The 103671-nt window shown below is 71.5% G+C and carries 106 protein-coding genes and 2 pseudogenes; 51 read left to right on the forward strand and 57 right to left on the reverse strand.

The genetic code is table 11. From position 1 onward, the window contains the following. Positions 1–148: 148 nt before the first annotated feature. The gene (locus tag ACFV9M_RS28645) at positions 149–703 is read left to right on the forward strand and encodes a GNAT family N-acetyltransferase (RefSeq protein WP_385077437.1); all 555 of its coding nucleotides are present in this window, start codon (positions 149–151) and stop codon (positions 701–703) included. Between the two features lie 18 nt (positions 704–721). Here ACFV9M_RS28645 and ACFV9M_RS28650 read toward each other — a convergent pair whose 3' ends face one another. The 7 genes from ACFV9M_RS28650 to ACFV9M_RS28680 form a co-directional block, all read right to left on the reverse strand. Next, positions 722–2230 (reverse strand): type IV secretory system conjugative DNA transfer family protein, encoded by a 1509-nt coding sequence (locus ACFV9M_RS28650; protein ID WP_385077440.1) that lies wholly within the window; start codon positions 2228–2230, stop codon positions 722–724. A gap of 18 nt (positions 2231–2248) precedes the next feature. Next, positions 2249–3673, reverse strand: coding sequence for an ATP-binding protein (locus ACFV9M_RS28655; RefSeq protein WP_385077442.1), 1425 nt, complete (start codon positions 3671–3673; stop codon positions 2249–2251). A 9-nt stretch (positions 3674–3682) separates the two neighbouring features. Continuing rightward, positions 3683–5224 (reverse strand): SCO6880 family protein, encoded by a 1542-nt coding sequence (locus ACFV9M_RS28660; protein WP_385077493.1) that lies wholly within the window; start codon positions 5222–5224, stop codon positions 3683–3685. Positions 5225–5247: 23 nt separating this feature from the next. Further along, positions 5248–6603, reverse strand: a complete 1356-nt coding sequence (locus ACFV9M_RS28665) for a hypothetical protein (protein ID WP_385077445.1) — start codon at positions 6601–6603, stop codon at positions 5248–5250. Continuing rightward, on the reverse strand, positions 6593–7411 hold the full coding sequence (locus ACFV9M_RS28670; protein WP_385077448.1) for a hypothetical protein: 819 nt from the start codon (positions 7409–7411) through the stop codon (positions 6593–6595). Before ACFV9M_RS28670 ends, ACFV9M_RS28665 begins: the two co-directional genes overlap by 11 nt. A gap of 189 nt (positions 7412–7600) precedes the next feature. After that, entirely contained in the window at positions 7601–7909 is a 309-nt protein-coding gene (locus ACFV9M_RS28675) for a hypothetical protein (RefSeq protein WP_003991275.1), read from the reverse strand. A gap of 305 nt (positions 7910–8214) precedes the next feature. Further along, the gene (locus ACFV9M_RS28680; protein ID WP_385077451.1) at positions 8215–8460 is read right to left on the reverse strand and encodes a DUF397 domain-containing protein; all 246 of its coding nucleotides are present in this window, start codon (positions 8458–8460) and stop codon (positions 8215–8217) included. A gap of 174 nt (positions 8461–8634) precedes the next feature. Between ACFV9M_RS28680 and ACFV9M_RS28685 the strand changes: the two genes are divergently transcribed. From ACFV9M_RS28685 to ACFV9M_RS28695, 3 genes are all read left to right on the forward strand, one after another. Continuing rightward, positions 8635–10389, forward strand: coding sequence for a serine/threonine-protein kinase (locus ACFV9M_RS28685; protein ID WP_385077454.1), 1755 nt, complete (start codon positions 8635–8637; stop codon positions 10387–10389). A 37-nt stretch (positions 10390–10426) separates the two neighbouring features. Beyond that, positions 10427–11434, forward strand: coding sequence for an NlpC/P60 family protein (locus tag ACFV9M_RS28690; RefSeq protein WP_385077457.1), 1008 nt, complete (start codon positions 10427–10429; stop codon positions 11432–11434). Positions 11435–11672: 238 nt separating this feature from the next. Next, positions 11673–12386, forward strand: a complete 714-nt coding sequence (locus ACFV9M_RS28695) for a phosphatase PAP2 family protein (protein ID WP_385077459.1) — start codon at positions 11673–11675, stop codon at positions 12384–12386. A gap of 29 nt (positions 12387–12415) precedes the next feature. Here ACFV9M_RS28695 and ACFV9M_RS28700 read toward each other — a convergent pair whose 3' ends face one another. Together ACFV9M_RS28700 and ACFV9M_RS28705 are read right to left on the reverse strand one after the other, a co-directional pair. Then, positions 12416–13972 carry an FAD-binding oxidoreductase gene (locus ACFV9M_RS28700; RefSeq protein ID WP_385077462.1) on the reverse strand — a complete coding sequence of 519 codons (1557 nt, stop codon included), beginning with the start codon at positions 13970–13972 and terminating at the stop codon, positions 12416–12418. A gap of 174 nt (positions 13973–14146) precedes the next feature. After that, complete coding sequence (locus tag ACFV9M_RS28705; protein ID WP_385077464.1) at positions 14147–14320, reverse strand: hypothetical protein; 174 nt, start codon at positions 14318–14320, stop codon at positions 14147–14149. Between the two features lie 142 nt (positions 14321–14462). Between ACFV9M_RS28705 and ACFV9M_RS28710 the strand changes: the two genes are divergently transcribed. Together ACFV9M_RS28710 and ACFV9M_RS28715 are read left to right on the forward strand one after the other, a co-directional pair. Next, the gene (locus ACFV9M_RS28710) at positions 14463–15302 is read left to right on the forward strand and encodes a hypothetical protein (RefSeq protein WP_385077495.1); all 840 of its coding nucleotides are present in this window, start codon (positions 14463–14465) and stop codon (positions 15300–15302) included. 131 nt (positions 15303–15433) lie between these two features. Next, complete coding sequence (locus ACFV9M_RS28715; RefSeq protein WP_385077467.1) at positions 15434–15613, forward strand: hypothetical protein; 180 nt, start codon at positions 15434–15436, stop codon at positions 15611–15613. A 105-nt stretch (positions 15614–15718) separates the two neighbouring features. Here ACFV9M_RS28715 and ACFV9M_RS28720 read toward each other — a convergent pair whose 3' ends face one another. Next, positions 15719–16060, reverse strand: coding sequence for a metal-sensitive transcriptional regulator (locus ACFV9M_RS28720; protein ID WP_385077470.1), 342 nt, complete (start codon positions 16058–16060; stop codon positions 15719–15721). Positions 16061–16294: 234 nt separating this feature from the next. Between ACFV9M_RS28720 and ACFV9M_RS28725 the strand changes: the two genes are divergently transcribed. Together ACFV9M_RS28725 and ACFV9M_RS28730 are read left to right on the forward strand one after the other, a co-directional pair. Next, positions 16295–16915: a DUF47 domain-containing protein gene (locus ACFV9M_RS28725; RefSeq protein ID WP_187748798.1), complete on the forward strand. Its 621-nt coding sequence runs from the start codon at positions 16295–16297 to the stop codon at positions 16913–16915. 7 nt (positions 16916–16922) lie between these two features. Further along, positions 16923–17921, forward strand: coding sequence for an anion permease (locus tag ACFV9M_RS28730; RefSeq protein WP_385077474.1), 999 nt, complete (start codon positions 16923–16925; stop codon positions 17919–17921). Between the two features lie 449 nt (positions 17922–18370). On the opposite strand, the gene pstB is transcribed toward ACFV9M_RS28730, so the two are convergent. The 11 genes and pseudogenes from pstB to ACFV9M_RS28785 form a co-directional block, all read right to left on the reverse strand. Beyond that, a complete protein-coding gene (gene pstB, locus ACFV9M_RS28735; RefSeq protein WP_385077477.1) occupies positions 18371–19147 on the reverse strand; it encodes a phosphate ABC transporter ATP-binding protein PstB in 777 nt (258 codons plus the stop codon). Between the two features lie 64 nt (positions 19148–19211). Next, positions 19212–20273, reverse strand: coding sequence for a phosphate ABC transporter permease PstA (pstA, locus tag ACFV9M_RS28740; RefSeq protein WP_385077480.1), 1062 nt, complete (start codon positions 20271–20273; stop codon positions 19212–19214). Beyond that, a complete protein-coding gene (gene pstC / locus ACFV9M_RS28745; RefSeq protein ID WP_385077483.1) occupies positions 20270–21283 on the reverse strand; it encodes a phosphate ABC transporter permease subunit PstC in 1014 nt (337 codons plus the stop codon). The genes pstA and pstC overlap by 4 nt, the downstream gene beginning before the upstream one ends. Before the next feature lie 136 nt (positions 21284–21419). Then, positions 21420–22550: a phosphate ABC transporter substrate-binding protein PstS gene (gene pstS / locus ACFV9M_RS28750; protein ID WP_385077485.1), complete on the reverse strand. Its 1131-nt coding sequence runs from the start codon at positions 22548–22550 to the stop codon at positions 21420–21422. Positions 22551–22793: 243 nt separating this feature from the next. Further along, on the reverse strand, positions 22794–23216 hold the full coding sequence (locus ACFV9M_RS28755) for an NUDIX hydrolase (RefSeq protein ID WP_385077488.1): 423 nt from the start codon (positions 23214–23216) through the stop codon (positions 22794–22796). Positions 23217–23399: 183 nt separating this feature from the next. Continuing rightward, entirely contained in the window at positions 23400–24632 is a 1233-nt protein-coding gene (locus ACFV9M_RS28760; RefSeq protein ID WP_385102560.1) for a CHAD domain-containing protein, read from the reverse strand. Continuing rightward, positions 24613–26841: an RNA degradosome polyphosphate kinase gene (locus ACFV9M_RS28765; protein ID WP_385070363.1), complete on the reverse strand. Its 2229-nt coding sequence runs from the start codon at positions 26839–26841 to the stop codon at positions 24613–24615. Before ACFV9M_RS28765 ends, ACFV9M_RS28760 begins: the two co-directional genes overlap by 20 nt. A 531-nt stretch (positions 26842–27372) precedes the next feature. After that, complete coding sequence (locus tag ACFV9M_RS28770) at positions 27373–28401, reverse strand: hypothetical protein (protein WP_385070360.1); 1029 nt, start codon at positions 28399–28401, stop codon at positions 27373–27375. Then, complete coding sequence (locus ACFV9M_RS28775) at positions 28398–29492, reverse strand: ABC transporter permease (RefSeq protein ID WP_385070358.1); 1095 nt, start codon at positions 29490–29492, stop codon at positions 28398–28400. Before ACFV9M_RS28775 ends, ACFV9M_RS28770 begins: the two co-directional genes overlap by 4 nt. Continuing rightward, positions 29489–30403 carry an ABC transporter ATP-binding protein gene (locus ACFV9M_RS28780; protein ID WP_385070357.1) on the reverse strand — a complete coding sequence of 305 codons (915 nt, stop codon included), beginning with the start codon at positions 30401–30403 and terminating at the stop codon, positions 29489–29491. Before ACFV9M_RS28780 ends, ACFV9M_RS28775 begins: the two co-directional genes overlap by 4 nt. Positions 30404–30645: 242 nt before the next feature. After that, positions 30646–31020 (reverse strand): annotated as a pseudogene (locus tag ACFV9M_RS28785) (GntR family transcriptional regulator); the annotation flags it as partial. A gap of 230 nt (positions 31021–31250) precedes the next feature. On the opposite strand from ACFV9M_RS28785, the gene ACFV9M_RS28790 reads away from it, so the two are divergent. From ACFV9M_RS28790 to ACFV9M_RS28810, 5 genes are all read left to right on the forward strand, one after another. Then, on the forward strand, positions 31251–31802 hold the full coding sequence (locus ACFV9M_RS28790; RefSeq protein WP_385070354.1) for an RNA polymerase sigma factor: 552 nt from the start codon (positions 31251–31253) through the stop codon (positions 31800–31802). Then, on the forward strand, positions 31799–32647 hold the full coding sequence (locus ACFV9M_RS28795) for a zf-HC2 domain-containing protein (protein WP_385070351.1): 849 nt from the start codon (positions 31799–31801) through the stop codon (positions 32645–32647). Before ACFV9M_RS28790 ends, ACFV9M_RS28795 begins: the two co-directional genes overlap by 4 nt. Positions 32648–32792: 145 nt before the next feature. Beyond that, a complete protein-coding gene (locus ACFV9M_RS28800; RefSeq protein WP_385070349.1) occupies positions 32793–33662 on the forward strand; it encodes an ABC transporter ATP-binding protein in 870 nt (289 codons plus the stop codon). Then, positions 33659–35206: an ABC transporter permease gene (locus tag ACFV9M_RS28805; protein WP_385070346.1), complete on the forward strand. Its 1548-nt coding sequence runs from the start codon at positions 33659–33661 to the stop codon at positions 35204–35206. The genes ACFV9M_RS28800 and ACFV9M_RS28805 overlap by 4 nt, the downstream gene beginning before the upstream one ends. Before the next feature lie 8 nt (positions 35207–35214). After that, on the forward strand, positions 35215–35886 hold the full coding sequence (locus tag ACFV9M_RS28810) for an ABC transporter (RefSeq protein ID WP_385070344.1): 672 nt from the start codon (positions 35215–35217) through the stop codon (positions 35884–35886). Positions 35887–36101: 215 nt separating this feature from the next. On the opposite strand, the gene mshD is transcribed toward ACFV9M_RS28810, so the two are convergent. Further along, positions 36102–37028, reverse strand: coding sequence for a mycothiol synthase (gene mshD / locus ACFV9M_RS28815; RefSeq protein ID WP_385070341.1), 927 nt, complete (start codon positions 37026–37028; stop codon positions 36102–36104). A gap of 247 nt (positions 37029–37275) precedes the next feature. On the opposite strand from mshD, the gene ACFV9M_RS28820 reads away from it, so the two are divergent. From ACFV9M_RS28820 to ACFV9M_RS28835, 4 genes are all read left to right on the forward strand, one after another. After that, complete coding sequence (locus tag ACFV9M_RS28820; protein ID WP_385070338.1) at positions 37276–39078, forward strand: bifunctional metallophosphatase/5'-nucleotidase; 1803 nt, start codon at positions 37276–37278, stop codon at positions 39076–39078. A 246-nt stretch (positions 39079–39324) separates the two neighbouring features. Beyond that, positions 39325–39453 carry a hypothetical protein gene (locus ACFV9M_RS28825; RefSeq protein ID WP_385070336.1) on the forward strand — a complete coding sequence of 43 codons (129 nt, stop codon included), beginning with the start codon at positions 39325–39327 and terminating at the stop codon, positions 39451–39453. Positions 39454–39538: 85 nt separating this feature from the next. Beyond that, positions 39539–39667, forward strand: coding sequence for a hypothetical protein (locus ACFV9M_RS28830; protein WP_385070333.1), 129 nt, complete (start codon positions 39539–39541; stop codon positions 39665–39667). A gap of 399 nt (positions 39668–40066) precedes the next feature. Further along, complete coding sequence (locus ACFV9M_RS28835; protein ID WP_385070330.1) at positions 40067–41851, forward strand: ABC transporter ATP-binding protein; 1785 nt, start codon at positions 40067–40069, stop codon at positions 41849–41851. A 125-nt stretch (positions 41852–41976) separates the two neighbouring features. Here the strand turns inward: ACFV9M_RS28835 and ACFV9M_RS28840 are convergent. From ACFV9M_RS28840 to ACFV9M_RS28870, 7 genes and pseudogenes are all read right to left on the reverse strand, one after another. Continuing rightward, a pseudogene (locus ACFV9M_RS28840) lies at positions 41977–42975 on the reverse strand (pectinesterase family protein); the annotation flags it as partial. Between the two features lie 368 nt (positions 42976–43343). Then, a complete protein-coding gene (locus ACFV9M_RS28845) occupies positions 43344–44801 on the reverse strand; it encodes a sensor histidine kinase (protein ID WP_385070328.1) in 1458 nt (485 codons plus the stop codon). Next, positions 44798–45532 (reverse strand): response regulator transcription factor, encoded by a 735-nt coding sequence (locus tag ACFV9M_RS28850; protein WP_385070325.1) that lies wholly within the window; start codon positions 45530–45532, stop codon positions 44798–44800. Before ACFV9M_RS28850 ends, ACFV9M_RS28845 begins: the two co-directional genes overlap by 4 nt. Positions 45533–45596: 64 nt before the next feature. Next, positions 45597–45788 (reverse strand): hypothetical protein, encoded by a 192-nt coding sequence (locus ACFV9M_RS28855; RefSeq protein WP_385070322.1) that lies wholly within the window; start codon positions 45786–45788, stop codon positions 45597–45599. A gap of 30 nt (positions 45789–45818) precedes the next feature. Continuing rightward, on the reverse strand, positions 45819–46931 hold the full coding sequence (locus ACFV9M_RS28860) for a S1C family serine protease (protein WP_385070320.1): 1113 nt from the start codon (positions 46929–46931) through the stop codon (positions 45819–45821). Positions 46932–47202: 271 nt separating this feature from the next. Then, positions 47203–48225 carry a LacI family DNA-binding transcriptional regulator gene (locus tag ACFV9M_RS28865; RefSeq protein ID WP_385070318.1) on the reverse strand — a complete coding sequence of 341 codons (1023 nt, stop codon included), beginning with the start codon at positions 48223–48225 and terminating at the stop codon, positions 47203–47205. A gap of 105 nt (positions 48226–48330) precedes the next feature. Continuing rightward, the gene (locus ACFV9M_RS28870; RefSeq protein ID WP_385070316.1) at positions 48331–49110 is read right to left on the reverse strand and encodes a winged-helix domain-containing protein; all 780 of its coding nucleotides are present in this window, start codon (positions 49108–49110) and stop codon (positions 48331–48333) included. A gap of 170 nt (positions 49111–49280) precedes the next feature. Between ACFV9M_RS28870 and ACFV9M_RS28875 the strand changes: the two genes are divergently transcribed. The 8 genes from ACFV9M_RS28875 to ACFV9M_RS28910 all read left to right on the forward strand — a co-directional run bounded on the left by ACFV9M_RS28875 (position 49281) and on the right by ACFV9M_RS28910 (position 54993). After that, positions 49281–50120: an alpha/beta hydrolase gene (locus ACFV9M_RS28875; RefSeq protein ID WP_385070314.1), complete on the forward strand. Its 840-nt coding sequence runs from the start codon at positions 49281–49283 to the stop codon at positions 50118–50120. A 41-nt stretch (positions 50121–50161) separates the two neighbouring features. Then, positions 50162–50416 carry a MoaD/ThiS family protein gene (locus ACFV9M_RS28880; protein ID WP_385070311.1) on the forward strand — a complete coding sequence of 85 codons (255 nt, stop codon included), beginning with the start codon at positions 50162–50164 and terminating at the stop codon, positions 50414–50416. A gap of 290 nt (positions 50417–50706) precedes the next feature. Further along, positions 50707–52098 carry a hypothetical protein gene (locus ACFV9M_RS28885; protein WP_385070379.1) on the forward strand — a complete coding sequence of 464 codons (1392 nt, stop codon included), beginning with the start codon at positions 50707–50709 and terminating at the stop codon, positions 52096–52098. A gap of 193 nt (positions 52099–52291) precedes the next feature. Next, positions 52292–53020, forward strand: coding sequence for a DUF2993 domain-containing protein (locus tag ACFV9M_RS28890; protein WP_385070308.1), 729 nt, complete (start codon positions 52292–52294; stop codon positions 53018–53020). 211 nt (positions 53021–53231) lie between these two features. Next, positions 53232–53315 carry an Ms5788A family Cys-rich leader peptide gene (locus ACFV9M_RS28895; RefSeq protein ID WP_385102562.1) on the forward strand — a complete coding sequence of 28 codons (84 nt, stop codon included), beginning with the start codon at positions 53232–53234 and terminating at the stop codon, positions 53313–53315. A 136-nt stretch (positions 53316–53451) separates the two neighbouring features. Continuing rightward, on the forward strand, positions 53452–54297 hold the full coding sequence (locus ACFV9M_RS28900) for a sulfurtransferase (RefSeq protein WP_385070305.1): 846 nt from the start codon (positions 53452–53454) through the stop codon (positions 54295–54297). Between the two features lie 45 nt (positions 54298–54342). Further along, positions 54343–54630 (forward strand): DUF1416 domain-containing protein, encoded by a 288-nt coding sequence (locus tag ACFV9M_RS28905; RefSeq protein WP_009189358.1) that lies wholly within the window; start codon positions 54343–54345, stop codon positions 54628–54630. 102 nt (positions 54631–54732) lie between these two features. Then, complete coding sequence (locus tag ACFV9M_RS28910) at positions 54733–54993, forward strand: DUF3099 domain-containing protein (RefSeq protein WP_385070303.1); 261 nt, start codon at positions 54733–54735, stop codon at positions 54991–54993. Here ACFV9M_RS28910 and ACFV9M_RS28915 read toward each other — a convergent pair. After that, complete coding sequence (locus ACFV9M_RS28915) at positions 54987–55349, reverse strand: DsrE family protein (protein WP_385070300.1); 363 nt, start codon at positions 55347–55349, stop codon at positions 54987–54989. The two genes, ACFV9M_RS28910 and ACFV9M_RS28915, sit on opposite strands and share 7 nt — an antisense overlap. 101 nt (positions 55350–55450) lie before the next feature. Between ACFV9M_RS28915 and ACFV9M_RS28920 the strand changes: the two genes are divergently transcribed. From ACFV9M_RS28920 to ACFV9M_RS28945, 6 genes are all read left to right on the forward strand, one after another. Continuing rightward, positions 55451–56275, forward strand: coding sequence for a hypothetical protein (locus ACFV9M_RS28920; RefSeq protein ID WP_385070297.1), 825 nt, complete (start codon positions 55451–55453; stop codon positions 56273–56275). After that, a complete protein-coding gene (locus ACFV9M_RS28925; protein WP_385070295.1) occupies positions 56272–57339 on the forward strand; it encodes a hypothetical protein in 1068 nt (355 codons plus the stop codon). Before ACFV9M_RS28920 ends, ACFV9M_RS28925 begins: the two co-directional genes overlap by 4 nt. Further along, positions 57336–58388 carry a hypothetical protein gene (locus ACFV9M_RS28930; RefSeq protein ID WP_385070293.1) on the forward strand — a complete coding sequence of 351 codons (1053 nt, stop codon included), beginning with the start codon at positions 57336–57338 and terminating at the stop codon, positions 58386–58388. The genes ACFV9M_RS28925 and ACFV9M_RS28930 overlap by 4 nt, the downstream gene beginning before the upstream one ends. 231 nt (positions 58389–58619) lie before the next feature. Beyond that, positions 58620–59195, forward strand: a complete 576-nt coding sequence (locus ACFV9M_RS28935; protein WP_385070291.1) for an FABP family protein — start codon at positions 58620–58622, stop codon at positions 59193–59195. Between the two features lie 35 nt (positions 59196–59230). Next, positions 59231–59692: a Fur family transcriptional regulator gene (locus ACFV9M_RS28940; protein WP_385070289.1), complete on the forward strand. Its 462-nt coding sequence runs from the start codon at positions 59231–59233 to the stop codon at positions 59690–59692. 10 nt (positions 59693–59702) lie between these two features. Further along, a complete protein-coding gene (locus tag ACFV9M_RS28945; protein ID WP_385070286.1) occupies positions 59703–60704 on the forward strand; it encodes a YgfZ/GcvT domain-containing protein in 1002 nt (333 codons plus the stop codon). A 64-nt stretch (positions 60705–60768) separates the two neighbouring features. On the opposite strand, the gene ACFV9M_RS28950 is transcribed toward ACFV9M_RS28945, so the two are convergent. Both ACFV9M_RS28950 and dtd read right to left on the reverse strand, forming a co-directional pair. Next, positions 60769–61014, reverse strand: a complete 246-nt coding sequence (locus ACFV9M_RS28950) for a hypothetical protein (protein WP_385070283.1) — start codon at positions 61012–61014, stop codon at positions 60769–60771. A gap of 544 nt (positions 61015–61558) precedes the next feature. Further along, a complete protein-coding gene (gene dtd, locus ACFV9M_RS28955; protein WP_385070280.1) occupies positions 61559–61984 on the reverse strand; it encodes a D-aminoacyl-tRNA deacylase in 426 nt (141 codons plus the stop codon). A 158-nt stretch (positions 61985–62142) separates the two neighbouring features. Here dtd and ACFV9M_RS28960 point away from each other — a divergent pair, with 158 nt between their 5' ends. From ACFV9M_RS28960 to ACFV9M_RS28990, 7 genes are all read left to right on the forward strand, one after another. Continuing rightward, the gene (locus tag ACFV9M_RS28960) at positions 62143–62736 is read left to right on the forward strand and encodes an aerial mycelium formation protein (RefSeq protein WP_385070278.1); all 594 of its coding nucleotides are present in this window, start codon (positions 62143–62145) and stop codon (positions 62734–62736) included. A 237-nt stretch (positions 62737–62973) separates the two neighbouring features. Beyond that, a complete protein-coding gene (locus ACFV9M_RS28965) occupies positions 62974–64230 on the forward strand; it encodes a GNAT family N-acetyltransferase (RefSeq protein WP_385070275.1) in 1257 nt (418 codons plus the stop codon). Between the two features lie 329 nt (positions 64231–64559). Beyond that, positions 64560–65474 (forward strand): winged helix-turn-helix domain-containing protein, encoded by a 915-nt coding sequence (locus ACFV9M_RS28970; RefSeq protein WP_385070273.1) that lies wholly within the window; start codon positions 64560–64562, stop codon positions 65472–65474. 19 nt (positions 65475–65493) lie between these two features. Further along, on the forward strand, positions 65494–66375 hold the full coding sequence (locus tag ACFV9M_RS28975) for a GntR family transcriptional regulator (RefSeq protein ID WP_385070270.1): 882 nt from the start codon (positions 65494–65496) through the stop codon (positions 66373–66375). Next, on the forward strand, positions 66321–67100 hold the full coding sequence (locus tag ACFV9M_RS28980; RefSeq protein WP_385070267.1) for an HAD family hydrolase: 780 nt from the start codon (positions 66321–66323) through the stop codon (positions 67098–67100). Before ACFV9M_RS28975 ends, ACFV9M_RS28980 begins: the two co-directional genes overlap by 55 nt. Before the next feature lie 97 nt (positions 67101–67197). Continuing rightward, entirely contained in the window at positions 67198–67833 is a 636-nt protein-coding gene (locus ACFV9M_RS28985; RefSeq protein ID WP_385070264.1) for a TetR family transcriptional regulator, read from the forward strand. Between the two features lie 147 nt (positions 67834–67980). Next, entirely contained in the window at positions 67981–70158 is a 2178-nt protein-coding gene (locus ACFV9M_RS28990; protein WP_385070262.1) for a HelD family protein, read from the forward strand. Between the two features lie 40 nt (positions 70159–70198). Here ACFV9M_RS28990 and ACFV9M_RS28995 read toward each other — a convergent pair whose 3' ends face one another. The 3 genes from ACFV9M_RS28995 to ACFV9M_RS29005 are packed head-to-tail and all read right to left on the reverse strand — an operon-like array spanning position 70199 to position 72626. Beyond that, entirely contained in the window at positions 70199–70990 is a 792-nt protein-coding gene (locus ACFV9M_RS28995) for an ABC transporter permease (protein WP_385070260.1), read from the reverse strand. Then, entirely contained in the window at positions 70987–71943 is a 957-nt protein-coding gene (locus ACFV9M_RS29000) for an ATP-binding cassette domain-containing protein (RefSeq protein WP_385070257.1), read from the reverse strand. The genes ACFV9M_RS28995 and ACFV9M_RS29000 overlap by 4 nt, the downstream gene beginning before the upstream one ends. Positions 71944–71957: 14 nt before the next feature. Further along, the gene (locus tag ACFV9M_RS29005; RefSeq protein ID WP_385070255.1) at positions 71958–72626 is read right to left on the reverse strand and encodes a DUF4097 family beta strand repeat-containing protein; all 669 of its coding nucleotides are present in this window, start codon (positions 72624–72626) and stop codon (positions 71958–71960) included. Positions 72627–72848: 222 nt separating this feature from the next. Between ACFV9M_RS29005 and ACFV9M_RS29010 the strand changes: the two genes are divergently transcribed. Continuing rightward, positions 72849–73604, forward strand: coding sequence for a helix-turn-helix domain-containing protein (locus ACFV9M_RS29010; RefSeq protein WP_385070252.1), 756 nt, complete (start codon positions 72849–72851; stop codon positions 73602–73604). 225 nt (positions 73605–73829) lie between these two features. Then, entirely contained in the window at positions 73830–74663 is an 834-nt protein-coding gene (locus ACFV9M_RS29015; RefSeq protein ID WP_385070374.1) for an SDR family oxidoreductase, read from the forward strand. 23 nt (positions 74664–74686) lie between these two features. Here the strand turns inward: ACFV9M_RS29015 and ACFV9M_RS29020 are convergent, their stop codons facing one another. From ACFV9M_RS29020 to ACFV9M_RS29035, 4 genes are read right to left on the reverse strand one after another with little or no spacing between them, the layout of a single operon-like run. Then, positions 74687–75574 carry a hypothetical protein gene (locus tag ACFV9M_RS29020; RefSeq protein WP_385070251.1) on the reverse strand — a complete coding sequence of 296 codons (888 nt, stop codon included), beginning with the start codon at positions 75572–75574 and terminating at the stop codon, positions 74687–74689. Then, complete coding sequence (locus tag ACFV9M_RS29025; RefSeq protein ID WP_385070248.1) at positions 75571–76617, reverse strand: TniB family NTP-binding protein; 1047 nt, start codon at positions 76615–76617, stop codon at positions 75571–75573. Before ACFV9M_RS29025 ends, ACFV9M_RS29020 begins: the two co-directional genes overlap by 4 nt. Beyond that, positions 76608–78695, reverse strand: a complete 2088-nt coding sequence (locus ACFV9M_RS29030; protein WP_385070247.1) for a Mu transposase C-terminal domain-containing protein — start codon at positions 78693–78695, stop codon at positions 76608–76610. Before ACFV9M_RS29030 ends, ACFV9M_RS29025 begins: the two co-directional genes overlap by 10 nt. Beyond that, positions 78661–79464 (reverse strand): TnsA-like heteromeric transposase endonuclease subunit, encoded by an 804-nt coding sequence (locus ACFV9M_RS29035; RefSeq protein ID WP_385070244.1) that lies wholly within the window; start codon positions 79462–79464, stop codon positions 78661–78663. The genes ACFV9M_RS29030 and ACFV9M_RS29035 overlap by 35 nt, the downstream gene beginning before the upstream one ends. 237 nt (positions 79465–79701) lie before the next feature. Here ACFV9M_RS29035 and ACFV9M_RS29040 point away from each other — a divergent pair, with 237 nt between their 5' ends. The 3 genes from ACFV9M_RS29040 (at position 79702) to ACFV9M_RS29050 (ending at position 81503) form a co-directional block, all read left to right on the forward strand. Further along, positions 79702–80247: a helix-turn-helix domain-containing protein gene (locus ACFV9M_RS29040; protein WP_385070242.1), complete on the forward strand. Its 546-nt coding sequence runs from the start codon at positions 79702–79704 to the stop codon at positions 80245–80247. Between the two features lie 98 nt (positions 80248–80345). Then, positions 80346–81005, forward strand: coding sequence for a hypothetical protein (locus ACFV9M_RS29045; protein WP_385070371.1), 660 nt, complete (start codon positions 80346–80348; stop codon positions 81003–81005). 162 nt (positions 81006–81167) lie between these two features. Then, entirely contained in the window at positions 81168–81503 is a 336-nt protein-coding gene (locus ACFV9M_RS29050) for a DUF2516 family protein (RefSeq protein WP_385070369.1), read from the forward strand. A gap of 178 nt (positions 81504–81681) precedes the next feature. On the opposite strand, the gene ACFV9M_RS29055 is transcribed toward ACFV9M_RS29050, so the two are convergent. The 3 genes from ACFV9M_RS29055 to ACFV9M_RS29065 all read right to left on the reverse strand — a co-directional run bounded on the left by ACFV9M_RS29055 (position 81682) and on the right by ACFV9M_RS29065 (position 85441). Next, positions 81682–83064: a PP2C family protein-serine/threonine phosphatase gene (locus ACFV9M_RS29055; RefSeq protein WP_385070240.1), complete on the reverse strand. Its 1383-nt coding sequence runs from the start codon at positions 83062–83064 to the stop codon at positions 81682–81684. A gap of 281 nt (positions 83065–83345) precedes the next feature. Continuing rightward, a complete protein-coding gene (locus tag ACFV9M_RS29060) occupies positions 83346–84431 on the reverse strand; it encodes an NlpC/P60 family protein (protein ID WP_385070238.1) in 1086 nt (361 codons plus the stop codon). Between the two features lie 164 nt (positions 84432–84595). Continuing rightward, entirely contained in the window at positions 84596–85441 is an 846-nt protein-coding gene (locus tag ACFV9M_RS29065; RefSeq protein WP_385070236.1) for a class I SAM-dependent methyltransferase, read from the reverse strand. 226 nt (positions 85442–85667) lie between these two features. Here ACFV9M_RS29065 and mshA point away from each other — a divergent pair, with 226 nt between their 5' ends. The 3 genes from mshA (at position 85668) to ACFV9M_RS29080 (ending at position 88394) form a co-directional block, all read left to right on the forward strand. Continuing rightward, positions 85668–87005 (forward strand): D-inositol-3-phosphate glycosyltransferase, encoded by a 1338-nt coding sequence (gene mshA / locus ACFV9M_RS29070; RefSeq protein ID WP_385070233.1) that lies wholly within the window; start codon positions 85668–85670, stop codon positions 87003–87005. 5 nt (positions 87006–87010) lie between these two features. Next, the gene (locus ACFV9M_RS29075; RefSeq protein ID WP_385070232.1) at positions 87011–87529 is read left to right on the forward strand and encodes a YbjN domain-containing protein; all 519 of its coding nucleotides are present in this window, start codon (positions 87011–87013) and stop codon (positions 87527–87529) included. A gap of 61 nt (positions 87530–87590) precedes the next feature. Next, complete coding sequence (locus tag ACFV9M_RS29080) at positions 87591–88394, forward strand: hypothetical protein (RefSeq protein ID WP_385070229.1); 804 nt, start codon at positions 87591–87593, stop codon at positions 88392–88394. A gap of 199 nt (positions 88395–88593) precedes the next feature. On the opposite strand, the gene ACFV9M_RS29085 is transcribed toward ACFV9M_RS29080, so the two are convergent. Further along, complete coding sequence (locus ACFV9M_RS29085) at positions 88594–89427, reverse strand: AraC family transcriptional regulator (RefSeq protein WP_385070227.1); 834 nt, start codon at positions 89425–89427, stop codon at positions 88594–88596. 49 nt (positions 89428–89476) lie between these two features. Here ACFV9M_RS29085 and ACFV9M_RS29090 point away from each other — a divergent pair, with 49 nt between their 5' ends. Then, complete coding sequence (locus ACFV9M_RS29090; protein WP_385070224.1) at positions 89477–89920, forward strand: DUF2000 family protein; 444 nt, start codon at positions 89477–89479, stop codon at positions 89918–89920. Positions 89921–89992: 72 nt separating this feature from the next. Here ACFV9M_RS29090 and ACFV9M_RS29095 read toward each other — a convergent pair whose 3' ends face one another. Continuing rightward, positions 89993–91255, reverse strand: coding sequence for an MDR family MFS transporter (locus tag ACFV9M_RS29095; protein WP_385070222.1), 1263 nt, complete (start codon positions 91253–91255; stop codon positions 89993–89995). Between the two features lie 206 nt (positions 91256–91461). Here ACFV9M_RS29095 and ACFV9M_RS29100 point away from each other — a divergent pair, with 206 nt between their 5' ends. Beyond that, the gene (locus tag ACFV9M_RS29100; protein ID WP_385070219.1) at positions 91462–92223 is read left to right on the forward strand and encodes a phosphoglyceromutase; all 762 of its coding nucleotides are present in this window, start codon (positions 91462–91464) and stop codon (positions 92221–92223) included. Between the two features lie 97 nt (positions 92224–92320). On the opposite strand, the gene ACFV9M_RS29105 is transcribed toward ACFV9M_RS29100, so the two are convergent. From ACFV9M_RS29105 to ACFV9M_RS29160, 12 genes are all read right to left on the reverse strand, one after another. Further along, complete coding sequence (locus tag ACFV9M_RS29105) at positions 92321–92500, reverse strand: hypothetical protein (RefSeq protein WP_385070216.1); 180 nt, start codon at positions 92498–92500, stop codon at positions 92321–92323. Positions 92501–93006: 506 nt separating this feature from the next. After that, positions 93007–94245 (reverse strand): tyrosine-type recombinase/integrase, encoded by a 1239-nt coding sequence (locus ACFV9M_RS29110; RefSeq protein WP_385070214.1) that lies wholly within the window; start codon positions 94243–94245, stop codon positions 93007–93009. Continuing rightward, positions 94245–94484, reverse strand: a complete 240-nt coding sequence (locus ACFV9M_RS29115; RefSeq protein ID WP_385070212.1) for a helix-turn-helix transcriptional regulator — start codon at positions 94482–94484, stop codon at positions 94245–94247. The genes ACFV9M_RS29110 and ACFV9M_RS29115 overlap by 1 nt, the downstream gene beginning before the upstream one ends. After that, positions 94477–95898, reverse strand: coding sequence for a replication initiator (locus ACFV9M_RS29120; RefSeq protein ID WP_385070209.1), 1422 nt, complete (start codon positions 95896–95898; stop codon positions 94477–94479). Before ACFV9M_RS29120 ends, ACFV9M_RS29115 begins: the two co-directional genes overlap by 8 nt. A gap of 25 nt (positions 95899–95923) precedes the next feature. Then, a complete protein-coding gene (locus tag ACFV9M_RS29125; protein WP_385070206.1) occupies positions 95924–96172 on the reverse strand; it encodes a SpdD protein in 249 nt (82 codons plus the stop codon). Positions 96173–96196: 24 nt separating this feature from the next. Then, positions 96197–96391 carry a hypothetical protein gene (locus ACFV9M_RS29130; protein ID WP_385070203.1) on the reverse strand — a complete coding sequence of 65 codons (195 nt, stop codon included), beginning with the start codon at positions 96389–96391 and terminating at the stop codon, positions 96197–96199. A 16-nt stretch (positions 96392–96407) separates the two neighbouring features. Next, entirely contained in the window at positions 96408–96599 is a 192-nt protein-coding gene (locus ACFV9M_RS29135) for a mobile element transfer protein (RefSeq protein WP_381814682.1), read from the reverse strand. A gap of 1 nt (position 96600) precedes the next feature. Further along, positions 96601–96786 carry a hypothetical protein gene (locus tag ACFV9M_RS29140; RefSeq protein WP_385070201.1) on the reverse strand — a complete coding sequence of 62 codons (186 nt, stop codon included), beginning with the start codon at positions 96784–96786 and terminating at the stop codon, positions 96601–96603. 3 nt (positions 96787–96789) lie between these two features. Further along, positions 96790–97431: a DUF2637 domain-containing protein gene (locus ACFV9M_RS29145; protein ID WP_385070198.1), complete on the reverse strand. Its 642-nt coding sequence runs from the start codon at positions 97429–97431 to the stop codon at positions 96790–96792. 84 nt (positions 97432–97515) lie between these two features. Next, a complete protein-coding gene (locus tag ACFV9M_RS29150; protein ID WP_385070195.1) occupies positions 97516–98892 on the reverse strand; it encodes an FtsK/SpoIIIE domain-containing protein in 1377 nt (458 codons plus the stop codon). Beyond that, on the reverse strand, positions 98892–99248 hold the full coding sequence (locus ACFV9M_RS29155; protein WP_055635081.1) for a hypothetical protein: 357 nt from the start codon (positions 99246–99248) through the stop codon (positions 98892–98894). The genes ACFV9M_RS29150 and ACFV9M_RS29155 overlap by 1 nt, the downstream gene beginning before the upstream one ends. A 171-nt stretch (positions 99249–99419) precedes the next feature. Then, entirely contained in the window at positions 99420–100211 is a 792-nt protein-coding gene (locus tag ACFV9M_RS29160) for a GntR family transcriptional regulator (protein ID WP_385070192.1), read from the reverse strand. Positions 100212–100320: 109 nt separating this feature from the next. Between ACFV9M_RS29160 and ACFV9M_RS29165 the strand changes: the two genes are divergently transcribed. The 3 genes from ACFV9M_RS29165 to ACFV9M_RS29175 all read left to right on the forward strand — a co-directional run bounded on the left by ACFV9M_RS29165 (position 100321) and on the right by ACFV9M_RS29175 (position 102112). Then, the gene (locus ACFV9M_RS29165; RefSeq protein ID WP_359270679.1) at positions 100321–100728 is read left to right on the forward strand and encodes an NUDIX hydrolase; all 408 of its coding nucleotides are present in this window, start codon (positions 100321–100323) and stop codon (positions 100726–100728) included. A 46-nt stretch (positions 100729–100774) separates the two neighbouring features. Beyond that, positions 100775–101203 (forward strand): ATP-binding protein, encoded by a 429-nt coding sequence (locus tag ACFV9M_RS29170; protein WP_385070189.1) that lies wholly within the window; start codon positions 100775–100777, stop codon positions 101201–101203. Between the two features lie 450 nt (positions 101204–101653). Further along, complete coding sequence (locus ACFV9M_RS29175) at positions 101654–102112, forward strand: hypothetical protein (protein ID WP_385070187.1); 459 nt, start codon at positions 101654–101656, stop codon at positions 102110–102112. A gap of 358 nt (positions 102113–102470) precedes the next feature. On the opposite strand, the gene ACFV9M_RS29180 is transcribed toward ACFV9M_RS29175, so the two are convergent. Further along, on the reverse strand, positions 102471–103235 hold the full coding sequence (locus ACFV9M_RS29180) for a hypothetical protein (RefSeq protein ID WP_385070184.1): 765 nt from the start codon (positions 103233–103235) through the stop codon (positions 102471–102473). Positions 103236–103671 lie beyond the last annotated feature (436 nt).

Raw genomic sequence — 103671 nt, forward strand, 5'->3', positions numbered from 1 at the left:
TGGTACTGCAGGGGGGACCCTGTGGGAGAGTAGGACGCCGCCGAACAATTTTTGAGAAATCCCCCGTGCCGGACGGCACGGGGGATTTCTGCGTTCCGGGGTCTTTATTCGGGTGAGGGCACCGGGCGCGGGTACTACGGTGACCTGCATGAGCTACGTCATTCGGTCCGTGCGCGCCGACGAGTGGGCCGCGGCGAGGCAGTTGCGGCTGCTGGCGCTGCGGGACCCGGTCGCACACCTGGCATTCCTGGAGACGTACGAGGAGGCCTTGGCGCAACCGGAGTCGTTCTGGCGGGAACGGACGGCCCGCGCCGCCGAGAAGGCCGAGCAGGCACAGCAGATCATCGCCGAGGGCCCGGACGGGGAATGGGTCGGGACCGTGACCGTGCTGGTCGAGGAGGCCGGCACACAGGACTGGGCGGGCTTCCCGGTCGAACTGCGGCAGGGGCACATCGTCGGCGTGTTCGTACAGCCCGAGTACCGCGGGATCGGGCTGACCGAGGTGCTGTTCGACGCCGCCCTGGAGTGGGCCTGGGACCGCGGCGTCGAACGGGTACGGCTCATCGTCCACGAGGACAACGGGCGGGCGCGCGCCTTCTACCGCCGGACGGGATTCGAGCCGAGCGGCGTCGTCGTGCCGCTGACGGCCGATCCGGACAGCCGGGAGCTGGAGTTCGTACTCGAACGGCCCGCTACGGCCTAGCCGGCCGCCGTACCGCGGTCAGACCGGCAGTTCCGTGTGGGGCCAGCGGGTGCGGGCCTGTTCGCGGGAACGCAGGAGGGCGAGGGTGGGGAGGCCGCGTTCCGCGCCGGTGGACAGGAGGTCCGGGAGCTGGGGGAGCGGGGCCACGGCGGCGACGTCGTCCAGGACCAGGGCCAGTGGTGGGTCGAGGCGACCGGAGGATGACCGTTCGGCCACGCGCCGGCCGCGCTCGACCACGCTGGAGACGAGGGCCGTGAGGAAGGGCATCGCGCCGGGGCTGGTCCTCGGGTCCTCGATGGATTCACCGACCACGTACAGCGTTCCCCCTTCGTTCACGAAGGAATCCAAGGCGAGCGCATCCGTTCGGTTGGGAGTGCAGGCCTCGCGGATGTTCACCGTGGAGAGCGCGGACAGGGCACGGGCCGTCAGCTCCTGGGCGATGTCACGGCGTTCGGGATGGGAGATGAGAGCCCCCTCCAGCTCGCCGGCCGCGCCGGGGGCCGCCTTCGGATGGGTACGGAGGGTGCGCACCGCGTCCTGGACGCCGGTGCCCTGGGCCCAGCGGTGCACATGGCGGATGGTGCGGCCGTCGACGGCCGCGGCGTGCAGATAGCAGCGCAGCAGCGTCTCCGCGGTGTCGGTGACGGCCTGGTCCAGACGGGCCGTGGGACGCACGGGGGTCAGGAGGGCGGTCGCCCTCGCCGCGGCGGTCGACCGGTCCTCGCAGCCCGCGGTGGGGGACCAGTGGAGGCGGGCCGGCGTGTCGCACCGGTGCGCGGGGTCGTAGAGGAGGACCGGGCCCAGCTTGGACCGGGCGTCCTTGGTGGTGTGCCAGAGAGCGGGGGCCGAGGTGACGACCAGGGCGGGGCCCTCCGCGTCGCGCACGGCCTGGGCGGCGGTCGTCTGCCGGCTCTCCGGCGAGGCGAAGAGCACGCCCGTCTCGGGACGGGGGTTCTCCCATGCGGCGGGCCGCTCCGCCGTGGATGCCGTGGACGCTGTGGACGCCGTGGACAGGGAGGTGAGCGGGGTCCGTGCCGGTTCCGGGATCGGGTTCGGGTTGGGGCTCGGGGGTGGTGCCGGTTCCGTGCGCGGGGTCGGGACCTCGTGGTGGACCGGCGGGGCCGGCGTCTCACGCGGTACCGGGGGCACCGCCTCCTCCGCCCGCCTCCTCGCCCGTACCGCCCGCCAGCGCGTCACCGTGCCGATCGCGAAGACCGTGAGGACGAACAGCAGCATGAGCTCGCCGATGAACAGGCCCCAGAACAGCCCGTAGCCGGAGAGGCCGGCGGGGTCCGCGTCCGGCCAGGCGCCCGCGATGTCGTGGGGGCGGGCGACGAGGTGGCGCATCGCCAGGGGCGTGCGGGTGAAGGTGACGCCGGAGGGCCAGGAGCCGTGCGAGAGGACGGCCGCCAGACCCGTGGCCGTCCACACCAGCAGGGTCATGCCGAGCAGGAACGCGAGTATGCCGACCAGGAGGCCGTCGGGGATGCCGCCCTGGCCGTCACGGCGCTCGTCACCGGCTCTCATGGCAGCGCACCCCCTGCTTCACGCCACCGTGGACTCGGACGAGCCGTCCAAGTCGGCCAGGTGCTGTTCCATGAAGGCCGCCGCCCGCTGCTCCTGTTCGAGCTCGGCGGCGCGCAGTGCGTCGTCGTCGGCCAGATCGGCGGACGACTCGGTCATCGCGCGGTCGGTGAAGACCAGGGGGCGTTCACTCTCGGTGATCAGGTGTTTGACGACCTGGACGTTGCCGTTGACGTCCCAGACGGCGATGCCCGGGGTGAGCGTCGGGATGATCTCCACCGCCCAGCGCGGCAGGCCGAGCACACGGCCCGTCGCCCTCGCCTCGTCCGCCTTCTGGGCGTAGATCGTCCGCGTGGAGGCCATCTTCAGGATCGCGGCCGCTTCCTTGGCCGCCGCTCCGTCGACGACGTCCGACAGGTGGTGCACGACGGCCACGAAGGACAGACCCAGGCGGCGGCCGAACTTCAGCAGCCGCTGGAAGAGCTGCGCCACGAACGGGCTGTTGATGATGTGCCAGGCCTCCTCGACGAGGAAGATGCGCTTCTTCCGGTCGGGGCGGATCCAGGTGTGCTCCAGCCACACGCCGACGATCGCCATCAGGATCGGCATGGCGATGGAGTTGCGGTCGATGTGGGACAGGTCGAAGACGATCAGCGGGGCGTCCAGGTCGATGCCGACCGTCGTCGGGCCGTCGAACATGCCCCGCAGGTCACCGTCGACCAGACGGTCCAGGACCAGCGCCACGTCCAGGCCCCAGGCCCGTACGTCGTCTATGGCGACGTTCATCGCCTCCGCCGACTCCGGTTCGGGGTGGCGCAGCTGCTCGACGATGTCGGTGAGGACCGGCTGGCGTTCGACGATCGTCTCGTTGACGTAGGCGTGGGCGACCTTCAGGGCGAAGCCCGAGCGTTCGTCGAGGCCGTGGCCCATCGCGACCTCGATGATGGTGCGCAGGAGCGCCAGCTGGCCCGTCGTGGTGATCGACGGGTCCAGCGGGTTCAGGCGGATGCCGTGGTCCAGGGCGGCCATCGGGTCCAGTCGGATGGGGGTTATCCCCAGCGCCTGCGCGATGAGGTTCCACTCGCCGACGCCGTCCTCGCCCTGGGCGTCCAGGACGACGACCTGGCGGTCGCGGAAGCGGAGCTGGCGCAGGACGTACGTCTTCTCCAGCGCCGACTTGCCGTTGCCGGACTCGCCGAGGACCAGCCAGTGCGGGGCCGGGAGCTGCTGGCCGTACAGCTGGAAGGGGTCGTAGATGTAGCCCTTGCCGGAGTAGACCTCGCGGCCGATGATCACGCCCGAGTCGCCGAGGCCGGGGGCGGCGGTCGGGAGGTAGACCGCCTGGGCCTGGCCGGTCGAGGTGCGGACCGGCAGGCGCGTCGTCTCGACCTTGCCGAACAGGAAGGACGTGAAGGCGTCGGTGAGGACGGACATCGGGTCCCGCATGGAAAGCCCCTACCTTCGGATGCCGGTGGCGAACGGGAGTGTGTTCACGAAGGCGCGGTGGTGCTCGCGGTCGCACCACTCCAGCTTGAGGTACGACTTGCCGGCCGACGCCCTTATCGTCCGCTTGTCGCGGGCGAGGGCCTCGGGGGTGCGGGAGGAGACGGTGATGTAGCCGACCAGGTTGACGCCCGCCGCGCCGCTGGCCAGGTCCTCGCCGCGCTGGTCGAGGCGGGAGTGGGCGGCGACGTCGCGGGGGTCGACGGTGCGGTTCATCTTGGCGGCGCGGCTGGCCTCCGCCTCGTCGTTGGTCTTCTCGGTCAGCATGCGTTCGATGGCGACCTCGGTGGGTTCGAGGTCCATCGTCACGGCGACCGTCCGGATGACGTCGGGGGTGTGGACGAGGAGCGGGGCGAGGAAGTTCACGCCGACCGGGGTCATCGGCCACTCCTTGACCCAGGCGGTGGCGTGGCACCAGGGGGCGCGGGTCGACGACTCCCGGGTCTTGGCCTGGAGGAAGGTGGGCTCCATCGCGTCCAGTTCGGCCGGCCAGGCGTTGCGCCGGGTCATGGCCTGGATGTGGTCGATGGGGTGGTCCGGGTCGTACATGGAGTGGACGAGGGAGGCGAGGCGGCTCTGGCCCAGCGGCTGGCGGACGCGGATGTCCGCCTCCTGGAGGCGGGAGCAGATGTCGGTCAGCTCGCGGGCCATGACGACGGCGAGGCCGGCGTCCCGGTCCAGCTTGCGGCCGTTCTGCGGGCGGGCCGCGCGGGCCATGGCGTGGGCCTCGGCGGCGAGCTCGCGGGTGTAGTGCATACAGGCGACGAGGTAGGCGCGGTGCTGCTCGCTGCTGGTGGACACCATCGACTGGAGCTGGTCGTACGACTGCTGGAGCCAGCCGGGCGCCTTGTCGTCGCCGCGCTGGGTGACGTCCTTGGCGTGGGCGTCGGGGTCGGCGGGCAGGGTGCGGGCGAGCATCTGCAGACGGGTGACGAAGCCGTCGCCGTTGGCCACGTGCTTGAGCAGGGTGCCGAAGCGGTCGACGAGGGCCTCCTGGTCCTCGCTGTCGCGCAGGCCGACGCCCGGGCCCTCGATCTCGATCGCGGCCGTGACCGTGCGGCGGTCGGCGTGCAGGAGCACGGCGATCTCGTCGGGGCCGAAGGGGGCGGCCAGCCAGGCGATGCGGCCGATGCCGGGCGGCGGGCCGACCTCGATCTCCTGCCCGTCGATCCGGGTGCCCGCCTCCATGGCGCCGGAGCGGTACGTGGTGCCCTGGCGCAGGGTGCGCTTGTAGCTGCGGTTGATCTCGAACCACTTGTAGAACGTGCGGTGCTTGTACGGCACGTAGACCAGGGCCAGCGCGAGCATGGGGAAGCCGGCCAGGAGCACGATGCGCAGGGCGAGGAGGGGGACGAGGAGCCCGCACATCATGCCGAGGAACGCGCCGATGACGATGAGCGCGATCTCGCCGGTCTCGCGGTTGCGGCCGACGATCGCGTTCGGCCGGGCGCGGCCGATCAGATATGTACGGCGGGGCGTGACCGCGTGGGACACATGGGCCACGTGGGAATCAGTCGTCAACGCCCTTCACCTCCCGTGCGGTTGTTGCTGCTGTTGCGGGTGTTGCTGGCGTGGGGCGTGTTGACCGGGCTGCCGGTGCGGGGCGGGGGCGCGGCGGAGGGGACGGAGCCGCCACCCCCGTTCGGGGTGCGCGAGCTGTGCGCGGCGACACCGCCGGCGGTCTGGTGGGCCGGGCGGGGGCCGCCGGAGGACGCACCGCCGCCGCCGTTGCTGTCGGCGCGGGTGCTGTGCGTCTTGATGCCCTGGGCGACGAGGGTCGCCGGGGAGCTGATGACGGCGGCGGCCTTGCCTTCGGCGCCCCGCATGATGCGGTTGTTGCGCGAGCCGGCGAGCTCGTCGCCGAAGCCGGGGACGAAGCGGTAGATCATCGCGCTGGCGAAGATGGCGAGCAGGATGATGGCGAGGCCGGAGACGACGGCGGAGAAGGCGTCCGGGCCGTCGTCGGCGGAGAGCGCGCCGGCGAGGCCGAGGACGATCACGATGACCGGTTTGACCAGGATGACCGCGATCATGATGCCGGCCCAGCGGCGGACGTGGCTCCACAGGTTCTTGTCGACCAGGCCGGCGTAGACGACCGTGCCGAGCAGGGCGCCGACGTAGAGGAGGGCGGCCCGGATGACCAGCTCCAGCCAGAGCACGCCGGCGGCGAGGATGGAGACCAGGGAGACCACGATCAGCATGATCGGGCCGCCGCCGATGTCCTCGCCCTTCTCCAGGGCGGCGGAGAAGGTGCCGAAGAAGGTGTCGGTCTGGTCGCCGGTGGTCTTCGCCAGGACGTCCGTGATGCCGTCGGTGGCCGACACGACCGTGTAGAGGATCAGCGGGGTGAAGGCGGAGGCGAGCACCGTGAGCCACAGGAAGCCGACGGCTTCGCCGATGGCGGTGGTCACGGGGACGCCGCGGACCGCCCGCTTGGCCACGGCCAGCAGCCAGAGGAGGAGGGTCAGGACCGTCGACGCGGCGAAGACGACCGCGTACTGCTGGAGGAACTTGGGGTTGGTGAAGTCGACGTTCGCGGTGTCCTTGACCGCCTCGCTGAGCTTGTCGACGGTCCAGGCGGCGGCTTCGGCGCAGCCCTTGGCGAGGGAGGAGAGGGGGTCGGTGGTGTCGGTGAGGGGGGTGGTGGTGCCGTCGGAGGTGCCGTTGCCGCGCTCGCAGTACTCCTTGGCCTCGCCGGTGATGAGGCTGCAGTCCAGGCTGCTCGACGGGGACGGCGAGGGCGAGGCCGACGGGCTGGGTGACGGGTCGGGCGTCGGCGCGGCGACGGCGCGGGTGGCCAGCAGTACGGCCGCCGTCTGGACGGCGGCGACGACTCCGGCGAGCCGGAGCACGCGGTGCGGGTTACCGGGCATACGTGAACCCTCCGTACTGCTCGATGGCCTTGCTGATGTCGTCGGAGGACGCGGCCACGTCGTCGCCGGGGACCGGCGCGGGGCCGTCCTGCTGCTCGTCGCTGACGATCTTCCAGTCGCCGCCGGTCCACGCCAGGTCGAAGGTCCAGGTCTTCCAGGACGAGGTGACGGGGTCGGTCGAGGTCTCGCCGGACATGCCGATCAGGCCCAGGTACCAGACGGCGACCCGGGCGGTGGTGTCGGCGTACGCCTGGACGGTGGTGCCCACGGGGACGACGCGGGAGACGAACGTGTCGCCCTCGGGCGGGTTGCCGTCGGCGTCGAGGCCCATCGTGGCGAGGAAGTCCGCCGAGTAGGCCTGGTCCATGGGCCCCTGGAGGTCGGCCGCGGCGCCGGCGGTGTAGACGGTGGCGACGAGGGTGTGCCGGGTGTCCGTCCGGAACATGCCGGTCGAGCCGAGGGCCACGGCGTAGTTGGCGGCCGCCGACTGGGCGCCCTGCCGGCTGTGGGCGAAGCCCGAGGGGACGTCGCCGGTCTTGGTCTCGACCGGCTTCGTCCCGCTCGCCGCCGTGGTCGACGTCTTCGGCTGGTCGCCCTTGCTCGTTGCGGAGGACGATGAGGAATCGTCTCCTCCGCGGTTGGCGATGGCGATCGCGGCAATGAGGAGCACGACGACGCCGACGACCGTCACCAGGCCGCGCGAGGAGGAACGGCCCGGACGGCGGGCGCCGCCGTAGAGGTCGGCGTCGGGCAGGCGGACGCGGGTGCCCGCGGGTTCGCCGTAGTCGTGGTCGTCGCCGGGACTCATGCCGCGTACGCCCCCTCGCTGCCGTACCGGAACGCGTAGTAGTACGACGGTAGCCGTGCTGGTTCCCGCGCGGGCGCGGTGTGGTGACTCGACATCAGGGAGACGCAACCTCAGCCGGTGGGCACGACGGATGGGTGGGGTGGAGAGGGCCGGGCGTGCCCGGACGGGACTGGGGGAGGACGGGGACGGCTAGACGGCCATGCCGTACACGATCGTGAACAGCGTGCCGAGTGAGCCGATGATGAAGACGCCCGTCAGGCCCGCGATGATGAGGCCCTTGCCCTGTTCGGCGCTGAAGGTGTCCCGCAGGGCGGTGGCACCGATGCGCTGCTTGGCCGCGCCCCAGATGGCGATGCCGAGGCAGAGCAGGATGGCGACCGCCATCACGACCTCGATCATCACCTTGGCCTCGTTGCCCAGGCTGCCGAAGGGCCCCCAGTCCGGAGCGATCCCGCCGATGATGGTGTTGATGTCTCCCTTGTCGGCCGCAAAGAGCATGTAAGTCACCGCCCCTGGTGGGTAGTTCCGCAGTCGGTCCCCTGCGGTGTGCAGAGGTCAGCCTCATTGTCGCCGACAAAGCCGCCGTCGTATGTCGACTTGGCGTCATTGATGGGCGGGATTCGTACGAATAGCTCGTACGGTTACTCTGTGTATCACGGCAGGTCACGCCGGGCAATGAGGTCGGTGCGGAACCTGTTGTGTGGTTCCGTCGTTGTCCCACTTCACAGCCCTGTCCCGGTTCTGACGGCCGGTCGGGTGAGAGACCCGTCACGATGGTCTCATGCCGCCCCGTGACGGGCGCGTCAGTACTCCGTCTCGACGCCCTCTACGAAGTGGTCGAACTCGCCGGCCTGCACTCCCAGGACGAACGCGTCCCACTTGCGGCGGTTCGTCGTGACGACGTTCTCCGGGTCGCTGGTCTCGCGGAGGTAGACGGGGGCCTCGCCGTCGTCGCCTTCGCCGAAGGCGATCTCGATCCAGGGGCCGGGGCCGGTCGCCTCCGGCGGGGCGGCGCGGATCCAGGTGAGGTCGGACGGGATGTCAGACATGGGGGGTGTCCTTCCTGGGGGTGGTGAGGAGGGTGTGGAGGCTTCCACGCCCCACCGTAGACCCGCCCCGCGTACCACCGTGAGCGGTTAGGCGCCGCCGGACCGGGCGCGGGGATCCGTTGTGGGCCGAGTGCCGGGGGTCCGTTGAACTGACCCGTGTGGCATGGTCGTTCGGTGGACGTACTGAGGGCTCACGATCCGGCAAGGATAGGCGCGTACACCCTGCTCGCCCGGCTCGGCGCGGGCGGCATGGGGCAGGTCTACCTCGGCCGCTCACCCGGCGGACGGCTCGTCGCCATCAAGGTCATCCGGGAGGAGATCACCGACCATCCGGAGGCGCTGGCGCGGTTCCGGCGGGAGGTGGAGACGGTCCGGGCGGTGCGGAGCGCGTACACGGCGAATCTCATCGACGCCTCGCTCGACTCGGCGCCCTACTGGCTGGCGACCGAGTACGTGTCAGGCCCCACGCTGGGCGAGGCGGTGGGACAGCGGGGGCCGTTCCCGGCGGACAGCGCGCTGCGGTTGGCCGCGGCGCTGGCCGAGGCCCTGGCGAGCGTCCACGGGTACGGCGTCACGCACCGGGACCTCAAGCCGCAGAACGTGATCCTGGCGCCGCAGGGGCCGCTGCTCATCGACTTCGGCATCGCTCGCGGGGCTGCGGACACGGCCCTGACCCAGACGGGGCTGACCCCGGGCACCCCTGGGTACACCGCGCCGGAGGTGATGATCAGCAATCACGTCAGCCCGGCCGCGGACGTGTTCGCGCTGGGTGCGACGCTCGCCCACGCCCTGACGGGCCGCCCGCCGTTCGGCTCCGGGCCCACGCACGCGGTGTCGTACCGGGTGGTCCACGAGGAGATCGACGTGAAAGGCGTCGACCCCCAACTCGCCGCCCTCGTCCACGCGTGCGTGGCCAAGGAGCCTGAGCGGCGGCCCGGGCTGGACACCGTCATCGCGCGCTGCGCGATCGCCTCCGCGCTCGCCGAGGATCCCTTCTACCGTCGGCTCACCGGTGACACCGAGGCGGCGCCGCAGGACCTCCGGGCGGCCGTGGCGGCCGGGCTGGTGCCCCCGGGGCACGGTGCGCCCGCTCCGCCGGTGTACCCGCCGACCGCCGGGCCCGGCTATGTGCCGACGGCGTCCCCGGGGTACGTGCCGACGCTCGCGCCGTCGCCGCCCTCGGCGACGGCCGTGCCGCGGCGGCGCCCGTCGCGCCGTACACCGTGGCTGGTGGCCCTGGCCGTGGCGGTGGTCGTGGGAACGGCGTCCGCCGTGGTGCTCAGGACGCTGGAGGACGGTGACGGGTCCCGGGCGCGGAACGGGAGCTCGTCGTCCGCGTCCCCGTCCGCGAGCGCGGTCTCGCAGAAGGTGCCCGACCACATCCTGAACGACCGGATCTCCAGGGACTACTGGACTCTCTCGACCGATCCCGCCGATGCCGCGCACGGCATCGGGCAGTGCCGGCAGATCGGTGCCGTCAGCCCGCAGGAGGAACTCCAGTACGGCGTGGACGACGCCGACGATCCCGACTCCCCCACCGTCTCGGAACGGGCGAGGATCACCTTCCGGTTCAAGTACGCGGAGCTCAAGACCCAGGCACCCGAGCCGTACTACGTCTCGGTGGGCGTGAAGCCACCGCACGACATCGACGCGGAGACGGGCAGACCGTACGAGGTGATGACGGAGAACAAGACCGTCGGCTACACCAGCAAGCCCGTGGACATCTACCAGAACTGGAAGGACGGAGGGTACGTCGAACTGACCTACCCAGACGACTTCGAGAGCCACTACGCGGAGGGCGACACCGACCCGGCGATCCCCGTGGCGAACGACCCGGGTGACTGGACCGCCGTCATCTATCACGTCAAGAGCGGTCCCAGCGACTACGAGAGCATCGGTTGTACCGGCTTCCGGGTGGGCAGCTCGTAAACTGACGCGGGCAGACTCCCCTTCTGGCGATGGGCGGTTGACGGTGCGTAAGGCGTGGGTCGTGGCGGGGGCCGTCGGTGCGGCGGGACTCAGCTTCGTGATGCTGCTCGTCGTGGGCGTGTACCTCGTCGCCGGAAATCTCGCCAACGGTGTCGGCGGCAAGACCGTCACCCTGGCCAAGGGCGCGGTGCCGGCCGCGTACCAGGCGCTCGTGCAGAAGTGGGGCAACCTCTGCTCCGCGATCAACCCCGCGCTGCTCGCCGCCCAGCTGTACCAGGAGAGCGGGTTCAACCCCAACGCCAAGAGCCCGGCGAAGGCGGAGGGGATAGCACAGTTCATCCCGGGCACCTGGGCCACGCACGGGATCGACGGGGACGGCGACGGGGACCGCGACGTCTGGGACCCGAATGACGCGATTCCGTCGGCCGCGTCGTACGACTGCGAGCTCGCGTCGTACGTGAAGGACGTCCCCGGCGACGCCACGCACAACATGCTCGCGTCCTACAACGCGGGGGCGTACGCGGTCATCAAGTACGGGGGCGTGCCGCCGTACCAGGAGACCCAGAACTACGTGAAGACGATCACGACGCTCGCGGAGTCCTTCGCCGCCCCCGTCACCCGAGTGGACCCCTCCGAGCAGGCTGCCGGGGCCATCTACTTCGCGCAGAAGAAGCTCGGGACGCCGTATCTGTGGGGTGGGAACGGTACGGCTGAGCAGGGTGGACGGTTCGACTGTTCGGGGTTGACCAAGGCGGCGTACGAGAGTGTGGGGATCACTCTGCCGCGGGTGGCGAACGACCAGTACAACGCGGGGCCGCACCCGGCGCGGGACGAGCTGCTGCCGGGGGACCTGGTGTTCTTCTCGACCGATCCGAACAACTCGCGGGCCATCGACCACGTGGGGATCTACGTCGGGGGCGGGTACATGATCGACGCTCCGTACACGGGGGCCGTCATCCGGTTCGACCCGATCGACACCCGCAAGTACTTCGGGGCCACCCGGGTGACCGAAGATGGCGCGAAAGCGCTCCCCACGACGGTCTGAACCGACCGGTAACGCCCCTTCTGAGCTGCGAAGACGTATCTCTCTTCGATAACGTCTGCGTGATCATTCGGTGGAGAGTGGAACGTATCAAGGGGGACCGTGCGTTCCTGTTGACGTAGCCGAGCCCTGCCCGAGACTGAAACACACCGGCGGTAGCGGATCTACACACCACGGGGGTGGGTACGAGCGGCGCGCGTGAGGCGCGCCGGGCACGACACGACGAAGGGGCCGCAGCACCATGGCTGGACTCGCCGCATCCGGGTCGAACCCCGACGTCGACCTGCTCTACGACATCAACGGCCTCGCCAAGGAGGCCCCGCACTGGCTGGACCGGGTCGTCGAGTTCGTCGGCGAGTACGGACTCCTGCTGACCATGGTCCTGCTGGTGCTGTGGTGCTGGTGGACGGTGCGCAGACGGCCCGGCTCCGCCGAGGAGGCCGCCGCGTCCGTGGCCGCGCTGGTGTGGGTGCCGCTGGCCGCGGGGGTCGCGGTGCTGGTGAACGTGCCGATACGCGGCTTCGTGGAGCGGCCCCGGCCGTTCCTCGACCATCAGGGGCTGGAGGTGCTGATCTCCGGCAAGACCGACTACTCCTTCGTCAGCGACCACGCCACGATCACCATGGCGATGGGCGTCGCGCTGTTCGTCGCCAACCGGAAGTTCGGGCTGGTGGGCATAGCCATCGGCCTGCTGGAGGGGTTCTGCCGGGTCTACATGGGCGTGCACTACCCGACCGACGTGGTCGGCGGCTTCGCGCTCGGTACGGCCGTGGCACTGCTGCTGTCCCCGGTGGCCTCGATGCTGCTGACGCCCGTGCTGCGGGCGGTGGAGCGGTCGCCCCGGGTGGGATGGGTGGTCCGCAGCCGCTCCGCGCGCGAGGCGGGCGGCGGTGCGCCGGTGTCGGGGGCCCGGGTGGAGGAGACGGCGAGCGAGGAGCGGGATCTCGCCGCGTGAGGCCGGCGGCGACACCGGCGGCATGACGGTCACAGGCCTTGCGGGTAGGTGAAGAAGCCCTCCGGGTCGTACTGCCGCTTCAGTTGGGTGAGACGCGGGAGCGCGTCACCGTAGTAGGCCTTCTTCCAGTCCGTCAGGGTGGGGTCCGCGTAGTTCTGGTAGGCGGCGCCCGAGGCGTACAGCTTCATGGCCCCGTGGGCCGAGGCCAGCCAGGACCGGGCCGCCGTGCCGGACGTGCCGGAGCGCCAGGAGGCGAGGTACTGGGCCAGCATGCGGGAGCGGCGGTGGACGAAGGCCGTCGCCGTGGGGGAGACGCGGTTCACCGCGCCGCCCAGAGCCGTGAGCGCGATGCTGCCCGCGCCGCCGCGGACGGTGCTCACCCGGTCCAGCAGCGTGCGGACGCCGGCCGCCGGCAGGGAGCGGTCGAAGAAGTCGGAGCCGGCCGCGTACGTCTCCCGGGCCAGCTCGCCCTGCGGGGTGCGGCCGGGGGTCGAGCCCGGCAGGTGGCACTGGGCGTCGGCGGAGAAGGACGAGCAGCCGGCGTACACCTCCATGGCCTCCTCGTACGTACGGCGGCGCAGTGAGACGCCGCTGGCCGGGGCGCCGACCCGGTCCGCCAGGCGGTCGACCGCGTTCTGGAGTTCGCCGTACGTGCCGAGGGAGAACGCGGCGACGGAGATCCGGGGCGTGCCGCCGGGGGTGTTGGACAGGTGGAGGGAGGACCAGATCTCGTCGGGCTGGTCCGGGCCCCACTCCTGCCAGGCCCCGACCACCGCGGCCGCCCTCGACCAGGGCCAGGTGAGGTAGCCGGTCACGGCCTGCGGGGCCGGGTGGGTGGTGAAGTGCAGTTCCGTCACGACGCCGAAGGTGGCGTTGCCGGCGCCGCGCAGCGCCCAGAACAGGTCCTTGTTCGTCGACGCGTCGGCGGTGAGCTGCCGGCCGTCGGCGGTGACCAGCGTCGCCCGGGTGAGGCTGTCGCAGGTCAGGCCGTACGCGCGGGAGACCACGCCGTGGCCGCCGCCGAGGACCAGGCCGGAGACGCCGACCGTCGGGCAGGAGCCCGCCGGGACGGTCACTCCCTTCGCGGCCAGCGCGCGGTAGACGTCGATCAGCTTGGCGCCGGCGCCGACCACGGCCGTGCCGCCGCTCGCCCGGACCCGGCTCAGCCGGGAGACGTCGAGGATCAGCCGCCCGTCGCCGGAGGACCAGCCGCCGTAGGAGTGACCGCCGTTGCGGATGGCGACCCGGGTGCCGTGGGCGCGGGCGTACGCCAGGAGCGTGCGGACGTCGTCGGTGTGGGCGGCGTAGGCGACCGCGGCCGGCTCGAGCGTGTCGAAGCGCGTGTTGTACAGCTGCCGGGCCGTGGCCCAGGAGGCGTCGCCGGGGCGGACCAGGGTGCCGTCCAGGTCGCGGGCGAGGGCCGCCCAGTCGGGGGCGGCCGCGGCGCCGGTGGACGTGTGCGCGGTACCGGTGGCGCCGGTGGCTGGGGTGGGGGTGCCGCCGCCGTGGGCCGACGCTCTGCACGCGGCCGTCGTGAACGCCGTGACCGCGGCCGTGCCGCCTGCGATGAACGTACGCCGTTCCATATCCAGTGTCCCGTGCCTTCCGTCGGCCGGCTTCATGGAGCGAGACGGCGGCCGGGGGGACGGGGTTCCCCGGCCGGGAGGAAGAGATGGTGAGGGTGCGTCAGGTGCGTCAGGTGCGTCAGGTGCGCCCGTGGCCGAGGGCGCGGGGTGCGGGGGTGCGGGGGTGAGGGTGCCTCAGCCGCGGGTGTGGCCTTCGGCATCCGTTCTGGCCAGGCTTCTCGCCCTGCGCGCGGGGCCGCGCCAGCCGCAGGAGCAGTGGGCGAGGCAGAAGGGGCCACGTTCGACGGTCGTGGTGCGGTGGAGTTCCTCGCCGGCGGAGGAGGGGGCCTCGCTGTCCTGCTGGGTCACATGAGAACGCTACCCAGCAACGGCGGGGCCCCTGCATGGAGGTGGCGGGCAATCCGGTCAGCGTGACGGGGTCCGCCCGAGCGTCGTTAACCGCAACAACACGGAGCCCGTGACGGACGTACCGGCTGGGGGTAGGCAGGCGATGGCGGAGCGGCAGCAGCGGCGGTGGGGAACGGCGGTCGTCGCGGGGCTCGTCGCCGGGGTCTGCGCCGTCGGCGCCGCCGGATGTTCCGGCAGCGGGGCCGCCGCCGAGGACGCCCACCCGGCCGATCCGGTCGAGACACTGCGCCGGGCCGCCGACGCCCTGGTGGAGGCGGGCAGTTCGAAGGCCCGGACGTCGATGGAGATGGCCACCGGCGGCACCCGCGTGACCATCCGGGGCGAGGGGCTGTACGACTACCGCAAGCGGCTCGGCGCGCTGGAGGTGGTGCTGCCGCAGGATCCGGCCGGGACCAGTGAGCACCGCCCCATCACCGAACTCCTCGCCCCCGGCGCCCTCTACATGAAGAACCGGGGTGCGGGGGTGCCCGCCGACAAGTGGGTGCGGGTGGAGACGGCGACGCTGTCCGACGGCAATCTGGTCACCGGCGGAGCCACCGACCCGTACGCCGCCGCCGAGGTGCTGCGCGGCACGCGCACGGCGGCCTACGTCGGGACGACCCGGCTGGCCGGGATCGAGGTGCGGCACTACCGCGGGACGGCCGACCTGGCCGCGGCCGCCGCGCACTCCTCCGAGGGCGGCCGGGGATCGCTGGGCGCGGCGGCGAAAGGGTTCGCCACGGCCGAGGTGCCCTTCGACGTCTACCTCGACGAGCAGGGCCGCATCCGCAAGGTCCGGCACCGCTTCAGCTTCGTCAACGGCGGCCGGAAGGAGGCCGTCGCGGTCGCCTCGACGACGCTGCTGTACGACTTCGGCACCCCCGTCGACGTACGGCTGCCGGTGGGCCGGGACATCTACGCGGGGCGGATCGCCGAGGAGTGAGCGTGGTTTCGGCCGCCCGCGGAAGAGCGGATCCGGTCAGGGGACGGGCGCGAGGACTAGCCCGTCCGTGCCATGCGCGGTATGCGGGCCGCTCCCTACTCTAGGAAGCCGGTGACGGCAGGGACGAGGTGATGCGCGTGGCTCCGGTCGGCGGTACGGCGGTACAGGACCACGAGGCCCTCGCCGAGATAGAGCTGTGCGGAGAACTCATCATCGCGGCCTCGGCGGCCGAGGAGCGGCTCAGCCTGGAGAGCATCGACGCGGTCCTGAGGGTGAGGGAGGAACGGGACGCGGCCGGGCGGCAGGAGTGAGGGGCCTGGGGTGACGGCGGGCTTCCGTTCCTCACGTGACGGGCGCCTCCTCACGTGACGGGCGCCGGGTGACAGGTGTCATTTACGTCACGTTTACAAAGTGACTCATGTGCGCAGGAGGCGGCCGATCGCCTTCGTCGCCTCCTCCACCTTCGCGTCGATCTCGTCGCCGCCCCTGAGGGCCGCGTCGGCGACGCAGTGGCGCAGGTGCTCCTCCAGCAACTGCAGCGCGAAGGACTGAAGGGCCTTGGTGGAGGCGGACACCTGGGTGAGTATGTCGATGCAGTAGGTGTCCTCGTCGACCATGCGCTGCAGGCCCCGGATCTGGCCCTCGATGCGGCGCAGGCGCTTGAGGTGCTCGTTCTTCTGTTTGTGGTAGCCGTGCACACCGTGGTCGTGGTCGGTCACGACCTCTTCGGTGGCCGCCCCGGCCTCGGTGGTCGTCATCGCGTCCTCCAGACACTCCACATATACCCCTACTGGGTATATCGTACCGAACTTCGCCGGGTAGGGGACCTGTGGTCGCTCCCCCTGTGGACGGCTTGTGGACTGGACCACCCGGCGGCCCCGCTGCCGTTCGTCCCGTTTCATGGGTGACACTGGTGGACGGCCCATTAGCCGTGGCCGGATGATGCGCCTAGCATCAGCCTGACCGAAACCGATGCATCCCGAGGACCCCACGTGCGCTTTCGTCTGACCCCCAGGGAGACGAGCTTCTACGACATGTTCGCCGCATCCGCGGACAACATCGTCACGGGCTCGAAACTCCTCATGGAACTGCTCGGGGCGGACACCGCCGGCCGGGCCGAGATCGCAGAGCGGATGCGGGCCGCGGAGCACGCCGGTGACGACGCCACACACGCGATCTTCCACCAGCTGAACTCCTCGTTCATCACGCCGTTCGACCGGGAGGACATCTACTCCCTCGCGTCGTCCCTCGACGACATCATGGACTTCATGGAGGAGGCCGTCGACCTCGTCGTCCTCTACAACGTCGAGGAACTGCCCAAGGGCGTCGAGCAGCAGATCGAGGTGCTGGCGCGGGCGGCGGAGCTGACCGCCGAGGCCATGCCGAACCTGCGGACCATGGAGAACCTCACCGAGTACTGGATCGAGGTCAACCGGCTCGAGAACCAGGCCGACCAGATCCACCGCAAGCTGCTCGCCCACCTCTTCAACGGCAAGTACGACGCGATCGAGGTGCTGAAGCTCAAGCAGATCGTGGACGTGCTCGAGGAGGCGGCGGACGCGTTCGAGCACGTCGCGAACACGGTGGAGACCATCGCGGTCAAGGAGTCCTGACCCCTTCATGGACACCTTGGCTCTGGTCGTGACCATCCTGGTCGCGCTCTTCTTCACGTACACGAACGGTTTCCACGACTCCGCCAACGCCATCGCCACGTCCGTGTCGACGCGGGCGCTGACGCCGCGGGCGGCACTGGCCATGGCGGCGGTGATGAACCTCGCCGGCGCGTTCCTGGGGTCCGGCGTCGCCAAGACCGTCAGCGAGGGGCTGATCGAGACGCCCGAGGGCTCGAAGGGGATGGGCATCCTCTTCGCGGCGCTGGTCGGCGCGATCGCCTGGAACCTGGTCACCTGGTACTTCGGGCTGCCCTCCTCCTCGTCGCACGCGCTGTTCGGCGGCATGGTGGGGGCGGCGCTGGCGGGCGGGACGACGGTCTACTGGCACGGGGTGCTGGAGAAGGTCGTCATCCCGATGTTCGTGTCGCCGGTGGTCGGCCTGTTGATCGGCTACCTGGTCATGACCGCCATCCTGTGGCTGTTCCGGCGGGCCAACCCGCACAAGGCCAAGCGCGGCTTCCGGATCGCGCAGACGGTGTCGGCGGCCGGCATGGCCCTCGGCCACGGTCTGCAGGACGCGCAGAAGACGATGGGCATCGTGGTGATGGCGCTGGTCATCGCCGACGTCGAGGACTACGGGGATCCCATCCCGGTCTGGGTGAAGATCGTGTGCGCCGTGATGCTGTCGCTGGGCACGTACGCGGGCGGGTGGCGCATCATGCGGACGCTCGGGCGGAAGATCATCGAGCTGGACCCGCCGCAGGGGTTCGCGGCGGAGACCACCGGGGCGTCGATCATGTTCACCACGGCGTTCCTCTTCAAGGCGCCGATCTCGACGACCCATGTGATCACCTCGGCGATCATGGGTGTCGGGGCGACCAAGCGGATCAACGCCGTGCGGTGGGGGGTCGCCAAGAACATCGTCCTCGGCTGGTTCATCACGATGCCGGCGGCGGCGATCGTCGCGGCGTGCGCGTTCTGGATCGTCAACCTGGCGGTGCTGTAGGGGCGGGCCTTGGCCCGCGTCTTCCTTGGGGAGCGGTGGCCTGCGGCGCCCCGGGCGTGGGCTGCGGTCGGCGCCCAGTGGCCTGCGGTCCGTGGCCTGTGCCCGGTGGGCGGCCGGCGGGTTCGTTGTGGCTGGTCGCGCAGTTCCCCGCGCCCCTTGGGGGGTGGGCGGGCCGTTTCCTCCATGGAGCCGCTTGCTCAATGGAGCCGCTTCCCGAGAAGGTCGCTTCCTTGCGAAGGTTGCTTGCTTTTGAAGGTCGCTTGCTCGTGAAGGTCGCTTGCTCGTGAAGGTCGCTTGGTCGAAGGTCGCTTGCTCTCGAAGGGTGCTTGTTCGATGGGCAGTGATGTCATGGCGTGGGCCCGCCCCCCGGATTCGGGGGGCGGGCCCTTTGTTGCCTCGCGGTGGCACCGCCATGCAGCACCGCGAGGGGTCGGGACGGGGGGCTCGGGTCAGCCGAAGCGGCCCGAGATGTAGTCCTCCGTGGCCTGGACGGACGGGTTGGAGAAGATCCGCTCCGTCTCGTCGATCTCGATCAGCTTGCCGGGCTGGCCGACCGCCGCGAGGTTGAAGAAGGCGGTGCGGTCGGAGACGCGGGCCGCCTGCTGCATGTTGTGGGTGACGATGACGATCGTGAAGCGTTCCTTCAGCTCGCCGATCAGGTCCTCGATGGCGAGGGTCGAGATGGGGTCCAGGGCGGAGCAGGGCTCGTCCATGAGGAGGACCTTGGGCTCGACGGCGATCGCGCGCGCGATGCACAGGCGCTGCTGCTGGCCGCCGGACAGGCCCGAGCCGGGCTTGTTGAGGCGGTCCTTCACCTCGTTCCAGAGGTTCGCGCCCTTGAGGGACTTCTCGACGACGTCGGACAGTTCCGACTTCTTGTAGTTGCCGTTCAGGCGCAGGCCCGCCGCCACGTTGTCGAAGATCGACATCGTGGGGAACGGGTTCGGGCGCTGGAAGACCATGCCGACCTCGCGGCGGACCGACACCGGGTCGATGCCGTGGCCGTACAGGTCCTCGTCGTCCAGGAGCACCTTGCCCTCGACGCGTCCCCCGGGGGTCACCTCGTGCATCCGGTTCAGCGTGCGCAGGAACGTCGACTTGCCGCAGCCGGACGGGCCGATGAACGCCGTCACCGAGCGCGGCTCGACGGTCATGGAGATGTCGTCGATCGCCTTGTGGGAGCCGTAGTACGCCGTCAGTCCGCTGACATCGATTCGCTTGGCCATGTCTCTACTTCACTTCCAGTCAGTCGCTGAGGGGCCCCGCCCGGCGGAGCCGGAAATCGTCGCCTTAGCGACCGGTCTTCGGGGCCTTCCAGCGGGCGATGCCGCGGGCGACCAGGTTGAGGATCATCACGAAGGCGATCAGCGTGAGCGACGCCGCCCAGGCGCGGTCGTAGGCCGCCTCCGAGCCCGCGCTCTGCGAGTACTGCTGGTAGATGTACAGCGGCAGCGACGCCTGCGCGCCCTCGAAGGGGTTCGCGTTGATGAACGGGTTGCCGAAGACGAGGAGCAGGACGGGTGCCGTCTCACCGGCGATACGGGCCACCGAGAGCATGACGCCCGTGATGATGCCGCCGATGGAGGTCGGGACGACCACCTTCAGGATCGTGCGCCACTTCGGGATGCCGAGCGCCAAGGACGCCTCGCGCAGCTCGTTCGGGACGAGCTTGAGCATCTCCTCCGTCGAGCGGACGATGACCGGCATCATCAGGATCGCCAGCGCCAGCGAGCCGGCGAAGCCGAAGGGCTGCATGTCGAACATCAGCATGAGGCTGAGGATGAACAGGCCGGCCACGATGGACGGGATGCCCGTCATGACGTCGACGAAGAAGGTGACCGCCTTGGCGAGGCCGCCGCGGCCGTACTCCACCAGGTAGATCGCGGTGAGGATGCCGATCGGGGCGCCGATCAGGGTGGCGAGGCCGACCTGCTCCAGGCTGCCGAGGATGGCGTGGTAGATGCCGCCGCCCGGCTCGGAGTCGGCGACGACGCCCATGGAGTGGGTGAGGAAGTAGCCGTCCAGGACCTTCACGCCGCGCTCGATCGTCGCCCAGAGCAGGGACGCCAGCGGGACCACGGCGAGGAGGAAGGCGACCCAGACGAGGGCGGTGGCGATGCGGTCCTTGGCCTGGCGGCGGCCCTCGACGCGGGCGGCGATGCCGTAGGTGGCCAGGAGGAAGAGGAGGCCGGCGATCAGGCCCCACTGGACGCGGCTGTCGAGGCCCGCGACCAGGCCGATGGCGACGGCCGCGGCGAGGGAACCGGCCGCGGTGGCCCAGGGGGTCCACGTGGGCAGGCTGGCACCGCGCAGGGTACTGGCGGGCTTGTCGGTGACGACGGCGTGGCTCATGCGTTGGCCCCCGAGTACTCCTTGCGGCGGGCGATGATCGCGCGGGCCGCGCCGTTGACCAGCAGGGTGATGACGAACAGGACGAGACCGGAGGCGATGAGCGCGTCGCGGCCGAACTCCGTCGCCTCGTTGAACTTGCTGGCGATGTTCTGGGCGAAGGTGCCGCCGCCCGCGTTGAGCAGGCTGGCGTGGATGTCGAAGTCGGGGGAGAGCACCGTGGCCACCGCCATGGTCTCGCCCAGGGCCCGGCCGAGGCCGAGCATCGACGCCGAGATCACACCGGAGCGGCCGAAGGGCAGGACCGCCATGCGGACCACTTCCCAGCGGGTGGCGCCCAGCGCCAGCGCCGCTTCCTCGTGCATCTGCGGGACCTGCCGGAACACCTCGCGGCTGACGTTGGTGATGATCGGCAGGATCATGATGGCGAGCAGGATGCCGACCGTGAGCATCGAGCGCGGGGGGCCGTCGTCCCAGGCGAAGATCCCGGTCCAGCCGAGGTATGCGTCCAGCCAGCCGAACAGGCCGTTGAGCTGGGGGACGAGTATCAGGGCGCCCCAGAGGCCGTACACGATGGACGGGACGGCGGCGAGCAGGTCGATCACGTACGCGATGGGGCCGCTGAGGCGGCGCGGGGCGTAGTGGGTGAGGAACAGGGCGATGGCGACCGCGACCGGGACCGCGATGACCATCGCGATGACCGAGGAGACCACCGTGCCGAAGGCCAGCACCGCGATGCCGAAGTCCGGCGGGACGAGGTTGGTGTTCCACTCGAAGGTGGTGAGGAAGTTGCTGTCGTCCTTGCTGATGGCGAGGGACGCCCGGTAGGCCAGGAAGACGGCGATCGCGGCCATGATCACCAGCAGCAGGACGCCCGATCCGCGGGAGAGACCGAGGAAGATCCGGTCACCGGGGCGGGTGGCGCCGCGGGCGGCGCGCTTCTGCTCGGCGGGGCTCGGCGGAGCCGCGGGTGGAGGGACGGCGTCTGCGGGATTCTGCGTCGAAATGTCCATGGGGTTCTCCGGTCTGCGGAGCCGCCGGGTGGGTGGCTCCGTCGGGGCCGGGTCTGCGGACGGCCCCTGGCGGCGGTGCACCGGACGGCGCGGTCCGGAACCGGGTTCACCCGGCGCCGGACCGCACCACTTCAGATCAGCTCAGGCCCTCGATGGTGGAGCGGACCTTGGTGATGATGGCGTCGGGGATCGGCGCGTAGTCGATCCCGGAGAGGATGGCCTGGCCCTCCTCGCTGGCGATGTAGCGCAGGAACGCCTTGGTGGCGGGCAGGGTGTCGGACTTGTTGCCCTTGTCGCAGACGATCTCGTACGTGACCAGGGTGATCGGGTAGGCGCCCTCGGCCTTGGTGGCGTAGTTGATCTCCAGCGCCAGGTCGCTGCCGGTGCCGACGACCTTGGCGTCGGCGATGGCCTTGGTGGCGCCGTCGGAGGAGGCCTTGACCGGGGACGCGGCGCCGGTGTCGATGGAGACCGTGCCCAGGCCGTCCTTGGCGTACGACAGCTCCATGTAGCCGATGGCGCCGTTGGTCTGCTTCACGCCCTGGGCGACACCGGAGGAGCCGGCGGCGGACTGGCCGCCCTTGGCCTGCCAGGCCTTGCCGCCCTCGTAGGGCCAGTCGCTCTTGGCGGTGGCGATCAGGTACTTGGTGAAGTTGTCCGTGGTGCCGGACTCGTCCGAGCGGTGGTACGGCTGGATCTTGAGGTCGGGCAGCTCGGCGTCGGGGTTGAGCTTCTTGATCGCGGCGTCGTTCCAGTTGGTGATCTTGCCGTTGAAGATCTTGGCGATCGTCGAGGCGTCCAGGGTGAGGTCGTCCACGCCCGAGACGTTGAAGGCGACGGCGATGGGGCCGCCGACCATCGGCAGGTCGATGCCCTGGCCGCTGGAGCAGACCTTCGCGGAGGCCTCGATCTCATCGGACTTCAGCGCGGAGTCGGAACCGGCGAACGCGACCTGGCCCTGGGTGAACGCGGTGACGCCGGCGCCGGAGCCGGAGCCCTTGTAGTTGACCTGGACACCGTTGCAGGCCTGGGTGAAGTTCTTGACCCAGGCGTCGATCGCGTTCTTCTGCGCGGAGGAGCCGTCGGCGAGGAGCTGGCCCTTGGCGTCGTCGCACTTGATGGAACCGGCCGAGGTGGCCGCGGAGGACGTGCCGCCGCTGCTGCCGGACCCGGTGTCGTCGGAGCCGCACGCCGTGAGGGCCAGGGCGCCGGAGACGGCGAGAGCACCGAGGGTGAGGGCCCGCCGGTTCATGCGCTGAAGCTTCACTTGAGGGAGATCCTTCCAGGAGCCGCCTGATTTCCGGCGGCGTGCGCGAAGTCTGGGTGGCGCGGACGCGTCCAAGAGGGCGCGTTGCGTACCGCGTAAGGCCGAAATTAGGCAGATCAGGTGAAGCCGCCTACGGGCACACATGAACGCGAGGTGAACCCCTGTGGACGGTGCGGTTAGGTCACGGAACGCTCACGTCGAGGACACGGTGTGGTGCATGGGGTTGCCATGAGCGGGCTGTGTCTAGATCAGGTGCAGGGTGGTGAGCAGGGCAGGCACGAGGGTGCGGTCCCTCGGTTGGGTGAGGCGGCTTCCGGCCGCCGTCGGGGGGAGCCACAGCACGCGGTCGACCTCGTCGTTCGGGGTGAACGTGCCGGAGACCGCTTCGGCGGCCCAGTAGTGGACCTCCTTGGGGCGGCCCTGCGCGAGGTAGCGCAGGGTGGGCAGCCGGGCGCCCAGCCGGGCGGTGCAGCCCGTCTCCTCGGCGACCTCGCGTACCGCGGCGGCCGCCGCTTCCTCGCCACGTTTCAGCTTGCCCTTGGGGTGCGACCAGTCGTCGTACTTCGGCCGGTGGACCAGGCATATCTCCAGCCCGCCGCCGACCGGGGAACGGCGCCACAGGACGCAGCCGGCCGCCTGGACCGGGGTGTCGTCGGGAAAGCTCACCGGATCACCGCCTCCGGGTCGATCGGGTCTGTCGGGGTCGATCGGGTCGATCGGGTCGATCGGGTCGATCGGGTCGGTCGGGGTCGGTCGGGTCGATCGGGTCGATCGGGTCGGTCGGGGTCGGTCGGGTCTGTCGGGGTCTGTCGGGTCGGTCAGGTGGATCGGGTCGGTCGGGTCGGTCGGTTACGGCGTGCTCGTGCCGATGGCCTGCTTCTGCCACGAGCGTTGGAAGGCGTACCGCGCCGCCTCCACCTCGTGCCGTTGGTCGGCGTGGAGCACGCCGAGCGCGTACGCCGTCGCCGGGGCGATGCGCGGGGTGCGTGCCGCCTGGGCCGCCGCGGCGGCCGCCTCCGAGGCGTCGCGGTGCCGGTCCAGGGACTGGCCGGCCGAGAGCAGCCGCACGTCGGGCGGGAGGTCGCCGTGCAGGACCTCCAGGGCGTAGCGGTGCAGGCGCAGCAGGAGGCGGACCTGGTGCCAGGGCGCGTCCTGCGGGTGCGGGGCGGGGTCCGGGGACAGGCCGTGGACCAGGGCCTCCGCGTTGTACGGGTGGCCCGCGGTGAGGAGGGGCAGCGCGGCGGCCGCGTCCGTGAGGCGCTCCTCCGCCGCCGCGGCGAGGGTGCGCAGATCGGTGCTCGCGGCGGCGGGCGTGAGGGGGACGTCGCTGGCCAGGACGGCGACCTTGTCCGCCACGGCGTGGAAGCGGCTCGAGCCCAGCGCCTGGAGGGCGGTGGAGTGGGCCCGGGTGCGGGCCAGGGTGAGCTGGCGGTCCAGGAGCGCGCCCGCCTTGGCGGCGCCCACGGTGAGGTTGCCGCGGTCCGGGGCGGCCGGGCGCGCGGGGTGCCCGGCGTTGCCGGCGGGCGGCTTCTGCGCGGCGGCGGCAGGGCCGGCGGCGGCAGCGCCGGTGGCGGCAGGGTCGGTGGCGCGGCGGCCCGCGCCGGCGGAGACGAGGGAGACCGGTGCGGGCGCGCCGCCGCCGGCCGACGTCTCCGCTGCCGGCGGGCGCGCGGGGTTCCCCGCGCCCGCCGTCTGCGTCGGGACCGCCGTCGCGCCCGACAGCCGGTGCAGGGCCAGCAGCAGGCGCTCCAGACGGGCCTCGCAGGCGTGTTCGAGGGCGAGGGTGCCGGAGAGCCACGCCAGTTCGGGGCGGATCTCCTCGGACCAGCCGGGGTCCAGGAGGGGCCGGAACGTGTGCAGGCTGGCGCTGATGCGGCGGGCCGAGCGGCGCAGCGCGGCGGTCGCGTCGGCGGAGCCCGTGACACCGGGCGTGCCGTTCGCCGCGCCGCCGCCGGCCTCCCGGTGCAGGCGCAGGGCGCGGAGGAACTCCGTGGCCTGCGCCCGGAGGTAGGCCGCCAGGGCGTCCCCCGTCGTCACGGACCCGGCCGTGGGGCCCGTAAGGTCATGGTGTCGCTGTGCCACGCCGGCGCCTCCGGGCGTCTATGAGCATCTCCTGGACGTTGCGCAGGGGGTGGCCGTCCGCGTCGGTGGCGTGCCGGATCCACTCGCCGTCCGGGCCGAGGTGCCAGGAGGCGGTGGTGTCCGACATGCCGGTCTCCAGCAGCCGGTTCAGGGCCGCGCGGTGGGCCGGGTCGGTGACCCTGACCAGGGCCTCGATACGGCGGTCGAGGTTGCGGTGCATCATGTCCGCGCTGCCGAACCACACCTCGGGCTCGCCGCCGTTGCCGAAGGCGAACACACGCGAGTGCTCGAGGAAGCGGCCGAGGATCGAGCGGACGCGGATGTTCTCCGACAGGCCGGGCACGCCCGGGCGCACCGCGCAGATGCCGCGCACCCAGACGTCGACGGGGACCCCGGCCCGGGACGCCGCGTAGAGGGCGTCGACGATGGCCTCGTCCACCATCGAGTTGGCCTTGATGCGGACGTAGGCGGGACGTCCGGCGCGGTGGTGCTGGATCTCCTTGTTGACGCGTGAGATCAGGCCGTCGCGCAGGGACTTGGGGGCGACCAGCAGCCGGCGGTAGGTCTCGCGGCGGGAGTAGCCGGAGAGCCGGTTGAAGAGGTCGGAGAGGTCCGCGCCGACCTGCGGGTCGGCGGTGAGCAGGCCGAGGTCCTCGTACAGCCGGGCCGTCTTCGGGTGGTAGTTGCCGGTGCCGACGTGGCTGTACCGCCGGAGCGTCTCGCCCTCCTGGCGGACCACCAGGGACAGCTTGCAGTGGGTCTTCAGGCCGACGAGGCCGTAGACCACGTGGCAGCCCGCCTCCTCCAGCTTGCGGGCCCACTTGATGTTGGCGTGCTCGTCGAAACGGGCCTTGATCTCGACCAGGACGAGGACCTGCTTGCCGGACTCGGCGGCGTCGATGAGCGCGTCGACGATCGGCGAGTCGCCGGAGGTCCGGTACAGGGTCTGCTTGATCGCGAGGACGTCCGGGTCGGCGGCCGCCTGCTCCAGGAAGGCCTGGACGGAGGTGGAGAAGCTGTCGTACGGGTGGTGCAGGAGCACGTCCCGGTTGCGCAGGGCGCCGAAGATGTCCGGCGGGGAGGCGGACTCGACCTCGGCGAGGTCGCGGTGGGTGCCGGCGATGAACTTGCGGTACTTCAGCTCGGGCCGGTCGAGGCCGTGGATGCGGAAGAGGCCGGTGAGGTCCAGGGGACCGGGCAGCGGGTAGACCTCCGCCTCGGTGATCTTCAGCTCCCGCACGAGCAGGTCGAGGACCTCGCGGTCGATCGACTCCTCGACCTCCAGGCGCACCGGCGGTCCGAAGCGGCGCCGCATGAGCTCCTTCTCCAGCGCCTGGAGCAGGTTCTCCGCGTCGTCCTCCTCGACCTCCAGGTCCTCGTTGCGGGTGAGCCGGAAGGCGTGGTGCTCCAGGACCTCCATGCCCGGGAACAGCTCCTCCAGGTGGGCGGCGATGACGTCCTCCAGGGGGACGTACCGGCCGGGGGAGCTCTCCAGGAAGCGGGACAGCAGCGGCGGCACCTTGACGCGCGCGAAGTGCTTGTGGCCGCTCACGGGGTTGCGGACGACGACGGCGAGGTTGAGGGAAAGGCCCGAGATGTACGGGAAGGGGTGCGCCGGGTCGACCGCCAGCGGGGTCAGCACCGGGAAGATCTGGTGCCGGAACAGGGTGAAGAGGCGGGCCTGCTCCTTCTCCGTCAGCTCGCTCCAGCGGACCAGGTGGATGCCCTCCTCCGCGAGCGCGGGGGCGACGTCCTCGTGGTAGCAGGCGGCGTGCCGGGCCATCAGCTCGCGGGAGCGGGCCCAGATCATCTCCAGCACCTCGCGGGGCTGGAGGCCGGAGGCGGAGCGGGTGGCGACGCCGGTGGCGATACGGCGCTTCAGGCCGGCCACCCGGACCATGAAGAACTCGTCGAGGTTGCTCGCGAAGATGGCGAGGAAGTTCGCCCGCTCCAGCAGGGGCGTGTTCGGGTCCTCGGCGAGCTCCAGGACGCGCTCGTTGAACGCGAGCCAACTGCGTTCCCGGTCGAGGAAACGACCCTGCGGCAGCTCCGCCCCGTCCTCCCGGGACTCCTCGTACGCGTCGAGATCGGCGTCGATGTCGGGTTCGAGGTCGGAGACCACGGCGGCCACGGTGTGCGAGCGGTGCGCGGCTATGGAGCCCACGGAGGGCTGCGCGTGCTGGACGTCTGCCTGGGTGTGCTGGCTCATGGACCCATTCTTCCGCGCCAGGGCCGGCACAGGCGCGTCGGAACGTGCGGGCGGGAGCGCGGCGGCCTTCCCGTCGGGGCGGTTCCCCTCGGGGGGTGGCGAAGCCTCGGGCACGGCGGGGTTCATTCACCGAGCGTCGCAAGGTCGTCTGAACCAATGGTTACGGAGACATGGCGTGTGGGATATCGGGGGGCGGCCCGCGGGGGCGCGGGTGGGGGTGGGGGTGCGCCCCCGGGGCGCCGCCCCCCGTCCCGGGGGACGGGTCCCTTGAGGGCCTTTTCGGGCCGTGGGGTGTCTGGGCGGGCGGGGCCCGGGTCGGGCCGTGGGGTGTCTGGGCGGGCGGGGCCCGGGTCGGGCCGGGGGGTGTCTGGGCGGGCGGGGCCCGGGTCGGGCCGTGGGGTGTCTGGGCGGGCGGGGCCCGGGTCGGGCCGTGGGGTGTCTGGGCGGGCGGGGCCCGGGTCGGGCCGTGGGGTGTCTGGGCGGGCGGGACCCGGGTCGGGCCGTGGGGTGTCTGGGCGGGCGGGACCCGGGTCAGGCCGTGCGGTGCCTGAGCAGGCGGAACGCCGCCGTGGTCGCGAGGGCGGCGACGGCGAGGACGACCGCCGTCTCCACGAGCTGGAGGGGCCACACATGGGAGGTGGGGTGGTAGGTGGCATAGAAGCCGGTCACGCCCAGGTCGTCCAGGCAGCGGCGGCGGACCTCGGCGGCGCTCTCGCACCGCCAGAACTGGACGTCCGGCACGCGGCGGCCGTGGACCAGGGCGCCGGTCTCCAGCGCCCACGCGGAGTCGGGCGCCTCGACCGGCCGGGTCGCCGAGTACCGGGACGCCGCGGGCCACAGGGACGCCCGGTGCGCCGCCAGGAAGAGGCCGAGCAGCCATGTCACGGCGACGGACACGCCGAGCGCGGGCAGCGCGCGGCGCAGCAGGAGCGCCGTGAGGGTACCCAGGGCCAGGGCGCAGAGGGCGTACGCGACCGTGACCGGGCCACCGGCCACGAACATGTGGTCCGCCGTCCACCCGGTACTCACCAGCAGGTCCTCGTCGGCGGCCCGGACCCAGCGGAACACCAGGACCAGGGTGGTCGTGCCGAGGGCCACGAAGAACGCGGCGACGGCGAGCTTGGCGCCGAGCCAGCGGGCGGGGGAGACGCCCTGGGTCCAGGCGAGGTGCGCGGTGCGGTTCTCCAGCTCGCGGCCGACCAGCGCCCCGCCCGCGAACGCCGCGACGGCGAGGAAGGCGTGGGCGGTCAGCAGAGCGGCCACGTCGAGGGAGGCGCCGAAGCCGTAGCCGGTGCCGAACGTCGGGTCGCACCAGCCCGGGCCTGTGTCGTCGCACGCCGCCTGCCGCGCCCGTGCCTCGTCCGCCGTGACCTCGGTGAGCCACACCAGCCATCCGGTCAGCCCCAGCACGGCCAGGCCCCAGACGGCGAGGGCGATGCGGTGCACCCGCAGCACGGTCCGGGCGGTGCCCCAGCGGGGCGCCGGGTCCGTGGCGTCCAGGCGGGGTGCCGATCCCGTGGTGCCGCCGGCGGAGGCGTCGGCTGCGGCCACGGCGGTCATACGTCGGTCCCCTCACGGGTGGCACGGGTGGCACGGGTGACGCGGGCTGCGCCGGTGGCGCCGGTGGTGCGGGTGGCGCCGACGGCGTGGGAGGTGGCCGTCGACCGCTTGAGCAGCACGAACGCGGCCACGGTGAGGGCGGCGGCCACGGCCAAGAGGAGGGCCGCGGTGGTGAACTGGAGGGGCCAGTGGTGGGACTCGGGGTGGTAGCTGGTGTAGAAGCCGGTGACGTCGAGCCGGTCGTACAGCGTGGCGCAGTCTTCGTCGAACGCCGGTCCGCAGCCGGGGTCGGCGATGTGCGCGCCGGAGGAGGTGACCAGGCCCGCGTCGGCCTCCAGGCCGTCGTACACGTAGCCGGTGTTGCGGCTCGTGACGCGGGTGACGGCCGGCCACAGGTGCGGCATGGCCAGGTCGGCCAGGAGGCGCAGGCCCGTGGTGACGACCAGGCCGGTCAGCAGCGCGGGCAGGGTACGGCGCAGCAGCAGGCCGGCGAGGGCGCCGGCGGCGAGGCCGGCCAGGGCCAGGGCGACCGTGGTGGGGCCGTTGGCGTAGAGGGTCGGACCGTCGTACCACAGGTCGGCGGTGTCGATGCGGCCCCGGCCCGCCGTCCAGGCGAGGCGGTGCAGCAGCACCAGCAGGCTGGTGCCGGCGGTGATCAGGACGGCCGGGACGGCGAGTTTGAGGGTCAGCCAGCGGAGCGGGGACAGGCCCTGGGTCCAGGCGAGGTGCGCGGTGCCGTGCTCCAGTTCGCGGCCGACGAGGGCGGCGCCCGACCAGGCGGCGACGAGGAAGGGCAGGGCGTTCAGGGCGACGGTCGTGTAGGCGTACACGTCCTTGTAGCGCAGGATCGGCTCTTGGTAGTAGGCGCAGGTGTCGTAGTCGACGCAGGCGTTGTACTGCCGCCAGCTTTCGGCGGCGGCTTCGGTGAGCGGCCCCCACAGCCACAGCAGCGCCAGCGCGAGGAGGGCGACGAGAGCCGTCCACACGTACAGGCCGGGGAGGTGGAGACGCAGGAGCCAGCGCAGGTGCCGCCGGGCGGGGCCGGGGTGTCCGGCGGTGCTGGGGGCGGTGGCCGGGGCGAGGGTCGTCATGCGGCGTCCTCCCCGCTCTTCTCGTTCTCCGCGGATGGCGCGGGGACCAGTGACTCCGCCCGGGGGTTGCGGAGGTAGGCGAGGACGAGCTCCTCCAGGGACGGGGAAGTGGGGTGCCAGGCCTCGGGGAGGGAGCCCGCCGGGCGCAGCAGAGCGGTGAGCTGGCGCCCGGTGACGCGGGACTCGACGACCGTGTGCCGGCTCAGGTCCGCGGAGTCCGAGGGCCCGCTCACGCGCGCGTGGGCGGCGAGCAGGTCGTCGATCTCGCCGGCCAGGCGGATCCGTCCGCCGCCCACCAGGAGGAGGTGGTCGCAGGAGTCCTCCAGTTCCGCGACGACGTGCGAGGACATCACGATCGTCGTGCCGTGCTGCGCGGCCTGCGCCATCAGGGTGCCCATCAGCTCGTGCCGGGCGAGCGGGTCGAGGTCGGCCATCGGCTCGTCCAGGAGCAGCAGTTCGGGCCGCTTGCCGAGGGCCAGGGCGAGGGCGACGCGGGTGCGCTGGCCGCCGGAGAGGGCGCGGATCCGCGCCTTGGGGTCGAGATCGCCTGCGGAAACGATCCGCTCGGCGGTTTCGGCGTCCCAGCGGCCCGGGTTGAGATCGGCGCCCACGAGCAGCGTCTCGGCGACCGTGAGCTGCGGGTACAGCGGCTTGTCCTGGGCCACGTAGCCGACACGCGCGCGTGCCGACGCCGGGTCCGTGCCGAGAACGGTGACCGCGCCCTCGGTGGGGGCCAGCAGTCCGGCGGCGAGGGCGAGAAGCGTGGACTTGCCCGCTCCGTTGGGCCCGACGACGGCGCACACGCGTCCGGCCGGCAGCCGGAACGCGCAGTCGCGCAGCGCCCAGCCCCGGCGGCGGCCGAGGCCGAAGCGTTTGCCGAGCGCGGTCGCGGCCATGGCGGTGTCGGTCATGAAGCGTCCCCCTGGGAGTGCTGGTCGTGGGCGGGCTGACGGTCGTCGGGCTTGGTGTTGTTGCTGTTGCTGTTGCTGTTGCTGTTGCTGTTGCTGTTGCTGCTGGTGCTGGTGCTGGTGCTGGTGCTGGTGCTGGTGCTGGTGCTGGTGCTGCTGCTGGTGCTGGTGCTGGTGCTGGTGCCGGTGCCGGTGTTGCTGTGGTTGTGGGTGCGGTCGCGGTCGGGCTCGTGACCGGTGGGGTGTCCGGCGAAATGCCTGTCGAGTACGGCGGTGAAGAGCGCGGCCACGTCGTCGCGGTCCAGGCCGGCCTCGCGGGCCCGGTCCGCCCACGCGTCCAGCTCCGTGCGCAGGGGCGAGTCGGCCGGAGCGGTGCTCAGCCCGCGCCGTACGAAGGTGCCCAGGCCGCGGCGGGCCTCGACGAGTCCGTCGCGCTCGAGTTCGCGGTAGGCCTTGAGCACGGTGTTCGGGTTGATGGCGGTCGCCTCGACGACCTCGCGGGCCGTGGGCAGCTTGTCGCCGGGGCGCAGCAGGCCGAGGCGGAGGGCCTGCTTCGTCTGCTGGACGATCTGGACGTAGGTGGCCACGCCGCTGTGCCGGTCGATGCGGTATTCGACCACTTCGACAACCACCCTTTCACTAATTGAGTAGTGAAAGGGTGGTGCAAGGGGGGTGGGTGCGTCAAGCGATGCCTTGAGAGTGAGAGTGAGAGGGAGGGGTGGGGGGTGGGTGGGTCTTGGCCGGCAGGAGTGGCCGTGCCTCGAGCGGACGAGACGGGCCTGGACACGGAGGCCCGAAAATCGCGTGGCGAACCGTGAACCGATCGGCGGGGCTCGTCCGATGAGGGGGTGTGAGCGAAACGCGAAGTGACGCGGAGCTGCTGCGGGCCATCGCGGCAGACCGGGACCGTCACGCCTTCGAGGAGCTGTACCGGCGATACGCGCCGTGGCTGACCGCGCGCATGCGCAGCCGCTGCGCCGACGCCGGGATAGTCGACGACGTCGTCCAGGAGACGTTCCTCGCGGTCTGGCGGGGCAGCGCGCGCTACCGGCAGGAGGGCGCCTCCGAGGACGCCGCCGGCTGGCTGTGGCGCATCGGCGCCCGCCGGCTGGTCGACGCCCTGCGGGGCGACGGCGCGCGCGGCCGTCTGCGCCAGGCACTCGCCCGGCTGCGTCACCGCGACGAGGTGTCGGCGGAGGACCGCGTGCTCTCGGGGGTGGAGCACGGGGACCTCGCCGGGGCCCTCACCCGTCTCTCGCCGGAGCTGCGGGCGGTCCTGCAGGCCACCGTCATCGACGGACTCACCACCCGGGAGGCTGCCGTCCTGCTCGGCATCCCCGCGGGCACGGTCAAGACGCGGGCGCTGCGGGCCCGCAAGCAACTGCGGGAGGCGCTGGCATGACGTGGCACGTGGCAGAAGAGGACCTGCGCGCGTACGCGCGGGGCGAGCTGGCACCGCCCCTGCTGTGGTCCGCCGACACGCATCTCACAGGGTGCGCGCGGTGCCGGGACCGGCTCGCGGGCGCCGTCGACCCGGTCGCGCTGGACATCGGCTGGGAGCGGCTGGACGCCGAGCTGGACGCGCCGCGGCCGGCCCTGTGCGAGCGGCTGCTGGTGCGGCTCGGCATGGCCGACCACACCGCGCGGCTGCTGACGGCGACCCCGGTGCTGCGCCGCTCCTGGCTGCTGGCGGTGATGTCGCTGCTGGTCATGACCGTCCTCGCGGTCCACCTGGTGGACCGGCCCGCGCTGTTCCTCGCCCTCGCCCCGCTCCTCCCGCTCGCCGGGGTCGCCCTCTCCTACGGCCCGGCGCTCGACCCGACGCACGAGATGGCGCTCGTCGCCCCGATGCACGGCTTCCGGCTGCTGATGATCCGTACGGTCGCCGTGCTCGCCGCGGGCCTGGTGTTCAACGGCCTGGCGACGCTCGCCCTGCCGGGGTACGGGCTGCTGGCCCTGGCCTGGCTGCTGCCCGCGCTCGCCCTCACCGCGACGGGACTGGCACTCACGCCCCGGTTGGGCCCGGCCCTCGCGCCCGGCCTGGTCGGCGCCGTCTGGCTGACGCTGCTGGTGGTGGCCCAGGCCCAGGCGCAGGCCCACGGTGACGGCACGCTCGCCCCGTTCACGGCGGCCGGACAGTCCGCCGCGGCGGCGGTCGCGGTGCTCGCCGCCGTGCTGCTCCACCGGACCCGTGACCGCTTCGACGTCCGTCCCGTCGGCGGTTTCCCGGACGGGAGCACCCCATGACCCAGCGCCCGCCCCTGTCTCCGCCCCTGTCCCTGTCTCCGCCCCTGTCCCTGCCTCTGCCCCTGTCTCCGCCCCAGTCCCCGCCCCTGTTCCTGTCCCCGCCCCTGCCCCTCCCGCCGACCGACCGGACCATCAGGAGCACCCCATGACCACCGCGCCCACCACCGTCACGGCCTCCGGCCTGTCCCTGCGCCACGGCGGCACCGACGCCCTCGACGGCGTGTCGTTGCGGCTGCCCCGGGGCGTCACCGGCCTGCTCGGCCCCAACGGCGCCGGGAAGACCACCCTGTTGCGGGTGCTGGCCACGGCCGTGCCGCCCGACCGGGGCGAGTTCACCGTCCTGGGCCACGACCCGGCGACGGCGACCGGCCGCCTCGCCCTGCGCCGCACCCTCGGCTACCTGCCCCAGACCCCCGGCTTCCACCCGGACTTCACGGCCTTCGAGTTCGTCGACTACGTGGCCATCCTGAAGGAGATCACCGACCGCGGCGCACGGCACCGCGAGGTGCGGCGCGTGCTGGAGGCGGTCGATCTGTCGGCCGTGCGCGGCAAGCGCATCAAGCGGCTGTCCGGCGGTATGCGGCAGCGCGTCGCCCTGGCCGCCGCGCTCGTCGGGAACCCCGGCTTCCTCGTCCTGGACGAGCCGACCGTCGGACTCGACCCCGAACAGCGCATGCGCTTCAGAGAGCTGGTCGCCGAGGCCGGCGAGGGCCGCACGGTCCTGCTGTCCACCCATCAGACGGAGGACGTGGCGATGCTCTGCCACCGCGTCGTGGTCCTCGCCCGCGGCCGGGTCCGCTTCGAGGGCACCCCCGCCGAGCTGACCGCCCGCGCGGACGGCCGGGTCTGGAGCAGCACCGAACGCGACCCGAAGGCCCTGGCCGGCTGGCGCACCGGAACCGGCGCCTTCCGCAACATCGGCGACCCACCGGAGGGCGCCGACCTCCTCGAACCCACCCTGGAGGACGGCTACCTGCTCGCCCTCGACGGCGAGAGCAGGACGGTGACCGCATGAGCGCCACCATCACCCCCGTCGACGGATCCGCCGCCGTGCTCCCCGACGCTCCCCGGCCTGCCCGCCGCACCGGCGCGGTCCTCGCCCTGGCCCGCTTCGAGGCCCGCGAGCTCTTCCTCCAGATCCCGGTGCTGTGCTTCTCCGTCCTCTACATCGGCCTCATCGCCCTGCGCATGACGCGCCAGGAGGGCATGGACGACTACCCCGTCCTCCACGTGGTGGACCGCAGCACCCAGACACCGCCGCTGCTGCTCGCCATCGCGCTGCTCGTCTGCACCAACGCGGCCGCCCTGCGCTCTCGCAGACACGGCACGGTCCAGCAGTTCGACGTCCTGGCCATGGAGCCCTGGCGGCGCACGCTCGCCCACCTGCTCTCCGCGCTCCCGTGCGCGGTGATCACGGCGATCGTCGTCGGCACCGAGTTCACCCGGGAGGCGCTGAAGCCCGGCGCGATCGGCCACGGCTCTGTCGGTGAACTGGCCGCGGGCCCGCTGACCGTCCTGCTGGCCGGTGTCACGGGCGTGCTGCTGGCGAGACTGCTGCCCTCCCCCTTCGTGCCCATGCTGTTCGTGGTGGCGGTGTACGTGGGCGGTGTCATGGCCTCGGCGGCCGGGGTGGACGACACATGGGCCGTGTGGCTCTCCCCGATCGTCGTCTCCGACATCGCCGGCGGCGATCCGGTCCCCTCCGACCTGCTCGGCCGCCCGGCCGCCTGGCACGCGCTCTACCTGGCCGGACTGTGCGCCCTGCTGGTGTGCGCGGCACTCCTGCTCTCCGGCGGACGCACCCGTGCCGTCAGGACGGCCACCGCCCTGGCCCTCGCCGCCACCGCGGCCGGCGTGGCAGGCCAGCTCCCGCGCGACACGGCGGCCCTCGAGGCGGCGCGGACGACGGCGTCCACGACGCCTCTGAAGGTCCAGTCGTGCACGACGTACGGCGGGTCGACGTACTGCGCCTTCCCCGAGTGGACCGGCGTGCGCGACGACTGGGCCCGCGTCGTCGACCGCTTGAGGTCGGCGGCGGGCGGCACCGCCGCGCGCACCCCTGTGACGGTGCGGCAACGCGTCGACACCAGCGGGGGTGTGGAGGTGGACGCCGCGCTGACCCCTTCCACCACCCCGGCCGAGGTCACCGTCGGCACCCGCTGGGGCGGCAACCGCGTCCCCGAGTTCGCGGTCGGCGCCGCCTCGGTCCTGGTCGCCGGCACGGAGGACGCGGCCCAGCAGATGTGCGGCGCCCGGGCGGTGACGGTCATGTGGCTGGTCCTGGGCACCGACCCCACGCCCCTGGCCACCTTCGGCGACGTGCGCCTCGACGACAGCGTCACCGGCTCCGGACTGGTGCTGGCACCCACCAACGGCGTGTATCTGACGGCGCAGCAGACGACCGTCGTACGTGAGCTGTTGGCCCGCCCGCGGGCGGAGATCTCCGCGCGGGTCAAGGCCCACTGGACGGAGCTGACGTCACCGGAGACGTCCACGGCCGAGGCGGCGAAGCTGCTGGGCGTCGCCACACCGGAGGGAGCGGAATCGTGCGAGGAGTAGAGAGGACCGTGTCCCGGAACGGGGCGCGGCGGACGATCCCCGCCCCCGCCCTCCTCGGATCCCTTCTCCCCCTGGTCTGGCGGACGCTCCCCTGGCGGGCGCTGGCCGTGGCGGGAGGACTGGGCCTGCTGCCGGCCGTGGTGGTGCGCTTGCGGGGGCAGGCGCCGGGTGAGGAGCCGGGGCTGGTTCTGCTGCGGCTCGTCGCGCTGAGCGGCGCCCTCGGGCTGGCCTTCCTGCTGGACGACCCCGCCCGCCGGACGACCGGGACGACCCCGCTCGGCCGGCCGCTGCGGGCGGGTCTGCGGCTGGCGCTCGCCGTTCCGCTCGTGGCCCTGTGGTGGACGACGGTCCTGCTGCTCATACCCGCGTCGGCCCGCCCGCCTCTCGGCCCCGCCACCGTGCAGGCCGCGGCGACGGCCGCCTCCGCACTGGCCCTCGCGACCGTCGCCGTCCGCTTCACGAGCGCGGCGGAGGTGGGCAGACGGACGGCGATCCGCCTCGGGACCGCCGCGGCCCTGGTCGCGCTCGTCCCCGCACGGTGGGGGCTGTCGGCGACGCCGGGAGAGCCGTGGTGGGAGGCGACGCAGTTGAGATGGGCGCTGCTGCTGGCCGTGGCCCTCGCGACGACGGCGGCCTGCACACCGGAACCCCTGCGACGCCGGTCCCGACGCCTCGGATAGCCCGGCTCGTTCCACGGCGGCCCTTCGACGCCGGGCAGGCCGTTCCAGCCCGCCCGGGCATGCCCCCTTCCGGGGAGTCCGCGGACGAGGCCGGCCCCTTCAGGGGCCGAAGCGGTGAGCTGGGGGGTCTGGGGGGCTGGAGGGCTCGGGACTCGGGGCTGGGGGTCTGGGGGCGGGGGATCTGGGGGGGCGTTAGCCCCCAGCCGGACGTTCGCTCACGTCTCCGTCCGGTACATCAGGTCCGTCTCGTGTGTGACGAACCCGAGCCGTTCGTACACCGACACCGCCGCCTTGTTGTCGGCGTCGACGTACAGCATCGCCGTGGGCAGCCCCTGCGCCGCGAGGTGGCGCAGGCCGATGGTGGTGAGGGACTTGCCGAGGCCGCCTCCCTGGGCGCCGGGCGCGACGCCGAGGACGTACACCTCGCCCAGTTGTTCCTCGGCGTGGACCTTCGTCCAGTGGAAGCCGACGAGTTCGGTGCCGCGGAAGGCGAGGAAGAAGCCGGCGGGGTCGAACCAGGGCTCGGCCTTGCGGTCGTCGAGGTCGCGCTGGGTGAGCGAGCCCTGTTCGGGGTGGTGGGCGAAGGCGGCGCTGTTGACGGCCAGCCAGGCGTCGTCGTCCTGTCCGGGGACGAAGGCACGGACGGTCACGCCGTCGGGCAGCACCGGATCGGCCAGTTCGAGGTCGGTCAGGGAGCGGCGCATCTGGCGCAGTTCGCGGAACAGCGTCAGGCCCAGCACCTGCGCCAGGTGCCGCGCGGCGGAGTGGCCGCCGTGGGCCCAGATCCGCAGCCGCTTGCCGGAGGCGCCGAGCAGGGCCGAGCCGAGCGCCCGCCCGTGCCCGTGCCCGCGGTGGGCGGGGTGGACGACGAGTTCGGCGGCGGGGGCCTCGACGGGGTCGGTGTCCTCCAACTGGGCGTAGCCGACGAGTTCGTCGCCCACGGAGAGCAGCAGATGGCTGACGCCTTCCCGGGCGCCGCCGCGCAGCTGGAGCCGGCCCTGTTCGGACACCGCCTGCTGACCGTCGCTGTGAGCGGCGTCCGCGAGCAGGCCGAGGACGGCCTCGGTCAGCTCGGGGGAGAGCGCGGAGTAGGTCTCGATGGACCGGGAGCCGTGGATCCGTGCGGTGTCGTCGCTGGTCATGCGTACGAGGGTAAGGGGCGGACCCCGCAAAGTGGCGGCACGGGAGAGGGGGAACGGGAAGCCAAAGCGTGCGGCGGGCGAAGGGCAAAGGGAAACCAGGATGTAACCATGAACCCCCTGTCGCGCTACGCGCGTTGACTCTAGGCTGCCGCGCGACGAGGCCACTCGTCCCACACGCCGGGCCACTCATCCCGACCGCCTCTCAGGGCCGCCCGGCCCGGAGGACGCCGACATCACAGGGGGGCGCATGCCAGCCACTTCCCAGTCGTATCCGATCCGCAGACGCCGTACGTACGGCCTGCTCGCGGCGGCCGCCGGTCTGGCCACCGCCGGCGCCCTGGTCGCCGCGCTCCCCGCGGGCGCGCACGACGGCAAGCACGACAAGCCGCTGCCCAGCCGCTACCAGGACGTGCAGTTGCTGTCCTTCAACGACCTGCACGGCAACCTGGAGCCGCCGTCCGGCTCGTCCGGCCGGGTCACGGAGACCCAGGCCGACGGCACGACGAAGACGATCGACGCGGGCGGTGTGGAGTACCTCGCCACGCATCTGCGCCAGGCCCGGGAGGGCAACGCGTACTCGATCACCGCGGCCGGCGGCGACATGGTCGGCGCCTCCCCGCTGGTCTCGGGCCTCTTCCACGACGAGCCCACCATCGAGGCGCTGAACGAGCTGGACCTGGACGTCACCTCGGTCGGCAACCACGAGTTCGACGAGGGCGCCACGGAACTGGCCCGTCTGCAGAACGGCGGCTGTCACCCGACGGACGGCTGCTACACGGACGAGACGTTCGAGGGCGCCGACTTCCCGTACCTCGCGGCGAACGTGCTGGACGAGAAGACCGGCAAGCCGGTCCTGAAGCCGTACTGGGTGTGGAAGAAGAAGGACGTCAAGATCGGCTTCATCGGGGTCACGCTGGAGGACACCCCCGGCATCGTCTCCGCGGAGGGCGTCAAGGGCCTGAAGTTCCAGGACGAGGTCGAGACGATCAACAAGTACGCCAAGGTGCTCCAGCGCCAGGGCGTGAAGTCGATCGTCGCGCTGGTCCACGAGGGCGGCCAGCCTGCCTCCGCCTCGTACAACTACGACTGCGACTCGCCGGGCGCCGGTGACGGCATCTCCGGCCCGATCGTGGACATCGCGAAGAACATCACGCCGCAGGTGGACGCGCTGGTGACGGGGCACACCCACGCCGCGTACGCGTGCACGATCGACGACCCGTCGGGCAAGCCGCGCACGGTGACCTCGGCCGCGTCGTTCGGCCGGCTCTACACCGACACCACGCTGACGTACGACCGCTTCACCGGGGACATCGCCCGCACGGCGGTGAAGTCGGCGAACCACGTGGTCACCCGGACCGTGGCCAAGGCGCCGGACATGACCGAGCTGATCGGCAAGTGGAACACCCTCGCCGCCCCCATCGGCAACCGCGCCATCGGCCACATCTCCGGTGACGTGCCGAACACGGGCACCGAGTCCCCCATGGGAGACCTGATCGCCGACGCGCAGCTCTGGTACGGCAAGGAGCTCGACGCCGAGACGGACCTGGCGCTGATGAACCCGGGCGGTGTCCGGGCCGGCCTCACCTACGCGGCCAAGGGCACCGAGGGCGACGGCGTGGTGACGTACGCCGAGGGCTTCACCGTGCAGCCGTTCGCCAACACCGTGAACCTCCAGGACTTCACCGGCGCCCAGCTGATCCAGGTGCTCCAGGAGCAGGTGAGCGGTACGAACGCGGCCGCGCCGAAGATCCTCCAGCCGTCGGCCAACCTGACGTACACGCTGGACCTGACGAAGACCGGCGCCGACCGGATCGTCACGGACTCCGTCCGGCTGAACGGCGCGGCCGTCGACCCGGCCGCCACCTACCGTGTCGCGACGAACAGCTTCCTCGCGGGCGGCGGCGACGGCTTCACCACCCTGGGCCAGGGCACGAACGACCTGGTGGGCGCGGACGACCTGACCGCCCTGGAGCAGTACCTGACGGCCAACTCCTCCGCCTCGGCGCCGATCGCGCCTCCGGCGGCGAACCGGATCACGATCACGCAGTAGGTCCCACGGCTCCGCGGGGGCCCGGTCCGTACGCGACACGCGTAGGGACCGGGCCCTTTTCGCGTTTTATCAATTCTGTGTAAGTGAGGGTTTGGTTCCCCGGGTCGCCTGAAAACTGTCTCAGCCGCAATTCATCGAGGTCTCAGCGGAATCGGCTTTTTTCGGCTCCGGTGTCCCGTAGTGTTTTCCATGTCGAAAGCGAACGACGCGAAAGCGAAGTCGCGAACACGGAACAAGGAGACGGACATGAGCTTCCACAAGATCACCCCGGTCAAGAATGCCCGCAAGACCGCCGCCCAGGCCGCAAAGCCCGCGCCGAAGAAGAAGGTCGTCAAGAAGACCGCGGTCAAGCGCCCGGTAGGCGGCAACCGATAAGTCTTGGCTCAAGCAAAGCAAATCTAAGAAAAATTCAGGTGAGCCACAGCTTTCACAGCTGTGCGCCAACGAAAGGAACACCCTCATGAGCTTCCACAAGATCACCCCGGTCAAGAAGACCCGCAAGACCGCCGCCCAGGCCGCGAAGGCCACGCCGAAGAAGAAGGTCGTCAAGAAGACCGCTGTCAAGCGCCCCGTCGGTGGCCATAAGTAAGCGTCACCTAAACCCAGCCGTTCACGGCCGGCCGCCAGGGATCCAGGGATCCAGGGATCCAGGGATCCAGGGATCCAGGGATCCAGGGATCCAGGGATCCAGAGATCCAGAGCCCCAGAGCCCCAGAGCATCAGAACTCCAGAACACCAGAGAAAGGGACACTCCCATGAGCTTCCACAAGATCACCCCCGTCAAGAAGACCCGCAAGGCCGCCGCCCCGAAGCCGGCCGCCAAGAAGAAGGCCGTCAAGAAGGCCGCCAAGCGTCCGGTCGGTAACAAGGGCTGACGCGGTGTCCGAGGCGGGGCCGACGGTGCGGGCGAACCAGCCCGCACCGGGCCCCGCCTCCGCCGTGTCCGCCGTGTCCGCCGTGTCCGTGCTCGAACGAGGGAGTCGCTGAGATGAGAGAGGCCCGGGAGGCCTTCCGCCGCTTCTGGCCGCTGACCCGCGGCGACCGCAAGTGGATGCTGGTGATCGTCGCGTGCGTGGTGGTCTCCGCGCTCGCCGAGACGGCGTCCATCCTGCTGTTCGCCGAACTGACCGACAACGCCCTGGAGGCGGGCTCGCTCTCCGCGTTCTGGGGACCGGCCGGCGCCTGGCTGGGCGTCGCCGTGCTCGGCGCGCTCGTCGGCTACCTCGGCAATTCGCTCGCGACCTGGACGGCGGAGAGATTCGTGCTCCGGCTGCGCGCGGGCGTCTTCGGCCACGTGCAGGACCTGCCGCCCCACTTCTTCCAGCGGCACCGCCAGGGCGACCTGGTGGAACGCCTCACCGGTGACGTCGAGGCCATCGAGCAGATGGTCGTGTCGGGCGTCGTCGGCACGGTCTCCGCCGCCTTCTCCGCGGTGTTCTACGCCGCGGCCGCCCTCTACCTCCGCTGGGACCTGGCCCTGGCCACCTTCGTCCTCGCGCCCCTCTTCCTCCTCGCCGCCCGCCGCTTCTCCGGCCGCATCAAGCAGGCCTCGCAGGACGAGCGGGTCGCGGACGGCGCGATCACCTCGGTGGTGGAGGAGTCCCTCGGCAACATCGTCCTCACCCAGGCGTACAACCGGCGCCGGGACGAGGAGCGGCGCCTCGACAAGGAGGCCCGCGCGTGGATGCGGGCGAGCGTACGCGGGGCGCGGCTGAGCGAGATGTACGAGCAGTTCGTCGAGGTCGTCGAGACGCTGTGCGTGCTGGCGGTGATCGGCCTCGGCGTCTGGGAGATCTCCGCGGACCGTATGTCACTGGGCGACCTGCTCGCCTTCGCCGCCTTCATCGGCTACCTCTACCCGCCCGTCCGCGACCTCGGCCAGCTGGGCCTGACGGTCACCGCGGCCACGGCAGGCGCGGAACGCATCGGCGAGATCATGGAGGCCGAGCCGGCCGTGCGGGACCCCGAGAACCCGGTCGCCCCCTGGCCGGTACGCGGCTGGGTCGCCTTCCACGACGTCACCTTCCGCTACCCCGGGGCGGCGAAGGACTCCACGCGCGGTCTGACCTTCACTGCGGGGCCGGGCGAACTGCTCCTCGTCACGGGCCCGAGCGGCGCCGGCAAGTCGACCCTCGCCAAGCTCCTCACCCGCTTCTACGACCCCGGCACCGGCGTCATCTCCCTGGACGGCGTCCCGCTGACGGACGTTCCGCTGGAGTTCCTCCGGGAGAACGTCGCCCTGCTCCCGCAGCAGACCCTCGTCCTCAACGGCACGATCCGCGAGAACATCGGGTGCGGCCGGCCGGGTGCCACGGACCGGGAGATCGAACAGGCGGCGAGGTCGGCGGCGGCGCACGACTTCATCGCCGCGCTTCCCGAGGGCTACGACACCCCCATCGCCCCCGGCACCGCCGCCCTCTCCGGCGGCCAGCTCCAGCGCATCGCCATCGCCCGCGCGATGCTCCGCGAGGCCGCCGTCCTCGTCCTCGACGAACCGACCGCCGGCCTCGACTCGGTCGCCGCCCGCCAGGTCGTCCAGCCCCTGCGCCGTCTGATGTCCGGCCGTACGACGATCATGATCACCCACGATCTCAGCCTCGCCCCGGACGCCGACCGCGTGCTCGTCGTCGACGACGGCCGGCTGCTGGACGCCGGCACGCACGACGAGCTGATGGCGCGGTGCCCCTCCTACGCGAGGCTGGCCACCCCCTGGCCGACGGCGCCGGCACCGGTCGGCGCCCTGTCCGACGACACCTTGATGCTGCGGAGATGAGAGGCGGGCCCGGACGCGGTCGGCGCCGCACCGGGCCTCCCCCTCCCCCCTCCACCACCTTCAGCCGGACCGGTACGGTCCGGCTGAAGTCGTGCCGAGCCCCCGCCGGCCGTCCGGACCGAGGGTCAGGACGCCGTGGGCGTCCAGCCGCCCAGCCAGTCCGCGACCTCCTGGTCGGCGGCCTGGGCGTCGGTCAGCTGGGGCCGGTCACCGCTCGCGCCACCCGCTCCGGCGCCGGTGTTCTTGTACTCGGCGAACCGGTCGTCCTTCCAGGAGAACCCGCTCATGTCGGTCCAGGGCGCCGCCTTGACCGCGGCGCTGAGAACCGTGTCGCGGACCGTGGTCTGCGGATCCAGGGTGGCGTCCCCGCCGGCGTGCCAGGGCCGGCCCAGGTAGAAGGAGGCGGAGGAGACGTCGCCGTTCACGGTCGAGCGGCTGATGAGAAAGCCCTTGCGGTCGGCCGCGGTGCTCGGTGCGGTGATGTAACCGGCCGAGGAGCCGTCCCAGCGCTTCTTCAACGTGATCACCGAACGGTCGATCACCGCCGTGGCCCGGCCGAAGACGAAGTCGACGTTCCCGATGACGTAGGAGTTGGTCATGTACACCCGGCCCAGCCGGTCCTTGGCCGCGGTGTCCAGCAGCAGGGTGTCCTGGTCGCCGCTGACGATGACCCCGTCCAGGAACACCTGGTCGGCGGCGGTGCGCAGGGCGACGGCCTGGTGGCCGGAGAGCGACTGGTTGGCGCCCTCGTCGAAGTCGTTCGCGATCGACAGGTTGCGGGCCTGGAAGTCGTCGGCCTCGACGGCGACGGTGGCGCTGCCCGAGGTGCCGTACGTGCCCGAGCCGTCGGGCTTCTGCGTGCCGGCCGCGTTGCCGTAGACGATCACCGTGTCCTTGCGGCTGCCGCCGCTGCCCTGGAGGGTGACGTGCGGCTTGTTCGACGGCACCTTGACCGTCTCGCGGTACGTGCCCGGCGCGATCGAGACGACCACCCGGGAGGCGTTGCCGGCGGGCACGGCGTCCACGGCGGCCTGAACGGTCCGGTACTGCCCGGTGCCGTCCTGAGCGACGGTGAGCGTGGTCGCCGCGGCGGCGGTCGCGGCGGCGGTCGTGGCGGCGGTCGTGGCGGCGGTCGTGGCGGCGGTGGCAGCGGACGCGGTCCGCGGGGCACCGAGCCCGGACACCGTGCCGTACGCGAGCGCGCAGGCCGCGGTCAGGGCCAGCGGCACACCGACCGTGAACGCCCTTCTGCGCCGGCGGTGGCGGGGCGTTCCGCCGGCGGTGACGCGATGTGTCCTCATGGGACCTTCCGTTCCGTGCGGGGGGAATGAGACCGCTGAGGGGTCGCCGCGCGGAACGGAAAGGTTGCCGAGGCAGGGAACGGAAAGGTTGCCGAGGCAGGGAACGGAAAGGTTGCCGAGGCAGGGAACGGAAAGGTTGCCGAGGCAGGGTGAGTCACGGAGCGGGAGGGTCGGGGATCAGACGGTCGGGATCAGACGGCCGGGATCTCCGGCGGCGGGGTCGGCGCCCCCGGCAGCCGTACGGTGGCCACCGTGCCGCCGCTCTCCGCGCGGGCCAGGGCCACCGCGCCGCCCGCCTGCTGGACGGTGCGGGCGACGATCGACAGGCCCAGCCCCGATCCCGGCAGGGCACGGGCGCTCGGGGAGCGCCAGAACCGGTCGAAGACGTGCGGGAGTTCGTCCTCGGGAATGCCGGGGCCGTGGTCCCGCACGGTCAGGACACCCTCGCTGAGCCGCACCTCGACCGTGCCGCCCTCCGGGCTGAACTTCACCGCGTTGTCCAGGATGTTGACCACCGCGCGCTCCAGCGCGGCCGGCTCCGCCCGGGTGTACCAGGGTTCGAGCGTGGCCGTGATGGACAGCTCGGGCCCGCGCAGCCGCGCCCGGCGCAGGGCGGTCTCCACGGTGTCCTCCAGCGAGACCACCTGGACGCGCTCACCGTGCTGGCCCTCCGAGCGGGACAGCTCCTGGAGGTCGCCGATGAGCGACGCCAGTTCCGTCATCTGCGCCTTCACCGACGCGAGCAGCGCCTTGCGGTCCGCGGCGGGGATCGGACGGCCGGTCTCCTCGCTGCGGGTGAGCAGTTCGATGTTCGTGCGCAGCGAGGTCAGGGGGGTGCGCAGTTCGTGCCCGGCGTCCGCGATGAGCTGCTGCTGCAGCTCGCGGGAGTTGGCCAGGGAGGAGGTCATCGAGTTGAAGGACCGGGAGAGCCGGGCCACCTCGTCGTCGCTGTCGTCCTCCACCGGGATGCGGACGCCCAGGTCCTCGGTCCGCGCCACGTGCTCGACGGCCTCGGTGAGCTTGTCGACGGGGCGCAGACCGGCCCGCGCGACGGCGAGACCGGCGGCACCTGCGCCGACGACTCCGATGCCGGAGACGAGGAGGAGGATGAGGGCGAGGTCGTTGAGGGTGGACTGGGTGCCCTTGAGGGACACGGCGACCGTGAGGGCGGCGTAGGAGTGGGCTCCCGTGCTGGTGTTCTCCAGCGGCAGGGGCATGGTCAGCACGCGTACCGCGTTGCCGTCCTCGTCGGTGCCGTTGCGGATGACGCCCTCACCGGAGCTGGCGTTCTTGATCACGTTCTTGTCGGCCTGGGTGACCTTGACCAGGCCCAGGGAGTCGTCGATGACGCAGGCCGTCCCGTCCGCCGTGACCACCTGCGAGTAGAGGTTGTTCCGGAAGGGGGCGTCGCCCTGCGTCGGCGTCTGCGTGCAGTTGTTGACCGCGGCCGTGACCTGGGCGAGCTGCTCGGGCCCCTTCATCCTCGCCTGCCGCAGGTCGTCGTCGACCTGCTCGTACAGTTTCCCCTGCACGATGAACCAGCACGTCACCGACACCGCCGCCACCGCGAACGCCACCGCCGCCGCGACCAGCATCGACAGCCGCGCCCGGATCGGCAGCGTCCGGAACCGGCGGACGAGCCCGTTCACTCCGCCCCGCCCTGGCGCAACACGTACCCGACGCCCCGCACGGTGTGCACGAGCCGCGGCTCGCCGCCCGCCTCGGTCTTGCGGCGCAGGTACATCACGTACACGTCGAGGGAGTTGGACGACGGCTCGAAGTCGAAGCCCCAGACCGCCTTGAGGATCTGCTCCCGGGTGAGGACCTGGCGCGGGTGCGCCATGAACATCTCCAGGAGGGTGAACTCCGTGCGGGTCAGCTCCACCGGCCGTGCCCCCCGCGTGACCTCGCGCGTGGCGAGGTCCATGCGCAGGTCGGCGAAGGTGAGGGCCTCGTCCTCGTGGACGTCCTCCGTCTGCGCCGCCGCGTAGGAGCTGCGGCGCAGCAGGGCGCGGACGCGGGCGAAGAGCTCGTCGAGCTCGAAGGGCTTGACCAGGTAGTCGTCGGCGCCCGCGTCGAGGCCGGTGACCCGGTCGCCGACCGTGTCGCGGGCGGTGAGCATGAGGATCGGGGTGGTGTCGCCGGCGCCGCGGATGCGGCGGGCGGCGGTCAGACCGTCCATGCGGGGCATCTGGATGTCGAGGATCACCAGGTCGGGGCGGTATGCCGTGGCCTTCTCCAGGGCGTCCGCGCCGTCGACGGCGACCTCCGTGTCGTAGCCCTCGAAGGCGAGGCTGCGCTGGAGGGCTTCGCGCACGGCCGGCTCGTCGTCGACGATCAGGATGCGCTGGGGGTCACGGTCGCCTTCGGCGGGGCTCATGGGCGTGGTTTCCTCGGTGCGGTGGGGCGTCGGGGCTGAACGAACTCATTCAGCCTAAAGGTGCTCAGGCGCGGGCGGTCCTGCGGCGGCGGGCCGTGGACCGCCGCCCCGCGGCCGTCCCGGCTGCGGCCGACGCCACCTCGGGGGCCCGCGGGGCCCACCGCACGGGCGGGTGCAGCTCGTACGCCACGCCGAGGGCCAGAGCGAGGTCGGCCGGGCCGACGCCGGTCACCGTGTGCGGAACCTGCTTGATCATGACGTGCTCCCTGGGCGTGGGACGGACGGGTCAGCTGTTGCTGTCGGAGCCGCCGGCCCGCAGCGTGGCCAGGTCGGACTTGACGGTGTTGATCGGGATGGCGAAGCCGAGGCCCACGCTGCCGGCCTCGGCGGAGGAGGTGGCGTCGGCGGCGGAGTACATCGCGGAGTTGATGCCGATGATGTTGCCGCTCGCGTCGATCAGCGCGCCGCCGGAGTTGCCGGGGTTGAGGGAGGCGTCCGTCTGGAGCGCCTTGTAGGTCGTGGTCGACGAGCCGGTGTCGCCGTTGAACTGCTGTCCGCCGAACTCGAACGGCCAGCCACCGCCCTGCTGCTGTTGCTGCTGACCCTGGCTCTCGTCGGTCGAGACGGTGACGTCACGGTCGAGGGCGGAGACGATTCCGCTGGTGACGGTGCCGGTGAGGCCCTCGGGGGAGCCGATCGCGACGACCGTGTCACCGACCTGGACGCCGTCGGAGTCGCCGAGGGTCGCCGCCTTCAGACCGGAGGCGTTCTCCAGCTTGATCAGGGCGAGGTCCTTGGCGCTGTCGGTGCCGACGACCTGCGCGGTGTACTCCTTGCCGTCGCTGGTCTTCACCTTGATCGAGGAGGCGCCGGAGATCACGTGGTTGTTGGTGACGATCTCGCCGTCGCTGGTGATGATCACGCCGGAGCCGGTGGAGGTGCCGCTGCTGAGGGTGGCGTTGACCTCGACGACGCTCGGGCTGACCGCCGCGGCGATGGAGGCCACGTCACCCGTCCTGCTGGACGGGACGACGCTGGTGGTCGTGGAGGACGAGACCACCTCGTTCTTGCCGGTCAGCTCCTGGATGCCGTACGCGGTGCCGCCGCCGATGGCCGCGGCGACGATCGCCACGGCGGCGAGCAGCGCGATCGGGCCCCGGTTGCGCTTCTTCCGGGCGGCGGTCTCGGCAGCCGGGGGGACGGCGGCGGTGGCGGCGGCGGCGGGGGCGGTGTGGGTGAGGAGAGCGGTGCCGCCGCTGTCGGTGCCCTGCGCGGGCTGGTGGGCCGGCGGGGGCGGCCACTCCGGGTCGACGGGGACGGAGGCGTGCGGCTGGGCGCCCTGGTAGGGGTTCTGGTACGCGGTCTCGTACTCGCCGTCGCGGCGGATGCTCTCGGTCATGACAATGAGCTTGTCGCCTGACGATGAGAGCTCCCTGAGCGCTCCCTGAGAAGCCCGGCAGAAGCTCCTTCGCCCGATGTAAAGGGGCCGCGGGAAGGGGCGCCCCGCCTCTCAGAAAGCCCTCATGAACCCTCTGAACCCTCTGAACGCCCGGAACGCCCGGAACCCCCGGAACCCCCGGAACCCCCGGAACCCCCGGAACCCCATGAACCCCCCGGAACCCCAGGAACCCCCGGAACCCCCGGAACCCCCCGGAACCCTCTGACCCCGGTCAGGAGCAGCCGCAGGACCGCCGCACCACCAGCCGCGACGGGAACACCTTCAGCCGCTCGCGGCGCGATCCCGCGACCCGCAGCCCGTCGTCCAGGACGAGGTCCACCGCGGCGCGGGCCATCGCCGAGCGGTCCGAGGCGACGGTGGTCAGGGGCGGATCGGCGAGCGCCGCCTCCTTGATGTCGTCGAAGCCGGCCACGCCCAGCTCGCCGGGGACGTCGATGCGCAGCTCGCGGGCGGCCCGCAGCAGGCCGATGGCCTGGTCGTCGGTGGAGCAGAAGATCGCGGGCGGCCGGTCCGGCCCCGACAGCAGCTCCAGGGCGATCCGGTAGGCGTCGTAGCGGTTGTACGGCGCCTCGAAGAGCCGCCCCTCGGTGCTGATCCCGGCCTCGTCCATGGCCCGGCGCCAGCCCTCGACGTGGTCGGAGACGGGGTCGCCGACGGAGGGCGTCTCGGCGGTGCCGCCCATGCAGGCGACGTACGCGTAGCCGTGTTCCAGCAGGTGCCGTACGGCGAGCTGGGCGCCGCCCAGGTCGTCGGTGACGACGGCGACGTCGTCGATGGCCTCGGGCCGCTCGTGCAGCAGGACGACCCGGGCGTCCCAGGCGTCGATCTCGGCGGCCGCCAGGTCGTTGAGCGCGTGGCTGACGAGGATCAGCCCGGAGACGCGCATTCCGAGGAAGGCGCGCAGATAGTGGACCTCGCGTTCGGCGACGTAGTCGGTGTTGCCGACGAGGACCATCTTCCCGCGCTCGGAGGCGGCCTGTTCGACCGCGTGCGCCATCTCCCCGAAGAAGGGCTGGCGGGCGTCCGGGATGATCAGGCCTATGAGGTCGGTGCGCCGGGACGCCATCGCCTGCGCGACCCGGTCGGGCCGGTACCCCAGCTCCTTGATGGCGGCGAGGACACGCTCGCGCGTGGCCGGGGCGACCGGCCGGGGTCCGTTGTTGATGACATAGCTGACGACGGCAGTGGACGTCCCCGCCAGTCGCGCCACGTCATCCCTGGTTACCTTGGCCACGCGCGGAGTCTACGCGGATGGACCTGCCACGGGCAGGGCATGGAGCACCCTCCCCGTGCCGGAGCCCGCCCCGGCCCGCGGGAGAGGCACCCGGCCCGGGCGGCGCTACGCCTCCGCCGCGACCTCTTCCGCGCCCACGGAGGCCGCGTTGTCCGCGTCGTCCACCTTTGACCGGTCCGCCTTGCCCTTGGCGTCCTCGGCGGCACGGTCGATCTTCTCGGGAGTAACGAATCGATAACCGACGTTCCGGACGGTTCCGATCAGCGACTCGTGCTCGGGGCCGAGCTTGGCGCGCAGGCGTCGTACGTGGACGTCGACCGTCCGGGTGCCGCCGAAGTAGTCGTAGCCCCAGACCTCCTGGAGCAGCTGCGCGCGCGTGAAGACGCGGCCCGGGTGCTGCGCGAGGTACTTCAGGAGCTCGAACTCCTTGAAGGTGAGGTCGAGGACGCGGCCCTTGAGCTTGGCGGAGTAGGTGGCCTCGTCGACGGAGAGGTCGCCGTTGCGGATCTCCATGGGGGAGTCGTCGTTGACGATCTGCTGGCGGCCCATGGCCAGTCGCAGCCGTGCCTCGACCTCCGCCGGACCGGCGGTGTCGAGGAGCACGTCGTCGATGCCCCAGTCGGCGGTGACGGCGGCGAGACCGCCCTCGGTCACCACGAGGATGAGCGGACAGCCGGGCCCGGTGGAGCGCAGCAGCTGGCACAGGCTGCGCACCTGTGGCAGGTCGCGGCGCCCGTCGATCAGGATGACGTCGGCGCCCGGGGTGTCGACGAGGGCGGGGCCCTCCGCCGGAGCCACCCGCACGTTGTGCAGCAGAAGGCCGAGCGCGGGGAGCACCTCCGTCGACGGCTGGAGGGCGTTGGTCAGGAGCAGCAGAGAACTCATACGTCTGGTTCCTCCTCGGTCCCTGCGAGGACGTGTGCGGTGCGGCACTGCTCTGCGATCCCGGGGCCCCGTACACCTGCGGTTTCCCGCTTCGTATACAACGCTTCCGAAAGCACAAAAGGACCCGGGGGCTACGCTGCCCGAGTCCTCTGCCCAGCAGAATAGCCCACATGAGCAACAGCCGGGCAGGTCATGTGGCGCGTTCCGCCGGTCGTCCGCACTCCGAGACGAGCAGACACGCACCATTGCGGACGTTTCTGTACACGGCCGACGGCCTGTCCATCGATTCCGTATACGACCCGGGTGCCGTCGTATACGACGCCTCCACGCCATCCGCCGGTCACCCGGTGTTCGTCGTGGCCCACGGCTTCACCGGCGACGTGGACCGCCCGCACGTGCGCCGGGTCGCCTCCGTGTTCCGCCGCCACGGAGCCGTCGTCACCTTCTCCTTCCGGGGCCACGGCCGCTCCGGCGGACGCTCCACGGTGGGCGACCGCGAGGTCCTCGACCTGGCGGCCGCCGTGGAGTGGGCGCGTTCGCTCGGGCACGCGCGCGTGGTGACCGTCGGCTTCTCCATGGGCGGCTCGGTGGTGTTGCGGCACGCGGCACTGCACACGGGCACGGTCGACGCGGTGGTGTCGGTCAGCGCGCCCGCCCGCTGGTACTACCGGGGCACGGCCCCCATGCGCCGCCTGCACTGGATGGTCACCCGCCCCGAGGGCCGCCTGGTCGGCCGCTACGGCTTCCGCACCCGCATCCACCACCGGGACTGGGACCCCGTACCGCTGTCCCCGACGGAGGCCGTCCCGCGGATCGCGCCCACACCGCTGCTGATCGTCCACGGCGACCGGGACGGCTACTTCCCCGTCGACCACCCCCGGATGCTGGCCGAGGCCGCCGGTGACCACGGGGAACTCTGGCTGGAGCCCGGCATGGGCCACGCCGAGCACGCCGCCGGCGACGGCCTGCTGGCCCGCATCGGGGACTGGGCGGTCTCCCGGGCGGGCTAGCCTGACCCTGTTGACCGTCGATGGACTGACTGAGGAACGAGATGGCAAAGGGCACGGTGCGCTACTGGGCGGCCGCCAAGGCCGCGGCGGGAGTCGCCGAGGAGCCGTACGACGCGGCCACGCTCGCCGAGGCGCTCGAGGCCGCCCGCGGGCGGCACCCCGGTGAACTCGTGCGTGTCCTGCTGCGATGCTCGTTCCTCGTCGACGGCGACCCCGTGGGCACCCGCGCACATGAGACGGTACGGCTGGCCGACGGCGGCACGGTCGAGGTGCTCCCGCCGTTCGCAGGAGGGTGACGATGACCGACCAGCCGTACGGGCAGGGGTACGAGGGCTACGACCCCTACCAGCCGCAGCCACAGCACCAGCAGCCGACGCAGCAGCCGCAGTCGCACCAGCCGCACCAGCCGCACCAGCCGCACCAGCCGCAGCAGTCGCAGCAGCCGCAGGCGTGGCCCGGGCAGCACCGGTCCGAGTACGAGGACCCGCAGGACCGGCTCCAGCACACCCAGCAGTGGCAGGGCCAGACCTGGGAGACCGGCCTCCAGCCGCCGGTCGCCGCCGTGGACGCGGCCGAGACGGCCTACCTGCCGCCGCAGACCGGCGAGGCCCCGTCGTACGGCGGCCCGCAGAGCCCGCCCCCGGCCGGTCCGGCCGCGGCGCAGGCGCCGCCCCAGGCCTGGCAGCAGACGCCGTACGGACAGCAGGCACCGCCTCACGGACAGCAGCAGCCGTATGGACGGCAGCAGGCGCCGGACGGACGTCAGCAGCACTCGTACGGCGGGGCACAGGCGTCGTACGGCGGGCGACAGGACTCGTACGGCGGGGCACAGGCGTCGTACGGCGGGCGGCAGGACTCGTACGGCGGGGCACAGGCGTCGTACGGCGGGCGGCAGGACTCGTACGGCGGGCAGCAGACGTCGGACGGACGGCAGCAGGCGTCGTATGCCTCCGCGCCCGGCACCTATGCCTCCGCGTCCGCCACCCCCGTCCCCTCCGCCACCCCCGTCCCCTCCGCGGCCCCCGTCCCCTCCACGGCCCCTGCCGCCTCCGCGGCCCCCGTCCCCTCCGCGGCCCCTGCCGCCTCCGCGGCCCCCGTCCCCTCCGCGGCCCCTGCCGCCTCCGCGGCCCCCGCCGCCACCCCCGAACCCCGAACGGACCAGGAGGACGAGCGTGCCGACCTCTCCTCCTACGGTCCCGCCACCCTCGCCGGCAACGCCCGCATCACCGACGCCCAGCGGGCCCGTCTGGAGGGCCGCTCGCCGATCATCGAGCCCGGTATGCAGCCGGCCGCGCTCACCGCGCTCCTCGGCCTGCTGCTGTCCGGTACCGCGGCCGTCGGCACGTACGCGCTGCTCGTCCCGCTGGTCGCCCTCCAGGCCGTGACGGCGGCGGGCTGGTTCCGGCTGAACGGCATGTGGCCGGCCCGGCAGGGCATCGCCCTGGCCTTCCTGGGCGCGCTGGTCGCCGACGCGGCGCTCCTCGTCGCGGGCCGCGCCCACGCGCCCGCCGCCATCCTCGGCACCCTCGGCGTCTGGGTCCTGCTCTGCCTGATCCTCCAGCTCCGCTCGCACGCGGACCCCGACGAGCGGATGTACGGCCTGATGGCGACGGTCGCCTCGGCCGCGCTCGCCATCATGGCCACCGGCCACCTGGGGGCCGACCCGGACGCGGTGACGGTCGGCGCCGCCGCGGTCGCGGTCGCCGTCCTGGCGCGCGCGCTGCCCCTGCCGACCCCGGCGTCGGTGGTCGTCTCGCTGCTCGCCGCCGCGGGCGCGGGCATCGCCGTGGGAGGGATGACGGATATGGGCGCGAAGGGCGCGTTCCTCGGCGCGGGAGCGGCGGTGTGCGCCCTGATCGGCCACCGCGTCGCCGGTTACGACTACCCGTCGCGCTTCGTCCACTTCACGGCGGGTGTAGCCCTGCCGCTGGCGGCCGCGGCACCGGCCGTCTACGTCCTCGGCCGGGTCCTGGGCTGAGCGGTCGGCGGCGGCGGGCCGGGACGTCCTGACCCGCCGCCGACCCGCCGCCGATCCGCCGCCGATCCGCCGCCGACCCGCCGGGCCGTCTGTCACAGCTGATCGACAATCCGGCGGCGCCCCTTCCGCGCGGGGTTACCGTGACTCGTCCATGAACCGACTGTCAGACCATCCGGGTGGGGGAACGACCGCAATGCGCGCGCTTCGAATACTGCTGGTCCTCGTGGTGGTCCTCGGCGGCCTCTTCGTGCTCGCCGACCGTCTCGCCGTGAACTTCGCGGAGGGCGAGGTCGCGGACAGGCTGAAGACGAGCGAGAACCTCGCGGCCACCCCGGACGTGTCCATCAACGGCTTCCCCTTTCTCACCCAGGTCGTCGGCGGCGAGCTGGACGACGTGGAGGTCGGCATCCCGACCTACGAGGCGGCGGGCACCGAGGGCGGCACGATCCGCATCGACGACCTCGAGGCGCACATGAAGGGCGTCGAGTTCTCCGGCGACTACAGCTCCGCCACCGCGGCCACCGCCACCGGTACGGCCTCCCTCACCTACGCCGAGCTGCTGAAGGCCGCGAAGCCCGAGGCGACGCAGGTCTTCCCCGGGGTGACGGCCCAGGTCGTCGGCCTCTCCGACGGCGGCAACGGCAAGATCGAGGTCGATGTCGAGGTCACCGCGCTGGGTGTGAAGAAGAACTATCCCCTCCTCAGCTCGGTCGCCGTCGAGGGCGACACCGTCCGCGTCCACGCCGACTCGCTGCCCAGCTTCGGGGGTGTGCAGACCGCCGAGAACGAGGTCCGTTCCATCACCGACTTCGAGCAGAAGATCGACGACCTGCCCGGCGGCATCCAGCTCGACACGGTCGAGGCGGGAGCGAACGGCGTGCAGATCTCGGTGAAGGGTTCCGACGTCCGGCTGGCCGGGTAGGACTGGCCTTCGGTCCCCCCGCCGGGCGACCTTCGTCCGAAGGGCGAGACGCCTGCGTCCGTACCGCAGATGTGACGGTGGGCGCGCCCCTTCGGCGTGCCCGCGGCGACCTCCCGGATCGCCCTCACCTTCCGCCATTCGGACGATCGCGTCTCAACACGTGATACACCGGTGACATGCCCGCCTGTCCGTCCCTACGATCGACCGCATGATGCAGCGACAGGCGGATCTCACGAAGCGGCGGGCAGTAGACCTGTGCCGCGTCGCCGCCATGCTCTGTCGCCCTGCCTCCTGAGCGGAAGCGCCGCCGGCCTTCCGCGCCTCCCGGCGCCCTCGCTCGAGGGCATCCGTGCGCCGGCCGACGGTGAAGCCCGGTCGCGCACCCTCTTTCTTGCACACCCCCGCCGCAACTGCCCCGGAGGAGAACGAGCATGAGCCGCAGCGACGTCCTGGTCGACGCCGACTGGCTGCAGGACCACCTGGACGACGAGAACATCGCCGTCGTAGAGGTGGACGAGGACACGTCCGCGTACGACAAGAACCACATCAAGAACGCGATCCGGATCGACTGGACGCAGGACCTCCAGGACCCGGTCCGCCGCGACTTCATCGACCAGGAGGGCTTCGAGAAGCTCCTGTCGGCGAAGGGCATCGCCAACGACACCCTGGTGGTCCTCTACGGCGGCAACAACAACTGGTTCGCGTCCTACGCCTACTGGTACTTCAAGCTGTACGGCCACGAGAACGTCAAGCTCCTCGACGGCGGCCGCAAGAAGTGGGAGCTGGACGCCCGCGAGCTGGTCGACGGCACCGAGGTGCCCGAGCGCCCGGCCACCGAGTACAAGGCCAAGCCGCAGGACACGTCGATCCGTGCCTTCCGTGACGACGTCGTCGCCGCGATCGGCGCGCAGAACCTGGTCGACGTCCGTTCGCCCGACGAGTTCTCCGGCAAGCTGCTCGCCCCGGCCCACCTGCCGCAGGAGCAGTCGCAGCGCCCGGGCCACGTCCCGAGCGCCCGCAACATCCCGTGGTCGAAGAACGCCAACGACGACGGCACCTTCAAGTCGGACGACGAGCTCAAGGAGCTCTACGCCGAGGAGCAGGTCGACCTGGCCAAGGACACCATCGCCTACTGCCGCATCGGCGAGCGCTCGGCCCTGACCTGGTTCGTGCTGCACGAGCTGCTGGGCGTGGAGAACGTCAAGAACTACGACGGCTCCTGGACCGAGTACGGCTCCCTCGTCGGCGTGCCGATCGAGCTCGGCGCCAACAAGTAACCCCATCCGACCGACCTTCTGGTCAGACCCCTTCTGGAGAACACCATGTGCGGAGCGAAGGCCGGCGGCCCGGACGCCTCGACGATCAAGCCCGGTGAGACCACCATCCAGGGTCAGGTGACCCGCGACGGCGAGCCGGTGACGGGGTACGTCCGTCTGCTGGACTCGACGGGCGAGTTCACCGCGGAGGTCCCGACCTCCGCCACGGGCCAGTTCCGCTTCTACGCGGCCGAGGGCACCTGGACCGTCCGTGCGCTCGTTCCCGGCGGCACCGCCGACCGCACGGTCGTCGCCCAGAAGGGCGGCCTCGCGGAGGTCGCGATCGCGGTCTGAACGGACCGTTGAACGACCGAAGGGCCGCACCCCGCGGGTTGGACGCCAGGGGTGCGGCCCTTCGGGCTGTCCGGGCCGCCGGCGCGGACCTACCCTGGACGCATGTACGCACGGCGACGCCACACGTACTTCGCCATGATGGGCGTCTGCATCGGGCTCTTCGTCCTGGCCTGGGGCGTCGTACGCCTGTGGTCGGTCCCCGTGGCCGTCGGGATGTGCGTGGTCGCGATGGTCATCCCGCCGGTCGCCGCGATGGCCGCCAACCGCCGGGGCCCTGACGACCGCTGGTGGGACGACCCGTCCGGGGACCCCACGTCGGACGAGTGGTGGGACGAACTGGACGGTAGGAAACGCCGTCAGTAGACCAGTGCCTGGGTGTCCTCGGCGAGCGACTCCTGCACGAACACCTGCGCGCCCGCGATCCGCACGCCGTCCAACACGTCCTTCTCCGTGATGTCCCGCCGGGCCGCGCACTGCGTGCACAGCGTGAGCCGGCCGCCCGCCATGATCGAGTCGATCAGGTCGGGCAGCGGTGCGGCGTGCGGCAGCTCGAACTCGGCGGCACGCCCCGGCAGCGCGAACCAGGCGGACTCCCCGGTCAGCCACAGGGACACCTCGACCCCGCTGGCCACGGCCACCGCCGCCACCGTGAACGCCTGCGAGCACCGCTCGGGGGCATCGGCCCCCGCCGTCACCTTGATCACCAGCTTCTTCGCCATGCCTGAATCGTAATCAAGATCCCCACAACTGCTTGTGCTGTCCATGAGTCTCCTGTGAAGCGCGATACGGAAGGCGCGCTTCATGTCCTGAGGGGGACGGTGTGGGATTACGCGAGGCGGGCGCCGACGGGCTGCCCGAGGAGAAACCCGAGGAGATACCCGGCGGGGCGCCGCCGGAGGCGCCCGTAGAGGCCGGCGGGGACGAGGGCGCGGAGGAAGCCGTCGGGGGACGGCGGCCCGTGCGACGTGGGCGGCGTACCGGCGCGCTGATCGCCGGCGCCGCCGTGCTGGGCCTGGTGGCCGGCACCTGCACCGGCTACCTGGTGCAGGCCGACCGGGAGCCGACGAAGCTGCCGTCGCTCTCGCAGCCGGCGATCGCCCAGGCGAAGGGCCCGGCCCCCGAGCCGCTGTCGGCGGCGCGGGACCGCCGGGTGAAGACCGACGGGGACCTGCGCGAGCTGCTGCTGTCGAAGCCGAAGGGCGCCGAGGACGCCGACTGGCTGGAGGGCGGTGACGGCTGGATCGATCTGGCCGGCTACGCCGACCTGTACGAGGAACCGGACCAGGCGTTCGGCGATCTCCTCGGCAACGAGTTCCGGCGCGCCGCCACCACCGGCTGGAAGGTGAGCTCCACGTACACCGTGGAGATACGGCTGGTGCAGTTCCGGCAGGAGGAGACGCTGGCGGCCGCCGAGCACTGCGACAACCAGCAGTACTGGGCGGAGAAGGACTCCACCGACAGCTGGCCCGTCCCGGGCACCGGCACCGGCATGGCGTACGTCCGCCGTGAGGCCGCGACGCTGTACAGCGCAAGGGCACTGGCCTGGCGCGGCGACATCGCCATGGAGATCTGGGTCCACTGGACCAAGCCGATCTCCCAGCAGAAGATCATGGACTTGGCCGAGCGGCAGATGGAGCGGCTGTGAGCGAGAAGGAGAACGCGCCTAGCGACCCGAGCGACCCGAGCGACCCGAGCGCGCCCGTCGCCGAGTCGGCCGACCCGGCCGACCCGGCCGGGCCGCCGGAGCCGCCGGAGCCGGTGGAGGCCGTGGAGGTCGTGGAGGTCGTGGAGGCCGTGGAGCCGTCCGGTCCGCAGTCGCCCGAGCTGACCGAGTTGATCGAGCCGACGGAGCCGACGGAGCTGACCGAGTCGCCCGAGTCGCCCGAGTCGCCCGAGTCCACCGAGTCGGCCGACTCGTCCGCCGGGATCGTGGCGGAGCCCGTGCGCCGGGGCTGGAGCCGGGGCCGGATCGCCGCGGCCGGCGGTGCCCTGGTGCTGGCCGGCGCCCTGGTCGCCGGGACCGGCTACACGGTCGTCACCGTGCGGGACGCCGACCGGGACGCCGGGGCGCCGGTCTGGGAGTTCCCGACGCAGGCGCCGTCCTCGAAGGAGCCGAAGGAGGCCGAGGGCGACCGTACGGGTCTGGCGGCGATGCTCGTGCCGTACGGCACCGACGGTCTCACCCGGGGGCCGGACATCGGCGAGTTCGGCTCCGACGCGCAACTCGACGGGGACCGGGCCGTGGCCCTGCGCAAGGAGTCGCTGAAGGACCTGCCGCGTTCCCAGCGCAAGAGCCTGGAGAAGGAGATCGACAAGCAGCGCATCGAGGGAATCGCGATGCGCAGCTACCTCAGCGAGGAGGCCATGGCCGGGAGTGACAACGAGGGCGTCTACACCGTGAGCATCCAGTTGTCCCGGATGGGCAACAAGGCGGCGGTGCGGGACATCGCGACCTCCTACAGCGATTTCCTCGCCGCCATGGACATCTTCCGCAAGGGCCCGGCGATCGAGGGCCACAAGAACGCGAAGTGCTTCCTTCCGCCCCGCGACGACGACTTCGGCCTCGAGGGGATGTACTGCTCCGCGTACGTCGGCGAGGTCCTGGTCACCCTCATCGCGGAGGCCGCGAAGCCACTCGACACCGAGGGAGTCGCGATGCTGCTGCGCGAGCAGCTCGACCGCATCGCCGAGCCGGGGAAGGCGGTATGACCGACCAGCACACGGCCACGGGCCTGACCGAGCCGACGCCGACACCACGGCCCGCCGACGCGGCCGTCACGACGACGGAACCCGCGCAGACCGCACGGCCCGCCGATCCCGCGACCGCGACGACGCAGCCGGCGGCGGCCCCCGAACCGCCGCGGACCGCCCCGCCGATGCCCGGAACACCGCCGCACGCCACCGAGGCCACCGTGCCAACCGAGGCCGCCACGGCCGCCACGGCCGCCGAGGGGGACGATGGTGGCGACGGCGGTGGCGGCGCCCGCCGGGACCGCCGTGCCCGGCCCCTCGTCCGGGGCATCCTGCGCTGGACCGCCGCCGTGGCCGTCTTCGCCGCGGTCGGCGCGTCGACGGCGTACGGCATCACGCGGATGGAGCGGACGGACGTACCGGGTCTGCGGACGGAGTCGGACGGCCGGTGGGCCTACCCGGAGCTCACCAGGCCGCCGCTGCCCTCCGGCAGCCCCGCGCCGTTCGACGCCGCGAACACCACCAACGCCCACCACGCCGACCTGCGCGCCCTCGTCCTGCCCGCCCCCGAGGGCGCGACGGAGGACAAGGCGCTGCGCGGCTCCGACGGCTGGCTGCCGACGGAGGACTTCCTGGAGGAGTTCGGGAGCGAGGACCGGGAGCGGATCGGGGAGACCCTCGCCGACGCCGGCCTGCGGCACATCGCGGCCCGCGGCTGGACCACCCCGGACGGCGCCGGCACCCGTGTCTACCTGCTCAGGTTCGACTCGGTGTCCGTCACCGAGGAGATGCTCTCCAACGCCTTCACCAACTACACCACCCCGGTGTACCCGCCGCGCGGCGGCGAGCTGTACGAGCGGGACGATTCCTTTCCCGACGTCTCCCTGAACGAGCACCTCCTGCTGTCGCCCTACGTCGAGGCCAAGCCGTACGGCGCCGAGCAGGTCCGCCTGGCGTACGTGGGCGCCGGTGACGTCATGGCGGTGATCGTCCAGTCCCGGAAGGGCACCATGCCCGTCGTCCCCTTCCACCAGACGGTCGTCCTCCAGGGCCAGCTGCTCGCCTGACCCGGTGAGGGCACACCTCACGGACAGGGCCGGGCCCCGGCCGCGTAAGCTGGGGCCCGGCCCTGTTGTACGCACACCTGAAGCACGCTCATCCGAGGAGCACCCCGTGGAGATCTTCTTCGAAGCCCTGCTGGTCCTGGTCTGCGTCGGCGTCCTCGCCTTCGTCGGGCTGACCGTGAAGAAGCTGTACCAGGGCCAGCGCTGACCGACCACGTCCAGGAACTGCCACCCATGATCGAGATTCCGTCCGACCTCCACAAGGACCTCGTCCCGCTCGCCTTCCTGCTCGGCAGCTGGGCGGGTGCGGGCGTGCACGACTTCCCCGGCTCCGAGAAGTGCAACTTCGGGCAGGAGGTCACCTTCGGCCACGACGGCCGTGACTTCCTGGAGTACCACTCCCACACGTGGGTCCTCGACAACGACGGGAACAAGGTCCGGCCGCTGGAGTCCGAGTCCGGCTTCTGGCGGATCGACGGCGCCCGCAAGGTCGAGGTCACGATGACCCGCGACGACGGCGTCATCGAGATCTGGTACGGCGAGCTCGCCGACAAGAAGCCCCAGATCGACCTGGTCACGGACGCGGTGGCGCGGACGGCGGCCTCCCGCCCGTACTCCGGCGGCAAGCGCCTGTACGGCTACGTCAAGAGCGACCTCATGTGGGTCGGCGAGAAGCAGACCCCCGACGTCGAGCTGCGCCCCTACATGTCCGCCCACCTGAAGAAGGTCGTCACCCCGGAGGACGTCGAGCGCTGGGCCAAGGCCCTGCCCGACGACATGCCCGACGACGGCATCGCCTTCTTCAAGTAGTCCTCGAATCCGCAAGTGGTCCTAGACTCTCCTGTGTGGCGAGCACCCAAGGCACCGACTGGAAAAGCGATCTGCGGCGGCGCGGCTACCGGCTGACCCCGCAGCGGCAACTCGTGCTCGAAGCCGTGGACACCCTGGAGCACGCGACCCCCGACGACATCCTCGTGGAAGTGAGGAAGACCGCGTCGGGGGTCAACATTTCCACCGTCTACCGGACCCTGGAGCTCCTGGAGGAGCTCGAGCTGGTCAGCCACGCCCACCTCGGCCACGGCGCGCCCACCTACCACCTCGCCGACCGGCACCACCACATCCACCTGGTCTGCCGCGACTGCGGGGACGTCATCGAGGCGGACATCCAGATCGCCGCCGACTTCACGGCCAAGCTGCGCGCGACGTTCGGTTTCGAGACCGACATGAAGCACTTCGCGATCTTCGGCCGGTGCAAGGACTGCTCGCTCAAGGGCTCGACCAGCGAAAGTTCAATTATCGAGTCGTAGGCTTGTCTTCATGAAGAGCCCCTTGCTGTCCCTGCCCGGCGCCGTTCCCGCCGAGGGCGTGGACGAAGGCGTCGCCGCCCACTACGGCGACCTGTTCCGCGAGCAGCGCGCCCTCGCCGACGGCACCGGATTCGTCGACCTCTCGCACCGGGGAGTCGTCACCGTCTCCGGTGCGGACCGGCTCAGCTGGCTGCACCTCCTGCTCACCCAGTACGTCACCGACCTGCCCGCGGGCCAGGCCACCGAGGCGCTGATCCTCTCGGCGAACGGCCACATCGAACACGCCCTCTACCTCGTCGACGACGGTGCGACGGTCTGGGCCCACGTCGAACCCGGCACCCAGGACGCCCTGATCGCGTACCTGGAGTCGATGAAGTTCTTCTACCGGGTCGAGGTCGCCGACCGGACCGACGCGTTCGCGGTGGTGCACCTGCCGGCCGGTTCGATCGCCGAGGTGCCCGAGGGCGTCGTCGTCCGCGAGACGCCGTACGGCCGCGACCTCTTCCTCCCGCGCGCCGACCTGGAGTCGTACGCCGGGAAGGCGGGCCCCGCGGCCGGGATCCTCGCCCACGAGGCGCTGCGCGTCGAGCGGCACCGCCCGCGGCTCGGCTTCGAGACCGACCACCGCACCATCCCGCACGAGCTGGGCTGGATCGGCACCGCGGTCCACCTCCAGAAGGGCTGCTACCGCGGGCAGGAGACCGTCGCCCGCGTCCAGAACCTGGGCAAGCCCCCGCGCCGCCTGGTCTTCCTGCACCTGGACGGCAGCGAGGTGCACCTCCCGCCCGCCGGCACCGAGCTGCGCCTGGCGGCTGGGGGTACCTCCCGCTCGAGCGAAGTCGAGAGTGGGGGAGGGCCCGAAGGCCGCAAGATCGGCTTCATCACCACGTCCGCGCGCCACCACGAACTCGGCCCCGTAGCCCTGGCCCTGGTCAAGCGGAACGTCCCGGTGGACGCCCCCCTGGTCGCGGACAGCACGGCGGCATCCCAGGAAGTCGTCGTCGAACCCTGAGCGGCCGTCGCCCGCCGGGGCCCGCACGGCGGGCCCCGGCAGGGCGCCGGTGCGGCGGACCGGGTCAGCGCGGAACGGCGATCTTCGCCGCCAGTGTGAAGCCCGAACCGCTGATCGTCACCGCGGTGCCCAGTGCCTCGAGCGTCCCCGGCATCACGAGCAGCACCGTGATGCCGCCCAGCAGCGCCGCGACGGCGATGATCACCGCCGCGATCGCGTTGGACATCGGCAGCCGCGCGACGCCGGCGCCCCCGTCCCTCGTCTCCGGTGGTGAGCCGGATCCCCTTTCTCCGGGCAGGTGGTGTCCCATGCCCCGCTCCCTTCGTCAGCCCAGGTGAGTGGCGCCCGCGGTAGCAGCCGCGTGCACCGTGCCGGAGAGATGCCCAGCGGCCGGGCCGCGCAATACCGCGCCGGGGTACGGGAAAAGGGATACGCCGGGAAGGGGAGGGGCACTCCACCGTCACCCGTAGGGAAAGCACGACTGCCGCCCCGGAGGTCTGTGACCTCCGGGGCGGTCCGGGTCTTCCGGGGCCCGCTGCTACAGGCCCCGGTGATCGGTTGCCGAGGACCTCGGGTCCGACCCACCTGGGCTGACAGGGAAGTCAGGGATCCGACGGCGTTTCCGCCAACATGGCCAAGTTGGCAACCAACTTCGCTTCACTTATCCCCACATGGCGGGGATCCATAAACAACTCGGGGACTACTCCGGGCAACTGGCCCGAAGTTGTGGCGTTCGGGCCCGTGGCGTTCGGGCCCGTGGCGTTCGGGCCCTTGGCGTTCGGGACCCGGCGATCCGGATCACCCGCACCGGATCACCCGCACCGGATCACCCGCACCGGATCACCCGCACCGGATCACACCTCGATCAGCACGGTGAACGGGCCGTCGTTCGTCAGCGACACCCGCATCTGCGCGCCGAAGCGGCCCGTCTCCACCGTCGCGCCCAGCGACCGCAGCCGCGCCACCACCTCGTCGACGAGGGGCTCGGCGACCTCGCCGGGGGCGGCCGCGTTCCAGGTGGGCCGGCGGCCCTTGCGGGCGTCACCGTAGAGAGTGAACTGGCTGATGACCAGCAGGGGCGCGTCGATGTCGCTGCACGACCGCTCGTCGGCCAGCATCCGCAGGGACCACAGCTTGCGGGCGAGCTGGGCCGCCTTCTCCTTGGTGTCCTCGTGGGTGACCCCGACCAGGACGCACAGGCCCTCGCCGGCGATCCCGCCCACCGTCTCGCCGTCCACGACGACGCTCGCGCCGTCCACCCTCTGCACCACTGCACGCATGCGGACCATCATGCCGTGCGCCTCCGCAACCGCCGGCCAGGGGATTCTTTTTGATCCTTTGGCCCGGATCTGGGCCGTTCGGGGGCACTCGGTCACATAGGGGTCACTTGGGGTGGCACGATGCTCCCACACGCCGGTCGAGGGGACGGTAGAGCCACATGAGCACACCAAGCACCGGGCAGCTGGGGACGACCACCCAGCGGCCGCCCGTGCAGCGCACCGACAGTCCGCCCTGCACCCTGCCCGCGGAGCCGCCCGAACACGACATGGCCTGTCTGAGCCTGCCCGAGCTGCGCACCCTGCGCCGGGACGCGCAGCGCGACGAGGCCGACCTCAGCTACGTACGACGGCTGCTCCAGGGCCGTATCGACATCCTGCGCGCCGAGGTGGCCCGCCGGGTACCGGCGGCCGTGCCCGAGCCGGCCGGGGACTCGGTGGTCGCCCGCCTCCCGGAGATCCTCACCGACGCCCCGGCCCGCCACCGTTCCTCCGCCCGCCACGTCACCCTGGGCACCCCGCACAGCGAGAGGTACCGGCGGCTGGCCGCGGACATGCTCGCCGAGGTCGAGCTCTCCGACCTCGCCGCCCGCACCGATCCCGAGCTCCGCGAGGCGATGGCCCGCCTTGTCGGCTACGAGCAGCAGGTCTCCCGCTGCCGGCAGCGCCTCCAGCGGACGGCCGACGGCTGCGGCGCGGAGATCACCCGCCGGTACCGGGAGGGGGAGGCACAGGTGGACGACCTGCTGGTGTGAACCGGGTGAACCGGGTGGACCGGGTGGACCGGGTGGACCGGGTGGACCGGGTGGACCGGGTGGACCGGCCAAGCTGGACACCAGGCCGAGCCGGACACCGGCCAGGCTGGACACCAGGCAGGCGGCAGCGGCAGCGGTGGGCGGTGGGCGGTGTGGTGCGGGGGCGGACGGGGGCGGCCCGAGGCCGGGCCGAAAAGGCCTCGACGGCACCCACCCCACCGCGCCTACGGTGACGTCATGACCCACCGAGCCGACGCCCTCGACATACGTCCCGTCACCGAAGACGAGTTCCCCCACTGGCTCCGCGCCGTGCACACCGGCTTCCTGCGCGAACCGGTGCTCGGGGAGACCGAGCTGAGCAACCGCCGGACCCAGTTCGTTCCCGGCCGCTACCTGGGCGCCTTCGACGCGGGCCGGTGCGTGGCCACCTTCAAGTCCTTCGACCAGCAGGTCACGGCCGTCGGCGGCCGGTCCGTCCCGGCCAACGCCGTCACGGGCGTCACCGTCACCGCCACCCACCGCCGCCGCGGCCTGCTCAGCCGCATGATGGGCCAGGACCTGGCGGCCGCGAAGGAGCGCGGCGCCGTCGTCGCCACCCTGATCTCCGCCGAGTACCCGATCTACGGCCGGTACGGCTTCGGCCCCGCCACCTGGGCGACCGAGTGGACCGTCGACGTACCGCGCACCGGCCTCGACCCCCGCCGCTCCGGGCAGGACGAGGCGGGCGGCCGGATCGACCTCGTCGACGGCGAGGACGTCCGCAAGGCGGGCCCCGACCTGCATGAACGGGTGCGCCGCGCCCAGCCGGGCGCCGTCGACCGCAGCGAGCTGTGGTGGCGGCTCAACACCGGCGCCGTGCGGTTCGAGTCGTCGTGGACCGAGCCCTTCTACGCGCTGTACCGCTCGCCGGACGGCGAGGTCGAGGGCCTGGCCTCGTACACCTCGGACGACCACTGGCCCGACAAGCGCCCGCACCACACGGTGAGCGTGAACTGGCTGCTCGCGGCGGGCCCGGCCGCCGAGCGCGCGCTGTGGCGCTATCTCTGCTCGATCGACTGGGTCACGCAGGTGAAGAGCGGCTGGCGCGCCCCCGACGACCTGCTCCCCTTCCTGCTGCCGGACCCGCGGTCCGCGCGGACGGCCTCGCACGCGGACTGGTTGTGGGTGCGGATCCTGGACGTCGTACGGGCCCTGGAGGCGCGGACGTACGGGGCGGAGGGGACGCTGGTGCTGGAGGTGGCCGACCCGGGCGGTCTGACCGGGGGCCGGTTCCGGCTGGAGGCGTCGCCGCTGGGCGGGTCCTGCACGCCGACGACGGAGAGCGCCGACCTCGCGCTGGACGTGGCCGGGCTGGCGACGCTGTGGCTGGGCGACGAGTCCGCGGTGCGGCTGGCGGCGCTGGGGAGCGTGCGGGAAGAACGAGCGGGCGCCGCCAGGTCGGCCGACGCCCTGCTGCGTACGTCCAGGCGGCCTTGGTGCCCGGACATGTTCTGAGCTCCCTCCTGCCGCCGGGGCGGTGCCGTGCGTGATCCGTAGCTGCTGTCGCCGTTCAAGCGACGTGCTGTGGTGCCGTTGTTCAGTTGTGGCTGTGCGGTCGTGCCCGTTGTTCGGTTGTGGCTGTGCCGATCCTGTCTGTGCGTGTGCGCGCTGAACGGCCGGGCTCCCGGCTCCCCTCCGGAGGGAAGCCCGACCAACCTCGCGAAGTACAGCCATGTTGGATGAGTTGGTCGCCAACTTAACTAAGGTTGTTCCGACTTGGAAGTGTCTTGTAACCATCTACCGGGCAACTGACGAAAGATGGCGCAAAGTTGTAGTGTTCTGCTGTGACGTCGGAAAGTGCCCTGGTCAACGGTCGGCGGAGACCGCGGCCGCCTCAGCGCTCGTACCGCGAGGTGGCGGACGAACTGCGCGCCCGTATCAGGACCGGCGAGCTCAGGGCGGGCCAGCGCATGCCCACGCAGGCCAAGCTGGCCGAGGAGTTCGGCGTGGAGCGCGGCACCGTACGGCAGGCGCTGCGCGTCCTGCACGAGGAGCGGCTGCTGACCAACATGTCGAAGGGCAGCCCGGCGACCATCGCCGCCGCCCCGGACGGCGGGCCCCTCGGCGGATCCTGGGCGCCGCCGCAGCCCACCGCGGTGGCCCTGGCCCCCCGGATCACCGCGGCCTTCGCCGCCCCGCACGTCCGGATCGACGCCGTGTGCCTGACCTCGACCACCCTCAACCTCACGCTCAGCGAGCCCCTGCGCCAGATTCATGCCGGGCAGCTGAGACCGGCCGGTGTCGACGTCCGCGTCCTGCTGCCGTCCCGGGACATCGACCTCGCCTTCCCCGCCCCGGTCGAGGGCCACGGCCCCGGCCAGGACCGTCCCGTCCACCGGCAGTGGCTGGCGACGCGCAACGCGCAGGCGCAGGTCATGCGCCACAACCTGCTGGCACTGCGCTCCACGCACGGCATCGAGGTGAGCGTCGCCTTCCGCGCGCTGCCCTTCACCCCGCCGGTCAAGCTCTACCTCCTCAACGGGTCGGAGACCCTCTTCGCCTACTACACCGTGCGGCGCCGTGAGGTGGGGATCGGCGACGAGCGCGTGGAGATGTACGACGCGGAGGGGGCCCAGTCGATGCTGTTCAGCTTCGAGGCGGCCGCCGGACCGCGCGACCGCGCCTTCGTCGAGCAGTCCCACCTGTGGTTCGACGCGTTGTGGGAGACCATCAGTTCGGACCTGCACCTGGGCGGCTGAAGGGCCGTACCGTGGGCGTGTGACCGAGGAGAGTGCGGCAGTGAACGGCAGCCGGCGGCTCAGCTTCCGGGAGATCGCCGACGTCCTGCGCGAACGCATCCGGGTCGGGCAGCTCAAGGCCGGCGACCGTCTGCCCACCCAGGCCGAACTGGCCGAGGAGTTCGGCGTGGAACGCGGCGCCGTCCGCCAGGCCCTGCGGCTGCTCCAGGACGACGGGCTGCTCAGCGACGTGAGCAAGGGCAGCCCGCCGCGCGTCGCCGCGCCGAGCCCCGACGCGTACGGGCAGGAGCCGATGCCGACCATGGTCGCGCTGGCTCCCCGCCTCGCGGACGCCTTCACCGTGCCGCACGTCCGGATCGACGCGGCCTGCCTCACCGCCGAGAGCCTCATGCTGGCCCTGGGGGAGCCGCTGCGCCACATCCACGAGGGCCGTGTCCGCCCGGAGCGGGTCGACGTCCGCATCCTGCTGCCGTCCCGCGACATCGCCCTCGCCTTCCCGGTCTCGATCGAGGGCCATGGCGGCGAGGACGAGGTGCACCACCGGTGGCTCGCGACGCGCAACGCCCAAGGGCACGTCCTGCGGCACAACCTGCTGGCGCTGCGCCGGGCGTACGGCATCGACGTGCGGGTGACCTTCCGCGCGCTGCCCTTCACCCCGCCGGTGAAGCTGTACCTCCTCAACGGGACCGAGGCGCTGATGGCGTACTACACGGTCATGCGGCGGGAGGAGGCCGTCGACACGGGGACCCTCGACGTGTACGACGTGCTGGGCGCGCAGTCGCTCCTCTTCTCCTTCCGGAAGGCGACGGGCCGACGGGACGCCGCGTTCGTGGAGGATTCCCAGAAATGGTTCGACGCCCTCTGGGAAACCATCACCTCGGACCTGACACTCGGTCAGTGACCGCTGAATCGAACGAGTTCCGGGAACTGGTCGTCGGGGCGAGAGTGGTCCTGTGGGGCTTCGACGGGCCGATCTGCCGGTTGTTCGCCGGGTGTCCGGCGCAGGACGTGGCGCACACACTGGTGCGATGGCTGCGGGAACGGGACCTGGCCGGCCTGCTGACGGAGTCCGAGCGGCAGACCGCGGACCCCCGGACCGTCCTGCGGGCCGTCGACCGCGCGCACCCGGGCGGCGACCTGGTGGCGGAGCTGGAGGAGCAGCTGACCCGCGCGGAGACGCGAGCCTGTCCCTCCGCCATGCCCACGGCGTACGCGGATCCCCTCATCCGCACGTGGACGGCCCTGGGCGTGCGGATGGCGATCACCACGGACAACTCCGCGCGGGCGGTCGCCGCGTACCTGGCCGGCCGTGGCCTGACGTCCTGCTTCGCCTCCCACGTCCACGGCCGCACGGCGGTCCTCGGCCACCTGAAACCGCACCCGCACACCCTGCGTCGCGCGCTCGCCGCCCTGGGCGCGCCACCCCGCGACGCGCTGGCGATCGGCGACTCGCCCGCGGACGCCATGGCCGCGACGGAGGCCGGGGTCCCCTTCCTGGGATACGCGCGGGGCGAGGCGAAGGCCGCGCGGCTGAGGGACGCGGGGGTCACCCGTGTCGTGACGTCGCTGGAACACGTGCTCACCGAGCTGCGGCGGACCGACCCGGGGCGCACCCGCGTCGGCTGATCGCCCCGGCTGCCTCGGCTGCCCCGGTGCCCCGGCCGCCCGGCGCCCCGGCGCCCCAGCGCCCCGGTGTCGCCCGTCGGGGATCTAGGCTCCCCCCATGAGCGAGACCGGCCTGCGTGAGCGCAAGAAGCGGCGGATGTACCGGACCGTGTCGGAGATCGCCGTCCGCCTCTTCGTGGAGCGGGGCTTCGACGCGGTGTCCGTCGCCGAGGTCGCCGCCGCGGCGGAGATCTCCAAGCCGACCCTCTTCCGGTACTTCCCGGCCAAGGAGGACCTCGTCCTGCACCGGATCGCCGACCATGAGCGGGAGGCGGCGGAGGTGGTCGCCGGGGCGCGGGACGAGGGGGCCGCGCCGCTGGCCGCCCTGCGCCGGCACTTCCTCGCGGGCCTGGCCGCGGCCGACCCGGTCACCGGCCTCAACGACCACCCCGAGGTCCGCGCCTTCCACGCCCTCCTCTACGGCACCCCCGCACTGGTCGCCCGCCTGCACGCCCATCTGGAACGGTCCGAGACCGCCCTGGCCGACGCCCTCGGCGGCGACCTCGACGCCCGGCTCGCGGCCGGCCAGATCGTCGCCGTACGGCGGATCCTCGCCGAGGAGAACTGGCGGCGGATCGCGGCGGGGGAGCGGGTGGAGGACGTACGGCCGGAGGCGGTGGCGGCGGCGGAGCGGGCGTTCGCGGTGCTGGAGGCGGGACTGCCGCGGCTGGCCCGGCCGCTGGACGAGATGTGAGTCGCCATCGATCCGCTGACCGGATCGATGGCGACCTGTGTCCTCCCGCCTCGGCCGGCCGCGGTCGGGCCTCACCCCGCGCCTCGGCACCATGCGTGACTGCGTAAAAAAATTAACTGAGTTACATTTTCTGGGTACGCTCGTTCCATGACGTCACCCCTCCCCGCCCCGAAGGGCGACCGACCCCCCTCCACCGCCGACACCCCCGTCGACGACCGTCCTGCCGGTGCCCGCCCGCTCGACGACCCCGCCCTCCACGCGGCACTCCTGCGGGAACGCGCCCACCACGACGCCTGCCGGTCGGCCCTCGCCGGGATGCTGGCGGGTGCCGACCTCCAGGTCGTCACCGGCGAGGACGTCTCCGCCTCCGGTGCCGACGCCGAGGTCCTCGGGTACGGGCTGCGCAGCCGGGCCAAGGCGCTGCGGGAACTCCCCGAAGGCCCCCTCTTCTTCGGCCGCCTGGACTTCGCGGACGGCACCGGTGGTGAGCACGCCGGCCTCAGCCACCACATCGGCCGCGTCCGCGTCGGCGTGCACCCCGCCGCCCCGCCGCTCGTCGTCGACTGGCGCGCCCCCGTCTCGCGCCCCTTCTACCAGGCGAGCGCCCGCGACCCGCAGGGCGTCGCCGTCCGCCGCCGGTTCGGCTGGGCGCCGGGCAGCCGGGGCGACTCCGCCGATCTGACCGGCCTGGAGGACGAGCACCTGGGACGCGGGGAGGCCGGGCCGAGCGCCATCGTCGCCCGCGAGATCGAACGCCCCCGGGTCGGCCCGATGCGCGACATCGCCGCGACGATCCAGCCCGAGCAGGACGACCTCGTCCGCGGGGAACCGGCCGAGTCGGTGTGCGTGCAGGGCGCCCCGGGCACCGGCAAGACCGCCGTCGGCCTGCACCGGGCCGCGTACCTCCTCTACACCCACCCCCGGCGCTTCCGCCGCGGCGGGCTGCTGATCCTCGGCCCCCACCGCACCTTCCTCTCCTACATCGCCGAGGTCCTGCCCTCCCTCGGTGAGACGGGCGTACGGCAGTCGACCCTGGCCGACGAGATCGCCCGGCACCCGGTCACCGTCACCGACCCCGCGCCCGCCGCCTCCGTCAAGCACGACCCGCGCATGGCCGAGGTGCTGCGCCGGGCGCTGTACGGCGGGGTGACCCCCGGGGGTGCGGGTGGTGCCGGTGGTGCCTATGGCATCGGTGGTGCCGGAGGGGCGGACGGGTCGGACGGCCTCACGGTGCCGGACGGGCCGTACCGCCGGCGGGTCACGGGCGACGAGGTCGCGCGGATCGTGGCCGGCGTCCTCGCCGAGGAGCCGCCGTACGAGGTCGGGCGCGAGCGCGTACGCAGCCGGATCGTGCGCCGGATCCAGGAGCAGGCCGAACGGCGGGGCGGCCCGCGCCCCGCCTCCTGGCTCCGCCGGATGGAACGGGCGCGCCCGGTGAGCACCTGCGTGGACGCGGTGTGGCCGAAGGCGCTCCCGGAGGAGGTGGTGGCCCGACTCCTCTCCGACCCGGGGGAGTTGGCGCGTGCGGCGACCGGCGTCCTGACCCCGCGGGAGCAGGCGGCCCTGCACCGGCCGCGCGCACCCCGCTCCGCCCGTTCCGCACACTGGTCGGCCGCCGACCTCGTCCTGCTCGACGAGGTCGCGGGGCTCCTCGAACACCCCCAGGGGTACGCCCATGTCGTCGTCGACGAGGCGCAGGACCTCTCCCCGATGGAGTGCCGGGCCATCGCCCGCCGCGTGCCCTTCGGCTCGATGACGGTCCTCGGCGACCTGGCACAGGGCACCACGCCGTGGGCCGCGCGCTCCTGGCGGGACCTCCTGACCCATCTGGGCAAGCCCGAGGCGAAAGTGGTCCCGCTGACCACCGGCTACCGCGTCCCCGGCCCGGTCCTGTCGCTCGCCAACCGGCTCCTGGCCCGCCTCGACACCGACGTGCCGCCCGCGCGTTCCCTGCGCCGGGACGGTGAACTCGCCGTCGTCCGGGCGGCCGGCGACCTGCCGGGGGCGGTGGTGGCCGCGGTCCGCGACGCCCTCGGCCACCAGGGCTCCGTCGGCGTCATCACCGCAGACGCCGACGCGCCCCGCATCCGTCACGCCCTCACCGGGGCCGGCATTGCCACCGCCTCCGGCCCCGAGGACGCGAGCACCCGTGTGACGGTCCTCCCCGCGACCGCGGTCAAGGGCCTGGAGTACGACCATGTCGTCGCCGTGGAACCGGTCGCGATCGCGGAGGCGGAGGAGAGGGGGCTGAACCGGCTGTACGTGGTGCTGACCCGGGCGGTGTCGCGGCTGGTGGTGGTGGAGGGGAGAGGGGTGCCCTGGTGAGACGTACCCGTACGCCCGTCCCGAGGCGCTGTCATGGCGGTTACCTCGGGTCCTGGCCGAACTTCGAGGCCGACCAGAAGTAGCCGAGCACGGTGAGGCCCAGGCACCAGGCGACCGCGAGCCATCCGTGGTGGCCGATCTCGCTGCCGAGCAGCAGCCCGCGCAGGGTCTCGATGGCCGGCGTGAAGGGCTGGTACTCGGCGATCGGCTGGAACCAGCCCGGCATCGCGTCGACCGGGACGAAGGCGCTGGAGATGAGCGGCAGGAAGATCAGCGGCATCGCGTTGTTGCCGGCGGCCTCGGCGTTCGGGCTGATCAGGCCCATGCCGACCGCGATCCAGGTGAGCGCGGTGGCGAACAGTGCGAGCAGCCCGAACGCCGCCAGCCACTCCAGGGCCGTGGCGTCCGCGGATCTGAAGCCGATGGCCACGGCGACGGCGCCCACGAGGACCACGCTGACGACCGACTGCAGCACGCTGCCGACGACGTGCCCGACGAGCACGGAGCCGCGGTGGATCGCCATCGTGCGGAAGCGGGCGATGATGCCCTCGGTCATGTCGTTGGAGACGGACACCGCGGTGCCGATCGTGGTGCTGCCGATCGTCATCAGTAACAGGCCCGGCACCAGGTAGGCGATGTAGTCGGAGCGGTCGGCGCCGCCGCCACCGATGCCGGCGCTCATCACGTCGCCGAAGACGTAGACGAAGAGCAGCAGCAGCATCACCGGGGTGAGCAGCAGGTTCAGGGTGAGGGACGGGTAGCGCCGCGCGTGCAGGAGGTTGCGGCGCAGCATCGTGGAGGAGTCGCGCAGGGCGAGGGAGAGGGAGCTCATCGGACGTTCTCCTTGGGCTGGTCGGGGACGCCGGCCGGGCCGGTCAGGGCGAAGAACACGTCGTCGAGGTCGGGGGTGTGCACGGTCAGTTCGTCCGCCTCGACGCCGGCGGAGTCCAGCCGGTCGAGGAGGGAGCGCAGCTCGCGCTGGCTGCCGTCGCTGGGGATGCGCAGCGCCAGAGACTCGTCGTCCCGGGCGACCTCGCGCAGGGTGGAGGCGGCGCTCCGGTACGCGGCCGGGTCGGTGAAGCGCAGCCGCACGTGGCCGCCGGGGATCAGCCGCTTGAGCTCGTCGGCGGTGCCCTCGGCGGCGATCCTGCCGCCGTCGAGCACCGCGATGCGGTCGGCGAGCTCGTCGGCCTCCTCCAGGTACTGGGTGGTGAGGAAGACGGTGACGCCGCCGGTGACCAGCTCGCGGATGATCTGCCACATGGTGTGGCGGCTGCGCGGGTCGAGGCCGGTGGTGGGCTCGTCGAGGAAGATGATCCGCGGGCGGCCGACCAGGGTCATGGCGATGTCGAGGCGGCGCTTCATGCCGCCGGAGTAGCCGGCGGCGGGCTTCTTCGCGGCGTCCACCAGGTCCAGCCGTTCAAGGAGTTCGGCGGTGACCCGCCGTCCCTCGCTGCGGGAGAGGTGGTGCAGGTCCGCCATGAGGAGCATGTTCTCCTCGCCGGTGATCAGGCCGTCGACGGCGGAGAACTGCCCGGTGACGCCGATCGCGGCCCGCACGGCCTGTGGATCGGCGGCGAGGTCGTGGCCACCGACGCGCACCGTGCCGGCGTCGGCGGTGACGAGGGTGGAGAGGATCTTGACGGCGGTGGTCTTGCCGGCGCCGTTCGGGCCGAGCAGGGAGAAGACCGTTCCTTCGGCGACGTTCAGGTCGACGCCGTCGAGCACGACCTTGTCGCCGTAGGACTTGCGCAAACCGTTCGCCGCGATGGCCAGGTCGGTCATGACGGGGTTCTCCTTCAGAGGCTGCGGGCGGCGATGTCGCCGTGGGAGGTGGTCGCGTGGATGCTCAGGCCGGCGGCGCCGTCGGTGTTCCTGAGCGCGTTCTCGATCCGGCCGTAGCCGGTGCCGGCGTCCAGCGAGGCGGAGACTCCGCGGGCGGCGCCGACCGAGATGTCGCCCTGCTGGGTGCTCAGGGTGACCGTGCCGCTCACGGCCTCGGCGATGCGGATGCCGCCCTTCTGGGTGCTGATCTCCGCGGGGCCGCCCAGGCGGCCGACCGAGACGTCGCCGGCGAGGACGGTGAGGCGGGCGCTCGCGGCCTCGTCGAGCTTGACCGGGCCCTGCGCGCCCTCGAAGGCGACGTCGCCGAGCCGTCCGACGCCCCGGAACTCGGCGGCGGCCGCCTTCGCCTCGACACGGGAGCCGGCGGGCAGCCGCACGGTCACCTCGACGGAGCCGGAAGCGCCGAGGATCCGGTTCTTCGCGGGTGAGGCCTCGATCCGCAGGACGCCGTCGCCGTACTCGACCCCGATCCGCTCCGCCGCCTTCACGTCACGGTCGTTCGAGGCGTCCGCGGGGAGGATCTCGACCACGGTGTCGGCCCGGTCGGCGGCGATGAACCGGATGCGGCCCGCGGGGAGGTCGAGGACGGCGGAGATCGGGGCGGGGGTCTGGAACTTCTGCATGGTGCTCTCCTTCGGCTCGTCGTTTCCGATGCGGGAAACGCTACGTTGCATTCACTGATCTCACAACGACGTCGTTGCATATGGAAGTCATTAGTGCAGGTGAAAGCTGCATAATCGTTGCAACGGGCTTCGAAGCTAACGCAACGGCCGGGCTGGTGTCGTTGCAATGGGGTGAAGGTGAACGCTATGCTGGAGGCTCCGAGGAGTGCGAAGGAGATCGCGATGCCGGGAGGCAGACTCACCCAGCAGGAACGCCGGCAGATCGCGCTGGGGCTGGCCGACGGCCTCGCCTACGCGGAGATCGCCAGAAGCATCGATCGTCCGACCTCGACGATCACGCGTGAGGTGATGCGGAACGGCGGTCCCACCGCCTACCGCGCCGACCTGGCCCACCGCGCCACCGAACGCCGCGCCCACCGGCGCGGGCAGGCCGCGCCCCGAGGGACGGAGGCGCTCCCGCAGGTCCATGGGCGCGACGCCGGGGCCGTGCGCGAGTACGAGGAGACGTTCACCACCGTCCTCATGGCGTCGGGCATGCCCCGGATGATGGCCCGGGTGATGGCCTGTCTGACCCTCACCGACACCGGCAGCCTCACCGCGTCCGAACTCGTCCAGCGCCTCCAGGTCAGCCCGGCGTCCGTCTCCAAGGCGATCGCGTTCCTCGAGAGCCAGGGCTTCGCCCGCCGGGAACGCGACGAACGCCGCCGTGAGCGCTACGTCGTCGACGACGACATCTGGTACCAGTCGATGATCGCCAGCGCGCGGTCCACCGCCGACATCGTCGAGACCGCACGGCACGGCGTCGGCGTCCTCGGTCCCGGCACCCCGGCCGGCGTCCGCCTCGAGAACGTCGCCCGCTTCCTCGACTTCGTCGGCGAGAGCATGACCCGCGCCGCCGAGCAGGCCCGCGAGATCCTCCACACCAAAGCCGAGGAGACCCCGGGCGGCACCGCCGAGCCGCCCTCGGACCGCGGATAGACGGCCGACCCGGCGGTCGCGCCGTCCCGACGTTCGCTGTCCTGTCTCGGTTGACCTGAGCCACCGCGAGGCGGTGGCCTGCGGTGGCTCAGGTCAACCGAGACGCCGGTGCCGGATTCGTCTCAGTCAACCTGCCCCAGTGGGGCTGCTCCTTGACCCCAAGTGAGGTTGAGGTTTTAGCGTGCTGTGAACGTGATCACCGGCTGACGACAGGAAGAGATGACGATGATCCTCGTGACCGGCGCGACCGGGAACATTGGAAGTGCTCTGCTGAGGGAGTTGCAGGTGGCCGGCGCCGCGCCTGTGCGAGGTCTGACTCGTGATGCGGGACGGGTCTCTTTCGCTGAAGGGATCGAAGCCGTTGAGGGTGATCTCTCGCAGGCGGATTCTCTGAAGCCCGCGCTGGAGGGAGCGCGCTCCCTGTTCTTGTTGTCGGGTATGGGTGGGGAAGCGGAGGTCCTGGCGGCTGCTCGGCAGGCAGGTGTGGAGCATGTGGTGCTCGTGTCGTCGATCACGGTGCAGACTCATCCACATCTGCCGGCGGTCGGCGAGAACCTGGCTGTTGAGCGGTTACTCAAGGACAGCGGCATGGCCTGGACCATATTGCGGCCGACGCAGTTCGCCTCGAACACCCTGTGGTGGGCGCAGTCGATTCGCGATCAGGACGTGGTCCGAGCGCCGTATGCGGACATCGGTCTCCCGACCATCCACCCTGCGGACATCGCGGCGGTGGCCCGTGCGGCGCTCACCGAGCCGGGCCACCAGGGGCGGACGTATGCACTGACCGGGCCGGAGTGCATCACCGTCCGACGGCAGGTCGCGGCCATCGCTGCAGCGGTGGGGCGGGAGGTGGCCCTCATGGAGATCAGCCGGGAGGAAGCCCACCGGCAGATGGCTTCCTTTATGGGAGACGAGACCGCGGATGCCGTCCTCGACTTGATGGGCGGGGACGTCAATGACGAATTGCTGAAGGTGCGCGACACCGTTCTGCGGGTCACCGGGTCCGCAGCAAGATCGTTCCAGCAGTGGGCGTCGGAAAATGGTGCAGCCTTCCGCTGAGACCGCAGCTTCACTGCTGTTGTTCAGACCGGCGAGGGCGTTCTGTCAGCGGCGTCCTGAATGGTGTGCGCGATCATGCGGAGTTGGTGGATGAACCACGGCTTGGCGGTGGTGCGGAGGGAGCTTTCGTTGGGGAGCCGCCGGACGAACTCCGCGTGGAAGGACCGGAAGTCCTCATCCACGCCGGAGAGTGCCAGGCCGCGCCAGCGCGGAGCCGCGTAGAACACCATGGCCTTGACTATCTCGGGATAGATCGCCGCATAGCGCTTGGGATCCCACGGCCGGACAGTGCGGGCGGGGCGAGGCTGGAGCCGGGCGAGCCGCCGCGTGAGGTCGCTGATCCGGTAGCCGTGCTGCAGGAGGGTGGTCCAGAAGCGGGAGGTCTGTTCGTAGCAGATGTTGACCACGTCGGGGCCGTAGCGGCGAAGGAGCCGGTAGTGACGTTTCTGGGCGGCGACGATCTCCGGCAGATCAGCAAGGTCGAACTGGTAGGCGGGGGCTTCGACGGCCCGGCCGATCCAGAGGCGATGGGGGATGCAGACCTGGTCGTGGAGTTTCGACATCCAGACCATGACGCCTTGGCCGGGGGTGCCGGTCCTGCGGGCGACACAGCGCCGGCACGCCCATCGGGGAGTCACGGCGAAGGGACCTTGCGGAATGTTCCACGACTGTCTCTCCCAGCGGGGGATCGCGTACTGGATCGAGGCCCGGGGCTGTCCGCTGAGGACACTGAGCCGGCCGACTGGATCCAGGCGGGATTCCAGCCAGTGGGAAGGCCGCTGAAGGCGTTGGACGGGCATCGCGTTGGCCGTGGCGAGGCGGTCCAGGAACGAGGCTTCGGTCTCCTGCGGGAAGGGCTTGAGCGGACGCGGCAGCGGACGGAAGACGACGGCCTCGAACGGACTGTTCACCCCGCTTCCCTGCCCGCGTCGGGCGGGGAATCCGACTCGCTGTTGTGGTCGATCCGGATGCTGCGCAGGGAGGCTTTGGTGATGCGCTCGCTGCCGTCGAGGACGGCGGAGATCGCCGCGGCCCGGATCAGGTGGGAGAGGCTCCCGATCATGCCTCCGGTTCGCTGGTGCAGGTATTTCGACAGACCGGCCAGGGTGTCGGGCGTGTGGCGGTGCAGGCGAAGTGTGCTCTCCAGCGAGGCGATCAGAGCCTTCCACTCGGTGCTGCGGGGGAAGGCGCCGGTGCGGACCAGGATGCAGCGGCCCCCGAGCTGCTTGCCGCGGATCCCGGTGAACAGCCCGGACTTCTCGACGTTGATACCGGCATAGACGAAGGTCGCCGGTAGGTGCTCGGTGAAGTACTTCAGGTGATCGGAGAGGTCCTCGCCGACGGTGGTCGCGTGATTGAGCAGGTGAATCTCGTCGACCAGCACCAGGTCCGTGCGTGCCTCGATCATCACCTGGCAGACGGCGCTGGTGACATCGATGGTGTTGTGCCGCGGGTTGATCACGGGCAGGCCCAGGAACCGGGCGAACTCCAGGGCGAGTTTGCGCGGAGAGCCTTTGGGCGGGGCAGTGATGTAGACAACAGGAATGCGGTCGCTGCCCGGATACCGCTGCTGGACACGCAGTTCGTGGGTGCGGCCGAGCTGCTTCAGCGCCGTGGTCTTCCCGGTCGTCCACTGGCCGGAGACGATCATCCCGCGACGGGCGCCGTGTTCACGCTGGTTGAGCAGAGTCAGCAGCCGTCCCTGATGCGCGATCTCCTTGACCGTGGACGTGCGCACGACCTGCAGCTCGGAGTGATAGGCGATCCGGGCCTCGTCGTAGGTCTTCCGCAGCTGTGGGGACAGGGCCTGCCACTGCCGATCGGGCAGCAGCTCGAAGACAGCCGGATCAGCCTCCACGAACCGCCGCCAGCCCTCCAGCCGGGTGGAGGGATCGGCCCGGTCATCAGGCAGACCGGTTTCATCCCCGCCCGGCTCCGCAGCGTTCACCACCACTTCTCGGCCTCCTTGCGCGCATCGAAGATCTCCAGCGGGACGACATCGGCGAGTTCGCCGACCTCCTCGTCCTCGTCCTCCGGTTCCGGCTCCGGCGCGGGTGCTGGCCGCGGCCAGGCGGGTTCGCTGGTGGCCCGGGTGCGGGCAGCGACCTTTCGGTCGCGCCGCCGGGCCGGCCGGTCCCTCCCCGCCGCCCGGCGGCCAGGCTCGTCACCGGGCCCGTCCGAGGCCCGGTCCAAAAGCGCTGCCGCCACCTGCGCGACGGCATCCTCGTCCGGCTTGCGCTGCCCGCGTTCGGTCAGGATCTGGTGGGCCCGGTCGAAGACCAGCTCGCCCATCGGGACGGGAGACGTGCGCAGGTGGCGCCAGGTCGCGGTGATCCAGCCCGTGCCGTGGTGATTGCGTACCCAGACGCAGGAGATGTCGTAGGGGTCGTAGTGGACCTCCCAGAGCCTGCCGTCCGGACCCGTCCCCGAGGCCTGACGCCGGAAAGGCGTGAGTCCGGGGGCGTCGTAAGTACGGTTGTTGATCCGCACCCCGCTGCGGCCGATGACCCGCCATTCACGGGGCATCAGCTGGATGTACTCCTGCGGGCTGAGCGCGACGGGGACGTATCCCGCCGCTGACACCAGCGCGGCGTACTTCTCGTTCGGGCTCAGCGGCCGGTCCGGCATCAGCGGATCGCGCAGCCCGTCGTGCGGCCTGGCCTGCCAGACGACGATCCACTCCTGGAGCAGTTCCTGGAGCTCGTGGATGGACCAGGCCGCCTGCGCGGAAGAATCTTTGCCCCGCATCTCGGCACTGCGACCCGTGTAGCCGGCCACGTACTGGGCGAACATGGTCGACACCGAGCCCAGCGTCCGCTCGATGTGCGGCCTGTCGGTCGGGGTGTCCGGGTGCGCGGGCTGGAACGAGATCCCCAAGTGGCGGCAGGCATTGCGGAAGTTGTCCGAGATGAACGCCTTGCCGTGGTCGCTGACCACCGTCTCCGGAACGATCACCGGGATCGCGGCGGCCTTGTCCAGCCGCTCGTCCAGCGACAACAAGGAAGCGTAGGGGAGCACGGAGCGCGACATGCGCAGAGCGTCGGACCAGCCGGGCCGCACCGGTTCCGGCGTCATCGCACGGGCCAGCAGCAGCGCGGCATCGACCGCCTTCGTCGACGGCCGCAGCACCACCGAGGCCAGCGTCCGGGTGGCCAGGTCGATCAGCCCGGTCAGTTCGCAGCGGTCCACCGTCCCGTCATCGTGGATGACCATGACATCCAGCGGCGTGGAGTCGATCTCCATCACCTCGCCGGGACGGGCCGCCGTCAACTGCCCGAACATCCGCTTCGGCTGCTTGCCCAGCGAGCGGCGGGTGCGGGCCGAACCGAACAGATGCTGCCCGGCCGAGACCGCCTCCAGCAGACGGTAGAACGCCGCCCTCGACGGCATCCGGACCACTCCATCACCGTGCTCGGCGACCAGGAGACGTTCGACGCGGCGCCGCAGCACCTGCGCGGAGACGGTCGACTCGTCCCTCCGGCTGCCCGCGACTTTCGCGATCGCTTCGACCACCCGGGGATCGGCCCGGCTCGTTCCGGTGGCGGGCTTGCGCAGCCTGCCGTCGACCAGGCCCGCCACCCCTTCGTTCTCGAAGCGGGACCGCATCCGGCGCAGCGTGCTCAGCCCCACCTCCTCACCGCAGTCCCGCAGTTCGGCCACCTTGGTCAGCTCCCGCTGCCGCAGAGAGTGCACCGTCGGGTCGTACTCGGCCCGCACCGGGCCGCTGGTATCGGCGTCCTGCCGGCCGGTGAGCAGCTCGGTCAGATGCCGCCGCCACCACTCAGCCCGCTGTGCCGCTTCCTCCGGCAGCCCCTCCAGCACCCCGGCCTCCGGCAGCGGCGGGCGGCTCAGCGCGGTGCTGAGCACGGTGAAACCCTCCGACGCCAGCAGGTGTCCCAGCAGCACGACGCCGACGGCCTGGGCGTCATCGACCAGCCGCACCGACGTGCCGTGCAGGGCGGCAACCGTGTGCTCCCGCCCGTCGTAGCGGACCCTGTCACCCAGCGACAGCAGCCGCGGACGCGTCGGCATCCCCTCCCACCTCCTCCGCGACCACGGGCACCGGGCTCACCTGCGTGGCCGCCGACATCAGACCGGCCTCCAGCTCCACCGCCAGTTCCCGGCGCCAGAGCAGATGGAAGAGCACCGGCAGCACGGCGATCGGATCACCCACCGCACGGACGCCTGCCCACAGAGCCCGAGGCCGGGCGAACGCCGCCCGTAACTCAGCCGCCACGGGCTCTCGCCGCACTCGCGGATGCCGGTAGCCCGACAACCAGCGCAGATTCGCCGCCAGTACCGGATCGAGCACGCCCACCCGCTCGAAACCCCAGCCCACCCGCGCGCAGGCCGCTGCCGTGACCTCGAACTTCACCGCGTCCTCGGGCTCGATCCGGTTGTCGGGACGCACGTCCAGCACCACACCGGTGCCGTCCCGACGGCGCACGAAGTAGTCCGGGGTATGGCTGGTCCGCCGAGCCCGGCCGTCAGACCGCCACGAGAGCCGGAACGGCTGCGACGCCATCGCCACCACACCCGGATCACAGTCCAGCCGAATCAGCTGACCGAGCTCCACCCACGACTCGTAACCCACCAATTCGGCACACGTCGCAGCCCAGTACCAGCCGGGAAAATTGCGCTGACCGGGGTACGACGGGAACGTCCGCACCTGCCCGGCCGCCTCGAAACGCGTCGGCCACATCACCTCAAGCGGCCCCTCATGCAGGTCACCGCGAGCGTCGACGTACTCCAGCCGAAAGTCCTCAGCCTCCATCAGACACCCCCACCCGGCGCTGTCCATGTACGACGACCGTAGACAGCCCGGCGCGGCAGTGGCTCAGAAAGAGCGAGACAGAACAGCAGATGGCCGAGGTTGACCGAGACACACAGCCAGATGGCTCGGATACACCGAGACTGGCCCACCTCCAGCGAGACAGGTCACCCCGGCCTCGGGCGGGCCCGGGGTGCGACGACGGCGCGACACACTTCTGCAAGCAGGTGCTTGCAATTGTTAGCGACGGTGGGGCACGCTGGAGGCATGGCATCGCTCAAGGTCGGCAATCTCGGCGAGTACCTGCGCGAGCAGCGGCGAAACGCCCAGCTCTCGCTGCGGCAGCTCGCCGACGCCGCCGGGGTGTCCAATCCGTACCTGAGTCAGATCGAGCGCGGGCTGCGCAAGCCCAGCGCGGAGGTGTTGCAGCAGGTCGCCAAGGCGCTGCGGATCTCCGCCGAGACGCTGTACGTGCGCGCCGGCATCCTCGATGCCGAACGGGACCGGGACGAGGTCGAGACGCGAGCCGTCATCCTCGCCGATCCCACGCTGACCGGGCCGCAGAAGCAGGCGCTGCTGCAGATCTACGAGTCCTTCCGCAAGGAGAACGGATTCGCGGTCGGCGACGGCGCGGTGGACGCCCAGGACGACGCCGCCGTACCCGACGACGACACCCGCACGGCCGGTGGCACCGTCGACGACCCCCGCACGGCCGGTGGCACCGTCGACGACCCCCGCGCGGCCGGTGGCACCGTCGACGACCCCCGCACGGCCGGTGGCACCGACGACGATCCGCAGCGGAAGGCCGATTGACCGGACCGGTGGACCGGCCGCCCGACTGCGGACCCGCACCGACCGACATCCACGAACGCGAACAACGCGACGAACGCGACCACGGGAGGACCATCACCATGGCCATCACCGACGACCTGCGCAAGACCCTCAGCGACCCGACCCCCCTCTACTTCGCGGCCGGCACCGCCGACCTGGCCCTCCAGCAGGCGAAGAAGGTGCCGGGCCTGGTCGAGCAGCTGCGCACCGAGGCGCCGGCCCGGTTCGAGGCGGTCCGCAACACCGACCCCAAGGCCGTCCAGGAGCGGGCCGCCGCCCGCGCGAAGGAGGCCGGAGCCAGGGCCAAGGAGGCGCAGGAGACCTTCCAGACCAAGGTGGGCGAGTTCCTCGGCGCCCTCGACGGCGACCTGAAGAAGCTGAGCAGCACCCTCGACGCCGACCTGAAGAAGTTCGGCGAGACCGCCCAGGACCTCGCGCTGCGCAGTGTCGGCGTCGCCGCCGAGTACGCCGTGAAGGCCCGCGAGACCTACGAGAAGGTCGCCGAGCACGGCGAGCAGGCCGTGCGGACCTGGCGCGGCGAGGCCGCCGAGGAGATCGAGGAACTGGCGATCGTCGTCGAGGGCAAGGACGATCCGAAGCCCGAGCCGGTCGAGGTCGAGGACGAGCCGAAGCCCGCCGAAGCCGCGGCCGAGCCTGCCCCGGCGAAGAACGCCCCCGCCAAGAAGACCCCGGCCGCCCGCAAGACCACCGCGAAGAAGACGACCCCGCCGGCCGAGTGAGGACACGGGCACACCCCCGCGCGCGGATCGCTCGGGGATACGGCCACGGGCCGGGCACTCGGAGGGTGCCCGGCCCGTTGTACGGGTGACGGAAGCGTGGTTGCGGGTACGGTGGCCGCGTAAGGACGAGCCGTGCCGAGTCGGGTGGTGGACGTAGTGCTGATGCAGGGGTTCGCCGGGTTCATGTCGCTGTTGAGCCTGGCGCTGATCGTGTTCAGCGGCTTCGCGCTGTTCGACGCGGCCATCCGCCGCGAGGACGGCTACCGTGCCGCGGACAAGCAGACCAAGCCGTTCTGGCTGATCGTCCTCGGGCTCGCCTTCGTGGTGAACCTGATCTTCAACATCCTGTCGTTCCTGCCGATCATCGGCCTGATCGCGACCATCGTGTACATGGTCGACGTCCGGCCCGCCCTCCGCTCCCTGCCGGGCGGCGGCCGCAGCCGCCGGGGCGGCTCCAGCAGCGACGGCCCGTACGGTCCGTACAACGGCGGCCGCTGAAAAGCGCTTCGCTGAAAAGCTTTTCGAGGGGGCGCCGCCCCCGAGGGGCGCGGGGCGGCCTCGTCACGCGGCTCCGCCGCGTGGGCGCGACCAGCCCCGAACGACCCGCGCCCGGCACACCACGCACCCCCCTCGGCCCCCATCGGCGCAACCCGATCCCGGCACCCCCAGCGGAGCGCTAAGGCACCCGGTCCAGCAGGACGACCGCCACGTCGTCCGTCAGCTCGCCGCCGTTCAGCTCGCGGACCTCGTTGACGGCCGCCCGCAGCAGGTTCTCGCCGTGCAGGCCCGACGCGAGCTGGCGGCCGATCATCTCCACCATGCCGTCCTGCCCCAGCCGCTCCTTGCCGTCCCCGACGCGTCCCTCGATGAGGCCGTCGGTGTACAGCATCAGGCTCCACGCGGCGCCCAGCTCGACCTGCGTCCGCGGCCAGCGGGCGCCCGGCAGCAGCCCCAGGGCGGGGCCGTTGTTGTCGTAGGGCAGCAGCCGGGGCGGCTGGTCCGGGCGGGCGATCAGCGGGGCCGGGTGGCCGGCCAGGCACAGGCCGGCACGGCGGCCGTCGGGCGCGATGTCCACCGTGCACAGCGTCGCGAAGATCTCGTCGTCGTCGCGTTCGTGCTCCAGCACCTGCTGAAGCGTGTTCAGCAGTTGGTCGCCGCACAGCCCGGCCAGGGTCAGCGCCCGCCAGGCGATCCGCAGCTCCACCCCGAGGGCGGCCTCGTCCGGGCCGTGGCCGCGGACATCGCCGATCATGGTGTGGACCGTGCCGTCCGGGGTGCGGACGGTGTCGTAGAAGTCACCGCCGAGCAGCGCGCGGGAGCGGCCGGGGCGGTAGCGGGCGGCGAAGCGCAGCGGGGAGCCGTCCAGCAGGGGCGTGGGCAGCAGTCCGCGCTCCAGGCGGGCGTTCTCCTGGGCGCGCAGCCTGCCCTCGGCGAGCCGCCGCTCGGCCGTGTCGGACCGTTTGCGCTCCACCGCGTACCGGATGGCGCGGCTCAGCAGCCGTCCGTCCAGCTCGTCGCGGAACAGGTAGTCCTGGGCGCCCACCCGCACCGCCTCGGCCCCGCGCTCGGCGTCGCCGGACGCGGTCAGCGCGAGCACGGCGTGCCGGGGCGCGAGCCGCAGCACGTGCCGGAGCACGGCGAGTTCGTCGTGCTCGTCGGCGCGGCCCGGGGCGGGCAGGGCGAGGTCCAGCAGGATGCAGTGGACGTCGTCGGTGAGCAGCCGCTCGGCCTCGGTGAGGTTGCGGGCGGTGCGCACGCGGATCGGCTTGCCGGACGAGTCCAGCAGACCGGGCACGATCGGGGCGGCCGTGGGGTCGTCCTCGATCAGCAGCAGTGTGAGGTTGGTGGGGTGGGCGGCGGCGCTCACGCCGGAGGGGGCGCCGCCGGGCGTGGCGTCGTCGCCGACCGGCGTCGTCCCGATCGCCTCGTCGCGGGCGTCGTTCCGGTCGTCCGTGCGCGGGGCTTCTTCCTTGGAGGGGCCACCGACTGCGGGGGCGGCCTGCGCCTGACCGCACTCCACGGCCGGGATCGCTCTCTGCCGCGGTACGGGTACGGGCATCGTGTTGGGTTCCTTCCCTCCCCCCGAGGGCATGGCGGGGACGAGGGACCTCGACCCACCGACGGGGACCATAGCGGCAGAAGGCGCCGCAGCGGAATGGTGTGGAGCACGCCGCTTGATCTCAGGCCACTGTCATATGCCGCGATCCGTACCGCAGTTGGGCAGGGTGGATGGGGCGCGGGAATGACGAACGTCACGTCGGCGGCAGGTTTGGTGGCCGAGAGGCGTGCGGTGGGTCACGTGGCCGCGGTCACGGGCGGCCGCCGCCCCTGTGTCCGGCCTCACGCGTCCGGCCGCACCACCCCGAGGATCGGCATCGAACCGGCCCCCGCGACGGTCACCGTCCGCCCCGGGCGCGGGGCGTGGACGATCGAGCCGTCCCCCACGTACAGCCCGACGTGGCTGGCGTCGTCGAAGTAGATGATCAGGTCGCCGGGACGCAGCTCCGCGACCGCGACCCGCTCGAGCTGCCGCCACTGCTCCTGCGAGGTGCGCGGGATGGTGCGGCCGGCGTTCGTCCACGCCTGGGAGGTGAGGCCGGAGCAGTCGAAGGAGTCGGGGCCCTCGGCGCCCCACACGTACGGCTTGCCGACCTGCGCGGTGGCGTACCGGACGGCCTCCAGGCCCTGCTCGGTCGCCTCGCCCTGGGCGCCGTCGAGCACGCCGGTGCCCAGCCAGGCGGTCTGCGCCTGCTGCGCGGCCTGTTCCTGGAGCTGGGCGAGGCGTTCCTTCTCCTCCTTCTCCAGCTGGGACTCGAGCTTCTCGGCCGCCGCGATCTGCTTCTCGATCTCCTTCTGGGCGGTGGCCTTGGCCTTGCGGTGGGCCTCCAGCTTCTGCCACTGGGCGGAGGCGTCGGCGGAGTACTGCTCCAGGTCCTGCTGGGTGCGGGTCATGTCGGCGATCAGGCCCGTGGTCGCCCGCTGCCCCTGGAGCACCCGGCCCGCGCCGTCGAGGAAGTCGCCCGGATCGTCGCTGAGCAGCAGCTGGGCCTCGTCCGGCAGGCCGCCGCCGCGGTACTGCGAGCGGGCCGCGGCGCCCGCGCGGTCCTTCAGCGCCTCCAACTCCTCGCGCCCCTCGACGATCTTGGCGGCCAGCTCGATCAGCTCCGCGGACTGCTTCTTGGCCTGCTCCTCGGCCGCGTTGTAGGCGTCGGTGGCGACCGCGGCGTCGTGGTACAGCGTGTCGAGCTTCTCGCGGATCGCCTCCAGGTCCGCGCTGTGCGACGGCGGCGGGGTGAGCGTGGGCGCGGTCGTCGGGGCCGGTGTGGGGCTCGGAGCCGCGAACGCCGTACCCGGCACCGCCGGCACGACGATCGCGCAGACCACGGTCACGGCCACCGCGAGCAGGGCGCGCTTGCCCGTACCCATACATCCCCCCAAAGCTGATATACCGTCAGTAACCTACGGTTGCCCGAGGGATCGTGCCACGCCCCGCCGGTAAACGACAGGGGAAGTCCTTCCCCCCGTTCCCGCCCCGCCATGACGAAGTCCCCGCCTCTGTGACGAACGCCTCAGGGAGATCGTTCCCGGTGCTACCCCCGCGGGGCCAGCGCCCCCCACGCCACCGTCACTTCCCCCTGCCGCCACCGCGCCGGGCCGTCCCTCACCGGCCAGTCCCGGGTCAGGTCCCGCACGGTCCGGATCCACCGCTGGCGCGCGCCGTACGAGGCGTAGGGCGCGGCGGCGGCCCAGGCGCGGTCGAAGTCGCGGAGGAAGGCGTGCACGGGCTCGCCGGGCACATTGCGGTGGATCAGCGCCTTCGGCAGCCGTTCCGCCAGGTCCGAGGGCCGTTCCAGGGAGCCCAGCCGGGTCGCGAAGGTGACCGTGCGGGGGCCCTCGGGGCCGAGCGCGACCCACACGTGCCGCCGCCCGATCTCGTCGCAGGTCCCCTCGACGAGCAGCCCCCCGCGCGAGGTCTCCGTCGCCGGCGCGAGCCGTGCGCACAGCCGCTCCCAGACGGCGGCGACCTCACCCTCGTCGTACTGCCGCAGCACGTTCGCGGCGCGGATGAGGTGGGGCCGGCCGGGGAGCGGGACCTCGAAGCCGCCGTGCCGGAAGACGAGGCCGTCCCGCTCGTACGGCCTGGCCGCCGCGACCCGCGCCGGTTCGATCTCGACGCCCACCACGCGCGCGCGGGGCGCGACGGAGCGCAGGCGGGCCAGCAGCTCGACGGCCGTCCAGGGGGCGGCGCCGTAGCCGAGGTCGACGGCCACGGCGCGGTCGGCGCGGCGCAGCTCACGGCCGTGCGCCGCGGCGATCCAGCGGTCCATGCGGCGCAGCCGGTTGGGGTTGGTCGTGCCGCGCGTGACCGTGCCCACGACGGGGGTCCCCCCGCTCGAGCGAAGCCGAGAGTGGGGGAGGGCCGCGCGGGATGTCATGCCTTTGAGGGTATTCGGTGTCCATGACGTCGGTATCCATGACGGCGGGACCACGGGTGGACGCACCCCGCCCTCGAACGGTTGAGCGATCCCCGGTAACGCCTGGGCAAAAACGTCCGCGACCGGGGGCCCGCCGGAATGGCGGCGGCTCCCTCGGGCGTTGCACCCCCTCGGAGGGTGCCGCACATCCTCCGTCCGGCATGCCCGCAGCTAGGAGGAACGCCACGTGAGCCAGTACATCGGCAGGCTCGGGCGTCGCTCCGGGACGGCACCCGCGCGGCTCCGGCTGCACCGCCGCCCCCGCCGCGTCGCCATGCTCTCGGTGCACACCTCGCCGCTGCACCAGCCCGGCACGGGCGACGCCGGCGGCATGAACGTCTACATCGTCGAGCTCGCGCAGCGCCTCGCCGCGATCGACATCGAGGTGGAGATCTTCACGCGCGCCACGACCGGCGGCCTCCCGCCGACCGTCGACCTCGCCCCCGGCGTCCTCGTCCGGCACGTCGACGCGGGACCCTACGAGGGCCTCGCCAAGGAGGATCTCCCCGCCCAGCTGTGCGCCTTCACCCACGGAGTGATGCAGGCCTGGGCCGGCCACCGCCCCGGCCACTACGACCTCGTCCACTCGCACTACTGGCTGTCCGGGCACGTCGGCTGGCTCGCCGCCCAGCGCTGGGGCGCCCCCCTGGTGCACGCCATGCACACCATGGCCAAGGTCAAGAACGCCAACCTCGCCGACGGCGACAGTCCCGAGCCCGCCGCCCGCGTCATCGGCGAGACCCAGATCGTCGCCGCCGCCGACCGGCTGATCGCCAACACGGCGGAGGAGGCCGACGAACTCGTCCGGCACTACCAAGCCGACCGCGCCAAGGTCGCCGTCGTCCACCCCGGCGTCAACCTCGACCGCTTCCGCCCCGCCGACGGCCGCGCCGCCGCCCGCGCCCGCCTGGGGCTGCCGCAGGACGCCCTGATCCCGCTCTTCGCGGGCCGCATCCAGCCCCTCAAGGCCCCCGACATCCTGCTGCGCGCCGTGGCCGTCCTCCTCGACGAGCGCCCCGAGCTGCGCTCCCGGATCGTCGTGCCCGTGGTCGGCGGCCCCAGCGGCAGCGGCCTCGCCAAGCCGGAGGGGCTGCAGAAGCTCGCCGCCCGCCTCGGCGTCTCCGACGTCGTACGGTTCCGGCCGCCCGTCGGCCAGGAGCAGCTCGCGGACTGGTTCCGCGCCGCCTCCGTCCTCGTCGTCCCCTCCTACAGCGAGTCCTTCGGCCTGGTCGCCATAGAGGCGCAGGCGGCCGGGACGCCCGTGCTGGCCGCCGCGGTCGGCGGGCTGCCGGTGGCCGTGCGCGACCGTGAGACCGGCGTCCTGGTGCAGGGCCACGAACCGGCCCGCTACGCGCGCGTGCTCGCCGAGTTCGCCGACACCCCGGACCTCGCCGCCCGCATGGGCGCGGCCGCCGCCCGGCACGCCCGGTCCTTCGGCTGGGACACCGCGGCCGCCGCCACCGCCGACGTCTACGCGGCCGCGACACAGGCCCACCGCCGTCGCGTACGCTCCCCGCATGGGTGAGTGGCATGACTGAGGCGCACAGGGCCGACGCGCAGAAGGCGGCCGCGCACGTCGTCGAGGACGTCCTGAAGGACGCCGAACTGGAGTGGGAGCGCCCCGAGCCCGGCACCTACGTCGTGCAGCTCCCCGGCACCCGCAAACTGAAGACGACCGTGTCCCTCATCGCCGGCCGCCACTCGCTCTCCCTGAACGCCTTCGTCATCCGCCACCCCGACGAGAACGAGGCCGGCGTCCACCGCTGGCTCCTGGAGCGCAACCTCAAGCTCTACGGCGTGAGTTACGCCGTCGACCACCTCGGCGACGTCTACGTCACCGCCCGCCTCCCCCTCGCCGCGGTCACCCCCGACGAGATCGACCGCCTCCTCGGCCAGGTCCTGGAGGCCGCCGACGGCGCCTTCAACACCCTCCTGGAGCTCGGTTTCGCCTCCGCGATCCGCCGCGAGTACGCCTGGCGCGTCTCCCGCGGCGAGTCCACCCGCAATCTGGACGCCTTCCGCCACCTCACCCGCCGCCCCGGTGACTGAAAACCCTCTGACCTGCTGTTAGCCTGCCGCGATCCATCCCTTACCTGTGAAGAGGTCGTGCATGCGCGCAGGCAGAACCACCACCGTGGCCGCCCTCGCGGGAGCGCTCGCCCTGACGGCGTTCGCCGCACCGGCCGCGGAGGCGGCGGACACCGGTATCACGGTGTCCGACGTGGTGATCAACGGCGGCAGGCCCGTCGTCGTCGGCACCACCCAGGAAGTGCGGCCCACCGTCAGCTACCGCGTGACCTGGCCCGCGGGGTACTCGCTCGCCACCGTGAGCGCGAACCCGTTCCTGTACCACGACACCACCCCGGCCGCGGGCTTCACCAGCGGCGGAATCTGGCACGGCACCATCGTCTGCGACGAGGACGGCCCCCGCGCCGCCGACTGCTCGGGCGACTTCTACATCGACCCGCCCTACCGCCTGGACTCCAACAACGACGCCACGACCTGGAAGATCGCCTTCAACGCGATGCTCTGGACGGCGGACGACCACCTCAAGAGCCAGGAGTACCTGACCGGCCTGGGCAGCACCCAGCTCAAGCGCGCCGCCAAGGCCACCGCCAACGCCTCCCCGGAACCGGTCGCCAAGGGCAGGACACTCACCGTCACCGGCAGGCTCACCCGCGCGGACTGGGCCAAGCACACCTACGTCGGCTACGGCGGCAAGGCGGCCAAGTTGCAGTTCCGCAAGGCCGGGACGAGCACCTACGCGACCGTCAAGACCGTCAGGGCGGACTCGGCGGGCGCCCTGAAGACCACGGTCACCGCCACCACCGACGGCTACTGGCGCTGGACCTTCAGCGAGACCACCACGACCGGCGGCGCGACCGCGGCCGGCGACTACGTCGACGTCAGGTAGCCGGCGGCGAGGTCGAGTGGCCGGTGGCGAGGTCGGGTGGCCGGTGGCGAGGTCGGGTGGCCGGTGGCGAGGTCGGGTGGCCGGTGGCGACGGCGGGTGGCCGGTACGTCGACGTCACGCCGCGGACGCGGAGGCTCTCCCCGCGTCCGCGGCGTCTCCCCGCAGTCCTGCGGCGGCTCTTCCCGCGGTCCTCGGCGGCTCACCCCGAGACCGCGGCCGTCCCGTAGCCGTAGCGCCCCGGCGTCACCCCCACCAGCCGCCGGAAGTGCCGGGTGAGATGGGCCTGGTCGTAGAAGCCGGCGGTCGCCGCGACCTCGCCCGCCGGCAGCCCGTCGAGCAGCAGCCGGCGGGCCCGGTCGACCCGGCGGGCCGTCAGGTACTGGTGCGGCGCGATGCCGTACGCCCCGCTGAACGCCCGTACCAGATGCGCCGGATGCGCCTGGAGCAGCCCGGCGGCCGTGTCGAGCGTGACGCCCTCCACGACGCGCCCGTCGAGGAGGTCGCGCAGCCGGCGCGCCAGGACGGGGTCGCGCCGGGCCGGCCGCGGGGGCTGCCGGGGCCGCAGATGGCCGCGCAGCCGCTCGCCGACCAGCGTCAGCCGGCTGTCGGCCTCCAGCTCGTCCCCGGGCCGGGCGAGGGCCGCGTGCAGCTGGCCGACCCGCCGCCGCAGCAGCGGGTCGCGCAGGTCGGGCCCGTCCACGGCGGGCCCGATCAGCTCCTCGCCGAGCACGCTCGTGTCCAGGTACAGCACCCGCTTGCGGAAACCGTCCGGGGTGACGGGGGAGCCGTTGTGCGGCACGTGCGGCGGCAGCAGCGACACCGTGTCGTGCGGCGTCCCGTGCTCGTGCCGGTCGAGGTCGTACCGTACGGCCCCGTCGTCGACGATCAGCAGCGTCCACGCCTCGTGGACGTGCATCGGGTAGGCGTACCCCGTGAAGTGCGCGTGGAAGACCTCCACGACGCCCCGGACGCGGGGGCGCCAGGCGGAGACGTCGGCGGTGGGCTGCGCGGCCCTGCCCTGAGCGGAGGCCATGCAAAGAACGTACAAGACGCCGCCGCGGTCCGGACGGCAGCCTCGGACCATGAACGACGCACCGACCCGCACGACCCCGCCCGTCCGCTTCGACACGAAGATCGCCGTCCTGCTGCGCGAGGACCTGGAGACCTGGCAGCGCCTGAACGTCACCGCGTTCCTGGTCAGCGGCCTGGGCACCGAGCTCCCCGAGGTCGTCGGGGAGCCGTACGAGGACGCGGACGGCGTCCCCTACCTGCCGATGTTCCGCCAGCCGGTGCTGGTCTTCGAGGGCTCGAAGGAGACGTTGACGGCGGCCCACGCGCGCGTGCTCTCCCGCGCCCTGCCGCGCGCGGTGTTCACCGGCGACCTCTTCGCCACCGGCAACGACCGCGACAACCGCGCGGCGGTGCGGGCCGTGGGGACGGACGCGCTGGACCTGGTGGGACTGGCGGTGTACGGCCCGCGCAACGCGGTGGACAAGGTGCTGAAGGGGGCGCGGATGCATCCGTGAGGAGACGGGCCGCTGGGCCGTCCCTTCACTGAGCCGGGGAGACTGCCGGGCCGGGGGGCACCGCCCCGCCCGTCAGGCGGCGCTGACCTCGGGCGTGGCGGCGGCCGGCCCGGGCGCACCGGCGGTCTCCACCGCCTGCGCGGGCAGCCGGCGCATCAGCACGGCGTACCCGGCCCCGGCCGCCGTCCCGACGACCGCGCACAGCCCCCACAGCCACTCCGCCCCGAACCGGTCGATGACGACGCCGGACATCAGCGGGGCGAGGAGCGACGCCGCCGCCCACGACAGGGTGTACATGCCCTGGTAGCGGCCGCGTCCGTCCACCGGGGAGAGACGGACGACGAGCCCGGTCTGGGTGGGGGCGTTGACGATCTCGGCGAGGGTCCATACGCAGACGGTGAGCGCGAAGACGCCGACGGACCCGGCGAAGGCGGTCAGCCCGAAGCCGTACCCGGCGAGGAGCGACGAGATCACGAGCAGCCGTCCCGGATCCCGGTGCTCGATGAACCGGGTGACCGGGATCTGGAGCGCGACGATGAGGACGCCGTTGACGGCGATGGCCATGCCGTAGTCGGCCGGGGTGAAGCCGGCCGCGCCCATCGCCACGGGCAGCCCGATGGAGCCCTGCTGGAAGACGAAGGCGACCAGGAACGACAGCCCGACCAGCCCCATGAACCGCCCGTCGCGCAGCACGGTCCGCAGCCCGACGGAGTCTTCCCGGAGGGTCTTGTCCGCCGGCCGGGGACGTGACTCGGGCAGCTTGAGGAAGACGACGACCGCGCAGACGAGGGTCATGCCGGCCTCGATGAGGAAGCCGGCGAGGTAGCTGACCTCGGCAATGAACCCGGCGGCCATGGAGGAGACGGCGAAGCCGAGGTTGATGGCCCAGTAGTTGAGGGAGAACGCCCGGACCCGGTCCTGCGGCCGCACGATGTCGGCCATCATCGCCTGTACGGCGGGCCGGGAGGCGTTGGAGGCCGCCCCGACGAGGAAGGCCACGCCGGCGATGACGACGGGGTGGTGCACGAAGCCGAGCAACGCCACGGAGAAGGCGGTGGCGACCTGGGCGACGAGCAGCGTGGGCCGCCGCCCGAGCCGGTCGGCCATCACCCCGCCGCCGAGGGAGGAGACCACCCCGCCGAGCCCGTGCAGCGCGGCGACGAGTCCGGCGTAGGAGGCGGAGTACCCGCGGTCGAGGGTCAGGTACAGCGCCATGAAGGTGGCGACGAAGGCGCCGAGCCGGTTGACGAGGGTGCTGGTCCACAGCCACCAGAACTCGCGGGGCAGCCCGGAGACGGTCTCGCGGGCGGCACGTCTCAAGGTGGCGACGGGCATGGATGATCCCCCGAATGTAAGCGGCGCAGGTGGTACCGAGAACTTACGGAGCGGCCGGCCCCGGGGGCCACTCGATTAACAGAAACAGTCAACTGTGCCGCTGCCGCGCCCAGCGTGCCCGCCGTATGCCCGCCGCGTGCCCGCCCGGGCGTCCGCCCTACGGGCGCGGGGCGGGCCGGGACGCCCCTTCGATTACGCTCATCCACATGGCCGACGCACCGTACAAGCTGATCCTCCTCCGCCACGGCGAGAGCGAGTGGAACGCGAAGAACCTGTTCACCGGCTGGGTGGACGTCAACCTCAACGAGAAGGGCGAGAAGGAGGCAGTCCGCGGTGGCGAGCTCCTGAAGGACGCCGACCTCCTCCCCGACGTGGTCCACACCTCCCTCCAGAAGCGCGCGATCCGCACCGCGCAGCTGGCCCTGGAGTCCGCGGACCGCCACTGGATCCCGGTCCACCGCTCCTGGCGCCTGAACGAGCGCCACTACGGCGCCCTCCAGGGCAAGGACAAGGCCCAGACCCTGGCCGAGTTCGGCGAGGAGCAGTTCATGCTGTGGCGCCGCTCCTACGACACCCCGCCCCCGCCCCTCGAGGACGGCACCGAGTTCTCCCAGTCGGACGACGCGCGCTACGCCACGATCCCCCCGGAGCTCCGCCCCCGCACGGAGTGCCTCAAGGACGTCGTCCTCCGCATGCTCCCCTACTGGTACGACGGCATCGTCCCGGACCTCCTCACCGGCCGCACGGTCCTCGTCGCCGCCCACGGCAACAGCCTCCGCGCCCTCGTCAAGCACCTCGACGGCATCTCCGACGCCGACATCGCGGGCCTGAACATCCCGACGGGCATCCCGCTGTTCTACGAACTCGACGCCGACTTCAAGCCGGTCACCCCGGGAGGCCGCTACCTCGACCCTGAGGCGGCCGCGGCAGCCATCGAGGCGGTCAAGAACCAGGGCAAGAAGAAGTAAGCGGACGCGTTAAGCCCCCTACCTGCGGTTTTCCCGTTGGTAGGGGGCTTGTTGCTGTGCTGGGCCGTCTCTGGGCCGTGAGGTGCTGGTTGGGCCGTCAGGTTCGTCGGCGCCAGCGACGGATGCGGATGTCGAGGACGATCAGCAACGCCACGGGGATGACGACCTCGGTGGGAGCATCGGCCCACAGGGCGAGCGCGCCGCCGGCTGAGCCGATGAGCGCGATCGGCAAGTCGCGGGGACAGATGTCGACGCTGACACCTGTGCGTGGGACCATGGGGCCTCCATCTGTGGTTGGTTCCTGGCTAGGGTTTCCGAGCGCGGAAATGGAAGCGAATGCCGCCCAGGCCCGGGCGGCATTCGCACATCGCTGGAACTTTCTCATAGTCATCACGCGCCATACAAACGTGCAGCTAAAAGCCGCCTCGTTCGTTTGCGTGGACAGAGTGTCCACGATCGTGGACGGCCGGAGCGGTCCAACCTTTCTTGAAAACCTTTCAAGACTTTCCAATCTTTCCAGGCGCCTCGTGTCGCCCGGGCTGCTCCGTGCTGTCTCGCCCATGCTCGCCCATGCCACTTGACAGCATCGTGCCCCCGGGTACTGTCCCGCGCCTTCGGAGCTGCGTTGTTCTCCAGGCTGTTCTGTGCGACAGACAGGAATCCCCTTACCTCGCGAGGTAAGGGGATTCGATTACTTGCTAAGCTTTCCCGTTAACGCTTTCCCGTTAACGCTTTCCCGTTAACGCTTTCCCGTTAACGCTTTCCCGTTAACGCTTTCCCTGGCTATTCTGTGCGCGCACCGCTGTTTTCGTAGGTGCTTGTAATCGTCTTCCGTGTGCGCTCCTGACTGGATGGCATGAGATGTGCGTACACACGGAGCGTCAGGCCCGGATCCGAGTGGCCGAGGTACTCGGCCAGAGCCTTGATGTTCTCTCCGGCGTCCAAGAGCACCGACGCGTAGAAGTGCCGTAGCGCGTGCATGCCGTTCTCGCGGGACTCGGCGTACGACTTGCCCGGCTTCCGATCGGGGATCACGCCTGCCGAGGCCAGCGCCCGCTTCCACACCTCCTCGTTGAGGGACGTCCGCCAGACGTGACCGCCGCGGGGCCCAGTGAAGATCAGCCGCTTGGTGACAGGAGGCCCGTCCGCCACCTTCCACGGCAAGGTGACGTCGACGGGTGGGAACCGCTTCATGTGGGCCCGGAGCGCATCAGCGACCGGCCCAGGGAGCGGAACGTCCCGCAGCTTGCCGCCCTTGGGCGGGGCGAACACAGCCTTACTGCGGCTCAGCTTGAGTTGCTGGACCACGTGGAGCGTGCTCGACGTGAAGTCGATCGCGTCGACGGCGACGCCGAGGATCTCGCCCTGTCGCAGACCGCAGCCGCCGCCCAGGTCGACCATGGCCCGGAAGCGCTCCGGCATGCCGGCCTGGACGGCGAAGACCCGTTCCGGTGTCCAGGGGACGATGCGCTTGGCATCCACGGTCGGCGGCCGGACGGAGCGAGCGGCACACGGGTTCCGGGGAAGGTGCCCGTCGTCCACCGCCGCGCTCAGGACGGCACGAACGTTGGAGTAGATGGTCCGGGCGTACGACCCCCGGATGCCGTTCTCCTGTAGCCGTCCCACCCAGTCGCGGATGTGCGCAGGCTGGAAGGACCCGAGGGGACGCGGCCCCAGGTACGGGAACGCGTGCAGCCGAAGCTGCGACTCCATTGAAGCCTGGGTGTTCGGATCGGGCGCGTGAGTTACCCACTTCTCCGCGTACTGCTGGAACGTGATTCGGGCCGCGCGCGGGTCGATGTACTGCCCGCGCGCCATGTCCGCCTCGGTCTGCGCCAGCCACTGATCAGCAAGACGCTTCTGCCGGTCGGGGAAGCTCTTGGACTTCTCCGTACCGTCCGGGCCGATGTAACGGGCCCGGTAGCGCAAGCCGGAGCCGTAGCGCTCGCTCTTCACCTTGCGTGTCTTGCCGTCCGACCCAACCTCGGTCTTGTACCAGCGATCTTGGATGTGCCCAGCCATCAGGCAGCCGCCCCCTCACGCTGGGAGTCCACCCAGGCCCACACGTCCGCCGGGTCGAAGCGCAGGTGCCGGCCGACCCGGAAGCCACGGGGTCCGGTGCGCTTGCGGCGCCACTGGTAGACCGTTTCGACGCTGGGCAGCTCGAACATCTCCACCAGGTCGTCAGGGGTGAGGTACCGCGAGGGCAGGGCGCGCGGTTCGGTGGCCACGTTGGCCAGGGCGAGGCGTCGGTTAGCCACAGGTGGGTTCTCCTTCTGTACCAGGGGCGGGTTCGATGGATGCGGCCAGCCAGGCTTCGGCGTCGGAGAGGCCAGTTCCGGCGAAGACCCAGTGCCCGAGGACGTACGTCGTTTCAGGCCCGTTGTCGGGGGTGTTGGCTGCGGCTTGTGCTCGGCGCCATTCGGCGCGGGCGTCGCGGAGGGCGCCGAGGGTGGTGGAGTAGCGGCGGGACTTGGTGGAGAAGTGGCCGCGGAAGCCGAGCATGTGAGCCCAGGCGCGCAGGCGGAGGTGTTCGAGGTCCTTGCGTGCGCCGAGGGTCCAGGCGGTTCGGATGAGGCGGCGGGCGTGTTCGCTGATGTCGAGCTGGGCGAGTTCGGCGGCGAACTTCAGCGGACGGTCGAGAGCTCCCGTGGCCGTCTCGGCGCCCTTGGTGGCGTACTTGGCGATGTACGCCGCTACGGCCCGCTCGGTCAGCTCCTGGCCGTCGTTGAAGTCGGCGGATCGGATGGTGCGGACGTCGAGTTGGCGGCCGAAGGTGAAGGTGTGGGTGCGGTCGTCGAGGGTGGGGCCGTCGACCTTGACCTTGGATGCGGCGGCACCGATGGCGTCGGTGAGCAGCTCGGCGGTGGCCCAGGCCGGGGGTGTGGTGTCTCCGCCGCCGGGGCCGTCGATGCGGATCACGGCGTGAAAGTGGACGGCCCCACGCTTCTGGTACTCGGCGACCTTGGCGAAGGAGACGCGGGCGTGGTCGCGGAGGCGGCGCTGTGACAGGCCCGCGCGCTTGGCGACCTCCCGGCGCAGATAGATCGAGAAGCGCCGCCAGAGGGACCCGGCGTGCGCGTTCCAGAGCACGGACGCCTCGTAGTCGTAGGTGTCCGGGTTCAGCGGGGTCCCGAGCGCCTCGTCCTCCTGGTCGTGCTCCATGCCACAGCGGCAGGGGCGACCGTCAGTGCGGCGGTTGTGGACCGGGCCGAAGCCGGGAGCGGTGAAGGTGGCGAAGACCCGGGGGTGGGCGGCGACGTGTTCAGGGGTGCCCTTGCCGCCCCGCAGTCCGGCGGTGATCAGTTGGAAGGTGTCGCGGCGGTAGATCTCGGAGCAGGCCGGGCAGCGGGTGGTGCGGCGGTTGTTGCAGCGGACGAGGAGTTGGCCGGCCGGGAGGGTGGTTGAGTCGAGGTGCTGGAGGATGCGGCCGATCTCACCGGTGGTGGTGTCGACGTCGTACTCGGTGCGGTGGCCGTCCAGGCGGATCGGGTGGGTGCAGCCGCCGAGTCCGGAGAGCTGGCGGAGGATACCGGGCAGGGTGCCGTCTGCGGCGAGCTTGCCGAGTTCCGGGAGTGGGGGCGGGGTGGGGCGGGCGAAGATGACGGTCTCCTTCTGACGGGCACTGGTCGGGAGGGGTGGGCCACCGGGGCGGCGGATGCTTGGGCGTGTCATGCCGCTCCGGAGGCCGGACCGCTGGTCAGCGGCGGTGGTGGTCGCGGAGCAGGGAGCGCAGGACCACGGCGGCGACGGCGACCGAGATGGCCGTGACGGCGACGGCGGCCAGGAGCGCGGTGAGGACGACTCCGCCGACGAGGACGGCCGCGACGGTCTTCTGATCGATGGAGACCGCCGGGAACGCGGGACGCCGGGCGGGGGCCGGGTCGGTGGGGGCGTGGGTGTGGGTGGGCTGCGGGGTGGGGTTGTCCGGGTACTTGGGCAGGAACACGGCTGCGATCTCCTATCTACTCGTCTAGATGTGTTGGCCGTTTATGACGGTCACGCCGTTGCGTGTGCCGGACTCGATGGCGGGGGCCGGGAAGGTGTGCGAGAGCCAGAAGCCGAAGAGGGCGATCAGGACGACGATCCAGGTGCGGACGCCGAGGTATTTGACCGCCGCCCAGGCGAAGAAGCCGAGGACGACGACGAGGGGGAGGTTGAGCGTCACGGGGTGCGGGGTCCTTTCAGCGGACGGGGCAGCGGTGGGTGCGGGCGGCCAGTTCGGCGGCGGCGCGGCTGTCGTAGTCGGCGGAGAAGTTGCAGCGCGGGGCGGTGCAGGCGGCGGTGTGCTTCTCGCGGCCGCGACCGTCGTAGGCGGTGCCGACCTGGACGGGGCCGATGCGGGTGACGTTGCGGAAGCGGCGGTTGGCGGGCATGTCAGGGCTCCTCTCGCGGGGTGGGGGCGGGGAAGGAGTCGAGGATGCGGGCCGCTTCGGCGGGGTCCGAGGTGCAGTCGGCGGCAGCTTCGGCGAGGAGCCGGGCGAGCGCGGGCCGACCGCTGACGGCCATCTGGCGGGCCGCGTCGAGGTAGTCGGCGGCGGTGTTGAAGGTGAAGAGGGGCACGGGTCAGCTCCCTGTCGGTGCGAGGTGGGCGGCGATGGCTTCGGCCATGGGTGCCGGGACGCCGAGGCGGGCCCGGAGGGTTGGGGTGTCGATCGGCGTGCCGGTCCGTGTGTGATGCTCGGCGGCGACCTTGCGGGCGTGGTCGATGAGGGCGGCTGGGACCGGTACGGGAGGGCGTTCCGGGGGTGCCTCGATGGCGGGCAGGTCGGGGGCGGGCGGCTCTTCGGTGGGTTCGGGGGCGTCCTCCTGGTCCTCGATGACCTCGGCGGCCGGGGCCGTCTTGGGTGCCGAGTGGGCAAGGAGGGTTCCGCCGAGGAAGGCGACGGCGGGCCAGCCTGCGACGAGGATGCGCAGCCAGGCCGGTACGTCGGTCAGGTCGAGGAGGCCGGCGGTGGCGACGTTCGCGCCCAGGGACGCAGCCAGCGCGATGACGAACCAGCACCAGGCCGCCGCCTTTGCGGTGCCGGAGCGCAGTCGACGCCAGGCGGCGACAAGCAGCAGGTCTACGGACACCGGGTAGGCCCACGCCTTCCAGCCGTCTTGTCCGGCGGCCATGGCGATGTCGTGGATGTGGGCGAAGGACAGCGCGGCGGCGATGAGCGCCTGTACGAGCACCGCGTCGAGGCGGGCCAGTGGGGCGCGCATGATGGCGACTCCTTCCGGGTTCAGGCATGGGAGGGGTAGGGAGATGGCGCGAGGCGGTCACGCCGACCGGGGCGGGAAGGGGTGTCAGTCGGTGACGGGGTGAGGCTGGACGGCCGGAACGGGGGCCTCAACGGGCCGTACGGGGACGGCGGGCCGGAAGGGCTCCAGTGCGGGCAGGCCGGGCACCAGGTGGGCCGTCTGTTGGCAGATGTCGGCGGCGGCGCCGAGGGAGAGGTAGGGGGTGCGGATGCGGGACCAGCCGCCGGACGTGTCGCCCGCGACGGCGAGGCCGGGCAGTTCAGGGGCGATGGCGCAGGCGGCCGTGACCGCTTCCGGGGCGATGTCCCCCAAGGCCATCTTGGCGGAGGCTTCGTCGTTGACGCGGTGGCAGACGCGGCCGGTGAGCTGGGCCCGGAGCATGGTGGCGCCCTTGCCGAGTTCGGCGCCGAAGCGCTGCCCGCAGACTTCCAGGTAGATGCCGGCCGCACGGCCGAGCTGGGCGAGGCGGATGAGCTGGGTGACCATCTCGTCTCGCCGTTCCTCGTCCTTCTTCGTGGCGACGAGGAAGAGTTCCGCCACCTCGTCGACGAACAGCACGACGGGAACGGGCCGTTGGTGTTCCGGCAGGCCCCAGATGTCTGAGGTGATCTCTTCGTCCGGGGTGCCGGGGGCGATGCCCTGCCGGGCTCTGATCAGGTCGTATCGGTCCTCCATCTCTTTGACCAGGACGGGCAGCAGTTCAGCGGCTTCGTCCGGCTCGGTGGCGAGGGCGGACAGCCGTGGGGCGAACGGGGCCAGCTCGACACCGCGCTTGCAGTCGAGGCCGACCAGGGCGACGTTCTGACGGGCGAGCCCGGAGACGAGATGCCGCAGGTACATGGACTTGCCCGACAGTGTTGCGCCCAGGGTCAGTTGGTGGGGTACGGCCCGGTAGTCGCGTACGAAGGGCATGGCGTCCTCCCGCAGCGCGACCGGCACCCTGAGCAACCCGCCATCGGTCTTGCGCGGCATCCGCACCTTGCGCAGGACATCGAAGCCGACGAGCCGCAGTTCGACGACACCGGGCTTGACGGTGGTGACGTAGACGGCGTGGACGCCCCAGGCGTGCCGCAGCCGTTCGGCGGAGGCGGCGACGTCGGCGGGTTCCTGCCCCGGAGCGAGGCGGAGCCGCAGCCGCAGCCCGGTCGAGGTGGGCCGGATGATGCCCCGCCGGGGCGGCACAGGCCGGATCTCCCGCCGGGTGGTGGCCTTGACAGCGAGGACCCGCAGCCGGGACGGGGCCACGGTCAGGCCGCAGGCTTCCATGACCGAGGCGTACGAGCTGAGCAGCCGGACGGTGGATATCGGACCGCCGACCGCCGACCAGTACAGACCCGGGTGGTTGGCCCGGGCGTAGGCGGCCCCGCCACCGAGCGCGGCGACAGGACCACCCACCTCCAGGAGCGTTGTCAGATCGGTCATCAGGCAGTGGCCCCCATGGCGGCCGGGAAGGCGGCCGGGGTGACGGCGGCGGCCCGGTAGGCGATGCCGTGACGCTGCTGCCCGTTGAACACGGACTCCCACGGCCGGGCGATCAGCCCCGGCAGCGAGACGGGCGAGCCCAGGATCAGGCCCTCGGTGACGCCGCCCTCCGGGACGGTGACCTTGATGAGCGAGGACTCTCCGTCCTCGATGTACACGACGCCGATGGTCATCAGCGCCTCACCGCTCACGGCGTCCTTGGCGATCTCGCCGGTCTGCCGGTCGCGGACCTTCGGTTCCGGGGCCTCCGTGAGCAGGATCGTCGCGGCGGAGGTCTCAACACGGATGGTGCGCACAGCACACTCCCCTATCTACTCGTCTATACATGTAGCGATCTGCGAACCCGATCTCCCGGGCTCACGAGGATCACCCTGCCACACAACTTGCCCACTCGTCTATACGAGTATGCCTGTTGGGGTGTACGAGTTCGAGGAAGTGTCCCCCGCGCACCACCGCCGGTCACCCGCTCACGTGGCCGGGAGCTGGTACGACAGGACGTACGCGTCCGCCGCCATGACCGTGTCACAGACCTCCACGGGCCGTCCCTCGGTGTCGAAGGCGGTGCGGATCAGGTGGATGACGGGCACGCCGGCCGCCAGGCGGAGCGTCTTGACCTCGGCGGGCGAGGGCATCCGGGCACGGATCTCCTCCTCGAAGTGGTCGAGGCGGTGACCCAGCTCTTCGAGGCGGGCGTAGATGCCGCCGGGACCGGGGTTCGGTTCGGCGATCTGCGTACCGCGGGCGATGTCGAGCGGCAGGTAGGAGGTCGCGAACTCGACCGGACGCCCGTCGAGGAGATACCGGCGCCGCCGGGCGAGCACCCGCCGCACAGACCCGAGCCGGGTGGAGACGTCCTGACTGGCCTTTTCTTCCTTCACCTCAAGACTGTCGACCTGGGGGTGACTGCCGGCGGCATCCGCCTCCACGATGAACGCGGACTTCCCCTGCTCGCGGTGGCGCCGGGCGAACCGGTCGGAGGCGAGCCGCCGCACCGGCGGACGTGGCCGGACGAACACGCCCTTGCCGTGCTCGGCGTGCACCAGGCCCTCACCCTGGAGGACGGAGAAGGAGTTGCGGACGGTCATCCGGGACACCCCATAGTGGTCCACCAGCTCAGCTTCCGAAGGCAGCTTCTCGCCCTCCCGGAACCGCCCCCGGTCGATGGCTTCGCGCAGTTGATCGGCGATCTGCCGGAAGACCGCACGATCGCTCGTGGGGTCGAGATCACCGAGCAGGCCCGAAGGAAGTGAAGGGCTCACGTGTGTACTCCTTTAGGTATCTAGACGAGTGGGTGAGTGTTGTTGCTACGGTGGAGAGCCTAGCCATCCGAGAGGGCCGAGGAACGTGAGCACAGAACGCCCGCACTCCGTGAGCGTGGCCGGGGTCGTCGTCGACGACCAGGGCCGGGCCCTCCTGATCCAGCGCCGGGACAACGGCAAGTGGGAGCCCCCGGGCGGTGTCCTTGAACGCGAGGAGACCATCCCCGAAGCCCTCCAGCGCGAAGTCCTCGAAGAGACCGGCATCAAGATCGCGCTTCCCGCGACCCTCACCGGCGTCTACAAGAACATGACCGGCCTGATTGTCTCGCTGGTCTTCCGCTGCGAGGCAGCCGACGGTGTGCCCACCACCGGCGACGAGACCCGCGCACTGCGCTGGGCCACCCGTGAAGAAGTCTCCGAACTCGCCGACGAGGCTTACGCGATCCGCGTCACCGACGCATTGGACGCGGCGTCCCCGCCGGCCATCCGCGCCCACGACGGCGTGAAACTCGTCTAGTCCGAACCCGCTGCACATGGCGGCCTACCAGCATGAAGGAACTTGTATGCACGAGTATACGAGTATGACGCGAGTCTGGGGACTGTCTTGCCCAGGTTTCCCGGAAGAGGTCAGCCGAGCCCGCCGCTGGACCCGTGACATCCTGCGCGGCTCCCCTTTTGCCGAGGACGCCGAGCTGATCGTGAGCGAGCTCAGCGCGAACGCGATCCTCCACACGGCCAGCGGCCGGGACCAGGGCAGCTTTCACCTGGCCGTGGCGGTGTCTGCCCAGGTGGTTGCCGTATCGGTGACGGACGACGGAGGCACGGGCACGGCCCCGAAGATCGAGCACCAGGACCAGGACGCCGAAGGCGGCCGCGGACTCGGCATGGTCAGCTCGATCGCCCACCGGGTCGTCGTCCACGACAGCGAGGCCGGCCACACGGTCACCGCGGAGCTCTTCACGGACGTACGAGGAGGACGGCACCTGTGCTGAGGACGACGACCAGCCCCGGCTTCTGGTGCGAGTGCTGGACACAGGACCTGGACGGGCAGCAGGCGCCGGCACTCTTCGGGTCCTACGACGCGTGCGGTGCCGTGGAGGCGAACAACTGGGTAGCGACGATCCTCCGCACCATCTCACCGGCCCTCGACGCAGCCGCCAGTGCAGAAGCTTGGGAACGCCTCTACGACCACCGCATCGACACCCGCCGAGCGCTCCTACAACGCGAGCCCTGGACCGTATCCATCACCCACATCAGCACACGCATCACATGGACGGTCCGACCAGTGCTCTTCCTGGCACTCGCCCACCGCCAGGGCACAGAACTCCCAGCTTGCGCACTGAGTTTCAGGTCGGCAAGGGGCGTATGACGAGGCCCTCTTGGCTGAAGGCTTCGGCCGGGCTTTCCTGGTCTCGGGGGACCTGTCTCAGGGGGAGGGATCCATGGCAGACGAGTCTGACGTCCTGCTCGAACTGTGGAAGGGGCAGCGCGAGGAAGCTCGGCAGATGGAGAACCAACGAGCTGCACTGACCAACATCATGATCATCGTGACGGCTGCGGCTCTTGGTTTCCTGACTCAGCAAGAGGGCCTTGAGGCCTCCACGTTGGGCCTGACACTCCCCTTGTGCGTACTGGGCACCTTCGGCGCAGTAGCCAGTGCGAAGTACGGAGAGCGTTGGGCCGTTCACTCCGGGCTCGCGGACAGCTTGCGTCAGGAGCTGGGGCTCCGTCACCCAGAGATCAACCTGCCAGGCCTCATCGCAGAGAACCAAAGGGAGCATCGGGCCGAGTTTCCTCGGATCTTCAAACTGAAGATTTGGGCGCTCTGGGTGGTGCTCCACGCAGCCATAGGCGTCGGGAGCTTGCTTCTCAGTCTCTGGATCCTGGTGACCCTCGACTGACACAAGTCCCCTAGAAGCGATGCGTTACAACTTTCTCTACTGGTTCAAGGCCCGCGCACGGCGCGGGCGCGAGCCGCCGGGCGCGGCCTGCCTCCTGTCTTCGCCCCGGCTGGCCGCGCCCGGCGGCGCGCTGCATGCATGCGGGTTGAGCAGATAAAACCCTCTGCGGCTGGGGCCGGTCGGCTCCACGGCTTTAGGCAGCCAATTTGGCGCGAGCCTCGAAGATCATGGCCCAAAATCGGGCGCTAGCGGGCAGGCTCACAAACCTGCCCGATCCGCTGGCTAGCGTAATGGGCCATGATCACTCGCACCAAATCAGATCCAGCCCAAAGCCGCTCCACCTACCTTATGTCAGTAACTAATCTTCGAGCACCGGCCGCGGCACAAGGTTGAGGTCTTCACGAAGGGATTCGGCGGTTTTATTAATAGCCGCGCAGAGTTCGGGAATCGCCTGCTCGCAAACAATGGTGATGATTGCGTGCGGAGGGCCACCAGCAGTCACCTTATTTCTCCATACGATAGTCCCTTTTTCGATCCTCGACAGCACCGGATCACCCTCGGAATCCAGTGAGCAGGTAAATATAGGAGCGTCCACGACAATGATCGGCACGGCAATCTGATAGGCCATATTTCCTCGGTGAGGATACATATTGGCCGTCCCGTCTGCAGCCTTCGTGACGCTCATCATCGCAGCATAGGCTGCATCTTCCCGACTCTTCCCCAAGCTGGTGCGTACAGCCGAGTAAGCATTATTCTCGCTAATTGCAAAAAACGGCAGCCTGTCCTCCCATTTTTCCTCTGACTTGAATTTCCCCCTTGAGGCGCGGTGGGAGTAGGTGCGCCAATGCCTGCCGACTTCTGCAAGTACGTGGCGTTGCGCGACCTTGGCAGCGTCTGTAAGGGAGACTCCGCCAGAGAACAGGATCCAAGGTTTCCCCGGGGAACTCTTACATTCGACAACGGGGCACAAGAATGCAGGGATCGCGTCGGGATATCCTATATCGCCGAGCGGAATTCTGGCGCTGATGTCAATCTCTCGGAGATCATCCGACTCTCGATCGCGGTAAAACTCCGACTGAACAAACGGAATGCCGCTGTCACGGAAATGGCGGGCCACCTTCATCTCTAGTGGGTACCCCTGGTCTAGGAGCCACGAGCGAATCTTTACGGCCAACGGATCTTCCGCATTCGAGCCAGCTAGAGTCGACTCTTCTTCCACTCCGCCCCCTTTATTCTCAATCCCGGCGCAGTAGTGATGCCCACTTTTCGGTGCCCATAGCACCCACCATGACACTGTGCCGGCCGCCCATGGCTATGACTGTCACCGATCATAGGACCCTTGGTCAGGTGATTCCTCGGCTCCGGTGTTCACTCTGGCGCATGCCTCCGCAGGTACACGCAGCGCCCGCAACCACCTATCTAGATTCAGAGCTGCCGGTGGGGTCCCTCAGGCCGGACCTGCAGTAAGACGTCGTCTCATTTGGCGAGTCGGCGGTAGCAGATGAGGCTGCAGGCGATGGCGGTGAAGGCCAGGAAGTGCTCGGCCTTGCGTTCGTAGC

The sequence above is a fragment of the Streptomyces sp. NPDC059895 genome (assembly GCF_042731035.1).
In the GTDB taxonomy this organism is placed as follows: Bacteria; Actinomycetota; Actinomycetes; order Streptomycetales; family Streptomycetaceae; genus Streptomyces.

Bases quoted from the DNA above. Each gene is read 5' to 3' on its own strand.
- ACFV9M_RS28710 (WP_385077495.1), top strand. From the start codon at position 14,463: ATGGCGGAGCGGCAGCAGCGGCGGTGGGGAACGGCGGTCGTCGCGGGG.
- ACFV9M_RS29085 (WP_385070227.1), bottom strand. From the start codon at position 89,427: ATGGCCTCCGCTCAGGGCAGGGCCGCGCAGCCCACCGCCGACGTCTCC.
- ACFV9M_RS29060 (WP_385070238.1), bottom strand. From the start codon at position 84,431: ATGGGTACGGGCAAGCGCGCCCTGCTCGCGGTGGCCGTGACCGTGGTC.
- ACFV9M_RS28880 (WP_385070311.1), top strand. From the start codon at position 50,162: ATGGCAAAGGGCACGGTGCGCTACTGGGCGGCCGCCAAGGCCGCGGCG.
- ACFV9M_RS29145 (WP_385070198.1), bottom strand. From the start codon at position 97,431: ATGCGCGCCCCACTGGCCCGCCTCGACGCGGTGCTCGTACAGGCGCTC.
- ACFV9M_RS29150 (WP_385070195.1), bottom strand. From the start codon at position 98,892: ATGACCGATCTGACAACGCTCCTGGAGGTGGGTGGTCCTGTCGCCGCG.
- ACFV9M_RS28770 (WP_385070360.1), bottom strand. From the start codon at position 28,401: ATGACCGCCGTGGCCGCAGCCGACGCCTCCGCCGGCGGCACCACGGGA.
- ACFV9M_RS28990 (WP_385070262.1), top strand. From the start codon at position 67,981: ATGACGTCACCCCTCCCCGCCCCGAAGGGCGACCGACCCCCCTCCACC.
- ACFV9M_RS28765 (WP_385070363.1), bottom strand. From the start codon at position 26,841: ATGAGCCAGCACACCCAGGCAGACGTCCAGCACGCGCAGCCCTCCGTG.
- ACFV9M_RS28930 (WP_385070293.1), top strand. From the start codon at position 57,336: ATGACCGACCAGCACACGGCCACGGGCCTGACCGAGCCGACGCCGACA.
- dtd (WP_385070280.1), bottom strand. From the start codon at position 61,984: ATGCGTGCAGTGGTGCAGAGGGTGGACGGCGCGAGCGTCGTCGTGGAC.
- ACFV9M_RS28825 (WP_385070336.1), top strand. From the start codon at position 39,325: ATGAGCTTCCACAAGATCACCCCGGTCAAGAATGCCCGCAAGACCGCC.
- ACFV9M_RS28855 (WP_385070322.1), bottom strand. From the start codon at position 45,788: ATGATCAAGCAGGTTCCGCACACGGTGACCGGCGTCGGCCCGGCCGAC.
- ACFV9M_RS29010 (WP_385070252.1), top strand. From the start codon at position 72,849: ATGCCGGGAGGCAGACTCACCCAGCAGGAACGCCGGCAGATCGCGCTG.
- ACFV9M_RS29095 (WP_385070222.1), bottom strand. From the start codon at position 91,255: ATGCCCGTCGCCACCTTGAGACGTGCCGCCCGCGAGACCGTCTCCGGG.
- ACFV9M_RS28680 (WP_385077451.1), bottom strand. From the start codon at position 8,460: ATGTCTGACATCCCGTCCGACCTCACCTGGATCCGCGCCGCCCCGCCG.
- ACFV9M_RS28720 (WP_385077470.1), bottom strand. From the start codon at position 16,060: ATGACGACCACCGAGGCCGGGGCGGCCACCGAAGAGGTCGTGACCGAC.
- ACFV9M_RS28870 (WP_385070316.1), bottom strand. From the start codon at position 49,110: ATGAGTTCTCTGCTGCTCCTGACCAACGCCCTCCAGCCGTCGACGGAG.
- ACFV9M_RS29055 (WP_385070240.1), bottom strand. From the start codon at position 83,064: ATGCCCGTACCCGTACCGCGGCAGAGAGCGATCCCGGCCGTGGAGTGC.
- ACFV9M_RS29110 (WP_385070214.1), bottom strand. From the start codon at position 94,245: ATGGCTGGGCACATCCAAGATCGCTGGTACAAGACCGAGGTTGGGTCG.
- ACFV9M_RS28800 (WP_385070349.1), top strand. From the start codon at position 32,793: ATGACCACCGCGCCCACCACCGTCACGGCCTCCGGCCTGTCCCTGCGC.
- ACFV9M_RS28980 (WP_385070267.1), top strand. From the start codon at position 66,321: ATGGTTCGACGCCCTCTGGGAAACCATCACCTCGGACCTGACACTCGG.
- ACFV9M_RS28655 (WP_385077442.1), bottom strand. From the start codon at position 3,673: ATGCGGGACCCGATGTCCGTCCTCACCGACGCCTTCACGTCCTTCCTG.
- ACFV9M_RS28805 (WP_385070346.1), top strand. From the start codon at position 33,659: ATGAGCGCCACCATCACCCCCGTCGACGGATCCGCCGCCGTGCTCCCC.
- ACFV9M_RS28965 (WP_385070275.1), top strand. From the start codon at position 62,974: ATGACCCACCGAGCCGACGCCCTCGACATACGTCCCGTCACCGAAGAC.
- ACFV9M_RS28665 (WP_385077445.1), bottom strand. From the start codon at position 6,603: ATGCCCGGTAACCCGCACCGCGTGCTCCGGCTCGCCGGAGTCGTCGCC.
- ACFV9M_RS28850 (WP_385070325.1), bottom strand. From the start codon at position 45,532: ATGAGCCCCGCCGAAGGCGACCGTGACCCCCAGCGCATCCTGATCGTC.
- ACFV9M_RS28890 (WP_385070308.1), top strand. From the start codon at position 52,292: ATGCGCGCGCTTCGAATACTGCTGGTCCTCGTGGTGGTCCTCGGCGGC.
- ACFV9M_RS28775 (WP_385070358.1), bottom strand. From the start codon at position 29,492: ATGACGACCCTCGCCCCGGCCACCGCCCCCAGCACCGCCGGACACCCC.
- ACFV9M_RS28985 (WP_385070264.1), top strand. From the start codon at position 67,198: ATGAGCGAGACCGGCCTGCGTGAGCGCAAGAAGCGGCGGATGTACCGG.
- ACFV9M_RS28730 (WP_385077474.1), top strand. From the start codon at position 16,923: ATGGACACCTTGGCTCTGGTCGTGACCATCCTGGTCGCGCTCTTCTTC.
- ACFV9M_RS29100 (WP_385070219.1), top strand. From the start codon at position 91,462: ATGGCCGACGCACCGTACAAGCTGATCCTCCTCCGCCACGGCGAGAGC.
- ACFV9M_RS29040 (WP_385070242.1), top strand. From the start codon at position 79,702: ATGGCATCGCTCAAGGTCGGCAATCTCGGCGAGTACCTGCGCGAGCAG.
- ACFV9M_RS28645 (WP_385077437.1), top strand. From the start codon at position 149: ATGAGCTACGTCATTCGGTCCGTGCGCGCCGACGAGTGGGCCGCGGCG.
- ACFV9M_RS29080 (WP_385070229.1), top strand. From the start codon at position 87,591: ATGCGCGCAGGCAGAACCACCACCGTGGCCGCCCTCGCGGGAGCGCTC.
- ACFV9M_RS29120 (WP_385070209.1), bottom strand. From the start codon at position 95,898: ATGACACGCCCAAGCATCCGCCGCCCCGGTGGCCCACCCCTCCCGACC.
- ACFV9M_RS28950 (WP_385070283.1), bottom strand. From the start codon at position 61,014: ATGGGACACCACCTGCCCGGAGAAAGGGGATCCGGCTCACCACCGGAG.
- ACFV9M_RS29065 (WP_385070236.1), bottom strand. From the start codon at position 85,441: ATGACATCCCGCGCGGCCCTCCCCCACTCTCGGCTTCGCTCGAGCGGG.
- ACFV9M_RS29135 (WP_381814682.1), bottom strand. From the start codon at position 96,599: ATGCCCGCCAACCGCCGCTTCCGCAACGTCACCCGCATCGGCCCCGTC.
- ACFV9M_RS29075 (WP_385070232.1), top strand. From the start codon at position 87,011: ATGACTGAGGCGCACAGGGCCGACGCGCAGAAGGCGGCCGCGCACGTC.
- ACFV9M_RS28650 (WP_385077440.1), bottom strand. From the start codon at position 2,230: ATGAGAGCCGGTGACGAGCGCCGTGACGGCCAGGGCGGCATCCCCGAC.
- ACFV9M_RS28715 (WP_385077467.1), top strand. From the start codon at position 15,434: ATGCGCGTGGCTCCGGTCGGCGGTACGGCGGTACAGGACCACGAGGCC.
- ACFV9M_RS28780 (WP_385070357.1), bottom strand. From the start codon at position 30,403: ATGACCGACACCGCCATGGCCGCGACCGCGCTCGGCAAACGCTTCGGC.
- ACFV9M_RS28900 (WP_385070305.1), top strand. From the start codon at position 53,452: ATGAGCCGCAGCGACGTCCTGGTCGACGCCGACTGGCTGCAGGACCAC.
- ACFV9M_RS28830 (WP_385070333.1), top strand. From the start codon at position 39,539: ATGAGCTTCCACAAGATCACCCCGGTCAAGAAGACCCGCAAGACCGCC.
- ACFV9M_RS28995 (WP_385070260.1), bottom strand. From the start codon at position 70,990: ATGAGCTCCCTCTCCCTCGCCCTGCGCGACTCCTCCACGATGCTGCGC.
- ACFV9M_RS28875 (WP_385070314.1), top strand. From the start codon at position 49,281: ATGAGCAACAGCCGGGCAGGTCATGTGGCGCGTTCCGCCGGTCGTCCG.
- ACFV9M_RS28835 (WP_385070330.1), top strand. From the start codon at position 40,067: ATGAGAGAGGCCCGGGAGGCCTTCCGCCGCTTCTGGCCGCTGACCCGC.
- ACFV9M_RS28695 (WP_385077459.1), top strand. From the start codon at position 11,673: ATGGCTGGACTCGCCGCATCCGGGTCGAACCCCGACGTCGACCTGCTC.
- ACFV9M_RS28960 (WP_385070278.1), top strand. From the start codon at position 62,143: ATGAGCACACCAAGCACCGGGCAGCTGGGGACGACCACCCAGCGGCCG.
- ACFV9M_RS28795 (WP_385070351.1), top strand. From the start codon at position 31,799: ATGACGTGGCACGTGGCAGAAGAGGACCTGCGCGCGTACGCGCGGGGC.
- ACFV9M_RS29170 (WP_385070189.1), top strand. From the start codon at position 100,775: ATGCACGAGTATACGAGTATGACGCGAGTCTGGGGACTGTCTTGCCCA.
- pstA (WP_385077480.1), bottom strand. From the start codon at position 20,273: ATGAGCCACGCCGTCGTCACCGACAAGCCCGCCAGTACCCTGCGCGGT.
- ACFV9M_RS28910 (WP_385070303.1), top strand. From the start codon at position 54,733: ATGTACGCACGGCGACGCCACACGTACTTCGCCATGATGGGCGTCTGC.
- ACFV9M_RS28895 (WP_385102562.1), top strand. From the start codon at position 53,232: ATGCAGCGACAGGCGGATCTCACGAAGCGGCGGGCAGTAGACCTGTGC.
- ACFV9M_RS29175 (WP_385070187.1), top strand. From the start codon at position 101,654: ATGGCAGACGAGTCTGACGTCCTGCTCGAACTGTGGAAGGGGCAGCGC.
- ACFV9M_RS29045 (WP_385070371.1), top strand. From the start codon at position 80,346: ATGGCCATCACCGACGACCTGCGCAAGACCCTCAGCGACCCGACCCCC.
- ACFV9M_RS28945 (WP_385070286.1), top strand. From the start codon at position 59,703: ATGAAGAGCCCCTTGCTGTCCCTGCCCGGCGCCGTTCCCGCCGAGGGC.
- ACFV9M_RS29005 (WP_385070255.1), bottom strand. From the start codon at position 72,626: ATGCAGAAGTTCCAGACCCCCGCCCCGATCTCCGCCGTCCTCGACCTC.
- ACFV9M_RS28675 (WP_003991275.1), bottom strand. From the start codon at position 7,909: ATGCTCTTTGCGGCCGACAAGGGAGACATCAACACCATCATCGGCGGG.
- pstB (WP_385077477.1), bottom strand. From the start codon at position 19,147: ATGGCCAAGCGAATCGATGTCAGCGGACTGACGGCGTACTACGGCTCC.
- ACFV9M_RS28905 (WP_009189358.1), top strand. From the start codon at position 54,343: ATGTGCGGAGCGAAGGCCGGCGGCCCGGACGCCTCGACGATCAAGCCC.
- mshD (WP_385070341.1), bottom strand. From the start codon at position 37,028: ATGACCAGCGACGACACCGCACGGATCCACGGCTCCCGGTCCATCGAG.
- ACFV9M_RS28820 (WP_385070338.1), top strand. From the start codon at position 37,276: ATGCCAGCCACTTCCCAGTCGTATCCGATCCGCAGACGCCGTACGTAC.
- ACFV9M_RS29180 (WP_385070184.1), bottom strand. From the start codon at position 103,235: ATGAAGGTGGCCCGCCATTTCCGTGACAGCGGCATTCCGTTTGTTCAG.
- ACFV9M_RS29035 (WP_385070244.1), bottom strand. From the start codon at position 79,464: ATGGACAGCGCCGGGTGGGGGTGTCTGATGGAGGCTGAGGACTTTCGG.
- ACFV9M_RS28915 (WP_385070300.1), bottom strand. From the start codon at position 55,349: ATGGCGAAGAAGCTGGTGATCAAGGTGACGGCGGGGGCCGATGCCCCC.
- ACFV9M_RS29015 (WP_385070374.1), top strand. From the start codon at position 73,830: ATGATCCTCGTGACCGGCGCGACCGGGAACATTGGAAGTGCTCTGCTG.
- ACFV9M_RS29105 (WP_385070216.1), bottom strand. From the start codon at position 92,500: ATGGTCCCACGCACAGGTGTCAGCGTCGACATCTGTCCCCGCGACTTG.
- ACFV9M_RS28860 (WP_385070320.1), bottom strand. From the start codon at position 46,931: ATGACCGAGAGCATCCGCCGCGACGGCGAGTACGAGACCGCGTACCAG.
- ACFV9M_RS29000 (WP_385070257.1), bottom strand. From the start codon at position 71,943: ATGACCGACCTGGCCATCGCGGCGAACGGTTTGCGCAAGTCCTACGGC.
- ACFV9M_RS28700 (WP_385077462.1), bottom strand. From the start codon at position 13,972: ATGGAACGGCGTACGTTCATCGCAGGCGGCACGGCCGCGGTCACGGCG.
- ACFV9M_RS29090 (WP_385070224.1), top strand. From the start codon at position 89,477: ATGAACGACGCACCGACCCGCACGACCCCGCCCGTCCGCTTCGACACG.
- ACFV9M_RS28935 (WP_385070291.1), top strand. From the start codon at position 58,620: ATGATCGAGATTCCGTCCGACCTCCACAAGGACCTCGTCCCGCTCGCC.
- pstC (WP_385077483.1), bottom strand. From the start codon at position 21,283: ATGGACATTTCGACGCAGAATCCCGCAGACGCCGTCCCTCCACCCGCG.
- ACFV9M_RS29030 (WP_385070247.1), bottom strand. From the start codon at position 78,695: ATGCCGACGCGTCCGCGGCTGCTGTCGCTGGGTGACAGGGTCCGCTAC.
- ACFV9M_RS28670 (WP_385077448.1), bottom strand. From the start codon at position 7,411: ATGAGTCCCGGCGACGACCACGACTACGGCGAACCCGCGGGCACCCGC.
- ACFV9M_RS29050 (WP_385070369.1), top strand. From the start codon at position 81,168: ATGCAGGGGTTCGCCGGGTTCATGTCGCTGTTGAGCCTGGCGCTGATC.